This is a genomic window from Pseudoxanthomonas sp. PXM01 (assembly GCF_014851815.1).
GTDB lineage: Bacteria > Pseudomonadota > Gammaproteobacteria > Xanthomonadales > Xanthomonadaceae > Pseudoxanthomonas_A.
In genome coordinates this window covers 501,531-613,152 of sequence record NZ_JACVAJ010000002.1, presented here as the reverse complement: position 1 = coordinate 613,152, position 111,622 = coordinate 501,531, and the positions used below count along the sequence as shown (strand labels likewise).

Below are 111,622 nucleotides of genomic sequence, written 5' to 3'. Positions count from 1 at the left end.
GCAAGGCCTGCAGCTCGGACGAAGCGGCACTGTCGTCCAGCTGCGCAGTGATGTGGATCGGGCGCACGGCCTTTTCGAGGTAGGCCTTGAGCTGCGTCTTCAGATTGGCGTCCAGCATGGCGAACGTCTCCGTGAGAGGAATCGGGGGAGGGAGGTCAGGCGTTTGCAGGAGCGGCATGCGCCGGGGGGAGAGAGGGAGCCGGTCAGGGAGGGGGAACCGGCAAGCGGCGCATGCCGCTGCTGCAAACGTCCGTGGCGACCGACCTCCGGGCCGGTGGCCCGGAGGTGGTGTGATGCGGTGGTGCAATTCGGTGGAGCACGGCGCGTCCGCAGAAGGAACGCGCCGTTGAAGCGGGACTTAGATCTTGCCGACCAGGTCCAGCGACGGAGCGATCGTCTGCGCGCCTTCCTTCCACTTGGCCGGGCAGACCTGGCCGGGGTTGGCGGCGGTGAACTGCGCGGCCTTCAGCTTGCGCAGGGTCTCCGACACGTCACGGGCGATCTCGTTGCTGTGGATCTCGGCGGTCTTGATGACGCCTTCCGGGTTGATGACGAAGGTGCCGCGCAGGGCCAGGCCTTCTTCTTCGATGTGCACGCCGAAGGCGCGGGTCAGCTGGTGGGTCGGGTCGCCGACCAGCGGGAACTGGGCCTTGCCCACGGCCGGGGAGGTTTCGTGCCACACCTTGTGCGAGAAGTGCGTGTCGGTGGTGACGATGTAGACCTCGGCGCCAGCCTTCTGGAACTCGGCGTAGTTGGCGGCGGCGTCTTCCACTTCGGTCGGGCAATTGAAGGTGAAGGCGGCCGGCATGAAGATCAGGACCGACCACTTGCCCTTCAGGGTGCCGTCGGTGACTTCGACGAATTCGCCGTTGTGGAAGGCGGTGGTCTTGAACGGCTGGACCGCGGTGTTGATCAGGGACATGGAAGATCCTCGTGAGTGGAGTGGGTGTGGTGAAGCGATGGGGCCATGGTAGGCAGCGACTATTGATATCTCAAATCGATTGATGGAATTGAATAGATAGTTTTTAACTATCGAAAAAGCCGTCCATCCGCATCGAGCGCGAGCAAGCCAGGCTTATATGCGGATGAATGTGTTGTTTTTCAATGACTTGATGGATTTCGGATGTGGCGGTCGGCGATCCGATTGCCCTATGAATGTACGCCGGGTGCGAGGATCCTGATCCTTTTGTCGCCAATTGCGTGGACAGCTGCGCCATCAGGTGTCCATACGCCATAGAGCACCATGATGGTGCGTCGCGGCGAGACGGCTGCGTCCGGAAGGGCGCCGCCCGGTACCATGCGCGGCGATGCCTGCCGACCTGCCCACCGCCCGACTCGACCTGGCCCTGCGCGCCGCCTCGGCCCGTCTATCCGGTCCCGATGCCCGCCACGAAGCCGAGCACCTGCTGTTGCACGTGCTGGGGCGCGACCGGGCGTGGCTGTTCGCGCATGGCGACGATCCGTTGCCCGGACCGGAGGCATTGGCCTTCGAAGCATTGCTGGCGCGGCGGGAGGCGGGCGAGCCGCTGGCCTACCTGCTCGGCCGACGCGGGTTCTGGACCCTCGACCTGCAGGTGTCGCCCGCAACGCTGATCCCCCGTCCCGAGACCGAACGGCTGGTCGAACTGGCACTGGAGCGGTTGCCGGCCGACCATCGCTTGCGCGTCGCCGATCTCGGCACCGGCACCGGCGCGATTGCCCTGGCTATCGCCAGCGAGCGCCCGCAGGCCGAAGTGGTGGCGACCGATTTCAGCGAGGCGGCCTTGCAGGTCGCGCAACAGAACGCGCGCAGCAACGAGGTTGCGAACGTCGTGTTCCGTCACGGTAGCTGGCTGGCGCCTTTGGCGCGCGAGCGCTTCGACCTGATCGCCAGCAATCCGCCCTATATCGCCGACGGCGATCCCCACCTTGGGCAAGGCGATCTGCGCTTCGAACCGCCCGCCGCGCTGTCATCGGGTGCCGACGGGCTGGACGCTATCCGCGAAATCGTGGCGACGGCGCCGTCGCATCTGCTTCCCGGCGGCTGGCTGCTGCTCGAGCATGGCTGGGAGCAGGGTGAGGCGATCCGGGGTCTGTTGCAGGCCGCGGGTTTCATCGATGTCGCGACGGAAGTCGATCTCGAGCAGCGCGACCGCGTCAGCCTGGGCCGCGTAACGGAAGGGCAAGACACCAACCGCTAGACTGTCGGCTTTCGTCCAGGATCCACCGCCCATGCGCACGCTGTATCCCGATATCGAGCCGTTCGACACCGGCACGCTGAAGGTCGACGACCGCCACACGCTGTACTACGAACAGTGCGGCAAGCCGGACGGCAAGCCGGTGGTGCTGCTGCACGGCGGCCCCGGCGCGGGCTGCAGCCCGAAGATGCGCCGTTTCCACGACCCGGCCAAGTACCGCATCGTGCTGTTCGACCAGCGCGGCTCCGGTCGGTCCACGCCGCATGCGGACCTGGTCGACAACACCACCTGGGATCTGGTGGCCGACATCGAGACGCTGCGCGAGAAACTCGGCATCGAACGCTGGCAGGTGTTCGGCGGCAGCTGGGGCTCGACGCTGGCCCTGGCCTACGCGGAAACGCATCCGCGACGCGTGACCGAACTGGTGCTGCGCGGCATCTTCATGCTGCGCCGCTGGGAACTGGAATGGTTCTACCAGGAGGGCGCCAGCCGCCTGTTCCCGGATGCGTGGGAACACTACATCACCGCGATTCCGTCGGTCGAACGCCATGACCTGATCTCGGCCTTCCACCGCCGCCTGACCTCCGATGACAAGGCGACCCGCCTGGCCGCCGCGAAGGCCTGGAGTGTGTGGGAAGGCGCGACGAGCTTCCTGCACGTGGACGCCGATTTCGTCAGCGGCCACGAAGAACCCGAGTTCGCGCTGGCGTTCGCGCGCATCGAGAACCACTACTTCGTCAACGGTGGTTTCTTCGAGGTCGAAGACCAGCTGCTGCGCGATGCCTCGCGCATCGCCGACATCCCGGGTGTGATCGTGCATGGTCGCTACGACGTGGTCTGTCCGATCGCCAATGCGTGGGAACTGCACAAGGCGTGGCCGAAGGCGAAGCTCGAGATCACGCCGGCCTCTGGCCATTCCGCGTTCGAGGCCGAGAACGTCGACGCGCTGGTGCGCGCGACCGACGCCTTCGCCTGAAAGCACGTCGCCAGGATCATCACGCAGGGGAGTACTTGATGGGCGCAGACCGCAAGCCGGCTTCCGGGTTCGACCAGCGCGTGCTGGATCTTTATGACGACTACGTGCACGGCCGCGTCGACCGGCGCGGCTTCCTTGCCGGCGCGGCGCAGTTCGCGGTGGGCGGCACCACGGCAGCGGCCCTGCTCGCGGCACTGACCCCGCAGTACGCATTCGCCGCGCAGGTAGCCGCGGACGATCCGCGCATTACCACGGTCTACCGCACGTTTCCCGCGCCCGAGGGTCATGGCGAAGGTCGCGGGCTGCTGGCGATGCCGCGTGCGGAAGGGCGGTATCCAGTGGTGTTGGTCGTGCACGAGAACCGCGGGCTCAATCCGTACATCGAAGACGTTGCTCGTCGGCTGGCGGTGGCGGGATTCATCGCGTTCGCGCCAGATGCGCTGTACCCGCTCGGTGGCTATCCGGGTAACGACGACGCCGGTCGCGAGATGCAGGCGAAACTGGATCGCGACAAGGTGTTGGCCGATCTGGAAGCCGCCGCGCGCTTTGCGCACGCATTGCCGCGCAACAACGGCAAGCTCGGCGTGGTGGGCTTCTGTTTCGGCGGCCTGGTGACCAACCTGCTCGCCTCACGGTTGCCCGAGTTCGTCGACGCCGGCGTGCCGTATTACGGTGGCCAGCCGGCCGCGGAAGAGGCAGCGCGCATCAGGGCGCCGCTGCTGCTGCAGTTCGCCGAGCTGGACACGCGCGTCAACGCCGGCTGGCCGGCCTATGAGCAGCACTTGAAAGCGGCGGGCGTCGCCTACACGGCGTATGTCTATCCGGGCGTGAACCATGGCTTCCACAACGACACCACCCCGCGCTACGACCAGGCAGCGGCGGAACTGTCGTGGCAGCGCACGCTCGCCTTCTTCCGCCAGCACCTGACCGGAAACTAGCGGCACGTCACAGCGCGACATCGGTGCCCGGGCCGACCTGTCCGGTCGATGCGCATGCATGCGAACAAGTCGGGTGGATGCCACGCCCTGGATGCGTGGCGGCGATCAGACGATGAGGCGAGTGCGGCGATGACGGATGCAATGCAGGCGGGTGCGGGCAGGGTGGGGCTGGAAGACGTCGACATCACGCGGTTGGGCATGGCGGCGATGCGCTTCATCAAGGCCATCGAGCAGGGGCAGCACGATGTGCTATGGGACGCGGCCTCAAAGGCGGTACGGCAATCCATGCCGCGCGCCGCCTTCATCGACTCGCTCACCCATCGCCACGGCGTGCTGGGCCGCGGCACGGGCCGGCGCTGGACGGCCATCAGGGTCGATCAGCCCGGGATGCAGGCGCGCTGGCTGCCGGGCACGTACGCGCGGCTCGAGTTCATGGTGTCGTTCGGCGCGACCGATGCGCCGCATCGCGAAGTGGTGACGCTGCGGCACGAAGAGCAGGGCGTATGGCGTCTGGCGGGTTATGGCGTCAAGGCGGCTTGAAGAGTCAGGCGCGAGGTGTCCCGTCGAGGGTATGGTCGATCATCCACAGCCCGGCCCATAGCTTGGCATCCAGTTCGTAGCCTTCGCCCATCTTCTGCGCCAGCCACGCGGCGGCACGCGTGCGGGGAATGGTGTGCACGGTGATGTCTTCATCGCCATCGCCGCCGCCGTCACCGACCTTGCGCAGACCGGTAGCACGGACGAAGGCGATCTTCTCGCTGCTGCTGCCGGACGACGTGGGGCCGATCATCAGCACTTCCGCATGGTCGGCGGTCCAGCCGGTTTCCTCCTCCAGTTCGCGGATCGCGGACACCTCGATCGACTCGCCGGCGTGGATGTCGCCCACCAGGCCGGCCGGCATCTCGATGGTGCGCGCCTGCAGCGGCACGCGGAACTGTTCGACGAACAGCACGTTGTCGTCCGGTGTCACCGCGATGATGATCGCCGCCAGACCGCCCGCGTGTGCGCGCTCGACGTACTCCCATGTGCCGCGGACCATCATCCGCTGGTACTTGCCTTGCCAGACGATACGGGCGGGTTGCTGGTCCAGCTCAGTCATACGAGGCTCCTTCACATTTGTTAATTATATGGAAAGGTCACTGTTTAACGTACTGGATCTGTCCTTTATGACCGTCCCATGACGAACCCTCAGTAAACATTGTTACACTTGCCTGTCGGGGAGGACGCCCCGCACTTCGGGGAGCAGGGGGCGCCAGTGACGGTCAGCCCGCAAGAATCATGTCTTGGCGTTTTTGGCGATCTTCCTGGATGGCACCGGTCAGCGCACGGCTGACTCCCCTCCTGCAGCTTGTGGCCCATGCGGTGTCGTCTGCTGCGGTGGAATACGAGGCGGTGGGCGACGATCCACAGTTCCGCGTCGACCCCGAGCAGGGCATCCATGCTTTGGCGCCCGGCTGGTACGTGATGGATGTCACGCTTTTGGTTTCCGAGGGTGTCGTCCAGCGCCCCTGCCTTTACCCCGATTACGGTGGCGGCTGCAGCGAAGCCACGCGCATCCCTCTGTCTCAACCCGATCTCGATGGGGGCATGCGGGCGCTGGTGCTGATCAGTCGGCCACTACGCGCACTGCGTTTCGACCCGACCATCCGGCCTGCGCGCTTCCAGATCGGAGCCATGAGGTTCCGTCGCATTACCCGATTGCATGCCTTGTGGGTGCTGCTGCAGGGCGATGGCAGGTCCAGCGGGTCGGGCCAGCGATCTTCGTGGGCGCTCGCCGGTCGCTTGATCGGATTCATCAAAGAGGTCCGTCGGCAGGGGTTGAGTCCTGCTGTCGACGAACTGGTGCACCGGCATTACGGTTCGTCGCGCCATACCGCTGGCGGTTATGTCTCGTGGCTGGACCATTTCGATCCGCTCAAAGGCGGTGGATTGGAGCACGCGCGCATGCAGGCCGGCCAGTATTCGAATGGCCCGCTGATCTCCGTGGTGCTTCCCGTCTACAACACGCCGCTGGCGCTGCTCAAGCGCTGCATCGACAGTGTCCGCGAGCAGACGTACCTGAACTGGGAACTCTGCATCGCGGATGACGCGTCTCCCGATCCGCGGATCGTGGAATGCCTGCAGGCGTACGCACGGGAGGACGTGCGGATCAAGGTCGCCGTTCGGGAACGGAATGGCCACATCAGCGAAGCCACCAATACGGCGCTTGCCATGGTCACCGGCAGCCACGTGGCCTTTCTCGATCACGATGACGAGCTGAGTGCGGATGCGCTGCACCAGGTGGTGCTGGCGCTCGCGGAGCATCCACAGGCACGGCTGCTGTACAGCGACGAAGACAAGATCGACGAGGCGGGCCGTCGTTTCGAGCCTCATTTCAAGCCCGGATGGAATCCGGAACTGCTCCGTTCCCAGAACTACATCTGCCACCTGATGGTGGTGGAGACCCTCTTGCTGGCACAGGTCGGCGTGTTGCGCCCCGGGTTCGAGGGGTCGCAGGATCACGACCTGGTTTTGCGATGCACCGAAGTACTGGCGCCGGAACAGATCTGCCACATCCCCAAGGTGCTCTACCACTGGCGCGCGATCGAAGGGTCCACGGCGCTGGGGGGAGACCAGAAGAGCTATGCGTCCGAAGCAGGACGTCGCGCGGTGCAGGAGCACCTTCAGCGCATCGGACGCACCGGCACGGTGGAAGTCGTGTCGCCGGGTTGTTACCGCACGCGTCCGGCGCTCGCCAAAACGCCCAAGGTCAGCATCATCATCCCCACGCGCGACAGGGCGGACCTGCTGTCCGTCTGCGTCCGCAGCGTGATGGAGAAGACGGATTACCCGGACTTCGAGGTGGTGGTGGTGGACAACGGAAGCGTAGATGCGGCCACGAGGACTCTGTTGAGGGAGCTGCGGCAGACGCCTGGCATCCGTGTGCTGGACTATCCGATCCCCTTCAATTTCTCGGCCATCGTTAACCACGGTGTACGCGAAGCGACGGGCGAGGTCATTTGCCTGCTCAACAACGACACGGAAGTGATCGACGCCTCCTGGTTGACCGAGCTGGTTGCGCGCGCGAAGCAGCGCGACACCGGTGCGGTGGGTGCGATGCTCTACTACCCGGACGACACCATTCAGCATGCGGGCGTGGTGCTGGGCCTGGGTGGCGTGGCAGGACATATCTACACGCGCATGGGGCGGGGCACGCCGGGCTACATGGCGCGCGCGTGGGTGGCGCAGAACATGAGCGCGGTGACGGCGGCGTGCATGGCGGTACGACGCAGCGTCTTCGAGGAGGTCGGTGGGTTCGACGAAGCACTGCCCGTCGCCTTCAACGACATCGATTTCTGCCTCAGACTCCTTGAGTGCGGTTACCGCAATGTCTGGACGCCCTACGCCGAGCTCTACCACTACGAATCCGCCAGCCGGGGCAGCGAGGATTCCCCTGCTAAGCAGGAACGCTTCGCCGCGGAAGTCCACGCCATGAAGTGGCGGTGGGGCGCTGTCCTCCATGACGACCCCGCCTACAACCCCAACCTGACGCTCGACCAAGGCGATTACGGCCTTGCGTTCCCCCCTCGCTCTCCGCGCCTGCGGGTATCCGGCGTCCCCATTCGACACTGAAGTTCCAGGTAGACCGTACGATGAGTCTTTTCTTCCGGCACCTCGCCGAGAGTTTCCGCAAGCCGGACCACTGGCTCTATGCCAGCTGGCTCGATGTGATCACAAAGTACCGCAAGAACGTGCTCGGGCTGTTCTGGATCTTCTTCCCGCCTATCATCTACATCTGGGGCCTGGGCGGGTTCCTTGCAGCGGTGCAGGGCCGTCCCGCCGCCAACTTCCTTGCCCACATCGGGTTCGGCTTTATGGTTTTCCGGCTCACGTCGACGATGCTCATGGAGGCTGGCGCGAGCTTCGCCGCGTATCGGCCTTACATTCTGGAAGGCAATCTGCAGCTCACGGATTTCGTGATGCGGCCGCTGGCGAGGGCTGTCATCCATTTTATCTTCGCCGTTCCTTTGCTGGTGATTGCGCTCGTGGGCGAGACGACGGTACCGGCGGTGGGTGTACTGTTGTCTCTCGCCGGCTTCCTGCTAGTGCTGGTGAACCTGTTCGTCTACGGCATCCTGCTGGCGTTGCTGGGAGCGCGGTTCCCGGACGTCAACGATTTCCTGGGCAGTGTCATGCTGGGTGTCTTCCTGATCACGCCCATCTTCTGGTTCTCGGACTCGGCGCCGCCGGGCACGATGCAGGGCGCGTTGATGCGCGGCAATCCGTTCCATCACATGCTCGAAGTGATCCGTGCCCCCCTGCTAGATACGCAGATCGAGCCGCTTACTTTCGTCTACCTGGGTGTGATGACGGTCGTGGGGATCCTGCTGGCCGCCATCTTCTACTCCCGTTTCGCGCGCCGCGTGCCCGCTTGGCTTTGAGAGGAATCCACAAGTGAGTGCATTGCTACGGGCGTACAACATTTCCCTGGAACTGCCCACCGAAGTCCACAAGACCGGCAAGAAGGGGTACAGCGATTTGCTGGCGACCATTTCCGGCTCCGTTCGATACCAGAGCGCGATCCTGTCGGGCGTGAATTTCGAAGCGAAGGACGGCGACCGCATCGGTGTCATGGGCCTCAACGGCGCGGGCAAGACGACGCTGCTGCGCGTGCTGAATGGCGCCTACACGCCCACCGCGGGCGTGCTGCGCGTCGAGGGCTCGCGCCACTCGCTGCTCAATCCGCTGCTGGGCTTCTCCGAGCAGGCTTCCGTGGCGGAGAACATCTTCCTGCGCGGGACGGCGATGGGCCTGAGATACCGGCAACTGAAGTCCGTTGCCAAGGAGATCCTGGAGTTCGCAGGGCTCGAGGACAAGGCGGAGTATCCGTTGTACAGCCTGTCCAGCGGCCAGCGCATGCGGCTTGGATTTTCCATCACCACTGCGGTCCAGCCGGACATCCTGCTGATGGACGAATGGCTGTCCACCGGCGACGCTGCTTTCGTCGATCGCGCGCGCAAGCGCATGAAGGGACGATTCGAGGGCAGCCGTATCGTCGTGCTGGCGAGCCACAGTACCAACCTCCTCCGCAACACCTGCAACAAGGCACTGGTTCTCGAGAAGGGGCGCATGCGCTTCTTCGGCAGCATTACGGACGGCTTGGATATCTACCGGGATATCGTCTCGCAGGCGTCCGCCGAGGAGCGCGATGCGGCGGTGAGTTCCGACCCGATCCTGTTCGGTAGCACCCAGGGCGCCATCGAACGGATCCGGAGCAGCCGCACGCAGGTGGAAGTAGTCGGTTGGGCCACTGACGAACGCGGCAAGGAGCCGAATGTTTTCAGCCTGGAGTTCCAGGGAACGAAGCACCTGCTGGAGACATTCGAGCGCATCCAGCGCGACGACGTCAATGAGTATCTCGGCAAGCGCGGAGGCAAGTATGGTTTCAAGTTCGTCCTGCCCGTGTCGCAGCCGGTGAGCGTCGAAGCGCTGCCGGGCGAACTTCGCGTCAGCGTGGGATCGAGCGTGTCGCGCTTGGGGCCGTCGTTGCCGCTGGTCAGGTCGTGCGTCGTGGAATCGGTATCCGATGAGGGCGCGGGCGCTACCGGTTCAGGCTGACCAGAGGCCGTGTCCGGCGCCGGTCCTGCCGGTGCTGAGTAACGATCCCTTCGGACGAGCATCGACCTGGAACATGCAATGAAGATCATCTGGGCCTGGATTCGCGGAAAATCTTCAGTGCGGGAAATGGAAGAGTACCGGACGTTGAAGAACGCCGGTGCGTTCGATGCCGCGTTCTACAAGGCGAGCTTTCCCGCCGCCGCGACCAGTCGCTTGGATCCCATCACCCACTATCTGCGGGTCGGAGAGAAAGGCGGTGGTAAGCCTTGCGACGGGTTCGATCCCGCCGAGTACCTCGCCGCTTATCCGGATGTCGCCGGTGCGGGGCAGTCGCCGTTCGTCCACTACTGCGCAAATGGCTGGCGCGAGCAGCGCGATCCATCATCCGGGTTCAAGGCCGCCTGGTACGCATCGCAGCACATGAGTGCCGAGGAGCGGGCGTCCCTGTCTCCGCTTCGCCATTATCAACTCGTCGGCAAGGCCGCGGGCCTGGAGGTCGCTCCCCCCGAGTCGGTCGTCGCCAACGCCCTGCGCGCATCGGGACTGTTCGACGAAGCGCGCTACTTGGCGCTTTACCCCGACGTAGCCGAGGCGGGCATGGACGCCATCGGCCACTACGAGGCGCTCGGTGCCAGTGAAGGGAGAAGTCCCTGCGAGGGCTTCGACTCTCGCTACTATTTGGAGTCGTACCCGGACGTGGTCGCCAGCGGCCAGAATCCATTTCTGCACTTCCTGCAGCATGGCGCTCGCGAGGGACGAAGCGCTTCTGCGGATTTCGACACCAGCTGGTACGCCAGGGTCTATCTCAATGGTGAGCACGATACCGGGCTGAATCCGCTGGAGCACTACCGTCGGCACGGGCGCGCACTGAGGTACAGCACCATACCTGTCGAGGAGCCGGCCTACGGCATTATCGAGCGGTCGGGGCTGTTCGACAGGCGGGCCTACCTCGACCGGTATGCCGATGTCGATGAGAGCGGCGCGGACCCTTTGTTGCACTATCTGCGCCATGGCAGCGCCGAAGGGCGCGTGGCATGCGAGATGTTCGACGACCGTTATTACTTGTCGAACAATGGCGATGTACTGGCCTCGGCCATGAATCCGCTCGCGCATTTCTGCGAGTCGGGGTGGAAGGAGCTTCGCAATCCAGGTCCCCGCTTCGACGTGTGGTGGTATTGGTCGATGCATATGGATCCCCGCGACGAGGGCGTCAATCCGCTCGTCGAGTACATGCGCGTGGGTATTGCGCGGGGCGACTCGACGCGGCCGGGCACGCCGCCGCGCCCGAGATCGGTGGAGACACTGGTCCAGGGATTGCCGGGACGTAGCATCCGCCGCGCCTGCCTGTTCGCCGGCTTCGACAAGGACGGCCTCGTGGACGACTGCGTGGTCGCATATGTGCGCGAACTCAGCCGTCACGCCGACGTCTACTATTTCGCTGACTGCGAGATGCGCGAAGGCGAGCTGGACAAGCTGGCCGGCATTACCAAGGGAGCGTGGGCCGCGCGGCATGGCGCCTACGACTTCGGCTCGTACTCGGAGCTCGCCGTGCATCGGGTGGGTTGGGGGGCGCTGCAGTCGTACGACGAGGTCCTCTTCGCAAACGACAGCTGCTACCTGCTGCGCGACCTCGATCAGGTCTTCGAGAAGATGGATGCCATGCCTTGCGACTGGTGGGGGCTTCAGGCGACCAAGGGGATCGCTGCGACCGCCCATGCGTCGCGCAACCGCTTCCGTGACCCCATCCCGCTGGGTGTGGTCAAGGGCTCCCTGCTGGGCGAGTTCGAGAAGGACTACACCTACGACTTCCACGTGGGGTCATATTTCGTGGCCTATCGGCGGAACGTCCTCGATGACGTGGACTTCAGGCGGTTGATGTCCAGCGTCGTACCCCAGGTTTCGAAGAAGGACGTCATCCTCAAGTACGAAGTCGGATTGACGCGCTACCTGATTTCCAAGGGCTTCTCGTTCAACACGTTCATCGATCAACTCTATCCTTTCCATCCGGCATTCAGTGGCTGGTACTTCTGCCTGATCGAGAAGGGCTTTCCGCTGTTGAAGCGATTGCTGCTGACGGACAACCATTACGGCGTGCCCGGGTTGAGCGCGTGGGTGGACCGCGTAAAGGAGAAGGTGCCGGGGTGCGATGTCGGCGCCATCCAGCGGCACATCGACAGGGTCGTCGACCCGAAGCGCCTGGCGTTGAGTCTAGGCAGCGCTGAGACCTGGAGCGAGGGAGGCCGAAAGCTTGGACGCCTGCTGACGGACGCGGAATTCGCCGCGCAGGACCTGGAAGTCCGGAAGCAGCGCACATGGTGGGCATTCCCGGTCTGTGGCTTCACACACCGCTTCAGTGGCAACGAAAGGGCCGTCTTCGAGGATGTCAGGAATGATCCGGCCATTACCAAAGTGGTGCTGACCCGTGAGCGCGTCGTGGACGTCGAGGGTGAGAACGTGCACGTGGTTTCGCTGTACAGCGAGGAAGGCCAGCAGTTGCTGATGCGTTGCGGGACGGTCTTCATCCGCCACAGCGTGCCCAGGAACGTCGTCCATCCGATCGCCTGCGATCTGCGCAACGTCATCAATCTCTGGCATGGCATCCCGTTGAAGCGCATCGGATACGCTTCCGTGGATCAGGCGGGCCGGCTCGGCGCCCTGCGGGACGAACACCGGAAGTACCGGTCCGTGATCAGTTCTTCCGAAGTCGACCGCATGGCGATGGCATCCGCGTTCTATCCCCTGTCCTACGAGGACGTGTGGATGACCGGCCTGCCGCGGATCGATTTCATCCTCCGGGACCTCGACAGGCTGCCGGAGGATCTGCGGCAGGAGTTCGCGTCACTGCTCGATCTGATGGCAGGCAGGAAGCTGGTGCTGTTCGTTCCCACCTTCAGGAATGGTCAGGACAGCGCCTACTACGAGTTCTCCGATAGCGAGAAAGCGAGGCTGGTGGACTGGCTCGACAGGCACCATGCGGTGCTCGGTGTGCGCGAGCACATGGCCGATACGGCCAGGTCTTATTCCAGGTCGCTGCGAATGGATGGCCGGTGCATTGACCTGTCGGACGACGCATTCCCGAACATAGAGGTGCTCTACCGTGCGGCGTCGGTGCTGCTGACGGACTACTCCAGTTGCTTCATGGATTTCATGGTGACCGGGAAGCCGGCGGTCAGTTTTGCGTTCGACGAGGTCCAGTACGAATTCATGGAGCGGGGATTCTTCTACCAGCTGCGTGACGTATTCCCGGGCGAAGTAACGGGCTCGTTCGATGAGCTGATGTCGGCGTTGGAGCGCGTATTCAGACCGCCCGAGCCTGGGGGCGAAGATGCGATGGAATGGAAGAGACGCCTGTTCTTCCACTATCTCGACGACGGCAACGCACGGCGCGTGGTGGAGCAGGTAAAACGTATTTCAGACAGGGATGTGCTGGGTGGCGCAGCCCATATTCGTTGGGGATTGGAATGAAGACGGTAATCACGTACGGGACGTTCGATATCCTGCACATCGGGCACATCAACCTCTTGCGTCGCGCTCGTGCGCTGGGCGACAGGCTTGTGGTGGGGCTGTCGAGTGACGAGTTCAATCGCGGAAAGCATAAATCGTCCCTGCTGAACTTCGAAAACCGCAAGGTGGTTCTGGAATCAATCCGCTATGTCGACGAAGTTTTTCCCGAGCACAACTGGGAGCAGAAGGTCGACGATATCAAGCGCTATGGTGCCGCCGTTTTCGTGATGGGGCATGACTGGGAGGGCAAGTTCGATTTCCTGTCCGAGTTCTGTCAAGTGCGCTACTTGCCCAGGACGGAAAGTATTTCCACGACTGAAATCAAACAGTCGCTTGCCATCAGTGTCGTCGGGGTGACGCAATGAGCACCCAGGAAAGTAGGAATGTGGCAGTGGAAGGTGCTGGGTTGCTGCGCGCAATAAGGCAGCGACTTCGGGGCGATAAGTCCCAGGAAAGCCAGGTCGAGCAGGACATCGCCTTTCTCCAGAGCTGTGCCCAGTTCGACCGCGAAGGCTATCTACAGCAAAACCCGGATGTGGCTCAAGCCGGCATCGATCCGGTTGAACATTATGTTCGCCATGGGGCTGCTGAAGGGAGGCTCCCGTGTGCTGGCTTCGATCACTTGCGCTATGCACGTGAGCATCCTGAGGTAGCTCTTCGCGGAATCAATCCGTTCCGACACTATCTTGAGCATGGTGCGGAAGCGGCCAGTATCAAGCCGAACGAGGGAGCTGCAAGCCAGCAGATGATCGACGATGCGGAGATTATTGCCCAGTCAGGCGTGTTCGACCGCGAGGGCTATCTTGCTGCTTATCCGAGCGCGGCGTCCGCGGATGTCGATCCGATCATGCATTACCTGAAGCAAGGCGCCAAGAGTGGGTACGACCCATGCCCATTCTTTAGTACTCGCTATTATCTGAAGACATATCCCGATGTAAAGAAAGCCAAGATGAATCCGTTGGTGCACTTCTGCCGATGGGGTTTTAGGGAGTTGCGCAATCCTCACCCTGATTTCGATGCTTTCTGGTATGCCATCGTCCATCTGGTAGGTAATCCAGGTCAAGTCAATCCACTTGCGCATTATCTGGATGAGGGGCGACGCCAAGGTCTTTCCACACGTTCCGCGACGCCCATGCTGCCGGCAGAGCATCAGCAATTGCGTGACGCGTGTGACGCCATTGTGGAAGATGCCATCGTGGACGCCACGGCCTGCATCAGGCTCGCGAGCGTCTTGGAAAACCGAAAGATGCTGGCGCTTGCTGAAATGCTGTGCCGCTGCGCGCTTTCCAAGCAGTGGGATGATGCAGCAACGCATGCGCGTCTCGCTGCGCTGCTGTCGCGACAAAGCAAGTGGTGGCAAGCGGCGGATTCTTGGCAGCAGGCGCTCATAGGAGACGAAAGCCAGTCGGAATGGTGGTTCAAGCTGGCAGAGGCGCACAAGGAAATGCGTCGTTTTGACGCGGCTGTCGTGGCGTATTCACGGGCAATGGCCATCAATCCCAAGAATGGGAAGTGGTGGTATGGCCTTGGCTATGCTGCCGAGAAGGCTGGTCAGACTAAGCTGGCAAACACTGCCTATACGGAGGCGATCAGGCTCGATCCGGACTCAGGTGCGAAGCAGTTTGGTGTCGGGGCACTCCATCAGGCACGAGGCTACTGGTCGGATGCCGCGATTGCTTATGAAACGCGCTTGCGCGAATTCCCACTCGACGCCGAACTGCACTATCGTCTGGGTATGGCGCATGACCGTTGCTACCGATGGGATGCGGCCCGGGCTTCTTACCGTCGGGCTTTGTCGCTCAATCCTCTTGGTGCGGCATACTGGCATTATCGCTTGGGGTTCGTGCTGGAGCGGATGGCTCTCTGGGATGAGGCCGGCCAAGCCTACGCTATTGGCATCCGGCTGAGTGAAAAGCCCATGCCCTACTGGCATTACCGCAGGGCATATGTGCTTGCCGAGGCAGGCCGGTATGAGGCGGCTTGCTTGGAGCATATCGCGCAACGCAAGAACGCACTCGTCGATGGTGGGGCGTACGTGCATGCAGAGCCTGACGCCGTCGGACTGCGGGAGGCGGTCGCCCAAGGTGCGACAGAGTCCCAAGCTGTTGCGGAACACAAGGGCGGGGAGACGGCCGGCGAGTCGGTTTTCCAGGCCTACATGGCCGAGTTGGATGTGGAGCTGGAGGTCGCGATACGTGATGCTGTCGCGATAGATACTACTGATGCAGCCATTCACTGCCGCTTGGGCGAGGCGCTTGAGCGTAAAGAAGATTGGGCAGGTGCCGCATCTGCTTATGCCGATGCCCTAGATCGTAGCGTCACCTATCAATCGAAATGGTTCTATCGGTTGGGTTTTTCGTTGTTTAGAGCCGGTAGGTTCGAGGAAGCCTGCCGGGCCTTCCGCCAGACCTACATTACCCAAGTGGCGTCTGGTATCGACTCGGCGGCATTGGCGAAGGCGCATCCATCCGAGGTTCTTCCCGCCACCTATGTCGAGTACATGAAGAGCCTGCCACTCAGGGACAATGTGATTGTCTACGAGAGCCATATTGGCAAGCAGTACTCATGCAATCCACTGGCGATATTTGAGTATCTGGTTAATCATCCGGATTACAAGTCTCTGTTGCACGTCTGGGTCATCAATGATCCGGAGCGTGTGCCGGACTCTCTGCGGCATTACCCCAATGTGGTATTCGCGCCACGCCCTTCGGATCTGTATCTACGCTATCTGGCGACTGCGAAGTATCTCGTCAACAATACGGTATTCCCACAGTATTTCGTGCGCCGCGAAGGGCAGAAATTCCTTGCCACATGGCATGGCACGCCGTTGAAGACATTGGGGAAGCAGCAGCAGTACAAGTTCCAGGATCACAAGCGCGCGCAGCGGAACTTCCTGCAGGCGACGCATATCATCAGCCCAAATCCGCATACTACGGGAGTGCTGTTCGACAGCTACGATATTCGCCACACGATGGGTGGAAAGCTTGCTGAGACCGGCTATCCGCGTGTCGATCTCACGCTCAATGCGAGCGATGCAAGACGTGCTGCAATCCGTGCCCAGCTCGGTGTGGGTGGACGTCGGCCGGTCGTCTTGTATGCGCCCACCTGGCGCGGCACGTTGGAGACGGTGTCGTACGAGGTGGACAAGGCCAAGGCGGACATCGAGTTGCTTGCGACTCGGCACGATTGCGACATCGTCTTTCGTGGGCATCACCTGATGGAAAAGGTATTCGATGCCGACAAGGTCATGGGCTGCATCGTCGCACCGGCAGCGCTCGACACCAACGAGCTACTGTCGGTTGTCGACGTGCTGATTACCGACTATTCCAGCATCTTCTTCGACTTCCTGCCCACCGGCAGGCCGGTGCTTTACTACACCTATGATCTGGAGGAGTACAGCCGTGAGCGCGGCATGTACTTCGCCATGGATGAAATGCCGGGCTACAAGTGTTGTGACGTGGAGGCATTGAGCGAAGCCCTGGGCAGGGCGCTCGATGGTCAGTTGGCGGATGCGGACCACCACGCAGCGGCTCAGTCCCGTTTCAATACACACGACGACGGGCGTGCGACGGAGCGTGTAGTGGATTTCCTTTTCAAGGATGCCACCACCTGCGTGGTGGATCCGGGTTCGGGAGCAGGGAAGCGCATCCTGATTCATGGTGGTGGCTTCCAACCCAACGGCATCACCACGTCCTTCCTCAATCTCGCCAGGCATATCGACCGGTCGCGGCTGCACCTCACTGTGCCGATCGCCTCTGGCGCGCTCGAGTTCGATCGCAGCGCGCGCAGCCAGTTCGCGCGACTGCCGGAGGATATCGCGGTTGTTTCACGTCACGGTACGGTCCCGATGACCTGGGAGGAGCGCTGGCTGCGCACGAAGTACGAAAGTGGGCAGCAAGCGTTTAATGACGACCAGATGGTCATCATCAAGGGCATCTTCTCGCGCGAGTACGAACGCACATTTGGCACGGCGAAGTTCGACGCGGTCGTTGCATTCTCGGGATACGACGCGTTCTGGGCAGCAGTCCTTAATTTTGGTACGGATGCGGCGCGCAAGGTCATCTATCTTCATAGCGACATCTACGACGAGTACGTTGCCAGGTTTCCGGAACTGATGCGCATGCTGAGGATCTATCCGCACGCGGATGCCTTGGCATGCGTCTGTGAGCAATCGCGCATTGTGAATACGGAGAAGCTTGCTGGCTGGTTGGGTATCCCTCCGGAGAAGTTCATCAGTAGCGAGAATGTGCAGGATCCGGAACGGATTCTTGCGTTGGCCGATGAGGAGATCGATGGGGCCGATGCAAGCTTGTTTGGCGTCGGACCTGTGTTCATCAACATGGGCCGGATGTCCGTCGAAAAGGATCAGGCGAAGCTGATCCGCGCGTTTGCACGCCTTGCAGCGGAAGATGCTCGGCCGAAGCTGTTGTTCCTTGGCGATGGGCCGTTGCGTGGTGAACTCTGGGCTTTGGTGGAGCAGTTGGGCCTGACGGATCGAATCCATTTTCTGGGTTTTCGCGCGAATCCCTATCCCTATCTCCGCCATGCCGATTGCTTTGTTCTGTCGTCAAACCATGAGGCCAAGACCATGTCGCTTATCGAGTCCCTTATTCTCGGCTTGCCATTTGTTGCCACGGACATTTCCGGCAACGCGGACGTGAAGCACATGTTCCCGGCGAACTTCGTCGACAACGATGAGCAAGGGTTGCTCGAAGGCATGCGCCGCTTCCTAGATGGCGCGTTGCCCAAGCCAGAATTTGATTGGCACGCGCACCAGGCGGATGCTCTGGGTCAGTTCTATAGCCGTGTAGTCGGCGTGAATCCTGAAGCGCAAGCATGGGTTCATTGATGCGCCTGAAGACAGGCGGATAAGCTTTAGGAAGGGCCGGATAACTGCCACCCCTGCGTACGGATCATGGGCAACGGCAGACTTGTTTGTACCTTCCCTTAGCTAAAGGCTCTCTGTGTTCTTGCTTGGAGATCCTTCATGAAATCCGCCTACTGGGTCTGATGGATGATCTGGCGTCGACACAGTCGTTATCGCACTCGAGTAGGCTGCAGCGCGAGTGGCAATTGGAGGTTCGTACTATGTCCATTTCGCAGAATGTTGTTGTTCCCGCGCTTGCGGGAAGGACCGACGTGAAAGTTTCGCTGTCCGAGCTTCAGTCTTGTGGGGTTTCAAGGCTTGTCGCTGATAATCCGATGTTGCGCATTCTGCGCGTCGATCATGCTTCGGTTGCCTGCGATGCACGCAACCTGCTTGATCTTGCGATGAAGGATAAGTCGGTCCGCAGTGTGGTAGTCGAGCTTGCCAATCACGCATTCGTGGCTTACATGCTGAAAGAGGGCGTGACCTCGTTTGTGCATCACTCATTTATTGGAAAGCTGTGGCAACGAGTCAAGGATGGGCCTTGCGAGGTCGATCGCCACGATCTGGTATATAGCGTAGATGAGCCATTAGCAGGCTTGGCCACTACGCGACTCGTCGTGGTGTTTTCGTCCATGGCCGGGAAGATCCGTACTTCCAGTCTGATGCGACATTTCGAACAGAACTTTGCAACCATCCAGAAGTACCTCCCGGCCGGTACGGCGGTGCTGCGTATTGCCGATTTTGGTGGTGTCGTCGGTGGCTATTACATGAACACCTTGGGCTTGCCAGAGACGGAAAATCACGTGCAAGGTCTGATTGCCGACGTTGCCGGGCGATTCCGGGTCGACTCTCGGGATGTCGTGCTCTATGGGGCAAGCAAGGGCGGCTCAGCGGCGCTGTACCATGGTCTACTCGGGAACTATCCGGTAGTGGCTGCTGATCCGATTCTTGCGGATGAGTACTACATCAGAACTTTCAACGACTCCCATTTCACGGTGGGAGTGTTTCCGGAAGACAAGAAGACCAAGTTCGGTCGTCTGGCTGCATCGACTGACCTCGATCGACTGCCCCCCATTGCGATATTGTGCTCGAAGAGATCTCCACAGTATCCCTACGTAATGGAGACGCTGGGTGAGCCGATGCGGAGCCATGTGGCGTTTTTCGATTCGCGCCATGCCGGTATCAAGACGCACCCGGACGTCAGTCCCAAGACACTGAATCTTGCGGTGATGCTGTTGAACATGCAGTTCTACCGGCTGCCGATTGCTGGCGGCATGCATGTGGTGGATGAAGTGTCTTACCAGGAGGATTCTGGTAGTCGCGCTATCTGAAATCGGGGGTATCGCGATAGCGGGTGGGTTCCACGCAGGCCAACGCGACTGCGGGCAATGCCGCTGTGCGGAGGCGTCCAGAATCCGGATATCAGGTCGCGACCTTTTGTCCCATGAAGGCTGTGCTACGCACGTGGCACGGTTAAGCGTTTGAGGCCTTAGTCCGGTTGGATCAGTCGGTGATGCGGATGGCTAGCTGCGCGTGGGCGGTTCGCCAGAGATAATCGAACTTTCGGTTGTATCGCGCAGCCCATTCCATCAATGCACGATGCTCGCCATCGTCATACTCGCCCTGACTTTCCATGGCGTACTCGTCGAACAGGATGATTGTGCCGGGCGCGATGAGGTCATTCATGCCATCGAGAAGATCAAGGGTGGAGCTGTAAAGATCGGCATCCGCGTGGATAAATGCCAGTGGGGATGTGAACTGGTCACGCACCTCGGGAATGGTGTCGGAGAACCAGCCCGGATGGACGTGAATGGCATCGTTGTCGAACGTAGGGATGGATTCGGGCGGCAGTGAAAAAGCCCCTTTCTTGAATTGCCCGATCCAGTCCTCGGGAAGACCCTCGAAACTGTCGAACAGATGCAACTGGCGCCCACCGCGAAGAAAGTTCGCAATGAAGCGCGCGCATCGCCCTTCAAACACGCCGAACTGGGCGTAGTCGCCGGGCAGGGAGATTTCGGCGATAGCGGCGTGCAGCGATATCAGCTTGTAGCTGTACCACTTGTCCTCTTCCACATAGAGTGCGGGATAGCTGATTTCCCGCAGCCTAGACATCACTTCTTCTGCGGATCGGTTGGCCGTTGGGGGCATGAGGTGAATGCGCGTTGCCCGAAGGGGGTTCCATCATGGAGGAAGGCGCGCCGGCATGCCAAGCAACGGGGCGGGTGGATGGTGAGTTCTGAGACGCTGAGCACCGCGCATTGCTCGATTGAAGTGCCGCGCACGGGCGCTCCTTCGAGCATCTATGGCGTACCCAGTGGGTGCAGGTGGCAGTCCGGATCACCACCTAGGCAACGACTGCCGATCAGGCTGGGGGCAGACCCAGCACACAGCAGGATTGACCCAGGCTGCCGGCTTCCTTCATTTCGCGCCCATCATCCCAGCGGACCGGCTGGTCGAGCGGGATGTAGTTGTTGTTGCCGTCCAGCACTCGCTCCACCACCAGCCCCAGGTTCGAAGCCCAGGCATGGATTCCATCGCGGTCCATGAATTGGTTCAGCACCTTGTCGTGTCGCTCGTCCTTGAGCGAGGCTTCGAAGATGTTCCAGTGTGAGGGGATGCGGAATTCGAGGAACGAGAAGACGATCTTCCCGCCCGGCTTGAGCACGCGTTTCGCGTCACGCAGGTACCGATACGTCTCTTCGAACTGGAGGTGCGTGAAGACCGAGAAGAACACGATGAAATCCGCGGACTGGTCGGGTTCAGGAATCGTGGTCCCGGGCGCGGCATAGAAGCGCCAGTCGTCTCGCCCACAACGGCTCTGCGCGTACTGGAAAAGATCAGGCACCACGTCGATGCCGACATATTCGCCGGAAAGGTAGTTCGCAAGTTGCGAGGCCAGGCGCCCGCTGCCGCATCCGACGTCGATGATGCGGTGTTCCGGCAACAGGCCAAGATGCTTGAGCAACTGGAACTCGAGCGAGCCGACCGCCTCGTAGTCGCCACCCACGGCCAGCGCCATCGCTTCGCCCTCTTCGTGGGCGGCCATGAACTCCTTGCTGTGCTTCAAGTAGCTGGACAGGAAGTGCGGCAGTTTCATCTCGGAAGTCTCGTGTGTAAGGGGCGAAGAGCGCCTTCAGGATGCTGAGGCGTACGTGGGCGACCGAATCGCCTCCAGGCTGTCGACATCGAGGATGTCTGCCCGGACCAGGGGTCCCCAGCGGACAGCCTCGGCGTGACCGGTGCTGAGATTGTCGAGGACCGTGACGCGATGGCCTCTGGCGTCGAGAACCCTGGCCACGTGGGAACCGACGTAGCCGGCACCACCACACACAAGCAGATGCATTACAGCCTTCCCTGAAATCACTGGCCGCATTCTACCGGCTGCATCATGTGATGGCAGTCTTCGTCAGTCCTGCAACCCCGCCGCCACGCGCAACCGCCGTCGCGTCATCGGGCCGAAACGCAGGGCGTCCGACAGTCCCGACAGCATGTCGCTGTCGGCCTGGCCACGCACGTGGCCGGTGGCGATGTCGCCCAGCGGCGCATCCAGCGCGATGGTCGTGAGTTGACGCCACAGCAACGCCTGCTCGCGTTGTTCGCGCAGGCGAACCGCCATCGTGGCCGCGCCACGCAGTCGCAGGAAGGCGACTTCGTCCATGCGCGCCAGCAGCGTGTCCAGGTCGCCGAAATGCGCGAGCAGCACCGCGGCGGATTTCGCGCCGATGCCGCTCACGCCGGGAATGTTGTCCACGGCATCGCCGGTCAGCGCCAGGTAGTCGGCGATCTGCCGCGCCTCCACGCCGTGGCGTGCCTTCACGCCGGCCATGCCCCAGCGCTGGCCGCGCGCAAAATCCCACTGCTCGTCGTGTTCCTGCAGCAACTGCGACAGGTCCTTGTCGGCCGACACGATGACGCCGCGGAATCCCTGCGGACGCGCCGCGTGCAGGGCGCTGCCGATGAGGTCGTCCGCCTCGTACTCGCCGTGAGCCAGCACGCTCAGTCCGAGTGCGGCGCAGAGGGCCTTGCAGTGGGTGAACTGGCGGCGGAGTTCCTCCGGCGCGGGATCGCGGTTGGCCTTGTACGCCGGATAGAGGTGGTTGCGGAAACAGCTGTCCAGCGCCTCGTCGAACGCGATGGCGATGTGCGCAGGTCGCTCCTTCTCCAGCAACTCGAGGAGGAAACGCGCGAAGCCGTGAACCGCATTGGTCGGCCAGCCGTCGGCATCCTGGAATTCGTCCGGCATCGAATGCCAGGCGCGAAACACGTACAGGCTGGCATCGACCAGGTAGAGCGGGCGCGGGTGCAGCCCCTCAGGCATCGGGTGTCCACTCGCTCAGCAGTGCGGCGGGATCCGGGCGTTCCCGCTCGGGCGCCTGCAGCCGCGGCGTGCCGATGTGGATGAAGCCGGCGACCTTCTCGTTCGCGGCAAGGCCCAGCAGCTGCGAGACGTGATCGTCGTAGGCCATCCAGCCGGTCAGCCATTGCGCACCGAAGCCGCACGCCTGTGCCGCCTGCAACAGGGCAAAGCAGACGCTGCCGGCGGTGAGCAGCTGTTCCTGTTCGGGCACCTTGTGGCCGGGCGTCAGGCGCGCGACCACCGTGATGATGTCGGGCGCACTGGAGAAGCGGCCACGGTCCTTTTCCACGGCGGCATCGGGTGCATCCGGGTCGAGCGCGCGCGTGCGCGCGGCCAACCGGTCGCCCAGCGCGTGGCGTGCATCGCCGCGGATATGGATGAAACGGAACGGCACCAGCTTGCCGTGGTCCGGCACGCGCACGGCCGAGGCCAGCATGCGGGCCAGCGTGGCCGCATCGGGGCCGGGTTCACCCAGTTGCTTCGATGGCACGGAACGTCGCGCGTCCAGTACCTGCAGCAGGCTTTCAGTGGGCATCGAGTCGCCTTATAGTGGGATGCAGTACACAGTATCGATGCACGAGTTTAATCGCAGCGGACGCGTTACGGTCCGCTGGTACGCACGGAACCGTGAGTCGATACGGGCCGCCGTGGACAACCTGGCCGACCGAACGACGCAATGCCTGCTACGCCGCCGCCTCTTCCCACGTCAGGCCATCCGCTCGTCGAGTTGCTGCGCGAGGCGATGCAGGCGCCCTTGGAGGCGGCATTCACCGATGTGGTGGACGGACTGCGGCAGCCGATGCTGGACCGGCTGGAACGCATGGAGCTGGATCGTGGCCCTTACCTGGATGGCCTGCTGGCGCTCAAGGAGCGCAGGGAGGCGATCCTGCGCGGCTTCCGCGACGACATGGCCTCGGCTTGGCGCACGGCGTCGGCAGGCGAGGCGCCCACGGTGCGGTTCGGGCGGGAGCGCGACGAGGCGGGGCTTGGCCTGGTCGAAGAGGACGAACTGGACGTTCGGCTGGCGACCGAACAGTTGGCGGATGTCATCTCACGCGAATGGCAGTCCGAACTGCTGCGCCTCAATGGTTACCTGACATGGCTGGACATGGGGATCCGCCTGTCGCCCGACAGCGCGCCGTATTCGCCAGCGCGCATCGCGATGGCGGTGTATCGCGGCCTGACGGATGGGGCGCTGCCCGGCAACGTCCGCGCACTGGCGATGCAATGCTGCGCGCGCGAGTTCGTCGAACTCATCGGGCCGATCTACGAATCCATGCATGCGCGACTGGTGCGTCGCCTGGGGCCGCAGGACAGCACCGGTCCGCGCCTGCGCCGCGCGCAGGCGATCCCCAGTGCGGGTGACGAAGCGACGAGCGAGCCGGACTGGATGACGCGGTTCTTCGTGTCGTGGGACAACGGGGATGCCGATGCGCCGGTTGCGCCATCGGAGACCGGCACGCTGCCGCCGGCACTCCACCAGTTGCTGGAGGCGTCCCGGCATCGGCACGCGCGCGGCCCGAGTGCCACGGCGTCCCCGGCGGTGCGGACCTCGTTGTCGCAGCGCGAACTGGTGGTGGCGCTGACCCTGTTGCAGATCGCCGCGCCGGAGGTGCATGCCGAAGTGCTGGCCACGCCCGAGAAACTGAAGGCGGCCTTCAAGCGGCAGATCTTCCTGCATGCGGCGGGATTGGGTGTCGCGCCGGAAGCGGTGGCCATCTCCGATGCCGACGAGAACGTGGTCGACCTGGTCGGCATGCTGTTCGAGGTGATCTTCCGCGAGAGCCATCTCGGCCAGGACCAGATCCATGTACTGGGGCGACTGATGGCGCCGATGACCAAGGTCGCCCTGCAGGACCGCAAGCTGTTCCTGCAGGCCACGCATTCGGCGCGCCGCCTGCTGAACGTGCTGGTCGAAGCCTGCGACGGGAACCCCGGCGAGAACGAAGCGCAGCGCCTGCTGCTGGAAAAGGTAAGGGACACCGTACTGCGGCTGGTCGCGGATTTCGACGAAAGCCAGTCGGTGTTCCGCGTGGCGCGCACGGAGTTCAATGACTTCTACGCGCGCTATCGCAGCGAGGCGGACAAGGTCGAGCGCGCGCTGGCCGCCGAACAACAGGCGAAGGATGCCGAAGCCGCGGTCGTGGCGCAGTTTGCCGCAGACCTCGAGGCCAGGTTGCAGGCGCACGACATGCCCATGGCGGTGCGGCGGGTTCTGGTGGACGGTTGGCCGGCGTACGCGGCGCGCATGCAGGCTCTCAACAAGCCACGGGCGGCGCCGATGATGCTGGACGGTCTGCTCGAGGCGGTCGCGGTGGCGAACGATCGCGGTGACGTACGCGCCTGGCACGCGGCGCTGGATTGGCTGCAGCCGATGTGGATGGCCTCGGGGCAGGCGAAGGATGTCGTCGCGCGGCAGCGCGAGCAGCTCTTCGCCGCGCTCGTCGCGCCACGGGAGGATGCGCCGGTCGCCGCGGATGCGTCGCTGTCGCCCGCCGTGCCCGCGCCGTTGCTGCCCGGCTTGCTGGAGTCGCATGAACTGCAGGAAGGGCTGGGGCGGCAGGATCCGGTGATGACGGATTATTTCCAGCACTTGCGGGAGGGCAGCTGGCTGGATTTCGTCGACAAGGACAATCGCGTGCAGGCTGGCAGGCTGAGCTGGATCAGCCCGGTGTCGGGCCGCATGATGTTCGTCAATCGCGCAGGTGCGCGCATCTGCGTGGCATCGGTCCAGGAACTGGTGGTGATGGGGCAGCTCGGGCGCGTGCGGATGCACCGCGACGAGGATGCGTTCTACAGCGCCATGCAGGGGGTGGTGGACCGTCTGGTGGTCCCTGCATCGCCCTGACGCGGGCACGTTCGGGCGCCATGCAAGCCCTGTGCCGCAACGCTCTCCGATGAGGTAACGTGTTGCGCGGCATCAAACTGCCGAGGACGTCACGGTTGCCTGTCGGCCGGATTTCCTACGATGTCATCACGGATCCCCGTCCGTATCCCCCACCTTTCTTTCGCCCCCCCGGGCGGGGAACCCTGCGCATGTCGAATGTCCCGAACATCGCCGACCGCCCCGGGCGCGACACGCGCCTGCTGGAGCAGGCGCGCGACGCCGCCGTCCCGCCGCTGGTCGATGCCTTCGCGGTGGCGCTGGGGCGATTCGACGATGCCTTGTTCGACCGCGCCGAACGCGCCGGTCCTTCGCAGATGGCCTTCCTCGATGCGATGCGCGAACTGCGCCGTCGTCGCGAGGACATCATCGGGCGGTTCCGCGCCCAGTTGCAGCGGTCATGGAAGGCGCTCGAGGCCGGCCAGCCGTCGCCCGCCGAACGCGTGTTCGTGGAATCGGCGGACGACACCCTCAGCCTGGTGTCCGAGCAGGAGCTGGAGTCGCGCCTGGCCGTGCGCAATTTCGCCAGCGTCATCCAGCGCGAATGCAAGCCCGTGCTGGGGCGACTGGATCGCCGGCTCGGCTGGATCGCCGGCGATGTCACACTCGACAGCGACCTCAACCCGATCGGTCCGGAGCACATCGGCGTCGCCGTCCACCAGGCCTTCGTGGCCTGCGATCTGGCGCCCGACGTCCGGCTGGTGGTGATCAAGCTGTGCGAGCGCGACCTTGTACCTGCCATCGCCCGCATCTACGCGTCGCTGGACCAGCGCCTGATGCAGGTCGGCGTGATGCCGGAACTGCCTGCGCGCCGTCCGCCGGCCGCCGCCGCCGCATCGGTCGGTGAGGCCGCCCCGGACCTGGATGCCACGGGCGATGGTGAAGACCCCGGCGCGCCCGCATGGGCGGCCCGGTTCCTCAACCGCATGGCAGGCGTCAGCCGTGGTCTGCAGGCCACCCAGGCCGCGCCGGCTGCCCCCGGCTTCGGCGACGTGCCGCCGGGCTACGGGTCCGCACCCGGCGCACAGGGCGTGCTGCTGGAAGCCCTGCACCACCTGTTGCAGGAGTCGCGTCGCGGCCGGGATACCGGTGAGGCCCCAGAGGCGCGTGCCGTCGATCCCCGCCAGCGCGATCTGTCGCAGCGCGAGATGCTGTCGGTCCTGTCGCTACTGCAGGCCTCGCCCAGCGCCACGCTGCGCGCGGCGATCGGCGACACCGGCGAGTCGCTGTCGCAGCGGCTGAAGAACGAAGTGCTCAGCAGCGCCACCCAGTTGGGCGTGGATCCGTCGCAGGCGCGCCTGGCGCCGGTCGACGAGGATGCGATCGACCTGGTCGGCATGCTGTTCGACGTCATGCTCGACGAGCGCGACCTGGAAGGCCGTCCGCGCGAGCTGATCGGTCGCCTGGTGGTGCCGTTCGTGAAGGTGGCGCTGCTCGACCGCCGCATGTTCGTGCAGAAGACCCACCCGGCGCGCCGCCTGCTCAACGTGCTGGCCGAGGCCTGCGAGGGCAACAACGGCGAGAGCGCCGCCGAGCGCACGCTGCTGACCAAGGTCGAGGAAGTCGTCGACCGCCTGGTCGCCGAGTTCAACGAGAACCTGGCCATCTTCCTGACCTTGGAAGAAGAGTTCCGCGCGTACCTGGAACAGCACCGCCGCCGCATCGAGATCGCCGAGCGCCGTGCTGCCGAGATCCAGCGCGGCCAGGAGCGCCTGGAGGCCGCGCGTGCGCGCATGACCGCAGAACTGGACGAGCGCCTGGCCGACCGGCGTGTGCCGCAGGCGATCGAGGATTTCCTGCGCCAGCCCTGGGCCCATCACGTCACCATGGCGGTGTTGCGCGAAGGCGACGAAGGCGAAGGTCTGCGCGAATCGCTGGCCCTGGCCGATGGCGTGCTCGAGGAACTGACCGAGGCGCAGCGGCACGTGGTCGGCAAGCCGTGGTTGCAGGCGTGGCGATCGCAGATGCTCAAGGTGTTCGCCAGCGTCGGCATGAACCAGGACGCCGCCGCCGGTGCGGTCGATGCGTTGCACGACACGCTGCAGGCCGTGGCCGCCGCGCGTCCCGACCTGGAAAAAGCGTTGCCGGAACTGCCGCAGGTGGTGCTGCCCAAGCCTGTCGTCGACGAGGAGGCCACGCCCATCCACCTGGTGGCGGGGGCCGACACGCTCGATTTCGACCACAGCGACGCGGACCATTTCCGCGGTCTGCCGATCGGCACCTGGCTGGACTTCATCGACAAGGACAACCGGGTGCAGGCGGGCAAGCTGTCGTGGGTCAGCCCGATCTCCTCGCGTCTGCTGTTCGTCAACCGCCGCGGCGTGCGGTTCTGCGTCGCCTCGCCGGAAGAACTGGCGGCGATGGTGCGGCTGGGCCGCCTGCGTACGCACCAGAGCGAAGACGCGTTCGACAGCGCCATGCAGGGCGTGATCGAACGGCTCGAGCCGGTTCCCTCGGCCGCCGCGCCCGCCTGACCGGATGGCCTCCGCGCGGCGCTGCCGCGCTCTGTTAGCATCGCCCCACGGACGACCTAACGACGAGGGGCGCAATGGCGGTCGAAGTTCGGGTACTGAAGGAAACCGCTGCCGGCGAACGCCGCGTGGCCGCGACGCCGGAAACCGTCAAGAAGCTGATCGCCGCCGGCGCGCGCGTCGTCGTGGAGCATGGTGCCGGTGCCGACGCCGGCTTCGTCGACACGGCCTACACCGACGCGGGTGCCGAACTGGGCGACGACCAGGCACGAGGCAGTGCGGACCTGGTGTTGTGCGTGCAGCCGCCGTCAGCGGAGGCGATCGGTGGTTTGAAGTCCGGTGCGACGTTGGTCGGCGTGCTGCAACCGTCGGCCGATCCCGCGCGCACCGCTGCCCTGCAGGCGAAGGGCATCCAGGCATTCCCGCTGGAACGGTTGCCGCGCACGACGCGCGCGCAGGCGATGGACGTGCTCAGTTCGCAGGCCGGCATGGCCGGTTACAAGGCGGTGCTGATCGCCGCGCAGCTCGCGCCGCGCTTCTTCCCGATGCTAACGACCGCCGCGGGCACGATCCGCCCGTCGAAGGTGCTGATCGTGGGTGCCGGTGTCGCAGGCCTGCAGGGCGTGGCCACGGCCAAGCGCCTCGGTGCGCAGGTCGAAGGCTTCGACGTGCGTCCGGAGACGCGCGAACAGATCGAATCGCTGGGCGGCAAGTTCCTCGACCTCGGCGTCAGCGCGGCGGGCGAGGGCGGCTACGCGCGCCAGCTGACGGAAGAGGAGCGCGCGCTGCAGCAGCAGCGCCTGGCCGATCACCTGAAAGGCATCGATGTGGTGGTCTGCACCGCGGCCGTGCCGGGCCGGCCCGCGCCGAAGATCATCACCACCGCGATGGTCCAGGGGATGAAGCCGGGCAGCGTCATCGTCGATCTCGCCGCCGAGACCGGCGGCAACTGCGAACTGACGCGACCGGGCGAGACCTACGCGCACGACGGCGTGACGATCGCCGGTCCGCTCAACCTCGCCAGCCTCGGCGCCGTGCACGCCAGCGAGATGTACGCGCGCAACGTGTTGAACTTCGTCGCGCTGTTCGTCAAGGAGGGCGCGCTGCAGTTCGACTGGGACGACGAACTGCTGGCGAAGACCGTCTGGCCCGACCGCGAGGCGCGCGCGGCGGTCGCCTGACATGTCGCCGATGATGGTGTTCGCCTATCTCGCGATCGCGCTGCTGTTCGCGCTGATCTTCACCGTCGAAGTCATCGCGCCCGCGTCGAAGTCCCATTGCGATCGTCGCTGGATGATCCTGGCGGGCTCCCTGAACATCGTCCAGGCCGCCGCCGCGCTGGCCACGGGCCACCTGTTCGGCGACTGGTTTTCGCGGCACGCCCTGCTGTCGCTGGCGGACCGCATCGACCCGGTGACAGGGGGCGTGCTCACGTTCCTGCTCGCCAGCCTCATCGCCTACGGGTGGCATCGCGCCGCGCACCGGGTCCCGTTCCTGTGGCGAACGTTCCACCAGATCCACCACAGTCCGCGCCGCATCGAATCGCTGACGGCCTTCTTCGCGCATCCACTGGACGCAGTGGCGGCGACCTTCATCACCTGCCTGAGCGCTTACTGGCTGCTAGGGCTGACGCCGTTGTCCGCCATCGTCGCGTTGCTGCTGGTCAGCGCCTTCAACCTCTACATCCATTCGGACACGCGCTCGCCGCGCTGGATCGGCTGGTTCGTCCAGCGCCCCGAGATGCATCGCGTGCACCATCAAGCCGGGCATCACGCCGACAACTACGGCCTGCCGCTGTGGGATCTGCTGTTCGGCACGTGGAAAAACCCGCGCGAGCGGGTCCGGGATTGCGGATTCGATGCCGAGCGCGAACGTCGGATCTACGACATGCTGCTGATGCGGGACGTGCACGCCGACTGAGCGGCGTGCCGGATGCCGTCAGGGCGTCGGGCGCCGGTCGCGATCGCGTCGCGGCGGCGCGTTGTCGCGCATCCAGGCCTCGCGCTGTGCGGGTGTCATCTTCTTCCATTGCTCGCGCAATGCGTCCCGCTGCTCGGGCGTGAGCGCCTTCATGTGGCCGTAAAGCGCGCGCGCCTCGCGGCGCTGGTCGGGGTTCATGTCCTCGAAGCGCTTCATGCCATGGCGGGCCTGCGCGCGCTGCTCGGGGGTCATGGCCTGCCAGCGCTGCGCGCGTTCCAGCATGCGGGCACGATCTTCCGGTTCGCGGTTCCAGCGGTCGCGCACGGGTGCGATCAGCGCCTCCCGCTGTTGCGGCGTCAGCTTGTCCCACGCCGGCAGGGGGGCAGGGGATGCCTGTGCGAACGCTTGACCGGCGGCGAACACCAGGCCGAGGGCGAGGATACGAAGGACAGGGACCTTCATCGGGTCGACTCCATGGCAAGGGGCTGTGCATCGGCGGATGCCAGCCACAGGTAAAGATCGGGATCTTCGTCGAACGTGCCGGCGACCCCCAGTTCGTCCACGATGGCGTCGCCATCGGACGGGACGGCGGCGACGGGCGCCGACGCGGGAACCGTGGGGGTGCGGGGCAGCCATTGCAGGCCGATGCCCACCGCCAACACCGCCGAGAACGCGGTGGCCGTCAACCAGCGCCACGTACGGCCATGGCCGACGGGCGACGCCTGCAGGCCGGCCTCATGGCGCGCGGCGCGCAACCGCATCAGCGTCTGCGGCGATACCTGGGCCAGGGCGGCCTGATGCAGGCGCCGGGCCTGCGGGTCCATGCCATGGCCGTTGTCGTGGTTCATCGGAATTCCTCCAGTTGCCGTTGCAGGGCGTCGCGCGCGCGGGACAGATGGGTCTTCACCGATCCTTCCGAGCAGCCCATGGCGCGCGCCGTGTCGGCGACGTCCAGTTCTTCGAGTACGCGCAAGGTGAATGCCTCGCGTTGCCGGTTGGGCAGGGCGCGCAGGGCCTGCACCAGTCGTGCGTAGGCTTCGCGCTGGTCATGCGTCTGTGCGGGGCCGGCACCGTGGTCCGGTGCCCAGTCCACCGGGCTTTCTTCGCCGCGGTCGCCGGTCGGCAGCAGCCAGCGCAGCCGGAAACCGGCGCGACGCTGCATGTCGATGATGCGCCGGCGCAGGATGCTCCAGAACAGCGGTGACCACTCGGCCGCCGGATGCTCGCGGTAGGCCAGCATCTTCATCATCGCGTCCTGCACGGCATCCAGCGCATCCTCGCGATGGCGCAGGCCGGCCTCGGCGAAGCGGAACGCCCGCGGTCCGATGTCGGCCAGGAACAGGTCCAGCGTCGCCGCCAGCGGACTGGGCGACGACGCGTCGGGCAACGGGCTTGATGCGGTGCTCACCAACATAGCTTAGCGGCCGGCGCCGTGAATCAGCCGCGACGGTCGAGGCGACGATCGATGCGGTCGCCGCGATGGTCCCAGCGTGCCTCGGCGCGCTCGCCCTTGCGGTCCAGCCGCGCATCGACACGGTCGCCCCGGCGCTCCAGGCGGTTGGCGAGGTGCGGACGGCCATGCTGGTCGGCCCACTGCGCACGGCGGTCGAACTGGCGCTCGATGCGGACCCCACGCGCGTCCAGCCGGTATTCGATGCGCTCGCCCTTGCGGTCCAGGCGCTGGTCGATGCGATCGCCACGATCGCCGGCAATGGCGGTCCCGGTGGCGGCAAGCAGCAGGATGGTCAGGCCCAGCAACGACATGCGCTTCATGGTCGGCTCCTTCGTGGGGTGGGTGTTGCAGGCACGGAAACGCCCGAGGTGGCCGGAGGTTGACGCGGTGGCGCCACCCACCGCCGGGTTCAGGTGCGGTTATGATGCGGAAGCACCGGGCAGCGCCCGTGCATCGACAACGTGGACAGGATGGGGGAGCGGATGAGCGACGGGTTCGTGGCGCTGTACATCTTCATGCTGGCGGCCATCGCCGGCCACGTGATCATTTCGCGGGTGCCGGTGATCCTGCACACGCCGCTGATGTCCGGCTCCAACTTCATCCACGGCATCGTGCTGATCGGCGCGATGGTCGTGCTGGGCCATGCCGACACGACGCTGGAGAAGGCCATCGGCTTCATTGCTGTGCTGCTGGGTGCGGGCAACGCCGCCGGCGGTTACGTGGTCACCGAGCGCATGCTGGAGATGTTCAAGAGCAGCAAGCCGCCGGCGGGTGGCAAGTGAGCAGCGCTGCCCTGATGCCTGCACGCCAGCGTTGGTCGGTCCGGGATGTCTTCCAGTGGGGGAGCTATCTGCAGTACCCCGCGTTGCTGGTCGCGCTGGGCTACATGGCCAAGTCGGCCTGGTCGATCGCGGCCGTATCCACGGCCAGCTGGTCGCCGGTCTACGACGACTGGAACTACGCGTTGCTGTATGCCGGCGTGGGCATCGGCCTGTCCTCGCTGCAGGACCCCACGCGCACGCAGAACGAGATGTCGCGCCGCGTCTGGCAGGACCCGCGGAAGGGGCGCTGGATGCTGGCACTGCTCGCGTTCTATGCGTTCGGTGCGATGGCTGGCGGGCTGGCAGGGGCGTACCTGGCCGATACCACCGCGGTGAACCAGCTCTCGCTCGGCCTGGTGGCCTTCGGACTCGGCATGGTCGGCCTGCTCAAGACAGCCATCGAAATGCGTGAACACCATCGGTTGGACAAGCAATCCGCGTCGTCGTCGGAAGGGAGCCGGGCATGAGTGCGTTGACACTGGTGAAGCTGAGCTATTTCGTCGCGGCCACGCTGTTCCTGCTCGGCCTGCAGCGCATGGCCAGCCCCAAGACCGCGCGCAGCGGCATCCAGTGGGCGGGTGCCGGCATGTTGATCGCCACCATCGCGACGTTCTTCCTGCCTGGGCTGCACAACATCGGCCTGATGATCGCGGCCATCGTGATCGGCGTGGGCCTCAACTGGATCTGGGGCAAGAAGGTCGCCATCACCGACATGCCGCAGATGGTCGCGCTGTTCAACGGCATGGGCGGCGGTTCGGCCGCGGCCATCGGCGCGGTGGAACTGGTGCGCTATTCGTCGGGGGAACTCGCGCCGTCGACCTTCACTCTGTCGCTGGCGGTGATCGGCGCGCTGATCGGCGCGGTCTCGCTGACCGGCTCGGTGATCGCCTGGGCCAAGCTCGACGGGCGCATGGACAAGCGCTACACCTTCCCCGGCCAGCAGTGGTTCAACGCGCTGGTCGCGCTGGCCGCGGTGGTCTGCGGCGTGATGGCGCTGACCACGCTGGCGATGCCGTGGATCATCGCCTTCTTCGTGCTGTCGCTGGCGCTGGGCGTGCTGATGACGCTGCCCATCGGCGGCGCCGACATGCCGGTGGTGATCTCGCTGTACAACGCGTTCACCGGCCTGGCCGTCGCGTTCGAGGGCTATGTGCTGGGCAACGAGGCGCTGATCATTGCCGGCACCATGGTCGGCGCGGCCGGCATGCTGCTGACGCGTCTGATGGCCAAGGCGATGAACCGCAAGATCACCAACGTGCTGTTCTCCAACTTCGGTGGCGGCAGTGCGGCGATGCAGGAGATCGGCGGTTCGATGAAACCCATCGAAGCGGCCGATGTCGCCGCGATGATGGCCTACGCCGAACGCGTGGTGATCGTGCCGGGTTACGGCCTGGCGGTGGCGCAGGCGCAGCACAAGATCTGGGAGCTGACGCAGAAGCTGATGGATCGCGGGGTCAAGGTGAAGTTCGCCATCCACCCGGTCGCCGGCCGCATGCCGGGCCACATGAACGTGCTGCTCGCCGAAGCGGGCGTGCCGTACGACCTGATCGCCGACATGGACGACATCAACCCCGAGTTCGCCAACACCGACGTGTCGCTGGTGATCGGCGCCAACGACGTGGTGAATCCGGTGGCGAAGACCGATCCCGCGTCGCCGATCTACGGCATGCCGATCCTCGATGTGGTCAATTCGAAGAACACTATCGTCATCAAGCGCGGCAAGGGCACCGGGTTCGCCGGCATCGAAAATGCGCTGTTCTACGCCGACAACACCCGCATGCTCTACGGCGACGGCAGCGAGATGGCGAATGCGCTGGTCAGCGAACTGAAGGCGCTGGACGGCGGGCACTGAAGGCGCGGCGGATACTGCCCGCCGGCCACGCTCAGTATCGCCGCGCCTTGCGCGCGAACCAGGCGCAGAGCACGCCGATGAGCGCATGGGCAACGACACTGCTGGCCACCCATGCAGTGTCCGCGAAGCTCGGCTCGCCGGCGGCAGACAGCGGCAACACGATGAAGTTCATCGCCAGGTACAGCGCCACGCCGTAGGCGCTGCCGCAGATCCATGGATGGCGGAGTAGCGCTGGCCACCCGCCCGCCGCCGCCCAGTAGGCGAGTACGAAGGTACTGGCGATCAGGTAGTGCGACAGCGCGCCCACAACGGCACTGTGCAGCCCCATTTCGCGGCTCTGCGCGCCGTACCAGCCGGCGGCGATCGAGTGCAGGATGCCGGTGAAGGTGGCGCCGCGCGGTGCCCAGAAGCCGAAGGCGAAGAGCAGGTCCAGCGTTCCGATCAGCAAGCCGCCACCGACCAGCAGGGGAAGCGCGGGGGCGAGCCGATGTTTCATGCGTATGTCCCTGCGACGGAGGATGGCGAAGGGCGTGGTGCGAATTCCGGCACTGCCCTCAGCGCGTCCACCAGGCCGCCAGCAGCGGGGCCGCCACCAGTGCCACTACGTCCAGCGGCGTGGTGGTGAGGGAGATCAGTGTCCAGCCATGGTGCGCACCCAGCCGCAGGGCGGATTCCCATGGACTGAGTCCGAGCGCGAACCCGAGCTGGGTCGCGGGCACCGTCCACAGCGCCATCGCCGAGATCGCGACGGTGACCCCTGCGGCCAGCACCGCGCGGCGCGTGCCGGCAGCCATCCCGCCCAGGCGCAGCACCAGCACCACGTCGAGCGCGACCAGCAGGGCCATCCAGCCGGTCTGGCGCTGCAGGTAGAGCGCCAGCGACACCCAGATCACCAGCACGCAGGCGCTGGCCACGACGAGCATCACGGGGAGCAGCCAGCGGGGGATGCGACGCGGGGCGGGGGACATGGAGACTCCGGCAGGGCCGCCAAGGATAGGGCCTGAACGCGACCGCCGGGGTGCGGGGGCTACAATAGGCCGTCTTGCAGCGCCCCACGCGCGCCCCCATCTGGTCTGGCATGTACTCCCGCAGCAGCGAACCCGTCCAATTCTCCCGCGACTGCGCCGCCGTGCTGGTGCCGCAGGGCGAACTCGTCACCCTGCCGGCCGGCAGCTATGGCTACATCACCCAGGCACTGGGCGGCAGCTATACGGTCTTCGTCGAAGGCAACCTGTTCCGCATCGCGGGCAAGGATGCCGACGCGATCGGCAAGGAGCCCACCGAGCCGCTGTCGCTGCCCGACAACGCCAGCGATGAAGAGGTCGAGGCGCTGGTCTGGAACCAGCTGCGCACCTGCTTCGATCCGGAAATCCCGTTCAACATCGTCGACCTCGGCCTGGTGTACGAGGCCAACCTCACCACCCGCGACGACGGCCAGCGCGGCGTCGAGGTGAAGATGACGCTGACCGCGCCCGGCTGCGGCATGGGCGAGATCCTGGTCGATGACGTACGCAGCAAGCTGGAAATGATCCCCACCATCGCCGAGGCCGACGTCGACCTGGTGTTCGATCCGCCGTGGGGCCGCCACATGATGTCCGATGCCGCCAAGCTGGAAACCGGCATGCTCTGAGCCCCCGGCTCGTCCCTTGCAGAACCCGTCAGGAAGGAAGAGATGAACGTGATGAACGCCGCCCCGTTGACCTACCGCGTGACCCGCTCCGACAAGGCCCGCACCGCGGCCGAGCGCGACGCCATCCTCGCCAATCCCGGGTTCGGCCTGCACTTCACCGACCACATGGTCGCCATCACCTGGGACAAGGCGCAGGGCTGGCACGACGCCGAAGTGCGCGCCTACGGTCCGCTGTCGCTCGACCCGGCCGCCTCGGTGCTGCATTACGGCCAGGAGATCTTCGAAGGCATCAAGGCCTACCGCCATGCCGACGGCTCCATCTGGACCTATCGCCCCGATGCCAACGGTGCGCGCCTGCAGCGCTCGGCCGCGCGCCTGGCGCTGCCGCAGCTGCCGGTCAACGAATTCGTCGAGTCGCTGCGCCAGCTGGTCGCCATCGACGGCGACTGGGTGCCGTCGGCGCCCGAGACCAGCCTGTACTTCCGTCCCTTCATGATCGCCACCGAGGCCTTCCTCGGTGTGCGCGCCGCGCAGCAGGCCGGTTACTACGTCATCGCCAGTCCCGCCGGCGCGTACTTCGCCAAGGGCGTGGCGCCGGTGTCGATCTGGCTGTCCGAGGACTATGCGCGTGCGGGCAAGGGCGGCACCGGTGCCGCCAAGTGCGGCGGCAACTACGCCGCCTCGCTGCTGCCGCAGCAGGAAGCACAGGCGCAGGGCTGCTCGCAGGTGCTGTTCCTCGATCCGGTCGAAGGCAAGTACCTGGAAGAGCTGGGCGGCATGAATGTGTTCCTGGTCTACAAGGACGGCCGCATCGCCACGCCGGAACTGTCGGGCAGCATCCTGGAAGGCATCACCCGCGACAGCATCATCCAGATCGCACGCGACCGCGGCCACACCGTCGAAGAGCGCAGGATTTCCATCGACGAGTGGAAGCAGGGCGTCGCCTCGGGCGACATCGTCGAAGTGTTCGCCTGCGGCACCGCTGCGGTAATCACGCCGATCGGCCAGCTGAAGGGCCGCGGTTTCGAAGTCGGCGACATCAACGCGCCGGCCGGCGAGGTGACGATGGGCATCCGCAAGGAACTCACCGACATCCAGTACGGCCGCCTGCCGGATCGCCACGGCTGGCTGGTGAAGCTGCGCGACTGATCCGCAACGCGTCGCAGAAAAAAGCCCGCTGACAAGCGGGCTTTTTTTATGCAGAGAAGAAGCAGTGATGCGAATAAAAAATTCGCACTCATCACGCGCACGACACGTAAATGAATCTACGCGGCGATGTCTACCGGTGACCATCGCTTCATGCATGTATTCCGATGATTACGTTTGCAACATGTCGTTGCGAACTGTGTCTTTCATCGCTGATTCACGTGGTCGCAAACCGATAGCGTCGCTGTACGCCCTGCATCGCAGCGCGTTCATCCGGTCGAACGCAACAGCCTGTCCACCCCCTCGTACCTGCCCAGCGCCCTCGACCGGGTTATTGCCGCATTGGCGGCTTTTCATTTCATCTTTGAGGGAGAGTCTGATGTCCGGATTTGCAAAGCGTGGTTCGCGTGTGCGCCTGCTGTGCCTGTCGTCCGCCGTGCTCGCGTCGTTGTACGCGCTGCCGGCGATGGCCGGTCGCGTCGACATGAGCGGCTTGCAGGTGGAAGAACCCGGCGGCTACGACCGTTTCATCGTGAAGTACCGCGACGGCAGTACGGAAAGCACCAATGCGACGCAGCTGCAGCGCTCGCTGAGTACGGCGGCCAGTACGGGCGTCGCCAAGCGCGGCGGCCGTGCGCTGGGGCTGGAGAAGTTGCGTCGCCTGGCCGCCGGTGGTGCGGACGTCGTGCGCGCCGACCGCAAGCTGGACCGCGTGGAAGCCGAATCGCTGATGCGCCAGCTGGCTGCGGATCCGAATGTCGAATACGTCGAAGTCGACCAGCGCATGTACGCCGTGCTGACCCCGAACGATGCGCGCCTGTCCGAGCAATGGGGCTTCGGCACCACCGCCTCCGGCATCAACGTGCGTCCGGCCTGGGACAAGTCCACCGGTGCGGGCGTGGTGGTCGCGGTGATCGACACCGGCATCACCAACCATGCCGACCTCAACGCGAACATCCTGCCGGGCTACGACTTCATCAGCGACACGTTCGTCTCGCGCGACGGCAACGGCCGCGATTCCAACCCGAACGACGAAGGCGACTGGAACCCGGTGGCGAACGAGTGCTACAGCGGCTCGCCGGTCAGCAATTCCAGCTGGCACGGCACGCATGTGGCGGGCACGGTGGCGGCGGTGACCAACAACAGCACCGGCGTGGCCGGTACCGCGTTCGGTGCGAAGGTCGTGCCGGTGCGCGTGCTGGGCCGCTGCGGTGGCCTGACCTCGGACATCGCCGATGCGATCACCTGGGCCTCGGGCGGTACGGTGAGCGGTGTGCCGGCGAACGCCAATCCGGCCGAAGTCATCAACATGTCGCTCGGCGGCGGCGGTACCTGTTCGGCCACCTACCAGAACGCGATCAACGGTGCGGTCGGTCGCGGCACCACGGTGGTGGTGGCGGCGGGCAACAGCAACGCCAACGTGTCCACCGCGGTGCCGGCGAACTGCCCGAACGTCATCGCCGTGGCGGCGACGACCTCGGCCGGTTCGCGCGCCAGCTTCTCCAACTACGGTACGGGCATCGATATCTCGGCGCCGGGTGCGAGCATCCTGTCCACGCTCAACACCGGCACCACCACGCCGGGCAGCGCCAGCTACGCGTCGTACAACGGTACGTCGATGGCGGCGCCGCATGTGGCCGGCGTGGTCGCGCTGATGCAGGCCGCGGCTCCGTCGCCCCTGACGCCGGCGCAGGTGGAGACCATCATCAAGAACACGGCGCGTCCGTTGCCGGGCACGTGTTCGGGTGGCTGCGGGGCGGGCATCGTGAATGCGGACGCGGCGGTGGTCGCGGCGCAGGGTGGTACGCCGCCGGTGGGTGGCGTGCAGACGTACACCAACGGCACCGACGTCAACATCCCGGACAACAACACGACGGGCGTGACCAGCACCATCGCGGTGTCGGGTCGGACGGGCAATGCGCCGAGCAATGCGCAGGTGGCGGTCAACATCGTGCACACGTACAAGGGCGACCTGATCGTCGACCTGCTGGCGCCGGACGGGTCGGTGTATGTGCTGCACAACCGCACGGGCGGCAGTGCAGACAACATCAACCAGACGTATACGGTGAACCTGTCCAGCGAAGCGCTCAACGGTTCGTGGCGCCTGCGTGCGCGTGACCGTGCGGCGGCTGATACCGGCTACATCAACAGCTGGAGTATCACTTTCTGAGGATTGCGCTCTGAGGGAGTGCGCAGGGATGTGCAGGAAGAACCCCGGCTTTGGCCGGGGCTTTTCTTTTCTATGTCGCCGTCTATCGTCAGATTGGATGTTTGTGAATTTCACATTCACTGTGACGGAGGATAGCCGGAAGAACCTGTCTTCCATCCTTCATAAATGCGTTTCTCTTGAATGCGGTGTAGATAGCAACAGAGGATGTGCGCCTCGACGAAGTGGACGGCGCTATCGATTGATACGAAAGGAATTGCGGCAATCGACAGGAGGTTGTAGGGAATGACGAAACTACTCTTGGCCTCATTCTGGTGGCGCTCGGGCAGGATCCCCGCCGCGTCGCCCTGCTTGGATGGTGGACACACGACGCGGCGAAGTGATCTCCATCGGTCAAGACCAAAGTATGGGTTCGTATTGCTTCTTGGCATGGTCCCTTTTGCACTGTTGTCTGGTTGCCAGCACGTAGGAAAGTCGCCAGCTGGAACCAGCATTCAGCCCTATGTGAATTGGCCAGCTACGGTCGTAGCAGAGCGTGAATTCCCGGCGGAGGAAGTCATCATTGATGAGCGCCGAAACCCGTCGAAACTCTGGCTGATGTCGTCGCCTGAGAATGGCGTAGCACAGGCCTTGGAGTTCTTCTCGGGTGAGCGCGTAGCGGCCGTCCAGGTGGATCCGATCGAATCGAACTTTCCTGCCGAAAGGCTGGATTACACCTTCGCCTACAGTTTCACCACCCCTGACGGGATTCGATACGCATCCGTTCCGGGAGTGCCGTACACCGTAGGTAACGACCGACCCGCGGTTTACGGTGGCTGGAAGGATCGAAAGGGCGGGGGGCATGAGGTCGTGCTGGGTGACTCACTGTTCGAGCGCAAGACGGTGATCGGGCCTCACGGAATTCCCAAGGAGGTCGATACACCGATCGACGTGCGACTTCTGTTCGGTGGGAAATCCATCTGCGAGACAACCGCCTATGTTGCTCGCACGCAGGCTCCCTTACAGGGGGAAGCCGAGCCAGGGTTCGTGCCGATCACGAAAATCATTGCCGACTACAACAGCCAGAAAGAATGCTGGGACACCCTCCCGACACTCGCGGTGGACCTTCGTGACAACACGATCCTCATCGCCATCGGTGACAAGGTGATCCGGTTGAGCAGCAAAGACTTGTCGCCTATCGGGCCCATGGGAAGCGTCCGCATCATCGACGTCAGGGAGTAGAGACAGAACACGCCAGGAGGCACAAGCGTGAACGCACAACTCCAACCAACAACACTTACAGAGAGTGAGCTCAGGGCCACGATCTATTTTGCGGTTGGCGTAGCTTCTGAAGGTAGCTTGCGCGGTCGCAATGTCGCCTATGATCTGGCATTCGCCGGCTACATCCACCGGGAAGGGGATACGGCACGAGGAGAGCCTCGCGAGGCCGGTGTGTTTCGAGAGGGGCAGCTTGAGCCGATCTACAACAGTGGCTATTCCATCGGCACACTGCAAACCGATTTCGGTCAGCAGCGCAACGATACGAATCGCAACGCCGATCAGTTGCTCGACGCTTACCAGGCTTGGGCACAAGGGAATGCGCACCAGCGGCCCAACCTGACACTGACCCAGGCCGAGTACAACATGGCCAGCGCTGCATTACGGCGCCAGGGCAACGAGATTCGAGGTGACCGGCAGACCGTCGCCGACAATGGGTATGACGTACCGGCAGGTATCAAGACCCGCCTGAATGAGTTTCTTCGCTCGGACGACGGCACTACCTTTGTCCACAACCAAGATGTCCGGCAGGTCAATCATCTGCTCCGGGACGGCGGTTCGATTCGTGAGCTGGAAGGCACTTCGCTATATCGGAACGCCACGTCCGACGATCAGATCCGCATGGCCACACTTATCTCCAAGCTTGAGAACCAGGACGGGCGGCGGAACTGGCCGGGAATTGTCCAGCGAATCGAGACTGGAACCATCGACTCGGTGGATGACCTGAAAGCTGCAGTTCCACGGCATCTTCAAGGTGATCGCGACAACGCGTTGCGCGGTGCAGAACTAGTGATCTCATTGCGTGGTTCCGAAGCGAACAACCCACTCCATGCTGCGTGGCAGAGCGTACTGGCAGACCCGCTCGTCAATCCGACGCAGCTTGGTCAGAATCCAGCGCACCCCAATCTGCCGGCAGAGTACTCAACAATCAAGAATCTGTTCCTGGTGCCAGCGCAGGGGCGTGCCTTTGTCGAAGTATTGGATGCTGGCGGTACCCGGGCGCAAGACGTCCGCTTTCAGGGGGCGCCTGCCGGTCACACCGCCGGCCTGTATGCTTCAGGCAACGACTTCCTGCAATGGAACCGAGATGGTCGTGGTCACGGGATCATCGACGGCGAGTGGCGTGAGATCGAGCGCAGTCAAGTCACTCGGACGGATCGTGACAATGGGGTGGTCGAGTTGAGCATTACGCGCGATGGCGTGGCCGTGCCCTTGTTGCATATCGACCCACGCGCTCCAGACACACGACCTCGACCCGATTTTGCTCGAGATATGCTGATGCAGCCGGATATTGAGGGTGCGTCCATCCAGAACAGGGAGCAGGAGCCAGCCCAACGAGCGGACGGACATCAGGGAATGCTTCACGAATCGCCCGCGCGTTTGGACGAGTCCTTGACAGACCGCTACCTCGCCGCCGTCATGTCTGGCGACAGTATTTCCGCCGATCGTGCCGCCGTTGAGTTTGCGAGATCTGCGGAAGGTCGGAACATGAAAGAACAAGGCGAGCAATGGCTCTCGCAGAACCAAGCTGTCGAGCAGCCGCAGTCTCACGAACGGCAGATGGCGCGCTAGCGGCGCATGTGAGAGTCCGGGGTACACGGGACTCGAAAAAGGGAGGTGTCATGGAAGACGTCAATACGAGTGCGGCAGCCACGCCAGTGGATGCCGTAAAGGCCCTGATGCTGCTGCGCGCCGAGCTGGTTCAGCGCGAGGCGCGCATGAGCGCGGCCATCGGCGATCAGGTGCAGTCGTTGCGACAGGAGGTCGCGCAGTTCCGTCGAGACATTGCGGCCATCGTGGACGGAGCCGGCAACCGCATTGCGCTGGATGCGAAAGAGGCCGTTTCGCCGGTGGCCACGGAGTACGGTCGCGCGGTATCCGTGGCATCCGCACAACTGCGTAATGCCGGCAGGACGGTATGGGTGTGGCTCGGCACTGCTGGGGCCATCCTGCTGATGGTGCTTCTCGTCGGTTGGGCATTGCTTGGCTACTACCGACGCGAGCTGACCACCACGAAGGAAGAACTCCAGCGGTACGAAGACGCGGTGCCTGTCGTGCAGGCCTTCTACGCCTCGGATGCCGTCATCTGCGGGGGCGTCATCTGCATTAATGGCGATCCGAGTGGGGCGCGTGCGGGCGACAAGGGGCAGTATCGCGCGGCCAAACCCCGGCAGCGGCCTTAGCGCGGTTGAAGCCTGCGGTGCGCTGCGCCGTGTATGCGGCCATGGCTACACGGAATGCCTCGCCGACGACTCCCGCCTACGGTCCTGGCAGGACGCGCACGACGAACCTGTCGCGGCCACCCAGCTTCGCTTCGTAGAGTGCCTCGTCGCTCGCCTGTATCAGGTGCTTGGGTGATTCGGTGACGGACAGCGACACCACAACGCCGCCGCTGATCGAAAGACGTCCCGTCGGCGAGTCCTCGTGCGGGATTGCCAGACCCGCCACGGCATCAAGGAACCTGTCCATGGTCACCGTGGGATCCGCGGTGCCGGCGAGCACGAACGCGAATTCCTCGCCCCCGTAGCGTGCCACCAGGTCGGTTCGCCGCGCCACGCCCTGGAGGGCCTTCGCGATCCGCTTGAGCGCAGCGTCGCCAGCCAGATGGCCGTACCGGTCGTTGAACTGCTTGAACCGATCGACATCGATCATTCCCACGCAGAGCGGCTGGGCCGTCTCGTTGGCGTGCACCCAGACCCGCGCGAGTTCGCTGTCCAGATGGCGGCGGTTGGAGATGCCGGTCAGCGGATCCTCCAGCACCTTCCTGGCCAGCGAGGTCTTCTCTTCCTCGAGCGCACGATTCGCATCCCGGAGCGCCAACTCGCCGCGCCATGCATCGGTGATATCGGCGACGAACCCCACGGCGCGAACGGCACGACCCTCCTTTTGTTCCAGGTACGCCAGCGACCTCACCCACCGGATATCCCCGTTGGGGCGGACGACACGGAACGTGATGGAGTAGTCGAGGTCCTCGGCGAGCAGATCCGAGGCGGTCCTGCCTACGTCTGTCGCGCGGTCGACGTCTTCCGGATGGATCAGCGGACGAAACTCGGCGATGGTCTGGATCGTATCGCTCGGGTCCCGTCCCATGATGCGATACCAGGACGCGTCGCAATGAAGCCGGTCACCAGCGATGTCGTAGTCCCAGATCCCCAGACCACCGACCTTGGCGGCCATCGCGAGACGCCCCTCATTCTCCCGCAGTGTCTGTACCGCGCGGTGCTCCGCGGTGACTTCCCGGGAAACGCACAGGACCGATCGCGTTCCGCCGTCCTCGTCCAGCACGGGTGTCAGCAGGTTGTCCCAGAACTGCTCGCCCATCGCGTCGGAAACGCTGCGGCCGGGGAACCGGCTGGTCCTGCCCGCCGTGGCATCGGCCAGCGACGCTTCCGCGCTCGCCCGGATTTCTTCGGGAAGGAGGGACGACCAGCGCTTGCCGACACTTTCTTCGGCCGATACGCCCAGCGCCAGGCAACCGGCCCTGTTGATGTGGAGGAGGCATCCGTCCGGGGCGATGAGCTTGATGCAATCCACGCTGACGTCGAGCATCTTCGCCTGGAGGGAGGCTTCATCGTTGAGCCGCGTTTCCCGCCGTTTGAGTGCGCCGATGTCCGTTGCGTAGCAGAGCCAGCGAACGGCCTCGCCCGATGCCACGAGCCGCTTGCCGAGCTGGTGCCAGCGCATCGCGCCGGAGGCGTGGGCAAGCGGGCATTCGAGAGCGGGCGCCTCTCCTTCGCATGGCATGCGTGTCAGCCATGCGCGCAGTGCGTCCAGGTGGGACGCCGGCACGAGACGGTCCCACGCCATCCCGCCCGCGGTTTCGTCCAGTGCGGCGAAGTCCCGCCACGTCCGGCCAAGTCCGATGATCCCGCCGTCCTCGGTCGTGATGGCGGCGGGGATGCCGAGCGTATCCAGGGCCGCCAGCAGCGCGTCCGGCCCCATGTCCTGCCTGTCTGTGGAATCTGACATCGCCCTGCTTCAAGCGGCCTTGCTGGTGGCGACTCTAGCGGCGCGTTCGGCCCGCGGAAAAGACTTATCGCGCCTGTCCCCGATGTGCTATCAATGGGTGTCAGCGGATAGGCGCGCGAGGATCACCGGGGAGCTGGCTGTGGGCTACGTACGAGGGCTTTTACCTGTTGTGCTCGCCGCCATGCTCGGTGCCACGGGATGCTCCGGGCAATCGAGCACGCCGCCCACGCCGCCCACGCCTCCGCCGTCGGGCGCATCGCAGGCGGCACAGCCTCCGCAGGAGAAAAACCTCTTCAGGATCTACGACGAGTTCGTCGCCTCGAAGGCGGTCGCAGCAGCCTGTGGCGTGTCCACGCCCGAGCTGAGCGAGGCACACGACGCGAACTTCCGGAAGGTCGCTCATGCCGTCAGGATCGAACTGGTGCAGAAGCATGGAGCACCTGCGTCCGATCTCGAAGCGTTCTTCATTGGGCATGATGAAATCATCCGCACCAGGACCCTGGACGTGCTGAAATCCCATCCATGCAGCACGCCGGCGGCCAACGCGGTGATCGAGCGCTACAGGCGCCAATCGGAATGGCAGTTGCCGACGGGCGGTTGACGGGTCGGACGAGGGGCTGCAAGCGACCGTACTCTGGGCCCGTTCTGCGATGCGGGGGAATGCCAAGTGGGAATGCACGTGCCGTTGCCCGAGTTCACCGCTGACCTCGATCTCTCCGCGCTGCCAGGAACGACGATAGATGCCCATGCTCAGGACGACGGCTACTGGCATCTGTTTGTCGCCTTGCGTACTGCCGCAGGTGCGCCGTTCGTGTTCACGACCGAGGGGCGCCCGGCCGGTTTCCGGTTTGAGGTCTTTCCGATCGGCGTGAGTCGTGCGGAAAAAGTGGCGTGCTCCTGGCGAGAGCTGAATCGCCCTTTCCTCATACAGCAAGCGACCCCTCTCTGGAGAGTCGAATGGACCGAGCAGGGAGCACAGGGGCCGACGATAGGCTCTGAGCCCTACACCCATTTCGCAGGGCGGGGACCCGCCTCTCCACAGGCGGCGGCGCGCGCACGCGTCCTGGCAGGCGTGTTGCTTGGAGGCGAGTGTGGCAAGCGCATCGTCGTGGCGGCATCGGATTCCGCCCCGCTCAATGTCGACATCTTTCTGTACGCCGATGCTGAAAGGGCGCTGGAGCGCTTCGAGCCCGTGTAGCGCGCAGGTTGGCTCCAACCCGAGGAGGCGGCGTGTTTTCCGCCAGAATCAAGGTCAGGGTACGTTTCCGACTCGCGCGGCGGTCTGGTAGACCCGGGCTATCCCGCATGGATTGATGTCCAGGCCAATCCCTTGCTTGACAAGGCATGTCCGCGTTCGCGGGCCCGCCTGACGATCAGGTGAATAGTGAACAGCCGTTGAGAGCGGTGCTCTGACCCCTGTTTCCAAGGTGCGCTAGAATCCGCGCCCGCACGCCGGCCCTGCGCAACGCAGGCGTCAGGCCTTTGCCGCCCAGCAGGACATCTTTGAAACCGAACCATCTTCAACTGAAAGCAGACTGGCGCTTCGATGAGAGCGGTCAGCGGCGGCACTATGTCGTCGAGCCGTGGCTCGATGGCCGCCGGGTAGGCCGTGCCCATGGCTGGTTCGAACCCGGCGCCAGCTTTGTGCTGGAGAAGATCGAAATCGATTCGAGACAGCGCTCACGTGGCTACGGAAGCATCGTGGTCGAGCGGTTGCGGCAGAAGGCACGCGACAAGGGGTGCCGGGAACTTGTGGTCAACAATGTGCGCTCCAGCAATCACAGGGCTATCTCGCTCTACGAGGGCATGGGTGCAAAGGCCGTCCCGACGTCGGCAAGCCTCTGCGCCTACGTCATCTCGCCGCCGTAGGCATCCGAGGTGCCCGGATTCCGATCCGGGTGCCGGCCGCCACGGGCAAGGGGGCGGCGAGGAGTCGCTCCGACCCTTCAACGACAAGGCCCGCATCCGCGGGCCCTGTCTTTCTTACGCTGCCAAAAACCGAGTTGCCGCTACGTTTCTCCCTGCCTTCGCCAGATCCCGGATCGAAGGCAGGGGTCTGAGTACATATCCTTCCGAGTGCCTCTGCCCTCAATCGACGGAATCCTCCGGTGCCGCGCGATAGGTCTCCAGCTTCTTCTCGATGCTCGCACGCATGTCCGGCGTGATCTGACGCACGCCATCCGTCAGGCGCAAGGCTTGCGTCTGCGCCTCGATCGCTTGCTGCCGGTTGCCACGGGCATGCTCCAGGGCGGCGATGTTCAGCCAGTTGAGCACGCCGCCGTAGCCGGCGGGATCGGCGCGCAGTCCGCGCTGCAGGTAGGACATCGCAACCGCCTGCGCGTGCGGCGAGGCCTTCGGATGGCGCGCGATGACGCTGCCGAGACTGCCGGCGATGACCTCGGCCCGGTCCTCGAATTCACCGCCTTTCAACGCGTCGAGTTCCTGTTCCGCGAAGGCGAGGGCGCCGGCCTCGTCGAGGTGCAGCATGGCGCCGAGCCGGGTGTACGCGGTGCGCAGCCGGTAGTCCGGGTGCGCGGCGATGACGGCATCCGCGGCGGCCAGGGTCGCCGCATGATCGCCGCGCGCCTGCGCCGCATCCATGTCGGCGAGGATCTCGCGGTCGCGCAGGTACTCCGCGATCTGGGCCGATGTTTCCGCATGCAGCTTGCGTGACCGATCGAGATCCACGCCATCGCGCAGGGCATCGGCCAACGCCTGTTCGAAGGGATAGGAATTGCCGTCATCGATGGCGATGCCGATCCATGCCACGCGCCCATCGCGCCCGATGATGAACGCGGTCGGGATGGCGTACATCCCGGCGCCACGCATCCAGCGGGTGAACAGCGGCGTGGTCTCCGGCGCATCCATGGCGACCGAGTACGCGAAGCTCTCGGGGCGTTCGGCGACGAAGCGCGACACCGCGTCGACCGTGGCGGTGCCGCGCTCGGATTCGCGCACGTTCACCCCGATGATGGTCAGCGCCGGGCCGTGTTGGCGCGCCATCCGCGACATCAGCGTCATCGACTCGCGGGAAGCCCCGCACCAGGTGGCGAAGAAGTTGACCACGTGGACCTGGCCGGGAGCCAGTGGCTGCACCGGCTTGTCCTTGATCCACGCCAGGGTTTCGAGCGCAGGAGGGGCGTCGCCGATGCCGAACCGTTGCGGTCCGGTGGCGGTGGCCGCGAGGGCAGGCAGGGTCACGAACAGGAAGAGGCTGACGACCAGCCGACGGCAGGCATGAGAAAGGCGCATGTGGGCTTCTCCCTTACCAGCGCTTGGCGACTTGCAGCGACACCATCCGGCCGAGCGGGCTGGCATTGGCCGGGTCGTAATGCGCACCACGCCCGCTGGACGTGATGTAGGGCGGCTGCTCGTCGAACAGGTTGACCACGTTGAGCGAGAGCGAGAGCCCATCGAGCAGGCCGCGCGCCTCGGGCGCAAAGGCATAACGGGTCACCAGGTCGACGGTGGTGTACGCACGGACGGGCCGTTCCACAAGCCCCGTGGTGTCGGTGTAGGCGTCGCTGAAGTTGACGTTGAGGCTGGTCGACAGGTCGAGGTACGTCCAGGAAAACGAACCGCGTGCCCGCCATTTCGGGGGATTGCCGAACGTGCCGACCACGTCGTAGGGCGGTGCGGTCTGGTTCAACCGGGTTTCGGTCGTGTGGATGTAGCTGGCATCGAGGCCGATGTCGAAGAAGTGATCGTTGCGGCGAAACGGGTAGCGCACGCCGAGGTCGAAGCCGCTCATGTCCACCCTCGCGGCATTCGTCCACAGATAGCTGAAGGCGGTGGTGGTCTGCGAGAGCGGATCGGGGCCGAACTCACCGAAGGTGTAGTCCATCAGCCGGACACCATCGGCGATGGCGGCGTCGACCAGTGCACGCAGCTGTTCCGGATTGTCGTAGCGCTGTACGAAGCCCTGCAATGCCGGATCCAGCAGCGCCGTCATCGTCAGTGGAGGCAGCACGATGCGGTCGGTGTAGCGGATGTCGTAGTACGTCAGCGCGATGCTCATGCCGTCGGCGAAGGCGGGCTTCCAGTCGATGCCGATACTGCGGTTGCGCGCGAGTTCCGGTGTGAGCGGCTCCGAGCCCAGCCACATCAGCACCGGCACCCACTGGTTGCCTTCCGGATCGACCGGGAAGCTGCTGATCTCGGCGCCGATCAGGCCGTTGCTGCTGAAGCGGGCTTCTTCGCCGATCGCCGGTGCGCGAAAGGAGGTGCTGTAGCTGGAGCGAACGGTCAGGCGCTCGGTCGGCGACCAGGACAGGCCGATGCGCGGGTTGTTGGTGCTGCCGAAGTCGGAGTAATCGTCATGGCGGGCCGCCAGCGACAGGTCGAGCCGGCGCACGCCGCTGCGTGCATTGCCCTCGCCGACCAGCGGGATGTGCACCTCCGCGAAGGCCGAGGTGTTGCGGCGGTCGGCTTGCTGGTTGGTGCCGTAGAGATCGATGCTGCGGTGGTAGTCCTCTTCCTTGTAGCCCATGCCGAGCGCCAGTCGCATGCTGCCGCCGGGCAGTTCCGCCACCTTGCCGGAACCCTTGAGCTCGGTGCCGCGTTGTTCCTGCGTGCGGATGTGCAGGTAGTCGTAGTCGGGGTCGCCATTGGGCCGGAATGCATTCAGGCGGCTGCGGGCTTCTTCTTCGCTGGCGAACACGTCGAGCGACATGTTCCAGTCGTTGGACAGGGCGTAGTCGAGGGTGAGCGCCGCGTTCTTCCGGATCGGGGTGATGTCGCTGTCGCTGCGCCCGACCCCACTGGTGGTGGTGGAGAAGCGGCGCGCGCGCGAGTACTGCAGATCGCCCTTCAGGGTGAGTGCGTCGCCCAGGGCCTGTTCGCCGCTGAACACCAGCGAGGCCAGCTTGTTCGAAGGCATCAGGGTCGTCGGTGCAGGGACGTTGCTCGTGAAGGCACGCTCGCTGGCCATCAGCTGGCTCTGGTGCAGGTAGTCGGCGGTCAGCAGCATGCCGCCGTTGCGCCAGCGCTGGCCCATCGTGTGCGAGACGCGGTACTCGTCGCGCCCGTCGCGCGTGGTGGCGCCATAGGAAAGGCGGGTTTCCGCGCTGTCGTAGTCGGACTTGAGGATGAAGTTGACCACGCCACCCACGGCATCGGCGCCATAGACGGCGGATGCGCCGTCGGTCAGCACTTCGATCCGCTCGATGGCATCGAGCGGGATCATCGAGATGTCGGTGAACGTACCGCCGGACGATGCCGAGATGCGGCGTCCGTTGATCAGCACCAGGGTGGCATTTGCGCCGAGGCCGCGCAGGTTCACGCCCGAGCCCGAGGTCATGTTGAAGCCGCGTTGGGAGCCCGTGCTGAAGTTGACGTCCGCCGAGGCGCCGGCGTCGCCGCCGCGGAAGTTCTGCGGCAAGGCCTGCAGCAGTTGTTCGGTGCCGGAGTAACCGCTGCGCCGGATCTCCTCGGCATCGATCACGACCACCGGCGAACCGGTGGGTGCGACGTCGCGGATGTGCGTGCCGGTGACGACCACGGCTTCCAGCGAGGCAGGATCCTGTGCGGCGGACGGGGATGGCGTGTGGGCCGGCTTCACCAGCCAGACGCCGCGGCGCCCGCGGGTGGCTTCCACACCGCTGCCTTCCAGCAGGCGATGCAGCGCGTCGTCGCTGGTGTAGTCGCCGTGGAGCGCTTGCGACCGGCGTCCGGCCAGCTGGCCGGCATCGAACGACACCTGCTGGCGCGATGCCCGTGCGAACGCCTGCAGCGCGTCCGGCAACGGTTGTGCCGGTATGTCGAAGCGGATCGGCGCGGGTTGCGCCGTGTTCGGGGTGTCGATGGCCTGCTGTGCGAATGCCGACGTACTGGGCAGCGCGAGAATGGCGGCGATGGCGAGGCAGAAACGCGTGCGGTGGAAGGAGCGCAGTGGCGTGGCAGTCATGGGGTCCCCGTGGCGATGGCGTGCAAGGTGGTGGTGGCGTCCATGGGTAAGACGCACCAGCTGCGCGATCGCGTCACTGTGTTGTCATCTTCTCCTCTGGCGTTGACGTGCCGGGGCGTTGGACGAAGACATAGCGCGGGCCTTCTTCGCGGACCGTGACCGGGAAAACGCCGGTGATGCCTTCCACGAAGGCCTCGTTGTCTCCTGCCGTGAATGTCCCGCTGATGCGCAGCGAGGCGCTGGGAACGTCGCCGGTGGCGAGCACGTGCGATCCGGCATAGCGGTTCATGCGCTCGATGGCCTGGCCGAGCGGCTCATCGTTGAACGACAGCTGCCCGCTCTCCCAGCCGCGCGTGCGCGGCGCATCGACCTCGCGGATGCGGGCGTCGGCCGCGTCGATGCCTGCGACCAGTTCCTGGCCGGGCACGAGGCGCATCTCCCGGGTGCGGTGGACGGTGGACGGAGACGGGGGCGATGCTGACGGCGGCGGGGAGGCGGCGGCATCCCGGGGCAGCACGTCGACGCTGCCTTCGTAGAGCACCACGTGCACCTGTGCCGCCAGCAGTTCGACGCTGAACTCGGTGCCGGTGGCGACCACGGTGCGATCGCCTGCGGAGACACTGAAGGGGCGTAGCGGATCACGCATGACCTGGAAGCGCGCGCGACCCTGGCGCAGCACCAGCTGGCGGCGGTCATGGTTGTAGCGCACCTCGACCTGCGTATCGGCATCCAGCGAGAGTTGCGAGCCGTCGTCCAGGCGCACGAGCTGGCGCTCGCCGAGACCGGTGCGGTAGACGTCGGGCTGCGCCTGGATCCATCCCCATCCAGCGACGGCAAGCAGCAGGCACGCCGCCACCGCCGCAAGCATCGGGCGGCGCATGCCCGCCGGGCGTCGCCAGCGACGCGACTGGCGACGTGCGTAGTGGGACAGCGCTTCCTCGCGCATGGCCATCAACGAAGGCGCCGCGGGCGAGGCATCGAAGGCCTGCCAGGTCCTGGCCACCGTATCGAAGGCGGCACGGTGGCGCGGATCCTCGTCCAGCCAGGCCTGGAAGCGGGCGAGCGCATCGCCCTGCAGGCGGCCATCGGCCAGTTGCAGGCACCAATGGCTGGCGACATCGATGGGGTCGGCGTCCATGTCGTCGATCGGGTTCATGCGTCCCCCATCCTGCGGGCAAGGTGGGCCATGGCGCGGGCCAGGTGGCGGTCGACCGTGCTGGCCGACGTCTCGAAGGCGGCGGCGATATCACGCCTGTCCAGGTGTTCCAGCCGATACAGCACGAACATGATGCGGGTGTCCTCGGGCAGTTCGCGCAGGGCCGTGGCCACGCCTTCCAGCGACTGCCGGCTGGCCGCGACGCGCGAGGGGTCGAGCAGGTCGAGATTGGCGTCTTCCTCGGCCTGCGCGGTCGCGCGGTAGTCGAAGCGCACCTTCTCGCGGCGGCTGCGATCGCGGAGCAGGTTGGCGGCCATGCGGAAGATGTAGGCCTCGCTCGAATCCATGCGGTCGGTATCCACGCTGGCCAGCCGCACGAACACCTCCTGGGTCAGGTCCTCGGCTTCGGCGTGGTGGCCGAGACGACGCAGGAAGAACGCCATCAACGCCGGGCGGAAGCGACGGTTGAGCTGCTCGAACGTGGGGTGCGAGGGCGTGGCGGACCGGCTTGGCATGGGCGCTCCTGTGGGTCGACGCAGGATAAGACGCACGAGGGCGCCAATCGCGTCATCGGATGCTCCGGCCTTGGCCCGGTGGGCATCCTTGTGCCCCGATTCCGATCCGGGTGCCGGCCGCACGGGCAAGGGGGCGGCGAGGCGTCGCTCCGGCCCTTCAACGACAAGGCCCGCATGCGCGGGCCCTGTCGTTCATGATGCTCAGCCGCTTCGCAGCGTCAAACGGCCTCGAACCGGTTCGCCGCCACGTTCTTCCGCACCTTCGCCGGATCCCAGATCCGTCCGTTCATGGCGATGTATACGCCCGACGGCAGCGACTGCACCGCGCCGATGGCGCAGCCGATGTTGAACTCGGCGTCCGAGCCGCGGAAGCGGGCCGGGCTGAGCGCGCCGGTCATCACGATGGTCTTGTCAGGGATCGACGCCAGCACATGGCCCGTCTGCACCATGCTGTCGGTGCCGTGCGTGACCAGCACATGCTTCGTCGACTGCGCCGCGATGGTCGCGCGGACCAGCTCGCGGTCCTCGTCGGTGATGTGCAGCGAATCCTTGCGCAGGATCGGGATGACCGTGAAACGGAACGTCACCCCCAGCTCGCGCAGGATCATGCCGATCTGCGGGTCGCCGATCTGGTAGTCGGATTTGTCGTCGAAGTAGATCTTGTCGATCGTGCCACCGGTGGTGACGATCAGCAGCTCGTCCATCTCAAGGCTCCTGCCGGCGCTCACGGCGCGCCAGGCGTTGTATCGGGGGAAGTCAGCTCGTAGGCCTCGCCGTAGTGCTCGCAGATCCGTTCCAGCGCGCGCGAGGGCGGGGCCACCACCTGCGAATTATCGCCGCTTTGGCGCAGGAACGTGCACACCACGCCCTCGACGGTGTCCGCGTCGCCGCTGGCGCCCACCTGCACCATCAGGTCCATGTTGTCGTACTCCAGCGGCAGCGCGTGCGGTGCATCCAGCTGCCACAGGTGGAACTCCCAGCTGCAGCAGCTGCTGCGTCCGGCCTCCACCAGCCAGCCGTCGATGACCTGCAGCTCGTAATAGCCACCGCTGAAGAAGTGCTGCAGCGTCCGCGTGGCCGGGTCGATCCGGTAGACGTTGCCCTCGCAGTTCGGTCCGGCGCCGCACATGCCGCGGACCTCGACCTCGTGCATCCCGTCCTCGTCCAGGTCGATCAGGCCTATGTTCCCCATGCTGTTGTAGACCACCTCCTGGGTGACCTCCAGCCGGTCGCACACGCGGCCACCGTCGCAAGTAAGCGTGGCGACATAGCGACGCAGCTCGGGCGACGCACATTCGGTCTGCACGGTCAGCACGCTGCCGTCGCGATTCTCCGCGCGCTCAGGTTCGCCGGGCTCGCAGACCGCGTCTTCCTGCGCCCACGCGCAGGGCGCCAGCAGGCACAACAGCAGCGCGGCGACGAAGCGCATCAGCCCTTCCTGCCGAACCGTTTGGCGAACGCCGGCCAACTGGTCGCCAGCACGATCCCAATCGACAGCACGATACCCACCCAGGCGAACTTTGCCTTCACCGGATCGGCCCACGCCACCATCACCGCATGCGAAAACCAGAACAGCGCGAACACGCCGGCCCAGAACGCCGCCGTCCGCCGCCGCGCCATCACGCCAATCATCAACAGCAACGGAGGCAGCGAGAACACCAGCAGCGCCAGCGTGTACTGGCGGTCGCCCCAGAACCATACCGCGTACAGGATGGCCAGCAGTTGCAGCAGGCCGGCGAGCAGCAGGCGCGAGCGGTCCATCAGCGCGGCTCCAGCCGGCGCGCGATGTCCGCGACGCGACGGCCGAGCGCACGCGCGAGCGCGGCTTCTTCATCGCTGGGATGCGGATCGTCCTCGCCACCGGCCACATGGCTGGCGCCGTACGGCGTGCCGCCGGTGCGCGTGGTGCTGAGCTGCGGTTCGGTGAACGGAATGCCGACGATCACGCAGCCGTGGTGGAGCAGTGGCACCTGCATCGACAGCAGGGTGGATTCCTGGCCGCCGTGCTGGGTGGCGGTGGAGGTGAACACCGCCGCCGGTTTGCCGACCAGCGTGCCGCTGGCCCATTCCGCGCCCAGGCCGTCGATGAAGTGCTTGACCGGCGCGGCCATGTTGCCGAAGCGGGTGGGGCTGCCGAGGATCAGGCCACTGCACTCGGCCAGGTCCTGTTTGTCCACGTAGGGGGCGCCATCCTCGGGTACCGGCGGTGCGGCCTGCTGCGTCACCGCCGCCACCGGTGGCACGGTGCGCAGGCGCGCGGACATGCCGTCCACTTCGCCGATGCCGCGCGCGATCTGCCGCGCCAGCCGCGCCACGGACCCGCCGCGGCTGTAGTAGAGCACCAGGATCTCGGGCATCGGGCCATCTTCATTGCGTGGAAGGCGCCTAGTATCGGCGATGTCGGACCCGTGACGCATCGGTTACCCTTCCGCCCATGGAGCCCCTGGATACGTTGAACCGCTGGACCGACCGCGTGCGCGACCGTGCGCGGATGGGCACGTTCTTCCGCTTCCTGGCCAAGCGCTTCCTCGACGACCGCCTGTTCCAGGCCGCCGGTTCGCTGGCCTATACCACCCTGTTCGCGCTCGTCCCGCTGGCGATGGTGGTATTCGGCGTGCTGTCCGCATTCCCGGTGTTCCAGGAATGGAGCGCGCAGTTGCGCGACTACATCTTCGCCAATTTCCTGCCCGGCGCGGCGGTGAGCCTGAAGGAGCGCCTGGACGGTTTCCTGGCCAACACCGGCAAGCTGACCGCAGTGGGCGTGATCGCGCTGGTGGCGTCGCTGCTGATCACGCTCAACAGCATCGAGACCACCTTCAACCGCATCTGGCGCGTGCACAGCGCACGGCCGAAGCTGTCGCGCTTCCTGGTGTACTGGACCGTGCTGACGCTGGGGGCGCTTATGGCGGCGGCCTCGCTGGCGCTGTCCGCGCGCTTCTATGCGCTGCCGGTGTTCGCGACCAGCGGCGGCAAATGGCTGCAGGCGCTGTCGCTGAGCGTGGCGCCGGTGCTGATCGAACTGGCGGCCATCGTGGTGATCTACCGCGTGGTGCCGCACCGGACCATCAAGTGGCGCTATGCGGTGGCGGGTGCGCTACTAGCGACGGTGCTGCTGGAGCTGGCGAAGTGGGGCCTCGGTCTCTATCTGGGCAGCTTCAATTCCTACCAGAAGATCTATGGCGCGGTGGCGGCCGCGCCCATCCTGCTGCTGTGGATCTTCCTGTGCTGGGTCGCGGTGCTGCTGGGCGCATCGCTGGCGTCGGGCATGGCCGCCTTCCGCTACCAGCCGGTCGCCATGCGCCTGCCGCTGGGCTACGAACTGTATGGGCTGCTGCGCATGCTCGGCCGTTTCTCGCAGGCACGCGAGCAGGGTCGCGGCCTGCACAGCGACCAGATCCTGGCGATGGAACCGATGCTGACCGATTCGCTGATCCAGCAGATGCTGGGCCAGCTGTCCGGCATCAACCTGCTGCGTCGCGACGAGGAAGGCGAATGGCTGCTGTCGCGCGATCTGGACGACCTGACCTTGTGCGATCTCTATGAAGCCTGCCAGCTGCGCATCCCGGTCGCCGAAGCGCATCTTCCGTTCCATGACGATGTGCTGGGTCGCGCCGCGCGCGCCGCGCTGGACGACCTGCGCATGCCCTTGCGCGAACTGTTGAAGAAGCGCGTCAGCGACCTGTTCGTCGAATCCAACCAGGAGCCTGCATGAAGTCCGTTTCCTCCCTGTCGCTGGCTTTCGTGCTGACGCTGGCGGCCTGCAATGCCGGCTCGGCGCCTGCCGAGGTCGCCGGTCCGGCGATCGAAGCGCACGTGCAGGCCATCGATCCCGCCGCGCAGAAGCCGGCCGATCGCACGGCGGAGATCCCCACGCTGCAGCTGAAGACGCTGGACGGTGCCGAGTACGCGCTGGCCGACCGGCGCGGCAAGTGGGTGGTGGTGAACTTCTGGGCGACCTGGTGCGCACCCTGCCTGAAGGAAATGCCCGACCTGTCCGCGCTCGACAAGGACAACGAGCATATCGAGGTGATCGGTCTCGCCTACGAGGAAATCGAAGCGGACGAACTGAAGGCGTTCCTCGCCGAACGGCCGGTCGTGTATCCGATCGCCATCCTCGACGTGTACAACCCGCCGGCCGATTTCGCCACGCCGCGCGGCCTGCCGCTCACCTATCTGATCGCGCCGGACGGCAAGGTCGCCAAGCAGTTCCTCGGCCCGGTGACCGGCAAGGAGATCGAAGCGGCCATTGCGGCTGCCGGTGGTCCGAAAGCGAAGGCCTGATGGCGGGCGCCCGCTTCCTGGTCAGCGGCAAGGTGCAGGGCGTGTTCTATCGCGCCTCGACACGCGAGCGTGCGTTGGATCTCGGCCTGTCCGGTCGTGCGACCAATCTTCCGGATGGTCGCGTGGAGGTGATCGTCGACAGTGATGCCGTGGCGCTCGATGCGCTGGAAGCGTGGTTGCGCCTAGGGCCTCCTGCCGCGCGCGTCGATGCGGTCGTGCGCGAGGCGTGGACGATGCCGGTGAACGAAGGTTTCGTCACCGGCTGACGCGCATCACCGCGGCTCGCCGGCGTCGTGCAGGCGCAGGGCGCGTGCCTGCTGTTCCTCGTCCAGCGGTGGCGGCCGTGCGACAACGGCCTGCATCGGCTCCTTCCAGCCGGGGATCTTGCGCGCGCCGGCCTGGATGCCTTTCGCGGCGAGTCCGACCAGTACCGGCACGATGCCGCCGTTCTTGCCCAACTGCTCCAGGCTGGTCGGTTCCTTCCAACTGCGCCCGAACGCCGTCGGCTCGACATCCACCGGATTCTCGAAGCGGTAGAGATCCAGCACTTCCTCCGGCTCCGGGCGCACGACCAGGGTATCCAGTGTGGTTGCGGACGCATCCTCCTGCGGCGGCGCATCCTGCGCCAGTACGGGTGCAGCGAGCAGCCACAGCGTGGCCATCAGGGGCAACCGCATCGATCAGCCGCCGGGCTGCGGCTTGATCGGCTTCAGCACGCCGTAGCGCTCCTTGTGCAGCTTGCCCTTCAGCGGCGGCAGGCCCAGCGGTTCCAGCGGCACCTGCGTGTCGGGCAGGCGGTCGAGCAGGTCACGGATCAACGTCAGCCGCCCGCTGCGCTGGTCGTTGAAGTCGACCAGCGTCCACGGCGCGTGCCTGGTGTGCGTGGCCTTGAGCATGGTCTCGCGCGCGGCGGTGTAGTCGGCGTACTTCTCGCGCGCCTTCAGGTCGATCGGCGACAGCTTCCAGCTCTTCAGCGGTTCGTCGGCGCGCTCGGCGAAGCGCTCTTCCTGCTGCGCCTGGTCCACGCACAGCCAGTACTTGAACAGCAGGATGCCGTCGTCGGTGATGCCGCGCTCGAACACCGGCGCCTGTTGCAGGAAGCGCGCGTGCTGTTCGTCGGTGCAGTAGCCCATCACCTTCTCGACGCCGGCGCGGTTGTACCAGCTGCGGTCGAACAGGACGATCTCGCCGGCCGCCGGAAGGTGCGAGATGTAACGCTGGAAATACCACTGCGTGGCTTCGCGCTCGCTCGGCTTGGGCAGTGCCACCACGCGACACTGGCGCGGATTGAGGTGCTCGGTGATCGCGCCGATCGCGCCGCCCTTGCCGGCGGTGTCGCGGCCTTCCATCACCACCACGATGCGGGCGCCGCAGTGCGAGGCCCAGCGCGCCATCGCCGCCAGTTCCAGTTGCAGCGGCTTGAGCCGGGCTTCGTAGTCCTTGCGCTTGAGCGGTTTCATCGCGGCATCCTGTGCGGTGGTGGGGAATCAGCGCTTGCGGCGGGCCTTGTGCCCGGCCATGCCGCGGGCGACTTCCAGCAATGCGCCTTGCTGGCGCGTGTTGAGCGCGCGGTAGGCGGCGAGCAGGTCGTGTTCGCCCTGCGTGCGGGCGGGGTCCAGCGTCGTGGCCAGTTCCGACAGCAGTGCGCCGGCCGGGATGCCGAAGGCACGCGCCAGTGCGGCGAGCTGGTCGCCGCCGGGCATCTTCTCGCCGGCGAGCCAGGACTTCACCGTGGCCACGCCGGCGCGCGGGATGGCGGCGGCGAGATCGGCGGCGGTCAGGCCGCTGGCCTTGGTGAGCAGACGCAGGGTGGCATCGAGGGACATCGCAGGCTCTCCTTGCTCATTCCTTCAGGCGGGGACGCAGCGTGGCCAGGTTGCACGGTCGCGTGCGCGCATCGAGTTGCGCACGGATGATCTTTTCCCACGCCGTGCGGCAGGCTGAGGTGGAACCGGGCAGGCAGAAGATGAACGTCTGGTTCGCCAGTCCGGCGAACGCGCGCGACTGCAGCGACGACGTGCCGATCTCTTCGACGCTGACATGGCGGAACAGTTCGCCGAAGCCCGGCATTTCCTTGTCGAGCAGCGGCAGCAGCGCTTCGGGCGTGGAGTCGCGCCCGGTGAAGCCGGTGCCGCCGGTCACCAGGATGCCGTCGACGGCGGGATCGGCGATCCACTGCGAGACCTGCGCGCGCAGGCGGTAACGGTCGTCGGGCAGCAGGGCGCGCTCGTGCAGCTGATGACCTTCCTGCGTGAGGGCGTCGATGAGGTAGTCGCCGGAGCGGTCTTCGGCGAGGGTGCGGCTGTCCGAAACGGTCAGCACGCAGAGGTGCAGCGGGATCAAGGCATCGGCATGGCTCATGCCGGCAGGGTAGCGCAATCGCGGGTCAGTCGAGTGGCGCGGGCGGCAGGCCCTTGCGGTGCCGGTCAGCCATGCGCCGGGCGATGCCGGCGAATCCTTCCGCGAACCGGGGCATGTCGAACAGCGGTGCGTGGGTGATCGCGGTCTGCAGGCGGGTGCGCAGGGCGGCGCGCGCATCGGCATCGCGACCCAGCCGGATGGCGGTGGCGACGAACGTCGCATCATCGGGCACGTTCATGTCACCCAGGCCGAGATGATGGTTGAGGCTGCCGGCGACGCGCGCGGCGAACGTCATGCCCGGGCAGGTCAGCACTGCACAGCCCGCCCACAGCGCATCGGACGCGGTGGTGTGTGCGTTGTACGGATGCGTGTCGAGGAACAGGTCGACGTGCCGGTAGCGCGCCACGTACTCCGCATGCGGCAGCTTGCGCATGAACACCAGTCGCGCGGGATCGATGCCGCGCGCCTGCGCGGCTGCGCGCAGGCGCTCGTCGGCCCGGCCCGGTCCGGACAACAGCCACAGCACGCTGCCGTCGACGTTCGCCAGCACATCGAGCATGCGCGACACGCTGCGTGGATTGAGCTTGTAGCTGTTGTTGAAGCAGGCGAAGACAACGCCGGTGGCGGGCAGGCCGCAGGCCTCGCGCGAAGGCGGCGTGTCGATCGAGCGGCGCGTGTCCGACGGCTGGAAGGCGCCAGGCAGATACGCGACGGTTTCGCTGTACGACGGCACCAGCGTATCGGGCAGGGCGAAGCGGTCCGCCAGCACGTAATCGATCCACGGCGCCCCGGACGTGCCGGGATAGGCCAGCCAGTTGACCTGCACGGGTGCGGGCCGCATCGCCAGCACTTCCGGCGTGCCGCCGCCGCCCCAGCCGCGCAGGTCGTACAGCACGTCGATGCGCTGGTCGCGGATGGCCTGCGCGATGCGCGCATGCGATTGTCCGGCGACGTCGTGCAGCTGCGTCGCGGCGGTCAGCCGTTGCCGGATGGGGCCGCCGTCATCGGGTGTAAGCGCGAACAGGTGCGTGGACACCGCTTCCTGCACCTGCAACGCCTCGAAGAACGCCACCGTCAGCAGGCCGGTGGGATGCGCACCGAAACCGTTGGACAGGAAGCCCAGGCGCAGCGGTGCGTCTTCTGCTGCGCGAGGTGCGAGCGGCAACGGACGGATGACGGCGGCTATCGCTTGCGCGCGCTGGCGGGCGCAGGCGAGTTGCTCGTTCGCGCTCGCGTCTTCACTGAGGAACGCGAACGGTTCGACGACGCCATGCCCCTCACGCACGGCGCGACGCACCTGCGCCGACAGCGTGTCGAGGTCGCGCCAATCGCATAGCTTGCGGCGCCAGTTGAGCAGATGGGCGGCGAACATCGGTTCGCCGGGCATCAACCGGTAGGCGTGTTCGTAAGCCTGCGCGGCGGCTTCGGCCTCGCCGGCGTCTTCCAACGCGTGTCCGAGCCACAGCGCGATGCCGGGATGCTGCGGCGCCTGCGCGGCGGCCTCGCTCAATGCCTGCGCGGCCTGTACGTGCTGGCCTGACAGCCAATGGCTGCGGCCGAGTCGCGCGAGCGCTTCGGGATGCCGTGGCCGCAGGTTCAATGCGCGCTGCGCGGCGCGAAGTCCGGCCTCGGCATCGCCGTGGTCGAGTTCGGCATCGGCCAGCATGACCCAGGCGATGAAATCCTGCGGTTGCGCACTCACGGCCTGCCGCAGGCGATCACGCTCGCTGACGGCCGGACCGACGCGGCTCATCGCAGCGGCAGGCGGAAGCGCAGCGTGCCGTCGTACGCGGTCCAGCCCATCGCGTGGTACAGCGCCTGCGCGGTCGCGTTGTCGTGGTCGGTTTCCAGTTCCAGCCGCAGCGCGCCGTCGTCGCGCGCGAAATCCGCGGCGGCGACCAGCAATGCACGGGCCACGCCGCTGCGCCGCGCTTCCGGCACTACCAGCAGGTCGTTGAGGATCCAGGTGCGGGTGGCGCTGACCGACGAGAAGGCGGGATAGAGCTGGGTGAAGCCGACGGTATCCCGCCCGATCTCCGCCAGCAGGATCACTGATTCGTTGCGCGCCATGCGCGCCTGGATGAAGTCGCGGGCCAGCGCCGGATCCGACGGCTTGCCGTAGAACACACGGTACAGGTCGAACAGCGGGGCGACAGTGTCGAGGTCGTCCGGCGTCGCTTTCCTGATCGTGGCGGTCATGCGGCCTCCGTCAGCCGTGCGAGTTCGTCGGCCAGGTGCTCGCGGCCGAGGCGGTCGATCAGTTCGTCCAGGTCGCCCTGGATGATGTTGGGCAGGTCGTACAGCGTAAGGCCCTCGACACGGTGGTCGGTGATGCGGCCCTGCGGAAAGTTGTAGGTGCGGATGCGCTGGCTGCGGTCGCCGCTGCCGACCTGCAGCTTGCGGGTCTCCGCCTGCGCGGCCTGCTGTTTGCTGCGTTCTGCGTCGAGCAGCTGCGCCTTCAGGCGCTTCATCGCCTTGTCGCGGTTGGCATGCTGGCTGCGCTCGGTCTGGCATTCCACCACCATGCCACTGGGCACGTGGGTGATGCGGATCGCCGACTCGGTCTTGTTGACGTGTTGGCCGCCGGCGCCGGAGGAGCGGAAGGTGTCGACCTTCAGGTCGGCCGGATTGATGACGATGTCGTCGACCTCGTCCACGTCCGGAATGATCGCCACCGTCGCCGCCGACGTGTGGATACGACCCTGCGATTCGGTTTCAGGCACGCGCTGCACGCGATGGGTGCCGGACTCGAACTTCAGCTTGGAATACGCGCCGCGGCCGACGACGCGCGCCACCACTTCCTTGTAGCCGCCATGTTCGCCGGGACTGTCGGATTCGATCTCGACCTTCCAGCCTCGGCGCTCGGCATAGCGGGCGTACATGCGGAACAGGTCGCCGGCGAAGATCGCGGCTTCGTCGCCGCCGGTGCCGGCGCGCACTTCGAGGAACAGGTTGCCCTCGTCGCGGTTGTCCTTCGGCAGCAGCAACAGCATCAGTTCGTCGTCCAGCTGCGCCAGGCGTTGCTGGGCAGCGGCGATCTCCTCGTCGGCCAGTTCGGCCAGCTCCGGGTCGTCGCGCATTGCCTGCGCGGCGGCGAGGTCGGCCTGCGCACGCTTCTCTTCCGCCATCGCGGTGGCCACCGGTTCCAGCTGCGAGAACTCGCGCGAGAAGGCGCGGAAGCGGTCGCTGTCGCCGATCACGCCGGGATCGGCGAGCAGGCGTTCGAGTTCTTCCCGGCGCTCGGCCAACGCTTCGAGCTTACGGCGCAGCGTCGGCGTCATCGTCTTTCTTCAGATGGGAGTAGGGCGGCTGCGCGGGGAACAGGCGGTCGGCGGCGCGCGCCAAGTCGCCGTCGCCGCTCATGGCGGCTTCGCGCAGCGCCGCGGTCGGCGGATGCAGCAGGCGGTTGGTCAGCGTGTGCGCGAGGAACTCCAGCACCTGCTCCGGTTCGCGGCCGTTGGCGAGTTGCTGGCGCGCCTTGGCCAGCACGTCCTCGCGGGTGGACTCGCCCAACGCACGCAGGCGCTTCAGCGGCTCCTGGCGGGAGCCGGCAAGCAGGCTTTCCATGAAGCGCCCGACCTGCACATCGATGATCGCTTCGGCGGCATCGGCGGCTTCACGACGCCCGCGACGGTTGTCCTCGACCGCGCGCTCCAGGTCGTCGACCGTGTAGAGGTAGGCATCGGGCAACTCGGCCACGGATGCCTCGATGTCGCGCGGCACCGCCAGGTCGAACAGCAGCATCGGCTTGTGCTTGCGCTTGGCCAGCGCGGCCGCGACCTGGGCCTGCAGCACGACGGGCTCGCGCGCCGCGGTGGCGGAGAACACCACGTCGGCTTCGGCCAGATGCCGTTCCAGGTCGGTCAGCGGCAGCGCGTAGCCGCCGTGGCGCGTGGCCAGTTCCTGCGCGTGCGCCAGCGTGCGGTTGGCGACCAGCAGCCGGCGCACCTTGCCTTCGCTCAGGTGCTTGGCGGCCAGCTCGATGGTTTCGCCGGCGCCGACCAGCAGGACGGTGGAGTCACTGAGGCGGGCGAAGGAGTTCTGCGCCAGGCGCACCGCGGTGGAGGCGACCGATACCGGGTTCGCACCGACGCGGGTATCGGTGCGCGCGCGCTTGGCGACGGCGAAGGTCTGCTGGAACAGGCGGTCCAGGCGGTTGCCGAGCGCACCGTGTTCGCGCGCCGTGGCCCAGGCGTCCTTCACCTGGCCGAGGATCTGCGGTTCGCCCAGCACCATCGAATCCAGCCCGATCGCGACCCGGAACAGATGGCGCACGGCGTCCGCATCGCGATGGCGGTAGAGGTAGCCCTCGAGGCCCTCGGCATGGGTGGCCAGCCAGCTCGCCAGCACATCGCCGTCCTCGGCCACCGCGTACAGCTCGGTGCGGTTGCAGGTCGACAGCAGGGCGGCCTCGACCACGTCGGGCAGCGCCCGCAGCGACGACAATGCGTGCGGCACCGTGCCGGCGTCGAACGCCACGCGTTCGCGCAGGTCGACCGGCGCGGTCTGGTGGTTCAATCCGAGGACCCACAACGTCATCGTTCAGGCGCTTGCAGTAAGCTGCTGGCTCATATCAGGGCCGCCATTTTACGGCCGACGTGACGTTCATGCCCGAAATGATTCGCAGCTGGGTTGCCGCGCTGGTCCTCGCGGCCGCTGTCCCGTCCGCCATGGCGGCGAAAGCGGCTCCGCCCGCCGACCAGCCCGACGATGCGCTGGGCACGGTCATGGCAGGCGAATTCGCCCTGCAGGCAGGACAGCTGCCGGAGGCCGCGCGCTGGTATCTCGACGCGGCGAAGCGGGGCGACGACGCCGGGTTGGCCGAGCGCGCCACCCGCATCGCGCTGCTGGCCAAGGACGATGCCCGGGCGGCCGAGGCGATCAAGCTGTGGCGGGCGCGGGGACCGCGCACGCTGGCCCTGCGTGGCGCGGAGGCCACGTTGGCGCTGCGCCAGGGTCAGGCGCGGGTCGCACGCCGGGAACTGTCCGCCTTGATGAAGGATGCCGATGACCTGGGCTGGCGCTACGCGCTGACCGCGCTGGGAAGCGGGGGCAAGGATCCGGCGCTGGCGCCGCGATTGCTGCGCGAACTGGTGGACGACGGCGCCATTCCGAACAAGCTGCAGCCGTGGCTGGCATTCACCGGCCTTGCCCAGCAACTGGAGCAGCCTGCGCTGGCCGAGCGCATGGTCGGCGATGTCGTGAAACGATTCTCCGGCGAGCCGTTGGTTGCGCTGCTGCAGGCCAGCCAGTTGCTGCAGGCCGACCGCAAGCAGGAGGCGCGCGTCGTACTGGATGGCCTGCTGCCCAAGGCGGCGACCGATCCGGCACTGCGGCTGAAGCTGGCCGAGGAGTACGACCGGCTGGGCGATCCCGCCGCGGCCTCGCACGCCATGGGGCAGGGCCCCCAGGACACGCTGACCTACGGATTGCGTGCGCAACTGCTGGCCAAGGCCGACGACAAGGCCGCCTTGAATGCGCTGTACGAGGAACTGAAAAAGGTCGGCACGGACCAGCCGACGGAATACAGCCCGGACCGGCGCCTGCTGCTAGGCCAGATGGCGGAGTTCCTGGAGAAGCGCGAGGAAGCGCTCGCGTGGTACCGCAGCGTTCCGGCGGGAGACCAGCGCGCCGATGCCCGCCTCCGTACGCTGAAGGCGTTGTTCGACCTCGGTCGCAAGGACGAAGCCTTCGCCGAAGCCCGCGCACTGCAGGGCGACGCCAGCGTCGAGGATGGCACGCGACGCGACGCCTATCTCATGGAGGCCGAACTGCGTCAGCAGGACGAGCAGGACGAGGGCGAGCTGGAAGTTTTCGCGCGCGGGCTGGCCGCCTATCCGGACGACCTGGCGCTGCTGTATTCGCGTGGATTGGCGTGGGAACGACGCGACCGCATCGACCATGCGGAGGCCGATTTCCGGCGCATCCTGGTGATCGAGCCTGACAATGTGGCGGCGCTCAATGCACTGGGTTACACGTTGGCCGACCGCACCACGCGCTACCAGGAGGCGCTGGAGTTGATCGATCGCGCGCGCACCGCGGTGCCGGACGACGCGGCCATCATCGACAGCTACGGCTGGGTGCTGTACCGGCTCGGCCGCAATGCGGAAGCACTGGTCGAACTGCGGCGTGCCTTCACGCTGCAGAAGGACCCCGAGATCGCCGCGCACGTGGCCGAAGTGCTGTGGGTGATGGGACAGAAGGACGAGGCGCGCCGGTATTTCGACGAGGCTCGCAAGCTCGACCCCGACAATCGCTCGCTGCTGCGGGCGCTGGAGAAGACAGGCGCATGAAGGTTTTAGGTTTCCTGCTGGCGGGGCTTGCAGCCCTGTCGATGGCGGGCTGCGCCACGCGTGGCCCGGCCGTGGATTCGCCGATGCTGAGCGATCCCGAGGCGCTGGCGGCGGCACAGGCAGCGCAGGCCACCCGTGCGGCATGGCTGGCGTCGCAGCCGGACTGGTCGTTTGCCGGGCGGGTGGCCGTCAATGCGAACGGGAAGGGCGGCAGTGGCCGTATCGACTGGCAACAGACGGGCACGGCTTACCAGGTGGCCCTGAGCGCGCCAGTCACCCGGCAGAGCTGGCGCCTCGGCGGCGACCTGCAGACCCGGGCGGCCCGCCTGGATGGCCTGGAGGGAGGATCGCGCGAAGGCCTCGATGCCGATCGTCTGCTGCGCGAGGCCACCGGCTGGGATATCCCGGTCGCCTCGATGGTGCACTGGGCCCGCGGTGTCGCCGATCCCTCCGCCGCCGTGGAGGGCACGGAGTACGCCGCCGATGGCCGGGTGCGGAGCCTGACCCAGCAGGGATGGCGGGTGGACTATCTGGACTGGTTCCCGGCCGAGGGTACCCAGCCGGTCATGCCGCGTCGTATGGAGGCGCGTCGGCAGGGTGCTACCGTCAAGGTCGCCGTCGATCAGTGGCAACTGGCGCCGCAGTGAGCGCGTTCCCGGCGGAGGAGGGCTGGTCGGCCTGGCCAGCCCCGGCCAAGCTCAACCTGGTCCTGCAGATCGTCGGGCGTCGTGCCGACGGCTACCACCTGTTGCAGACCGTGTTCCGGCTGTTGGCGTGGGGGGACACGATCCACCTGCGGGTTCGGGCGGATGGCGAGATCCGACGGGTGGGGGAGTCCGCCCCGGGCGTCCTGGAGGCGGAGGACCTGGTCGTTCGTGCAGCCAGGCTGCTTAAAAAAGAAGCTAATGTCGCTGAAGGTGTGGACATCGGCGTCGAAAAGCGCATCCCGGCCGGCGGCGGTTTCGGCGGCGGATCGTCGGATGCCGCGACCGTACTGCTCGCCCTGGACCAGATCTGGGGCTGCGGCCAGGCGACAGATCGGCTGGCGTCGCTGGGGCTGCAGCTAGGTGCGGACGTGCCTGTCTTCGTCCGTGGTGAGAATGCGTGGGCCGAAGGTGTGGGTGATATTCTGGCGCCCCTTACCCTCGCGCCAGCCTGGTATCTGCTGGTGGATCCGGGTGTCCACGTGCCGACGGCAGCCCTTTTCGCGTCGCCGGATTTGACGCGTGATGCTGCACCCGCGAAAATATCGGACTTCGTTTCGGGATCACTGCTCGGCAACGCGTTCGAGCCGGTCGTGCGTCGCCAGGAGCCTGCCATCGAGGCAGCCTTCCAGGCCCTGTCGCAGATCGGTGCGCCACGTTTGACGGGTTCCGGCGGCGGCTGCTTTGTCGAGTTCGCTGATCGGACCTCTGCCGAGGCCGCACTGGCGTCACTGCCTGCCGGGCTTCATGCCTGGGTGGTGGAGGGCGCAGCGCGCTCGCCGCTGCTGGATGCGCTGGCGCAGGTTCGCGGGACGGAGAAGTACGCCTAGGGGCGTCGCCAAGTGGTTAAGGCACCGGGTTTTGATCCCGGCATTCGTAGGTTCGAATCCTTCCGCCCCTGCCAATCCAGTCCAGCTGCATCCGCCGAGACGACCCATGCAAGACGAACGTAACCTGCTCGTGTTCTCCGGCAACGCCAACAAGCCGTTGGCGAACAGCATCTGCCGCGAGCTGGGCGTGCGTCCCGGCAAGGCGCTGGTGTCCCGGTTCTCCGACGGCGAAGTCCAGGTTGAGATCCAGGAAAACGTGCGCCGACAGGAAGTGTTCGTCGTGCAGCCGACCTGCGCGCCGAGCGCCGAAAACCTGGTGGAGCTGCTGGTCCTGATCGACGCGCTGAAGCGCGCCTCGGCCAGCAGCGTCACCGCGGTGGTGCCGTACTTCGGCTACGCCCGCCAGGATCGCCGTATGCGCTCTTCGCGCGTGCCGATCACGGCGAAGGTGGCGGCGAAGATGTTCGGCGCCGTCAGCGCGGATCGCGTGCTGACGGTCGATCTGCATGCCGACCAGATCCAGGGTTTCTTCGATATCCCGGTCGACAACGTGTATGCGTCTCCGCTGCTGCTGGCCGACATCTGGCGCGCCTACGGCACGGAGAACCTGCTGGTGGTGTCGCCGGACGTGGGTGGTGTGGTGCGCGCCCGTGCGGTGGCCAAGCGCCTGGATGACGCCGATCTGGCGATCATCGACAAGCGCCGCCCGCGCGCCAACGTCGCCACGGTGATGAACATCATCGGCGACGTGGAAGGCAAGGACTGCGTGCTGGTGGACGACATCGTCGACACCGCCGGTACGCTTTGCGCTGCCGCCGCCGCGCTGAAACAGCACGGCGCCAACAAGGTGGCGGCGTACTGCACCCATCCCGTGCTCTCGGGCCCGGCGGTGGACAATCTGAACAACTCGGTGCTCGACGAACTCGTCGTCACCGACACGATCCCGCTCTCGCCGCAGGCGCAGGGCTGCAGCAAGATCCGCCAGCTGTCGGTGGCGGAACTGCTGGCGGAAACGATCCGCCGCATCGCCTTCGGCGAGTCGGTCAGTTCGTTGTACGTGGATTGAGTCTCCGCTGCGCGCCGGACCATCGGCGGGCGGCTCTCCGGGTTCATCTGGTCGCGGGTGAACCTTTCATCAGATCGCCGAAGGGCGGTCCAACAACTAGGTAGTGAAGAAAATGGCTAAGACGCATGAAATCAAGGTCGAGCGCCGCGAAGACGAGGGTAAGGGTGCGAGCCGCCGCCTCCGTCACGCGGGCACCGTGCCTGCCATCGTTTACGGTGGCGAACTGAAGCCGGTCAGCATCCAGCTGAACCACAACGAAGTCTGGCTGGCCTCCCAGCACGACTGGTTCTACTCGTCGATCCTGGACCTGAGCCTCAACGGCGACATCCAGAAGGTGCTGCTGCGTGACATGCAGCGCCATCCGTTCAAGCAGCAGATCATGCACCTGGACTTCCAGCGCGTGAACGAGAACGAGACGCTGCGCACCGCGGTGCCGCTGCACTTCCTCAACGAAGACAAGTCGCCGGCCGGCAAGTCCGCCGAAGTCGTGGTCACCCATGAGCTGAACGAAGTCGTCGTCGAGTGCCTGCCGAAGGACCTGCCGGAATTCATCGAGATCGACCTGGCCGACCTGGCCATCGGTGCGGTGATCCACCTGTCCGACGTCAAGCTGCCGGCCGGCGTGACCATCCCCGAGCTGAAGCTGGGCAAGGAACACGACGTCGCCGTCGTGATCGCCAAGCACGGCAAGGAAGAAGCCGAAGAAGCGCCGGCCGAGTCGGCCGACGTGCCGGCTTCGAAGGTCGCCAAGAAGGACGACAAGTAATCGCGTGAACCTGCGCCCGCTCCGGCGGGCGCAGGCGCGTGATGCGTCCCCATGGCAGGCTTGCGCCTCATCGTCGGACTGGGCAATCCCGGTGCCGAACATGCCCGAACCCGGCACAACGCCGGGTTCCATTTTGTCGACGCCCTGGCGGAACGGCAGGGTGAGCGTTTTGGGCTGGACAGCAAGCTGTTCGGCGAGACCGCGAAGGTCGTGATTGCCGGTCAGCCGGTGTGGCTGCTGAAGCCGGCCACCTTCATGAATCTTAGTGGCAAGTCGGTGGCGGCCGCGCTGCGCTTCTGGAAGATCGCGCCGGAAGAGGCGCTGCTCGCGCATGACGAACTGGACCTTGCGCCGGGCGCCGCACGCCTGAAGTTCGATGGCGGCCATGGCGGCCAGAACGGCCTGCGCGACACCATCCAGCATCTCGGACACGGCAAGTTCCACCGGCTGCGGATCGGCATCGGCCATCCCGGGCACAAGGACCGGGTGACGGGTTGGGTGCTTGGCAGGCCGGGCAAGGACGATGAAGTGCTGATCGCGCGCGCGATCGATGATGCGATGGATGTGCTGCCCTTGGCGGTGGCGGGCAACTTCATGGACGCGATGACGCGACTGCACACGCAGAAGGCATGATTGGTCATTGGTGATTGATGATTTGCGGGCGGGCCTCCGCTGCGAATCGCCAATCACGAATAACGAATCCGGGATGTAGACATGGGCATCAAATGTGGCATCGTGGGTCTGCCGAACGTCGGCAAGTCCACCCTGTTCAACGCGCTGACCAAGGCGGGCATCGCCGCGGCCAACTTCCCGTTCTGCACCATCGAGCCCAACGTGGGCGTGGTGCCGGTACCGGACCTGCGCCTCAACCAGCTGGCCGAGATCGTCAAGCCGCAGAAGGTCATCCCGACGGCGGTCGAGTTCGTCGACATCGCCGGTCTGGTGGCGGGTGCGGCCAGTGGTGAAGGCCTGGGCAACAAGTTCCTGGCGCACATCCGCGAGGTGGATGCGATCACCCATGTGGTGCGCTGCTTCGAGAACGACGACGTCATCCACGTCAACAACCGCATCGATCCGATCTCGGATATCGACACCATCGATACCGAGCTGGCGCTGGCGGACCTCGATAGCGTCGAGAAGGCGCTGAATCGTGCCGAACGCTCGGCCAAGCAGGGCGAGAAGGACGCCATCGCCCGCAAGCCCGTGCTGCAGAAGCTGCAGGCCGGTCTCAATGACGGCAAGCCGGGCCGCGCGCTGGGGCTGGACGAGGAGGAGAAGGCGCTGGTCCGCGACCTGTTCCTGCTGACGCTGAAGCCGGTGATGTACGTGGCCAACGTGCTGGAGGACGGGTTCGAAAATAATCCGCACCTGGACGCCGTGCGTGCCCGCGCCGCGACCGAAGGCGCGCAGGTGGTGCCGGTGTCGGCTGCCATCGAGGAAGAGCTGTCCCAGCTCGACGACGCCGACCGGGACGCCTTCCTGGCCGATCTCGGGCTGGACGAGCCTGGCCTAAACCGGGTCATCCGGGCGGCCTATACGCTGCTGGGCCTGCAGACCTACTTCACCGCCGGCGTGAAGGAAGTGCGGGCCTGGACGGTCCGGGGCGGATCCACCGCACCCCAAGCAGCGGCGGTCATCCACACGGATTTCGAGAAGGGCTTCATCCGCGCCGAGACCATCGCGTTCGACGACTTTCTCAAGTACAAGGGCGAGGCGGGTGCCCGCGATGCCGGCCGCCTGCGGCTGGAAGGCAAGGAATATCGTGTGCAGGAAGGCGATGTCCTGCATTTCCGGTTCAATGTCTGAGAAAAAAGTCTCCCGGACGCGTTGACAGACGTGTCGGCACACGCCAAAATCTCGGGCTGTTTCACCCTGGTTTGATTTGGCCTCCAGGCCGGGTCAGTCCGGTGATCCCGGAGGGATACCCAAGCGGCCAACGGGGGCAGACTGTAAATCTGCTGGCTTACGCCTTCGGTGGTTCGAATCCACCTCCCTCCACCAGTTTTCGTTGTTGTTTCGAGTTGTAGTGGTCTCCCGGTGCGGGAGTAGTTCAATGGTAGAACTGTAGCCTTCCAAGCTACTAGTGCGGGTTCGATTCCCGTCTCCCGCTCCACTGAACACCCGTGCAGGACCAGCGGCAATCCAGGCAACACAACCGGTTTCACGCTCACGTAGCTCAGTCGGTAGAGCACCTCCTTGGTAAGGAGGAGGTCGAAGGTTCGATTCCTTTCGTGAGCACCACTTCCATCCATTTGATCCACTCGAGAACCAGCAGCCATGGCAAAGGGTAAGTTCGAACGCACCAAGCCCCACGTGAACGTGGGCACGATTGGTCACGTTGACCACGGCAAGACGACGCTGACGGCGGCGCTGACGAAGATCGGCGCGGAGCGTTTCGGTGGCGAGTTCAAGGCCTATGACGCGATCGACGCGGCGCCGGAAGAGAAGGCGCGCGGCATCACGATCTCCACGGCCCACGTGGAATACGAATCCGCCTCGCGCCACTACGCGCACGTGGATTGCCCCGGCCACGCCGACTACGTGAAGAACATGATCACCGGTGCCGCCCAGATGGACGGCGCGATCCTGGTGTGCTCGGCCGCTGACGGCCCGATGCCGCAGACCCGCGAGCACATCCTGCTCTCGCGCCAGGTCGGCGTGCCGTACATCGTCGTGTTCCTGAACAAGGCCGACATGGTGGACGACGCCGAGCTGCTCGAGCTGGTGGAAATGGAAGTCCGTGAGCTGCTGAGCAAGTACGAGTTCCCGGGCGACGACACCCCGATCATCTCGGGCTCGGCCCGTCTGGCGCTGGAAGGCGACCAGAGCGAAATCGGCGTGCCGGCGATCCTGAAGCTGGTCGATGCGCTGGACACCTGGATCCCGACCCCGGAACGCGACGTCGACAAGCCGTTCCTGATGCCGGTGGAAGACTTGTTCTCGATCTCGGGCCGCGGCACCGTGGTGACCGGTCGTATCGAGCGCGGCGTGATCAAGGTGGGCGAGGAAATCGAAATCGTCGGTATCCGTCCGACCCAGAAGACCACGGTCACGGGCGTGGAAATGTTCCGCAAGCTGCTGGACCAGGGCCAGGCGGGCGACAACGCCGGTCTGCTGCTGCGCGGCACCAAGCGTGACGACGTGGAGCGTGGCCAGGTGCTGGCCAAGCCGGGTTCGATCACCCCGCACACCGAGTTCGAAGCCGAAGTCTACGTGCTGAGCAAGGACGAAGGCGGCCGTCACACCCCGTTCTTCAAGGGCTACCGTCCGCAGTTCTACTTCCGCACGACCGACATCACGGGCGCCGTGACCCTGCCGGAAGGCGTGGAAATGGTGATGCCGGGCGACAACATCAAGATGGTGGTCACCCTGATCAACCCGGTGGCGATGGACGAAGGCCTGCGCTTCGCGATCCGCGAAGGCGGCCGTACGGTCGGCGCCGGCGTGGTGGCCAAGATCATCAAGTAAGCCCCTGCGGTCCCGGCGAGGACTCGCCGGACAGCGACAAGGGCGGACCGGAACCTCGGTCCGCCTTCGCCGTCTAAGGGAAGGTTGTAGCAAATCGATACGCCAGTAGCTCAATTGGCAGAGCAGCGGTCTCCAAAACCGCAGGTTGGGGGTTCGAGTCCCTCCTGGCGTGCCACTTCCTTCCTCGCGGAGCCCGGGTCCCCGGTGCTCCCCAAAAGCAAAGAGCGACAATTGACTTGAACAGCAAGGTCGAACAATCCAAAGCCGGCACGCCTGCAGCCGACATCGCCAAGTACGTCCTGGCGCTTGCGCTGGTCGTGGCCGGGCTGGTCGCATGGTGGTGGTTCAATGGCCAGTGGACCACGCCCGTGCGTGCACTGGCGGTGGTGGCTGGCCTGGTGCTGGGTGCGCTGGTGTTCCTGCAGACCGGCAAGGGTCGCGATACGCGCGAGTTTCTGTCCGAATCCCGCTTCGAGCTGCGCAAGGTGGTGTGGCCGACCCGTGAGGAAGCGACCCGCACGACCTGGGTGGTCGTCATTGTGGTCATTATCCTCAGCCTGATCTTGGCTGCCTTCGATTTCGGCATCCAGAAGGCGATCGAGCTGTTCCTGAATTTTGGCCGTTGAGGAGAGTGCCGCAGTGAAGCGTTGGTATGTCGTCCATGCCTACTCGGGCTTCGAGAAGTCGGTGGCCCAGGCCCTCCGCGACCGCATCGTCCGCGACGACATGCAGGAAAAGTTCGGCGATGTCCTGGTCCCGACCGAAGAGGTCGTGGAAATGCGCTCCGGCCAGAAGCGCCGTTCCGAGCGCAAGTTTTTCCCGGGCTACGTGCTTGTCCAGATCGAAACCCATGATGAGGCGGGTATCCCGCGCATGGACAACGAGAGCTGGCACCTGGTGAAGGACACCTCCAAGGTACTCGGCTTCATTGGTGGCACCGCGGACCGTCCGCTGCCGATCCGCGACGAAGAGGCTGCTGCCATCCTCGATCGCGTCCAGGAAGGCGTCGAGAAGCCCCGGCCCAAGGTGTTGTTCGAGCCGGGCGAGATGGTGCGCGTCACCGACGGCCCGTTCAACGACTTCAATGGCGTGGTCGAGGAAGTCAATTACGAGAAGAGCCGCCTGCGCGTTGCAGTGCTGATCTTCGGCCGTTCCACCCCGGTGGAGCTGGAGTTTGGCCAGGTCGAGAAGGCCTGATCCGGCGGCCCGGCAGGTTCGGCCGGAGCCGTAAAACCCTGATATACTGCGCGGCTCCCTGACGGCGATGCCGGGCAGGAGCCATGGCCGCCTTCGGGCGGCCATTGGTGCGTTCAAGAAAACGCGATGCCGGGACGCGTGATTTTCCCGGTCCGATGGGGAGCCTGTTACCCAGGCGCTAGCACCCGGAGAGTACTCACATGGCAAAGAAAGTTGTCGGTTACATCAAGCTACAGGTGAAGGCCGGTCAGGCCAACCCCTCGCCGCCGGTCGGTCCTGCGCTGGGTCAGCGCGGCCTGAACATCATGGAATTCTGCAAGGCGTTCAACGCCGCCACGCAGAAGCTGGAGCCGGGCCTGCCGATTCCGGTGGTCATCACGGCCTATTCCGACCGTACCTTCACCTTCATCACGAAGACGCCGCCGGCGTCGATCCTGCTGAAGAAGGCCGTCGGCATCACGTCCGGCTCCAAGCGCCCGAACACCGAGAAGGTGGGCAAGGTCACCCGCAAGCAGCTCGAGGACATCGCCAAGGCGAAGGAACCCGACCTGACCGCGGCCGACCTGGACGCAGCGGTGCGCACGATCGCGGGTTCGGCCCGCTCCATGGGCCTGACGGTAGAGGGTTAAGAGATGGCACAGAACAAGCGACAGAAGGCCATCCTGGCCGCCGTGACCCCCGGCAAGGCGTACGCCATTGACGAGGCCCTGAAGATCATCAAGACCGCGGTCAAGTCCAAGTTCGTCGAGTCCGTGGACGTCGCCGTTCGCCTGGGCGTGGACGCCAAGAAGTCCGACCAGCAGGTGCGCGGTTCGACCGTGCTGCCCGCCGGTACCGGCAAGTCGGTCCGCGTGGCGGTGTTCGCCCCGGCCGGCGCGAAGGCTGACGAAGCCGCCGCCGCTGGCGCCGAAGCCGTCGGCATGGACGACCTGGCCGAGAAGATGCTGGCCGGCGACATCAACTACGACGTGGTCATCGCCACGCCGGACGCGATGCGCGTGGTCGGTAAGCTCGGTACGGTGCTGGGCCCGCGCGGCCTGATGCCGAACCCGAAGGTCGGCACCGTGTCGCCGAACCCGGCCGAGGCGGTCAAGAACGCCAAGTCGGGCCAGGTGCGTTACCGCACCGACAAGGCCGGCATCATCCACTGCACCATCGGCAAGGCCAGCTTCGAGGACGAAGCGCTGAAGTCGAACCTGCAGGCGCTGCTGATCGACCTGGTGAAGGCCAAGCCGGCCACCTCGAAGGGTCAGTACCTGCAGAAGATCTCGGTCAGCTCGACCATGGGCCCCGGCGTGACCGTGGACCAGTCCTCGCTGTCCCTGAAGTAATCGCATCACCCCTGTCCCGCGACGCGGGGCAGGGCGCAACGAATTTTGAGGGCAGTCGCCCAGGCCGGGGTCCCGGTGCAAGCGACAGCCGTCAAAGACCGCAGGTGCGGTCAGCGCGCAACGACGACGGGCACGGAGGCTCGTGTTGGCAGGGAATCGCCGTCGTGGCTAGCGGGATCGCTTAATCCATTCCCGTCAGGGAGTGCGCCTGCGCAGATGGTGCCGCCTTCTGGAAGTTTTCTGGTGCTGGCCGCAAGGCCGGCCAGTCAGACAGGCCACCGACGGGACCGCAAGTCCCCGGCATCCAGGATGGACGCCGTCCAGGACCGCGAGCGGCAGGAGCCGCAAGCGGAGTCAATTAGTGAGGAGTGTATGGCTCTCAATCTGTCCCAGAAGCAAGAAGTAGTCGCCGAACTGGCAGACGTCGCCTCCAAGGCGCACTCCCTGGTCGCTGCCGAATACGCAGGCACCACGGTCACCCAGATGACCGCGATGCGCAAGAAGGCTCGCGAGACCGGCGTGTTCTTGAAAGTTGTCAAGAACACCCTGGCCGTGCGTGCCATCGCCGGTACCGAATTCGAGGTTGTCCAGGACAAGCTCGTCGGCCCGCTGCTGTATGCGTTTTCGACCGAGGAGCCCGGCGCTGCCGGTCGCCTGATCAAGGAATTCGCCAAGGGTAACGACAAGCTGCAGCCGAAGGTCGTCTCCGTGGGTGGCCAGCTGTATCCGGCCAGCCATGTGGAAGTCCTGGCATCGCTGCCGACCCGTGATCAGGCGCTGGCCATGCTGGCCCGCGTGCTGGCCGAGCCCGCCACGATGTTCGCCCGCGCCGTCAAGGCCGTGGCCGATCAGCAGGGTGGTGGCGATGCACCGGCGGAAGCCGCTGCGGAAGCCCCGGCTGAAGCCTGAGTTCGACGTCTTTACGGTTCTACGAACCCTAATCCCAGATAATTTCCAAAGGTAAACACAATGTCCCTTTCCAACGAACAGATCGTCGACGCCATTGCCGGCAAGACCCTGATGGAAGTGATGGAGCTGGTCAAGGCCATCGAAGAGAAGTTCGGCGTTTCCGCCGCCGCCCCGGTCGCCGCTGCTGCCGGTCCGGCCGCTGCCGCCGCCCCGGTCGAAGAGCAGACCGAGTTCACCATCGTCCTGAAGGACGCCGGTGCCAAGAAGGTCGACGTCATCAAGGCTGTCCGCGCCATCACCGGCCTGGGCCTGAAGGAAGCCAAGGACCTCACCGAGGCCGGCGGCGTGCTGAAGGAAGGCGTGTCGAAGGAAGACGCCGACAAGTTCAAGAAGGAACTCGAAGCCGCTGGTGCGAGCGTCGAAGTCAAGTAAGTCGTATCCGTCGCCGGTTCACCTAGGCGACAAGCCGAGGCCGGGGGCGAAAGCCCCTGGCCTTCGGTCGTTTCAAGACGTAGCGATGTAAACGCGAGTTTGTAGTTGGAAGTAGCGGCAGAAGGCGTGCTGGTGCCGGCAATACCAGCGACTTCCAACTGAAAATTCCCCCGTTCGAAAGAATGTCCCCCGTGTGGTCGCGGACGCGCGCCCCACGCTGCCAAAGGCACAGTCAACATGACGACATATTCGTTCACCGAGAAGAAGCGCATCCGCAAGGATTTCGGCAAGCAGCGGTCGATCCTCGAGGTCCCGTTCCTGCTGGCCATCCAGGTCGACTCCTACCGTGAGTTCCTGCAGGAGCACACCGATCCCGCCAAGCGCGAAGACCGTGGCCTGCACGCTGCGCTGAAGTCGGTCTTCCCGATCGCCAGCTACAGCGGCAACGCAGCGCTGGAATACGTCGGCTACAAGCTCGGCGAGCCCGTGTTCGACGAGCGCGAGTGCCGCAACCGTGGCCTGAGCTACGGCGCCCCGCTGCGCGTCACCGTGCGCCTGGTGATCTACGATCGCGAGTCGTCCACCAAGGCGATCAAGTACGTGAAGGAGCAGGAGGTCTATCTGGGCGAGATTCCGCTCATGACCGACAACGGCACCTTCATCGTCAACGGCACCGAGCGCGTCATCGTCTCGCAGCTGCACCGTTCGCCGGGCGTGTTCTTCGATCACGACCGCGGCAAGACGCACAGCTCGGGCAAGCTGCTGTACAGCGCCCGCATCATTCCTTACCGCGGCTCCTGGCTGGACTTCGAGTTCGACCCGAAGGACGCGCTGTTCACGCGTATCGACCGTCGCCGCAAGCTGCCGGTCTCGATCCTGCTGCGCGCGCTGGGCTACTCCAACGAGGAGATGCTCAACGAGTTCTTCGACGTCAACACCTTCCACATCCTGCCGGAAGGCGTGCAGCTGGAACTGGTCTCCGAGCGCCTGCGCGGCGAGACGCTGAACTTCGATCTGGCCGATGGCGACAAGGTCATCGTGGAAGCCGGCAAGCGCATCACCGCGCGTCACGTGAAGCAGCTGGAACAGTCCGGCATCGCCGCGCTGGCCGTGCCGGATGAGTACCTCGTCGGCCGCATCCTGTCGCACGACGTGATCGACGCGAATACCGGCGAGCTGCTGGCCGCCGCCAACGACGAGATCACCGACGACCAGCTGGCCAAGTTCCGCAAGGCCGGCGTGGACGCCGTGGGCACGTTGTGGGTCAACGATCTGGACCGTGGTCCGTACCTGTCCAACACCCTGCGCATCGACCCGACCAAGACCCAGCTGGAAGCGCTGGTCGAGATCTACCGCATGATGCGTCCCGGCGAGCCGCCGACCAAGGATGCCGCGCAGAACCTGTTCCACAACCTGTTCTTCACGTTCGAGCGCTACGACCTGTCGAACGTCGGCCGCATGAAGTTCAACCGCCGCGTGGGCCGCAAGGAAACCACCGGCGAAGCCGTCCTGTACGACAAGAAGTACTTCGGCGCGCGCAATGACGAAGAGGCCAAGCGCCTGGTCGCCAGCCTGGGCGAGACCTCGGACATCCTGGACGTCATCAAGGTCCTGACCGAGATCCGCAACGGCCGCGGCACGGTCGATGACATCGACCACCTGGGCAACCGTCGCGTGCGTTCGGTCGGCGAAATGGCCGAGAACGTGTTCCGCGTCGGCCTGGTCCGCGTCGAGCGCGCCGTGAAGGAGCGCCTGTCGATGGCCGAGTCCGAGGGCCTGACCCCGCAGGAACTGATCAACGCCAAGCCCGTGGCCGCCGCGATCAAGGAGTTCTTCGGCTCCTCGCAGCTGTCGCAGTTCATGGATCAGAACAACCCGCTGTCGGAAGTCACGCACAAGCGTCGCGTCTCGGCCCTCGGCCCGGGCGGCCTGACCCGCGAGCGCGCCGGGTTCGAAGTCCGCGACGTGCATCCGACCCACTACGGCCGCGTCTGCACCATCGAGACGCCGGAAGGCCCGAACATCGGCCTGATCAACTCGCTGGCGGTGTACGCGCGCACCAACAGCTACGGCTTCCTCGAGACGCCGTACCGCAAGGTCGTGGACGGCACGATCACCGACGAGATCGAGTACCTGTCGGCGATCGAAGAGAACGAGTACGTCATCGCGCAGGCCAACGCGCTGCATGACGCCAAGAGCCGCCTGACCGAGCAGTTCGTGCCGTGCCGCTACCAGGGCGAGTCGCTCCTGAAACCGCCGAGCGAAGTGGACTACATGGACGTCTCGCCGATGCAGACCGTGTCGGTCGCGGCGGCGCTGGTGCCGTTCCTGGAGCACGATGACGCCAACCGCGCACTGATGGGTGCCAACATGCAGCGCCAGGCCGTGCCGACGCTGCGTGCGCAGAAGCCGCTGGTCGGTACCGGCATCGAGCGCGCCGTGGCGCGCGACTCGGGCGTGACCGTGAACGCCCGTCGTGGCGGCGTGGTCGAGCAGATCGACGCCGGCCGCATCGTGGTGAAGGTCAACGAGGTCGAGATCTCCGGCGAAACCGATGCCGGCGTCGACATCTACTCGCTGATCAAGTACACGCGCTCCAACCAGAACACCTGCATCAACCAGCGTCCGCTGGTGAACGTGGGCGACGTGGTCGCGCGCGGCGACGTGCTGGCCGACGGTCCCTCGACCGACATCGGCGAGCTGGCGCTGGGCCAGAACATGCTGATCGCGTTCATGCCGTGGAACGGCTACAACTTCGAAGACTCCATCCTGCTCTCCGAGCGCGTGGTGGAAGAGGATCGCTACACCACGATCCACATCGAAGAGCTGACCTGCGTCGCGCGCGACACCAAACTGGGGCCGGAGGAAATCTCCGCCGACATCCCGAACGTCTCCGAGCAGGCGCTGAACCGCCTCGACGAGAGCGGCGTGGTGTACATCGGCGCCGAAGTGCGCGCCGGCGACATCATGGTCGGCAAGGTCACGCCGAAGGGCGAGAGCCAGCTGACCCCGGAAGAGAAGCTGCTGCGCGCGATCTTCGGCGAGAAGGCTTCGGACGTGAAGGACAGCTCGCTGCGCGTGCCGCCGGGCATGGACGGCACCGTCATCGACGTGCAGGTCTTCACCCGCGACGGCATCGAGAAGGACAAGCGCGCGCGCCAGATCGAGGAAAACGAGATCAAGCGCGTCAAGAAGGACTTCGACGACCAGTTCCGCATCCTGGAAGGCGCCATCTACGCCCGCCTGCGTTCGCAGCTGGTCGGCAAGGTCGCCAACGGTGGTCCGGGCACGCTGAAGAAGGGCGACGCGATCTCCGACGCCTACCTCGACGGCCTGAAGAAGTCCGAGTGGTTCACCCTGCGCATGAAGGACGATGACGCGTCCGACGCCATCGAGCGCGCCCAGATGCAGATCCAGGCGCACGAGAAGGAGTTCGAGCGTCGCTTCGCCGACAAGCGCGGCAAGATCACCGCCGGCGACGACCTCGCCCCGGGCGTGCTGAAGATGGTCAAGGTCTACCTGGCCGTGAAGCGCCGCATCCAGCCGGGCGACAAGATGGCCGGCCGCCACGGCAACAAGGGTGTCGTGTCGACCATCGTGCCCGTCGAGGACATGCCGTACATGGCCACCGGCGAGACCGTGGACATCGTGCTGAACCCGCTGGGCGTGCCGTCGCGTATGAACATCGGTCAGGTGCTGGAAGTGCACCTGGGCTGGGCCGCCAAGGGCCTGGGTCGCAAGATCCAGGAGATGCTGGAAGCCCAGGCCAAGGTGGCCGACCTGCGCAAGTTCCTGACCCAGATCTACAACCACGACCAGAAGCTGGGCGAGGACCGCGTGGACCTGGACCAGTTCAGCGATGCGGAACTGATCGCGCTGGCCAAGAACCTGACCGACGGCGTGCCGATGGCCACCCCGGTGTTCGACGGCGCGGCGGAAACCGAGATCAAGCACATGCTCGAGCTCGCGGACCTGCCGATCAGCGGCCAGACGCAGCTGTTCGACGGCCGCACCGGCGAGGCGTTCGATCGCCACACCACGGTCGGCTACATGCACATGCTGAAGCTGAACCACCTGGTCGACGACAAGATGCACGCGCGCTCCACCGGTCCGTACTCGCTCGTCACCCAGCAGCCGCTGGGCGGCAAGGCGCAGTTCGGCGGCCAGCGCTTCGGTGAAATGGAAGTCTGGGCGCTGGAAGCCTACGGCGCGGCGCACACCCTGCAGGAAATGCTGACGGTCAAGTCGGACGACGTGCAGGGCCGCAACCAGATGTACAAGAACATCGTCGACGGCGCCCACGAGATGGTCGCGGGCATGCCGGAATCCTTCAACGTGCTGGTGAAGGAAATCCGCTCGCTTGCCATCAACATGGAACTGGAAGACTGATCGATGTGGCGCGGCGGCACTGACCTGCCGCTGCGCCGATCGACCCCGGTCAACCCGCCATCGACAAAGATTCCTCCTGACGGAGAAACACCATGAAAGACCTGCTCAACCTCTTCAACCAGCAGCGCCAGACGCTGGACTTCGACGCGATCAAGATCGCGCTGGCCTCGCCGGACCTGATCCGTTCGTGGTCCTTCGGCGAAGTGAAGAAGCCGGAAACCATCAACTACCGTACGTTCAAGCCGGAACGCGACGGCCTGTTCTGCTCGGCCATCTTCGGCCCGATCAAGGACTACGAGTGCCTGTGCGGCAAGTACAAGCGCATGAAGCACCGCGGCGTCGTCTGCGAGAAGTGCGGCACGGAAGTGACGCTGGCCAAGGTGCGCCGCGAGCGCATGGGCCACATCGACCTGGCCAGCCCGGTCGCGCACATCTGGTTCCTCAAGTCGCTGCCGTCGCGCATCGGCCTGATGCTGGACATGACCCTGCGCGACATCGAGCGCGTGCTGTATTTCGAAGCCTATGTCGTCACCGAGCCGGGCCTGACCTCGCTCGAACGCCGCCAGCTGCTGACCGAAGAGCAGTTCATGCAGGCGCGCCAGGAACACGGCGACGACTTCGACGCCGCCATGGGCGCCGAGGCCGTCTACGACCTGCTGCGCACGATCGACCTGCAGGCCGAGATGGTGAACCTGCGCGAGGACATCGCCAGCACCGGTTCGGAAACCAAGCTCAAGCGCCTCACCAAGCGCATCAAGCTGATGGAAGCGTTCCTGGAGTCGGGCAACCGTCCGGAATGGATGGTCATGACCGTGCTGCCGGTGCTGCCGCCGGACCTGCGTCCGCTGGTCCCGCTGGACGGCGGCCGCTTCGCGACCTCCGACCTGAATGACCTGTACCGCCGCGTCATCAACCGCAACAACCGCCTGCGCCGCCTGCTGGAGCTCAATGCTCCGGACATCATCGTGCGCAACGAAAAGCGCATGTTGCAGGAGTCGGTTGACGCCCTGATGGACAACGGCCGCCGCGGCCGCGCCATCACCGGCACCAACAAGCGCCCGCTGAAGTCGCTGGCCGACATGATCAAGGGCAAGCAGGGCCGCTTCCGCCAGAACCTGCTGGGCAAGCGCGTCGACTACTCCGGCCGTTCGGTCATCGTGGTCGGTCCGACGCTGCGCCTGCACGAGTGCGGCCTGCCCAAGAAGATGGCGCTGGAGCTGTTCAAGCCGTTCGTGTTCGCCAAGCTGCAGCGTCGCGGCTTGGCCACCACCATCAAGGCCGCCAAGAAGCTGGTCGAGCGCGAAGAAGCCGACGTCTGGGACATCCTGGAAGAGGTCATCCGCGAGCACCCGGTGCTGCTGAACCGCGCGCCGACGCTGCACCGCCTGGGCATCCAGGCGTTCGAGCCCGTGCTGATCGAAGGCAAGGCCATCCAGCTGCACCCGCTGGTCTGCACCGCGTTCAACGCCGACTTCGACGGTGACCAGATGGCCGTCCACGTGCCGCTCTCGCTGGAAGCCCAGCTTGAAGCGCGCGCGCTGATGATGTCCTCCAACAACATCCTGTCGCCGGCCAACGGCGAGCCGATCATCGTGCCGTCGCAGGACGTCGTGCTGGGTCTGTATTACATGACCCGCGCTCTGGAGAACAAGAAGGGCGAGGGCATGGCCTTCGCCAACATCGCCGAGGTCAAGCGCGCCTATGACAACCGCGCCGTCGAGCTGCACGCGAAGGTCAAGGTCCGCATCAGTGGCACTGTGATCGACGAGGAAGGTGGCCGCAGCCAGCAGACCAGCATCGTGGAGACCACGATCGGTCGTGCGCTGCTCGCCGAGATCCTGCCGGAAGGCCTGCCGTTCGCGCTGGTCAATACCGAGTTGAACAAGAAGGCCATCAGCCGCCTGATCAACTCCAGCTACCGCATGCTGGGCCTGAAGGACACGGTCGTGTTCGCCGACAAGCTGATGTACACCGGCTTCGCGTACGCCACGCGCGCCGGCGTCTCCATCGGCATCGACGACATGCTGATCCCGTCCGAGAAGAAGGGCATCCTGGGCGAAGCCGAACAGGAAGTGCTGGAAATCCAGGAGCAGTACCAAAGCGGTCTGGTCACCGCCGGCGAGCGCTACAACAAGGTGGTCGACATCTGGTCGCGCACCAACGAGCGCATCGCCAAGGCGATGATGGACACCATCGGTACCGACAAGGTGCAGAACGCCAAGGGCGAGACCATCAACGAGAAGTCGATGAACTCGCTGTACATCATGGCCGACTCCGGCGCCCGTGGTAGCCAGGCGCAGATCCGCCAGCTGGCCGGCATGCGCGGCCTGATGGCCCGTCCCGACGGCTCGATCATCGAGACGCCCATCAAGGCGAACTTCCGCGAAGGCCTGAACGTGCAGGAGTACTTCAACTCCACGCACGGTGCCCGTAAGGGTCTGGCCGATACCGCGTTGAAGACGGCGAACTCCGGTTACCTGACCCGTCGCCTGGTCGACGTGGCGCAGGACGTGGTGATCACCGAGGTCGACTGTGGCGGCACCGAAGGCCTCACCATGACCCCGATCGTGGAAGGTGGCGACGTGGTCGAGCCGCTGCGCGACCGCGTGCTGGGACGTATCGTGGCCGAGGACGTGTTCCTGCCGGGCAACGACGAGGATCCGATCGTCACCCGCAACACGCTGCTCGACGAAGCGTGGGTGCAGAAGCTGGAAGATGCGGGCGTGCAGGCCCTGAAGGTGCGTTCCACCATCACCTGCGAATCCAACTTCGGCGTCTGCGCGCACTGCTACGGCCGTGACCTGGCCCGTGGCCACATCGTCAACATCGGTGAAGCGGTCGGCGTCATCGCCGCGCAGTCGATCGGCGAGCCCGGCACCCAGCTGACCATGCGTACGTTCCACATCGGTGGTGCCGCATCGCGTGCCGCTGCCGTGGACAACATCACCGTCAAGACGACCGGCTCGATCAAGTTCAACAACCTGAAGTTCGTCGAGCACGCGAACGGCAGCTTGGTCGCGGTCTCGCGTTCGGGCGAACTGTCGGTACTCGACGGCCATGGTCGCGAGCGCGAGCGCTACAAGCTGCCCTACGGCGCCACCATCAACGTCAAGGACGGCGACCAGATCACCGCCGGCCAGGCCGTGGCCAACTGGGATCCGCATAACCACCCGATCGTGTCGGAAGTGGCCGGTTTCGTGCGCTTCGTGGACTTCGTGGACGGCGTTACCGTCATCGAGAAGACCGACGACCTGACCGGCCTGGCCTCGCGCGAGATCACCGATCCGAAGCGTCGCGGTTCGCAGGGCAAGGACCTGCGTCCGATCGTCCGCATCGTGGACAAGGACGGCAAGGACCTCAGCATCCCCGGTACCGACCTGCCGGCGCAGTACCTGCTGCCGCCGCGCTCGATCGTCAATCTGCAGGACGGCGCGCCCGTCGGCGTGGGTGACGTGGTCACCAAGGTGCCGCAGGAAGCGTCGAAGACCCGCGACATCACCGGTGGTCTGCCGCGCGTCGCCGACCTGTTCGAAGCCCGCAAGCCGAAGGACCCGGCGATCCTGGCCGAGCGCTCCGGCGTCATCAGCTTCGGCAAGGACACCAAGGGCAAGCAGCGCCTGATCATCAAGGACACCGATGGTTCGGAGCACGAGGAACTGATCCCGAAGTTCCGCCAGATCATCGTGTTCGAAGGCGAGCACGTGGCCAAGGGCGAAACCATCGTGGACGGCGAGCCGAGCCCGCAGGACATCCTGCGTCTGCTGGGTGTCGAGCCGCTGGCGGCGTATCTGGTCAAGGAAATCCAGGACGTCTACCGCCTGCAGGGCGTGAAGATCAACGACAAGCACATCGAGGTCATCACCCGCCAGATGCTGCGCAAGGTGGAAATCACCGACGCCGGCAACAGCAAGTTCCTGGCCGGCGAGCAGGTCGAGAAGCAGCGTTTCATCGAAGAAAACGCCAAGCTGCTGGCCCGCAACGAGCTGCCCGCGAAGTACGATCCGGTCCTGCTGGGCATCACCAAGGCCTCGTTGGCGACCGAGTCGTTCATCTCGGCGGCGTCGTTCCAGGAGACCACCCGCGTGCTGACCGAAGCGGCCGTCCGCGGCACCCGCGACACGCTGCGCGGCCTGAAGGAAAACGTCATCGTCGGCCGGCTCATCCCGGCCGGCACCGGCCTGGCGTACCACAACCAGCGCCGCCGCAATGCTTCCGGCCTGACCGAGGCGGAAGTGAATGCCCTGTCGGGCGGCAGCACCGAGTCCGCCCCGGCGGCTGCGGCCGTGGCCACCGACGAAGCCGGCGAGGAGTCCAGCGCCAGCTAAACCGTACTACCTGACGGCCCTCGGGCCGTCCCAGACCACGAAAAGAGGCGCAGGACGCGCCTCGTTTTCGGCCCAGGAAGGGCGGGATCGCAGTCAGTTGGCAGGCACCCACCTCCGTCGCGTTGACGGTCGGGCGGGTTGCCGGCTATACTTTTCCGTCTAGGTGGGCCGTCATACGGCCTGCCTTCGTTTTCATGTCAAACAAGGCTCCGGCCTTCACACGAAGAATCCACTATGGCAACCGTCAATCAGCTGGTCCGCAAGCCGCGGCAGGCCCCCACGTACAAGAGCCAGTCGCCCGCGCTGGACAACTGCCCGCAGCGTCGCGGCGTGTGCACCCGTGTCTATACGACCACCCCGAAGAAGCCGAACTCGGCGCTTCGCAAGGTCGCCAAGGTGCGCCTGACCAACCAGGAAGAAATCATCAGCTACATCGGCGGTGAAGGCCACAACCTGCAGGAGCACTCCGTGGTGCTCGTGCGCGGCGGCCGTGTGAAGGACCTGCCGGGCGTGCGCTACCACACCGTGCGCGGCTCGCTCGACGCCTCGGGCGTCGCCAAGCGTCGCCAGGGCCGTTCCAAGTACGGCGCCAAGCGTCCCAAGGCTTAAGGAAAAAGAATCATGTCGCGCAAAGGCTCTGCCCCCCAACGTGAAATCCTGCCGGACCCCAAGCACGGCAGCCAGACGATTGCCCGCTTCATCAACATGGTGATGCTGAGCGGCAAGAAGTCGGTCGCCGAGAAGATCGTCTACGGCGCCATGGACGTCATCGGCGAAAAGAACCCCAACGCCCTCGAGCTGGTCGAGAAGGCGCTGGACAACGTGTCCCCGGCCGTCGAAGTGAAGTCGCGCCGCGTCGGCGGTGCCACCTACCAGGTGCCGGTCGAAGTGCGTTCGTCGCGCCGCATGGCGCTGGCGATGCGCTGGCTGATCGAGTCCGCGCGCAAGCGTGGCGAGAACACCATGCCGCGCAAGCTGGCTGCCGAACTGCTGGACGCCTCCGAGAACCGTGGCGGCGCCATCAAGAAGCGTGAAGAGACCCACCGCATGGCGGAAGCGAACAAGGCGTTCGCGCACTACCGCTGGTAACGGCCTCCGGACCCTTGCAAGCAAGGGTCATCGGCACCATCTAGGTGCCACCTGGGGCGCGTATTCCGCGCTCCGCACCGAAGGCCGCCGAAAGGCGGCGTTCGGCCATCTGAAGATCCGCCCTCCACGGAAGGCCCCCGCATCCTGCTGGCCCTCCATCAGAAAAGAGAGACTGTCGTGGCTCGCACCACTCCCATCGAGCGTTACCGCAATTTCGGCATCATGGCGCACATCGACGCCGGCAAGACCACCACGTCCGAGCGCATCCTGTTCTACACCGGCGTCAGCCACAAGATCGGTGAAGTGCACGACGGTGCCGCGACCATGGACTGGATGGAGCAGGAGCAGGAGCGCGGCATCACCATCACGTCCGCCGCCACCACGGCGTTCTGGACGGGCATGGACAAGTCCCTGCCGCAGCACCGCTTCAACATCATCGACACCCCCGGCCACGTCGACTTCACCATCGAAGTCGAGCGTTCGCTGCGCGTGCTCGACGGCGCGGTGTTCGTGCTGTGCGCCGTCGGCGGCGTGCAGCCGCAGTCCGAGACCGTGTGGCGCCAGGCGAACAAGTACGCCGTGCCGCGCCTCGCGTTCGTCAACAAGATGGACCGTACCGGTGCCGACTTCTTCAAGGTCGTCGACCAGCTGAAGACGCGTCTGGGTGCGTACCCGGTGCCGATGCAGGTGCCGGTCGGTGCCGAAGACGGCTTCGAGGGCGTCATCGACCTGCTCAAGATGAAGTACATCCACTGGGACGTTGCTTCGCAGGGCACCAAGTTCGAGTACCGCGACATTCCTGCCGAGCTGGCCGACAAGGCCGCGGCGGACCGTGCCTTCATGGTCGAAGCGGCCGCGGAAGCCAGCGAAGAGCTGATGGACAAGTACCTCAATGAGGGCGACTTGTCCGAGGCCGAGATCATCGCCGGCCTGCGCGAGCGCACGCTGAAGGTGGAAGTGATTCCGGTCTACTGCGGCTCCGCGTTCAAGAACAAGGGCGTGCAGGCCATGCTCGACGGCGTGATCCAGCTGCTGCCGTCGCCGACCGATCGTCCGCCGGTGCAGGGCATCGACGAGAACGAGAAGGAAGACAGCCGCAAGGCGGGCGACAACGAGCCGTTCTCGGCGCTGGCGTTCAAGATCATGACGGACCCGTTCGTGGGTTCGCTGACGTTCTTCCGCGTCTACTCGGGCGTGCTGAACTCCGGCGACGCCGTGTACAACCCGGTCAAGTCGAAGAAGGAGCGCGTGGGCCGCATCCTGCAGATGCACTCCAACCAGCGCGACGAGATCAAGGAAGTGCGTGCCGGCGACATCGCGGCGGCGGTCGGCCTGAAGGACGTCACCACGGGTGACACGCTGTGCTCGCTCGACCACATCATCACGCTCGAGCGCATGGTGTTCCCGGAACCCGTCATCTCGATGGCGGTGGAGCCGAAGACCAAGTCCGATCAGGAAAAGATGGGTCTGGCCCTGGGCCGCCTGGCGCAGGAAGATCCCTCGTTCCGCGTCAAGACGGACGAAGAATCCGGCCAGACGATCATCTCGGGCATGGGCGAGCTGCACCTGGAAATCCTGGTGGACCGCATGAAGCGCGAGTTCAACGTGGAAGCCAACGTCGGCAAGCCGCAGGTGGCCTACCGCGAGACCATCCGCAAGTCGGTCAAGCAGGACGGCAAGTTCGTGCGCCAGTCGGGCGGTCGCGGCCAGTACGGCCACATCGTCATCGAAATGTCGCCGGTCGAGCGTGGCGTGGGCTTCTCGTACGAGAGCGCCATCGTCGGCGGCGTCGTGCCGAAGGAATACGTGGCTGCCGCGGGCAAGGGCATCGAAGACGCCATGAAGAGCGGCCCGCTGGCCGGCTTCCCGGTGGTCGACATCGCCATCAAGGCCGTGGACGGTTCGTTCCATGACGTCGACTCCAACGAAATGGCGTTCAAGGTCGCCGGCTCGATGGCCTTCAAGGAAGCTTTCAGCAAGGCCCAGCCGGTCCTGCTGGAGCCGATGATGAAGGTCGAGATCGTCACCCCGGAAGACTATCTGGGCGACGTGATGGGCGACGTGAGCCGTCGTCGCGGCATCCTGCAGGGTCAGGACGACAGTCCGTCCGGCAAGGTGATCGCCGCGATGGTGCCGCTGGGCGAAATGTTCGGCTACGCCACCACGCTGCGTTCGATGTCGCAGGGTCGCGCCACGTTCTCGATGGAGTTCGACCACTACGCGGAAGCGCCGGCCAACATCGCCGACGCGGTCGTCAAGAAGAACTAAGAGTTGGGGCAGGGCATTGCGATCGCGATGCCCTGCATTCCCGTCACGAATCACGCATAACAAGGTAGAAGACAATGGCAAAGGGTAAGTTCGAACGCACCAAGCCCCACGTGAACGTGGGCACGATTGGTCACGTTGACCACGGCAAGACGACGCTGACGGCGGCGCTGACGAAGATCGGCGCGGAGCGTTTCGGTGGCGAGTTCAAGGCCTATGACGCGATCGACGCGGCGCCGGAAGAGAAGGCGCGCGGCATCACGATCTCCACGGCCCACGTGGAATACGAATCCGCCTCGCGCCACTACGCGCACGTGGATTGCCCCGGCCACGCCGACTACGTGAAGAACATGATCACCGGTGCCGCCCAGATGGACGGCGCGATCCTGGTGTGCTCGGCCGCTGACGGCCCGATGCCGCAGACCCGCGAGCACATCCTGCTCTCGCGCCAGGTCGGCGTGCCGTACATCGTCGTGTTCCTGAACAAGGCCGACATGGTGGACGACGCCGAGCTGCTCGAGCTGGTGGAAATGGAAGTCCGTGAGCTGCTGAGCAAGTACGAGTTCCCGGGCGACGACACCCCGATCATCTCGGGCTCGGCCCGTCTGGCGCTGGAAGGCGACCAGAGCGAAATCGGCGTGCCGGCGATCCTGAAGCTGGTCGATGCGCTGGACACCTGGATCCCGACCCCGGAACGCGACGTCGACAAGCCGTTCCTGATGCCGGTGGAAGACGTGTTCTCGATCTCGGGCCGCGGCACCGTGGTGACCGGTCGTATCGAGCGCGGCGTGATCAAGGTGGGCGAGGAAATCGAAATCGTCGGTATCCGTCCGACCCAGAAGACCACGGTCACGGGCGTGGAAATGTTCCGCAAGCTGCTGGACCAGGGCCAGGCGGGCGACAACGCCGGTCTGCTGCTGCGCGGCACCAAGCGTGACGACGTGGAGCGTGGCCAGGTGCTGGCCAAGCCGGGTTCGATCACCCCGCACACCGAGTTCGAAGCCGAAGTCTACGTGCTGAGCAAGGACGAAGGCGGCCGTCACACCCCGTTCTTCAAGGGCTACCGTCCGCAGTTCTACTTCCGCACGACCGACATCACGGGCGCCGTGACCCTGCCGGAAGGCGTGGAAATGGTGATGCCGGGCGACAACATCAAGATGGTGGTCACCCTGATCAACCCGGTGGCGATGGACGAAGGCCTGCGCTTCGCGATCCGCGAAGGCGGCCGTACGGTCGGCGCCGGCGTGGTGGCCAAGATCATCAAGTAAGCCCCTGCGGTCCCGGCGAGGACTCGCCGGACAGCGACAAGGGCGGACCGGAACCTCGGTCCGCCTTTTGTTTGCAGAAATCCATCCGTGATGGGGTGGAAATGCTGCAAAACGGCAAAACATGCGCTATGATGCGCGCCCCTTGAAAGCCGCTTGGCCCGATAGGAATCGCTTGATCCGCCAGCGCCCCCTGGGAGGCCGTTGGTTCTACCGCGAAAAGAGGTGCAGGAAGTGCCTCGTGTTCGCCAGACACGGAGTGTCGCGTGCCTTCCTGCAGGCCTTCGGGTCGGGCGGGGTGCCCCGGTGGTTGACGGGGTGCGTCACGCGTCCTATACTTTCATGTCTGGGCGGGCCGGTTTACCGGCCTGCCTAGTTTTTCAGGAAGATCCCCAGCCGATTCCGGCACTTTCCGTCCGTGGAGTTCACGCGGTCGGTGGGGGGCTGGAACAGCTTGGACTAACCGGGGCAAGGCATCCCAGAGGCCGCGCCCGTCGCTCTTTAACGAAGGAAATTTCCGTCATGGCGGACCAAAAGATCCGAATCCGGCTCAAGGCGTACGATCATCGTCTGATCGACCGCTCGGCCAGCGAGATCGTCGAGACAGCCAAGCGGACCGGCGCGCAAGTGCGCGGCCCGATCCCGCTGCCGACCAAGATCGAGCGCTACACCATCCTGGTTTCCCCGCACGTCGACAAGGACGCGCGTGACCAGTACGAAACCCGCACGCACAAGCGCGTGCTCGACATCGTCGATCCCAACGACAAGACCGTGGACGCGCTGATGAAGCTCGAGCTCGCGGCTGGCGTCGACGTGCAGATCAAGCTGACCTGAGGCCCACGACCATGACCGCGAAGAAATATTCGTTGGGTCTCGTCGGCCGCAAGGCTGGCATGACCCGCGTGTTCACCGAAGATGGCAAGTCCATTCCGGTGACGCTGATCGAAGCTACCCCGAACCGCATCACCCAGATCAAGACCCCGGAAGCCGACGGCTACAGCGCCGTGCAGGTCGCCGTGGGCAGCCGTCGCGCCTCGCTGATCACCAAGCCGGTCGCCGGTCACCTGGCCAAGGCCAAGGTCGAAGCCGGTCGTGGCCTGTGGGAGCTGCGCGTGGAAGCCGACAAGCTGGGCGACTTCACCGTCGGCGGCGAGATCAAGGCTGACATCTTCGAAGTCGGCCAGATCGTCGACGTCCAGGGCGTCACCAAAGGCAAGGGCTTCCAGGGCACCATCAAGCGCTGGAACTTCCGCATGGGCGACGCCACCCACGGTAACTCGCTGTCGCATCGCGCGCCGGGTTCGCTGGGTCAGCGTCAGACGCCGGGTCGCGTGTTCCCGGGCAAGAAGATGTCGGGCCACATGGGTGCCGTGCAGCAGAGCACGCAGAACCTGGAAGTCGTCCGCGTGGACGCCGAGCGCGGCCTGATCGCCGTTCGCGGCGCCGTGCCGGGTGCGCCGGGTGGCGACGTGATCGTGCGTCCGGCGAGCAAGGGTTGAGGAGAACGACCATGGAACTAGCCATTACAGGTAGCGCCAACAAGCTGTCGGTCTCCGACGACGTGTTCGGCCGCGAGTTCAGCGAAGATCTGGTCCACCAGGTCGTCGTTGCCTACCGCAACGCCGGTCGTGCCGGCACCAAGGCGCAGAAGACGCGCGCCGAAGTGAACGGCACCACCAAGAAGTCCAAGAAGCAGAAGGGTGGCGGTGCTCGTCACGGTGCCCTGACCGCGCCGATCTTCGTCGGCGGCGGCGTGACCTTCGCGGCCAAGCCGCGCAGCTTCGCGCAGAAGGTCAACCGCAAGATGTACCGCGCGGCCATCAGCTCGATCCTGTCCGAGCTGAACCGCCAGAACCGCCTGAAGGTCGTGGAAGCGTTCGATGTGGACGCCACCAAGACCAGCGCCCTGGTTGAAAAGCTGAAGGGCCTGGACCTGGGTCGGCGTCCGCTGATCGTCACCGAAGATGCCTCCGAGCACCTGTACCTGTCCGCCCGCAACCTTCCCTACGTGGAAGTGCGCGACGTGCAGGGCCTGGACCCGGCAGCGCTGGTCGGTGCCGACTCCGTGCTGATCACGGCCGACGCCGTCAAGAAGATCGAGGAGTGGCTGGCATGATCAGCAACGAAAAGATTTTTGCCGTGCTGCGTGCTCCGCGCGTCTCCGAAAAGACCGTGCGCCTGCAGGAACTCTCCAACCAATACGTCTTCGAAGTCTCGAACGATGCCACCAAGGCCGATGTGAAGGCCGCGGTCGAGCAGCTGTTCGACGTCAAGGTCGAGACGGTCAACGTGGTCAACGTCAAGGGCAAGAACAAGTCCTTCCGTAACCGCGCCGGCCGCCGCGGCGACTGGCGCAAGGCGTACGTGCGTCTGGCCGATGGTCAGGCCATCGACGTGTCGGCCAAGGCCTGAGGTAGACCCACATGCCATTGATGAAATTCAAGCCCACCTCCCCCGGTCGCCGTTCGGCGGTCCGCGTGGTGACGCCCGACCTGCACAAGGGTGCTCCGCATGCTGCGCTGCTCGAGAAGCAGAGCAAGTCCGGCGGTCGCAACCACCACGGTCGCATCACCACCCGTCATATCGGCGGTGGCCACAAGCAGCATTACCGCATCATCGACTTCAAGCGCGACAAGGAAGGCATCCCGGCGCGTGTGGAGCGGATCGAATACGATCCCAACCGCACCGCGCACATCGCGCTGCTGTGCTACGTCGATGGCGAGCGTCGCTACATCATCGCCCCGAAGGGCCTGAAGGCCGGTGACCAGGTCATCGCCGGTAGCGATGCCCCGATCAAGGCCGGCAACACGCTGCCGCTGCGCAATATCCCGGTCGGTACGACGATCCACGGCATCGAGCTGAAGCCCGGCAAGGGCGCACAGATCGCCCGCGCCGCCGGCGCCGCCGTGCAGCTGGTCGCCCGCGAGCAGGGCTTCGCCACGCTGCGCCTCCGCTCCGGCGAAATGCGCAAGGTGCAGGTCGAGTGCCGCGCCACGGTTGGCGAAGTCGGCAACGACGAGCACAGCCTGGAGAAGCTCGGCAAGGCCGGTGCGAAGCGCTGGCGTGGTATCAAGCCGACCGTCCGCGGTGCGGCCATGAACCCGGTCGACCACCCGCACGGTGGTGGTGAAGCCAAGGCCGGCCAGGGTAATCCGCATCCGGTCACCCCGTGGGGTGTGCCGACCAAGGGTTACAAGACGCGCAAGAACAAGCGCACGCAGCAATTCATCGTCCGCGATCGTAGGGGCTAATCGACCATGGCACGTTCACTCAAGAAGGGCCCGTTCGTCGATCACCACCTCGTCAAGAAGGTGGAGGCCGCGGGCGGCAGCAAGAAGCCGATCAAGACCTGGTCGCGCCGTTCGATGATCCTGCCGGAAATGGTGGGCTTCACGATCGCCATCCACAACGGCAAGAACCACGTTCCGGTGCTGGTCAACGAGAACATGGTCGGCCACAAGCTCGGCGAATTTGCCGTCACCCGTACCTTCAAGGGTCACGGTGGCGACAAGAAAGCCGGCGGCAAGAAGTAAGGAGAGATGACCATGGAAGCGAAAGCCATCCTGCGCACTGCGCGCATCTCCCCCCAGAAGGCCCGCCTGGTCGCTGACCAGGTGCGTGGCCTGCCGGCCGAACGCGCCGTCAACCTGCTGAAGTTCTCGGACAAGAAGGCTGCCCACCTGATCAAGAAGGTCGTGGAGTCCGCCATCGCCAACGCCGAGAACAACCAGGGCGCCGACGTCGACGAGCTGAAGGTCAAGACCATCATGGTCGACGAAGGTCCGATGCTGAAGCGTTTCATGGCCCGCGCCAAGGGCCGTGGCACCCGCATTCTGAAGCGCACCAGCCACATCACCGTGGTCGTGGGCGAGGGCAAATAAGTATGGGTCACAAAGTTCATCCGACCGGTATCCGCCTGGGCATCGCCAAGGACTGGAATTCCAAGTGGTTCGCCAACAAGCGCGACTACGCCGACTACCTCGCCGCGGACCTGAAGGTGCGCGAGATGCTTCGCAAGAAGCTGGCGCAGGCGGGCATTTCCAAGATCCTGATCGAGCGTCCGGCCAAGACCGCCCGCGTGACCATCCACACCGCCCGTCCGGGCGTGGTGATCGGCAAGCGCGGTGAGGACATCGAGAAGCTGCGCAAGGAAGTGAGCGACCTGATGGGCGTCCCGGCGCACATCAACGTCACCGAAGTGCGCAAGCCCGAGCTGGACGCCCAGCTGGTGGCCGAATCGATCGCGCAGCAGCTGGAACGCCGCATCATGTTCCGTCGCGCCATGAAGCGCGCCGTGGGCAATGCGATGCGCCTGGGTGCCCTGGGCATCAAGGTCAACGTCGCTGGCCGCTTGAACGGTGCGGAAATCGCCCGTTCGGAGTGGTACCGCGAAGGCCGCGTGCCGCTGCACACGCTGCGTGCCGACATCGATTACGGTTTTGCCGAGGCGAAGACCACCTACGGCATCATCGGCATCAAGGTGTGGGTCTACAAGGGCGAAATCTTCGATTTCAGCCAGGTGGGTCAGGAGAAGCAGGACGACGCGCGCCCCGAGCGCAGCGAACGTCCGTCGCGCCCGGCTCGTGACCGCGACGCGAGGTAATCAGTCATGTTGCAACCCAAGCGAACCAAGTACCGCAAGATGCACAAGGGCCGTAACGAAGGCCTGAGCTGGAGCGGAAACCTCGTCAGTTTCGGCGAGTACGGCCTGAAGGCCACGGCGCACGGTCAGCTGACCGCGCGCCAGATCGAAGCGGCCCGCCGCTCGATCAGTCGCTACGTCAAGCGCGGCGGCAAGATGTGGATCCGTGTGTTCCCCGACAAGCCGATCACCAAGAAGCCCATCGAAGTTCGAATGGGTTCGGGTAAGGGCAACGTCGAGTACTGGGTCGCCCAGATCCAGCCGGGCCGCATGATCTATGAAATCGAAGGCGTCAGCGAGGACATCGCGCGCGAGGCGTTCCGCCTGGCCGCGGCCAAGCTGTCGGTCACCACCACTTTCGTGACCCGGACGGTGCGCTAATGGAACTCAAGCAACTCCGCGAGAAATCGGCTGACGAGCTGAAGGCCCACCTGACCGAACTGCGCAAGGAGCAATTCTCCCTGCGCATGCAGAAGGTGACCGGCCAGCTGCCGAAGACGCATGAAACCCGCCGGGTCCGTCGCGAGATCGCTCGCGTCAAGACCCTGCTGGGCAGCCAGAAGTAAGGAGCGACCAAGATGAGCGATAACAAAGACAAAGCGCAACGCACCATCGAAGGCCGCGTCGTCAGCAATAAGATGGACAAGACGGTCACCATCCTGGTGGAGCGTCAGGTCAAGCACGCCCTGTACGGCAAGTACATCAAGCGTTCCACGAAGCTGCACGCGCACGACGCGGACAACAGCTGCAAGGAAGGCGACGTGGTGCGCGTGACCGAGATCGCCCCGATGTCCAAGACCAAGAACTGGCGCGTGGTGGAAATCATCACCCGCGCGGCTGAATAAAGGAGATCTGACTCATGATCCAGATGCAGAGCTACCTTGATGCAGCCGACAACTCCGGTGCCAAAGAACTGATGTGCATCAAGGTGCTGGGCGGCTCGAAGCGCCGTTACGCCGGCATCGGCGACATCATCAAGGTGACCGTCAAGGACGCCATCCCGCGTGGCAAGGTCAAGAAGGGCGAAGTCTACGACGCCGTGGTCGTGCGTACCCGCAAGGGTGTCCGTCGTCCCGACGGCTCGCTGATCCGCTTCGATGGCAACGCCGCCGTCCTGCTGAACAACAAGCAGGAGCCGATCGGTACCCGTATCTTCGGGCCCGTGACCCGCGAGCTGCGTTCCGAGAAGTTCATGAAGATCGTTTCGCTCGCGCCTGAAGTGCTCTGAGCGGAGGACATAGAAATGGCAAACCGTATCAAGAAGGGCGACCAGGTCGTCGTCACCGCCGGCAAGGACAAGGGCAAGAAGGGTGATGTGGTGCGTGTGGATGGCGACCGCGTGGTCGTGTCCAACGTCAACGTCGTCAAGCGCCATACCAAGCCGAACCCGCAGGCCGGTGTCGCGGGTGGCGTGGTTGAGAGCGAGCGCTCGATCCACATCTCCAATGTCGCGCTGTTCAACCCGGCAACGGGCAAGGGCGAGCGTATCGGTTTCAAGGTGCTGGAGGATGGACGCAAACTGCGTGTGTTCCGCTCCAGCGGTGAGGCGCTCGACGCCTGAGGAATGAGGACATGACCACCCGTCTCGAAAAAATCTACAAGGAAGAAGTGGCGCCGGCTCTGATGAAGAAGTTCGGCTACACCAATCCGATGGAAGTGCCGAAGATCACCAAGATCACCATCAACATGGGTGTGGGTGAAGCGGCGACCAACAAGAAGATCCTGGAAAACGCCGTGGCCGACCTGGCCAAGATCACCGGCCAGAAGCCGATCACGACCAAGTCCCGCGTGTCGGTGGCTTCGTTCAAGATCCGCGACGGCTGGCCGATCGGCTGCAAGGTCACCCTGCGTCGCGCCAAGATGTACGAATTCCTGGATCGCCTGATCAGCATCTCGCTGCCGCGCGTCCGCGACTTCCGTGGCGTGTCCGGCCGTTCGTTCGACGGTCGCGGCAACTACAACATGGGCGTGAAGGAACAGATCATCTTCCCGGAAATCGACTTCGACGCCGTCGACGCGATCCGCGGCATGGATATCGCCATCACGACGACCGCCAAGAACGACGCCGAAGCCAAGGCGCTGCTCGAAGCGTTCAAGTTCCCGTTCCGCAACTGATTCGCTAGGAAAACGACATCATGGCAAAGACCTCGATGGTCAACCGCGACATCAAGCGGGAAAAGCTGGCCAAGCAGTACGCTGCGAAGCGTGACGCGCTGAAGAAGATCATCTCCAGCCAGAACGCCTCGTACGAAGAGAAGGCCGACGCGGTCGTCAAGCTGCAGAAGCTGCCCCGCGACTCCTCGCCGAGCCGCCAGCGCAACCGCTGCGAGCTGTCCGGTCGTTCGCGTGGCGTGTACCGCAAGTTCGGCCTGGGCCGCAACATGCTGCGCAAGGCCACCATGAACGGCGACGTCCCCGGCCTGCGCAAGGCCAGCTGGTAAGGACGCCAGGGGCGTCCCTCCAGGACTCCCCCGTGGTTTCAAGGACAAGTCCGGCACATGCCGGACTTGTTGTTGTACAATGTTCGGCTCCCGCGGCTTGGCCGGGGGAGGGTCGGGGAACCGGCCGCCCGCCTGGGGGATTCCAGGGACAACGCAAGATTTTCGCGAAAGCGGATATCGGTGCTACTCATAAGGCAGACTCTAATGAGCATGACTGATCCCATCGCCGATATGCTGGTGCGCATTCGCAATGCCGCCGCTGTTGGCAAGCCGACGGTGAAGATGCCGTCCTCCAAGATCAAGACCTCGATCGCCAACGTCCTCAAGGCGGAAGGCTATGTCGGCGACGTCCGCGTGACGAAGACCGAGAACAACAAGGCCGAGCTTGAGATCGTCCTGAAGTATTTCGAAGGCAAGCCGGTCATCGAGAAGCTGAGCCGCGTGTCCCGTTCGGGCCTGCGCCAGTACCGTGGCAAGGCTGAGCTGCCCAAGGTCCTCGGTGGCCTGGGCGTCGCCATCATCTCCACCTCGAAGGGCATCATGACCGATGCGCAGGCCCGTGCGGCCGGCGTGGGTGGTGAAGTCCTGTGCTTCGTGGCCTAAGCGAAGGAGCCCAGACATGTCCCGCGTAGCCAAGAAGCCGATCAATCTCCCCAAGGGCGTCGAACTGAATGCCCAGGGTGAAACCCTCAACGTCAAGGGCCCGAAGGGCACCCTGTCCATCGCCAAGCCGGCCGGCGTCGAACTGAACGTCGACAACGGTACGGTCAACCTGTCGCCGGTCACCCCGGCCGACGACGCCATCACCGGCACCATCCGCGCGATCCTGGCCAACATGGTCAAAGGCGTGTCGGACGGTTTCGAGCGCAAGCTCGAGCTGGTCGGCGTGGGTTACCGCGCTGCGATGCAGGGCAAGGACCTGAACCTGTCGCTGGGTTTCTCCCATCCGATCCTGTTCAAGACGCCGGAAGGCATCACCATCGTCACCCCGACCCAGACCGAAATCCTGGTGCAGGGCGCCGACAAGCAGCGCGTTGGTGAAGTTGCCGCCAAGATCCGCGGTTTCCGTCCGCCGGAACCCTACAAGGGCAAGGGCGTGAAGTACTCCGACGAAACCATCATCCGCAAGGAAGCGAAGAAGGCCTAACCGGGCTTTCGGCTTCGAGGAACCAGATCATGAGCATCAAGAACACCGCCCGCCTGCGCCGTGCCAAGTCGACCCGCGCGCACATCCGCGAACTCGGCGTGCCGCGCCTGTCGGTGCTGCGCACCGGCCAGCACATCTACGCCCAGCTGTTCACCGCCGATGGCTCCAAGGTCATCGCGTCGGCCAACACGCTGCAGGCCGATGTGAAGGATGGCCTGAAGAACGGCAAGAACAGCGATGCCGCTGCCCGCGTGGGCAAGGTCATCGCCGAGCGCGCCAAGGCCGAAGGCATCGAGAAGATCGCATTCGACCGTTCGGGTTACCGCTACCACGGCCGCATCAAGGCCCTGGCCGATGCGGCCCGCGAAGGCGGTCTGCAGTTCTAATCTTGAAAGGCATGGGGGCGACCCCATGCCTTGTCCTGCCGGCGCGGGTTGCGCCGGGCGCGGTTGCTCTTCTGCAGCGACCGTTGCGTCACCGCTCCACACAACAACCATAAGCGGCCAAGCCGTACATACCTCAACCACATAGGAATTCAAGCAATGGCAGAAGAACGTCAGTCGCGGGGTCGCGATCGCGACCGCAACCGCGAAGAGAAAGTCGACGACGGCATGATCGAGAAGCTGGTCGCGGTCAATCGCGTCAGCAAGACCGTCAAGGGCGGTCGCCAGTTCACCTTCACCGCACTGACGGTGGTGGGCGACGGCAACGGCAAGATCGGTTTCGGCTATGGCAAGGCGCGCGAAGTGCCGGTCGCCATCCAGAAGTCGATGGAATACGCCCGTAAGGGCATGCTGAATGTCGATCTGAACAACGGCACCCTGTGGCACCCGGTGAAGGCCGGCCACGGCGCGGCGCGCGTGTTCATGCAGCCGGCGTCGGAAGGTACGGGCGTCATCGCCGGCGGCGCCATGCGCGCCGTGCTGGAAGCGGTCGGCGTGAAGAACGTGCTGGCGAAGGCCGTCGGTTCGCGCAACCCGATCAACCTGGTGCGCGCCACGCTGAAGGGCCTGAGCGACATGCAGTCGCCGACCCGCATTGCGGCCAAGCGCGGCAAGAAGGTGGAGGAACTCCTCAATGGCTAACGAGTCGAACAAGACCGTCAAGGTGCGCCTGGTGCGCGGCCTGCGTGGTTCCCAGTCGCGTCACCGCCTGTCGGTGAAGGCGCTGGGCCTGAACAAGCTCAACGATGTGCGTGAACTGAAGGACAGCCCGCAGGTGCGCGGCCTGATCGCCAAGGTTCACTACCTCGTCAAGGTCGAGGAGTAATCAACATGCGTCTCAACACACTGAAGCCCGCCGACGGCGCCCGCACCGAACGCACCCGCGTCGGCCGCGGTATCGGTTCCGGCCTGGGCAAGACCGCCGGTCGCGGCCACAAGGGCTCGTTCGCACGCGCTGGTAAGGGCAAGATCAAGGCGAAGTTCGAAGGCGGCCAGATGCCGCTGATCAAGCGTCTGCCGAAGGTCGGTTTCCGCTCCAAGCTGAAGCTGGATTGCGCCGAAGTGCTGTCGTACCAGCTCGAGAAGCTGGAAGCCGGCGAGATCGACTTCGCCGCGCTGCGTGCCGCCAAGCTGGTGCCCAGCACCGCCAAGCGCGCCAAGATCGTCAAGAAGGGCGAGCTGACCAAGAAGTTCGTGCTGAAGGGCGTGGCCGCCACGGCCGGTGCCAAGGCCGCCATCGAGGCTGCCGGCGGCAGCGTGCAGGAGTAACGGACGCATGGCGCAGGGTAATGCCGCCGGTGCACTGGCAGGCGCAGGCAAGTTCACTGAACTTCGCCAGCGCCTGCTGTTCGTCCTGGGTGCGCTGATCGTCTACCGGATCGGCTGTTTCATCCCGGTCCCGGGCGTCAATCCCGATGCCATGCTTGCGATGATGCAGGCGCAGGGCGGCGGCATCGTGGACATGTTCAACATGTTCTCGGGCGGCGCCCTGCACCGTTTCAGCATCTTCGCGCTGAACGTCATGCCCTACATCTCGGCATCGATCGTGATGCAGCTGGGCGTGCACATCTTCCCCAGCCTGAAAGCGCTGCAGAAGGAAGGCGAGTCCGGTCGCCGCAAGATCACCCAGTACTCGCGCATCGGTGCCGTGCTGCTGGCGATCGTGCAGGGCGGCAGTATCGCCACCGCGCTGCAGAACCAGGTTGCGCCGGGCGGCATGCCGGTGGTCTACGCGCCGGGCATGGGCTTCGTGCTGACCGCCGTTGTGGCACTGACCGCGGGCACCATCTTCCTGATGTGGATCGGTGAGCAGGTCACCGAGCGCGGCATCGGCAACGGTGTTTCGCTGATCATCTTTGCGGGCATCGTGGCCGGCCTGCCGGGTGCGGTCATCCAGACGGTCGGCGCTTTCCGCGACGGCACGCTCAGCTTCATTTCGCTGCTGATCATCGCGGTGGTGGTGCTGGGCTTCACGTTCCTGGTTGTGTTCGTGGAGCGCGGACAGCGACGGATCACGGTGAATTACGCGCGCCGCCAGGGCGGTCGCAACGCGTACATGAACCAGACCTCGTTCCTGCCGCTGAAGCTCAACATGGCTGGCGTGATCCCGCCGATCTTCGCCTCCAGCATCCTGGCCTTCCCGGCTACGCTGGCGATGTGGTCCGGCCAGAACAGTGGTGCCACCACGTGGCTGCAGCGCATCTCCAATGCGCTCGCCCCGGGTGAGCCGCTGCACATGATCGTGTTCGCCGCGATGATCATCGGCTTCGCGTTCTTCTACACGGCGCTGGTGTTCAACTCGCAGGAAACCGCCGAGAACCTGAAGAAGTCGGGCGCACTGATCCCGGGTATCCGTCCGGGCAAGGCGACCGCCGACTACGTCGACGGCGTGCTGACCCGCCTGACGGCGATCGGTTCGATGTACCTGGTGGCGGTCTGCCTGCTGCCGGAAGTGATGCGCACGCAGCTGAACACCTCGTTCTACTTCGGCGGTACGTCGCTGCTGATCGTGGTGGTGGTGGTGATGGACTTCATCGCGCAGATCCAGGCGCACCTGATGTCGCACCAGTACGAGAGCCTGTTGAAGAAGGCCAACCTGAAGGGTGGTTCGCGGGGCGGTCTTGCCCCCCGCAACTGAGATATAATTGCGGGCTTACCGCACCAGTCCGGCCCTCATGGCCGGCTGACTTAGATGGGCGGCCCCCGCAGCGATCCGGTGCGGGGGTGCGAACCGGCCAGTCCCTGCGCCAGAGTAGCGCGGGCGGGGCGGGACCAGGGGAGACCCCGGTCCTGCGCCAGGCAGGTTCCGGCGCCGGAGCATGGGCACACTCCCCATGCCGGTCCAACGTCGGCTCTGCCGGCATGGGCTTCCCGTAAACACCGGATCTTGTTAGAATTTCCAGTTCACTCCGCCTGTCTGCGCGAATCCCGCCCGGGATGACCGTACACGGGCCAATACTCACAGTTGGAGAACCGCGTCATGGCGCGTATTGCAGGTGTCAACCTGCCTGCCCAGAAGCATGTCTGGGTCGGTTTGCAAAGCATTTTCGGCATTGGCCGTACCCGTTCCAAGAAGGTCTGCGAAGCCGCTGGCGTCGTGTCGACCACCAAGATCCGCGACCTGTCGGAGCCGGAAGTCGAGCGCCTGCGCGCCGAAGTCGGCAAGTACGTGGTCGAGGGCGACCTGCGCCGTGAAGTCGGCATCGCGATCAAGCGCCTGATGGACCTGGGTTGCTATCGCGGTCTGCGCCACCGTCGCGGCCTGCCGCTGCGTGGCCAGCGCACCCGCACCAATGCCCGCACCCGCAAGGGTCCGCGCAAAGCCATCAAGAAGTAAGGGGCGACCATCATGGCCAAGCCAGCTGCTGCCAAAGTCAAGAAGAAGATCAAGCGCGTCATCACCGACGGCGTCGCCCACGTCCACGCTTCTTTCAACAACACCATCGTCACCATCACCGACCGCCAGGGCAATGCGCTCTCGTGGGCGACCTCGGGTGGTGCCGGTTTCCGCGGTTCCCGCAAGTCCACGCCGTTTGCGGCGCAGGTCGCTGCCGAAAAGGCCGGCCGTGCAGCTCTGGACTACGGCGTGAAGTCGCTGGAAGTCCGCATCAAGGGCCCGGGTCCGGGTCGTGAGTCGGCCGTGCGTTCGTTGAACAACGTGGGCTACAAGATCACCAACATCATCGACGTGACGCCGATCCCGCACAACGGGTGCCGTCCGCCGAAAAAGCGTCGCGTCTAAGGGGGCGATAAGAAATGGCTCGTTATATCGGTCCTACCTGTAAGCTCGCGCGCCGCGAAGGCGCCGACCTGTCGCTCAAGAGCCCGGCCCGTGCGCTGGACTCGAAGTGCAAGCTGGAGCAGAAGCCCGGCCAGCACGGCGCGACCGCCCGCAAGGGCAAGCTGTCCGACTACGCCACCCAGCTGCGCGAGAAGCAGAAGGTCAAGCGTATCTACGGCCTGCTGGAGCGTCAGTTCCGCAACTACTACAAGAAGGCCTCGACCAAGAAGGGCAATACCGGCGAGAACCTGCTGCAGCTGCTGGAAACCCGTCTCGACAACGTCATCTACCGCATGGGCTTCGCCGTGACCCGTCCGGCCGCCCGCCAGCTGGTCTCGCACCGTGGCGTGCTGGTCAATGGCAAGCCGGTCAACCTGCCGTCCTACCAGGTGAAGGCCGGTGACGCGATCGCGCTGTCCGAGAAGGCCCAGAAGCAGCTCCGCGTGCAGGAGTCGCTGACGGTTGCCGAGCAGCTCGACCTGAACCCGTCGTGGGTTGAAGTCGACGCCAAGAAGTTCAGCGGCGTGTTCAAGGCGGTTCCGGCGCGTTCGGACCTGCCCGCCGACATCAACGAAGCGCTGATCGTCGAGTTGTACTCGAAGTAATTCATTCACGCACCCCCGGGCGACCGGGGGACCGCAGGAGACAAAGCAACATGACGGGTATTACTCAGCAAGTGCTGCGCCCCCGCGGCCCGCAGATCGAGCGCCTGACCGGTAATCGCGCGAAGGTGGTCATCGAACCGCTGGAGCGTGGTTACGGCCATACGCTCGGCAATGCGTTGCGCCGCGTGCTGCTGTCGTCGATCCCCGGCTTCGCAATCACCGAAGTCGAGATCGATGGCGTGCTGCACGAATACAGCACCATCGAAGGCATGCAGGAAGACGTGCTGGAAGTGCTGTTGAACCTGAAGGATGTGGCCATCCGCATCCACAGCGGCGACTCCTCCACGCTGAGCCTGGCCAAGCAGGGCCCGGGCGTGGTCACCGCCGGCGACATCAAGACCGACCACAACGTCGAGATCCTGAATCCGGAACTGGTCATCTGCAACCTGACCAAGGACACGGCGCTGAACATGCGCCTGAAGATCGAGCGTGGTTTCGGCTACCAGCCTGCCGCTGCCCGTCGTCGTCCGGACGAAGAGACCCGTGCGATCGGCCGTCTGGTGCTGGACGCCTCGTTCTCGCCGGTCCGTCGCGTCGCGTACGCGGTGGAAGCCGCGCGCGTCGAGCAGCGCACCGACCTGGACAAGCTGGTCCTGGACATCGAAACCAACGGCACGATCGATGCCGAGGAAGCCGTGCGCACCGCCGCCGACATCCTCAGCGACCAGCTGTCGGTGTTCGGTGACTTCACGCACCGCGACCGCGGCGCGCCGAAGCAGGCGGCCAGCGGCGTGGATCCGGTGCTGCTGCGCCCGATCGACGACCTGGAGCTGACCGTGCGTTCGGCCAACTGCCTGAAGGCCGAGAGCATCTACTACATCGGCGACCTGATCCAGAAGACGGAAGTCGAACTGCTCAAGACCCCGAACCTCGGCAAGAAGTCGCTGACCGAGATCAAGGAAGTCCTGGCGCAGCGCGGCCTGTCGCTGGGCATGAAGCTGGAGAACTGGCCGCCGGCCGGTGTCGCCCAGCACGGCATGCTTGGTTGATGAAGTGATACGGAACTCCCGCGTTCGCGCGGGAGTTCTGTTGTTTCAAAGGTTCTACCTCGTCGACGGACCTGAAGGCCCGCGACGCTCCGGTCAAGGATGGCCGGTCCGGACCACCCGCAGTCCACTGCTTCAACGCCAGGATGGCGACAGCGAAATCCAACGTCCCATCATTCAACAGGAATCCAATCCATGCGCCACCAGAAAGCCGGTCGCAAGTTCAACCGCACCAGCGCCCATCGCGAAGCGATGTTCCGCAACATGGCCGCCTCGCTGATCAAGCACGGCCTGATCAAGACCACCCTGCCGAAGGCCAAGGAACTGCGCCGCGTCGCCGAGCCGCTGATCACCCTCGGCAAGATCGATGGCGTGGCCAACCGCCGCCTGGCGTTTTCGCGTCTGCGCGACAAGGAAGCCGTCGGCACGCTGTTCACCACCCTCGGCCCGCGCTACCAGTCGCGCCCGGGTGGTTACCTGCGCATCCTGAAGTGCGGCTTCCGCGCCGGCGACAACGCCCCGATGGCGTACGTCGAGCTGGTCGACCGCCCGGAAGCGGCGGCCGAGTAAGCCTCGCGCCCTGCAGGACACCAGAAACCCCGGCGAATGCCGGGGTTTTTGTTTCCAGATGGGTGTCGACGTGTCCCGGCGGATGCGGCAGATCGCCGCAAGGTGACGTACGGCCCATTACGCGTGGATAATGCGGGCAAGACCTCATGCCACCGGTGCCGATGAATCCTCTTCGCTGGAGTTTCCGCGCGCAGTGCTTCCTGGGTTTCGCGATCTGCGCGGGCCTGCTGGGTTATGCGCTGTACGTGCAGTTCGTTCACCAGTTGGAGCCGTGCCCGTTCTGCATCTTCCAGCGTCTGGCCTTCGCCGCGACGGGCGTGATGTTCCTGCTCGGGGCGCTGCATGGCCCGCGGCGGCCGGGCGGGCGCAAAGCGTACGGTGTGCTGGCCTTCCTCGGCGCGGCGACCGGCATCGGCATTGCCGGCAAGCACGTGTGGGTCCAGCTGTACCCACCACTGATGCCGAGCTGCGGTCCCGGCTGGGACTACATGATCGAGAACAACACGTGGCTCGGTGTCGTGCAGAAGGTGCTGGCGGCCAAGGGCGACTGCAGCACGATCGATTGGAGTTTCCTCGGCCTGACCATGCCCATGTGGAGCCTGGTGTGGTTCGTGCTGCTGGCGGTCTGGGCGCTCTGGATCGGCTTTCGCGCCCGCAGGACCTCGACCTTCCGCTGATTTGACGCGGCGCACCAATCTGGCACGATGGTGGGCCCCCAGGAGTCCGCCATGAACCCGTCCGACCGCAACCTGCGCGCCGTCTCCCTGCCGCCGAACTGGGCGCCGGACAGCTGGCGCGCGCGGCCTGCGATGCAGATGCCCACCTATCCGGATGCAGCCGCGCTGGAGTCCGTGCTGGGTGAGCTGCGCAAGCTGCCGCCGCTGGTGACGTCGTGGGAGATCTTTTCGCTGAAGAAGCAGCTGGCCGAGGCGCAGGAAGGCAAGCGCTTCCTGCTGCAGGGCGGCGACTGTGCCGAGAATTTCAGCGACTGCGAGTCCGGGCTGATCTCGAACCGTTTGAAGGTGCTTCTGCAGATGAGCCTCGTGCTGGTGCACGGGCTGCGCCTGCCGGTCGTGCGCGTCGGCCGCTTCGCCGGGCAGTACGCCAAGCCGCGTTCGGCGGACACCGAGACGCGCGATGGCGTGTCGCTGCCCAGCTACCGTGGCGACGTGGTCAACGCGCCGGAGTTCACCGCCGAGGCGCGTGTGCCCGATCCGCGGCGCATGATCAAGGCGCATGCGCGCTCGGCCATGACGATGAACTTCGTGCGTGCGCTGATCGACGGCGGCTTCGCCGACCTGCACCATCCCGAGTACTGGAATCTCAACTGGGTCGGTTACTCGCCGCTGGCGGCGGAGTACCAGCAGATGGTCGCCTCCATCGGCGATGCGGTGAGGTTCATGGAGACCCTGTCGGGCTCCGAAGTGCACAACCTCAACCGGATCGATTTCTACACCTCGCACGAGGCGCTACTGCTGCCTTACGAGGAAGGGCTGACCCGTGAGGTGCCGCGCCAGTGGGGCTGGTTCAACCTCAGCACGCACTATCCGTGGATCGGCATGCGTACCGCCGCCGTCGATGGCGCGCACGTGGAGTACCTGCGCGGCGTGCGCAACCCGATCGCGATCAAGGTCGGCCCCTCGGTCACCCCGGACCAGCTGCTGCGGCTGATCGACGTGCTGAACCCGGAGGACGAAGGCGGGCGCCTGACCTTTATCCACCGCATGGGCGCAGGGCAGATCGCCGACAAGCTGCCGCCGCTGCTGGACGCGGTGCGCCGCGATGGCCGTCGCGTGCTGTGGGTCTGCGACCCGATGCATGGCAACACCGAAAGCACCAGCAACGGGTTCAAGACGCGTCGCTTCGACAATGTGCGCAGCGAGGTGGAGCAGTCGTTCGACCTGCATGCCGCCGCGGGAACGCGGCTGGGTGGCGTACACCTGGAGCTGACCGGCGAGGACGTCACCGAATGCACCGGTGGCGCGCGCGAGCTGACCGATGCGGACCTGGAGCGGGCGTACCGCTCGACCGTCGATCCGCGGCTGAACTACGAGCAGTCGCTGGAGATCGCGATGAGCATCGTGCACAAGCAGAACCAGCTGGCCGCTCCCGCCGCGCGCTGAGCGGTCGTCGCGTCGCGCTTTAGCGCGCCGGGTTGTCGGCGCCGGTGGTGTTCTGCGGGATCTCCCAGATCGTGTCGCGGGCGTAGAGTTTCGCGAACTCCGTGGCTGGCAAGGGTTTGCTGAAGTAATTGCCCTGCAGCTCGTCGCAGCCGTTGGCCGCAAGCCAGGCCGCCTGTTCCAGGGTTTCGACGCCCTCGGCGATCGTGCGGCATTGCAGCTGCGCGGCGAGGCTGATGATGGCGCGCGTGATGGCGGCCTGGTTGGGCTCGGACACATCACGGACGAACGACTGGTCGATCTTCAGCACGTTGAAGCCGTAGTTGCCCAGATAGCTGAGGCTCGAGAAGCCGGTGCCGAAGTCGTCGATGGCGATGCGCACGCCCAGGGCCTTCAACGCCCGCAGCGTGCGGTCGGTGCGTTGCACGTCGCGCATCAGCGTGGTCTCGGTGACTTCGAGCTCGAGGAACTCGGCAGGCAGCCCGCTGTCCTGCAGTGCCTCCACCACGGTGTCCACGAGGTCGTCCGTATCGAAGTTCGCGGCGGCGACGTTGACGGAGACGCGGATCGGCGGCAACCCCGCCTGTTGCCAGATCCTGTTCTGCCGGCAGGCGGCGCGGATCGCCCACTGGTCGATATCGACGATGAGGTTGGTTTCCTCGGCGATCGGCAGGAACTCGCCCGGCATGATCAGGCGGTCGCCGCGCTGCCAGCGGGCCAGGCCCTCGACACCGACGATGCGACCGCTGACACGATCGACCTGCGGCTGGTAGTGCAACGAGAGATCGCCGTTGCGCAGGCTGCGGCGCAGGCTGTTCTCCAGTTCGATGCGCGCGTCCACGCTGGTGGCCAACTCGCGCGTATAGAAGCGCGTGGCATTGCGGCCGTTGCGCTTGGCCAGGTACATGGCGGCGTCGGCGCGCATCATCAGCGTGGCGGCGTCGTAGCCGTCCTCGGGGAACAGGCTGATGCCGATGCTGAATGCCTGGTGCAGCTCGTGCGAGGCTACCGTGTACGGCGTACCGGCGAGGGCCAGCAGCCGGTCGGCGATCTGCAGCACGCTGTCGCGCGACAGGATGTCGGGCAGCAGCACGACGAACTCGTCGCCGCCGGTGCGGTACACGGTGCCGAGATTGCCGATGTTGCGCTGGATACGACGCGCCACCTGCTGCAGCAGTTCGTCGCCGGTGTGGTGGCCGAGCGCATCGTTGACGTGCTTGAACAGGTCCAGGTCGAGGAACAGCACCGCGATGCCGTTGCCATGATTGGTGGCGTGCGTGATGGCTTGCCCGAGGCGCGCGTTGAGCTGCAGCCGGTTGGGCAGGCCGGTCAGTGCGTCGTGGTGCGCGAGATAGGTCATGCGCGAGCTGAGGGCGCGCGACTCGGTGATGTCGCGCAGGACCATCACCGTGCCGACCATGCGCTCATCGCGATCGTGGATGGCGGACAGCGAACGTTCCACCAGCAAGCGGCTTCCGTCGCGGCGCACCAGCTGCAGGTCGCCCGGAAGCCCGGTCGGATGCAACCCGTCCTCGTCCTCCGATGACGCGATGCGTGCCAGCGATGCCACCTGGTCCAGTGGCTCGCCGAGTGCCTGTTCGAGACTCCAGCCGCAGAGCGCTTCGGCAGTCGGATTCATGTACGTCACGCGGCTCGCCACGTCCACGGTGATGACGGCCTCGCTGATGGAGGTCAGCGTGACTTCGGCCAGTTCGTTGGCGTCGTGCAGCGCGTGTTCGAGGCGGCTCTTTTCGGTGACGTCGACCGACATCACGAAGAAGCCCGCCACGGTGCCTGTGTCGTCGACATCCGGCGTATAGAAGCTGTGCATCCTGCGCGTGCCGTCGGCGGTGGAGAAGCTGCTTTCGAACTCGCCTTCGCGTCCGGCGAGGGCCGCCTCGACATGCGGCGTGCGCCGCTGGTACGCGTCTTCACCGAACAGGTCGCGCATGGTCGCGCCCGCCCGCGGAGGCGTCCGCCAGCGGACCTGCTCGGCGAACGCGCGGTTGTGGAAGACCAGGCGTTGCTGCGTATCGAACTGCGCAATCAGGGCGGGCAGGCGATCGGTGACGCGCTTGAGGTGGTCGCGGGCCATGGCAAGCTCGCGGTGCGCCTGCACCTGCTCGCTGACATCGTTCCCCATCAGGTACCAGCCAGCGATCTTCCGGCCCGACGCGACATCCGGCACCAGGTAAAGGTGGACCGCGCGCGCGGGCTGTCCCAGCTCGGTTTCCCATGCGATCCAATGGTCCGGCGTGCAGTCCCGCATCGCGCGCCTGAGCGAGGCGAGGAAGCCCGGGGCATCGGCGTGAACCTCGTCCACGGGGCGATCGTTCCAGCCCTCGGGCGACCCCGACCACGCACGGCAGGCGCGATTGGCGAAGCCGTAGCGGCCGTTGCCGTCGATGTAGGCGATCAGGGCAGGGAGGTGGTCGGCCACGGCGTCCAGCAGTGCGCGGCTGCGGCGCTCGGTGCGCGCGAGATTGTGCAGCAGCAGGAACAACAGCACGCCCAGGCCGATGCCGCACAAGGTCAGCAGTGCGATGGAGGCCAGCCCGGGCAACGCCTCGCGCAAGGGCGGCGACTGCAGGACGAGGCGCCAGTCGCTTCCCAGCAGGCGGAGTTCGCGCTGCGCGGTGAAGGCGGGCTGCCAGCCTTCGCCGTGGCGGGCCTTCAGCGTCCCGGACTGGAAGATCGGCGCGTCGCCGGAATCGCGCGCGAGCAGCTGGAGATCGAACTCGCCGCTGCCCGCGTGGCCCACCGCGTCCTCCATCACGCGCTGCCAGCCGAAGCCGGCGGTGGCGAAGCCGCGCAGCAGGCGGCGCCGGGCCTCCATGCTTCCGCGTGCGTCGACCGGATCGGCGTAGACCGGCGCGTACAGCAGGAAGCCGGCGAGGCCGGTGCTGCCTTTGGCAGCGTCGCCCAGCGCCACCAGCGGCGCCGAAGCCAGCTCGCCGCTGTCGCGCGCGGACTCGATGGCGCTGCGACGCGAGGCCTCCGCCATCACGTCCTTGCCGAGCAGCGGCCGCATGCCGGGTGCCGCCGGATAGAGCAGGTCGATCACCACGTATTCGGAACGATCGCCGGCGGGGTGGATGGCGAACCCATCGCCATAGCGCGCACGTTGGGCGGCGACGTAGGCGTCGCGCTCCCCCAGCTGCACGCGACGGGCGAAACCCAGTCCATGCACGCCGGCATGGCGGGTGGGCACTTGCAGCTTCTCGACGAAGGCCAGGAACTCGTCCTGCCCGATGTCCTCACGCCCCTCGAGCACCGCGGCGGCGGCGCGCACGGTGTCTTCGTAGGCGTTCATGTGCGTGGCGACAGCGGTGGCCACGGCGTCTGCACGGGCGTCGAACTGCGCACGGGCGTGTTCCCGTGCCTGCTGCCAGGCCGTGGCGCCGGCCCACAGGGAGAGCAGGCTGGCGATGACCAGTACGCCCCACGCCAGCGAATTCAGATTGCGCTGCCGTCGGCGGGCGGTGGACTCCGATCCACTGAACGCCCGCAGTTCCGATGCCCGGTCCGCGCCTGACTCCACGCGTGAGATCCCCGCCTGCTGGTTGGCGGTTATGACGCCACGAACGGAGATCGCCTGCAAGCGCTTCCGTGCACAAAATGGCTCACACTTATCGACCCAACCTCAACGTCGTGGCGTGCGAGGTGGCAGCGTGGGCCAATACTCCGGTGGCTTGCGTGCCCGCGTGCGTTGTTCATAGTCGTAACCCAGCGCGATCAGCTGTGCTTCGCTCCATGCCGGACCGATGAACACGACGCCGAGCGGCAGGCCATCGCTGTGGCCCATCGGGATGGTGAGGCTGGGATAGCCGGCCACGGCCGCTGCACCGTAGCCGGCGCCGGGAAAGTGATCGCCTGCCTTGTGGTCGGTCAGCCAAGCCGGTCCGGTGGTCGGCGCGATCAGCGCGACCAGTTGCTGGGCCTTGAGCGCGGCATCGATGCCTTCCGGCCCCGCCAGCCGGCGCGCGCGGCTGCGGGCGGCGATGTACTCCGCGTCCCCCAGTCCGCCCTTGGCGTTGGCCTGTTCGAACAGTTCCTGGCCGAAGAAGGGCATCTCGGAGACCCGGTACTGCTCGTTGTAACCGATCAGCTGCGTCAGCGTCGTGAGCGGCGCACGGCGCTCCGTCAGGTACCGCTCCACGCCGTGCTTGAACTCGTACAGCATCAGCTGGAGTTCGTCCTCGTTCCATTGGCCATCGGTGGGGATCTCCGCATCCACGATGATCGCGCCGGCTTCGCGCATCACCTGGATCGCGCCTTCCAGTGCGGCCGCCGCGTCGGGGTGGATCGCCGCCTTGCTGCGCAGCACGCCAATACGGGCGCCCTTGAGCGCACCTGGTTTCAGGCGCGCGCTGTAGTCGAGTGTGGTGTTCCAGGCGGCCTGGGTGGTCGCCGCATCCGCGGTATCCCGGCCGGCCAGCGCGGCGAGCAGCAGGGCCGCGTCCGACACGCTGCGGGCCATCGGGCCCGCGGTGTCCTGGCTGTGCGAAATCGGCAGGATGCCTTGCCGACTGATCAGGCCAACCGTCGGCTTCAGTCCCACGATGCCATTGATGGCTGCCGGGCACAGGATGCTGCCGTCGGTTTCGGTGCCTACGCTGATCGTGACGAGGTTGGCCGACACCGCCACCGCACTGCCCGAGCTCGACCCGCAGGGGTTGCGGTCCAGGGCGTAAGGGTTGCGGGTCTGGCCACCGCGTCCGCTCCAGCCTGAGGTGGAATGCGTGGAGCGGAAATTGGCCCACTCGCTCAGGTTGGTCTTGCCGAGGATGACTGCGCCGGCGTCGCGCAGCCGGCGGACCAGGAAGGCGTCCTGGCCCGGACGGAAATCCTTCAGGGCCAACGAGCCGGCGGACGTGGCCATCGGCACCGCGTCGATGTTGTCCTTCAGCAACACCGGGATGCCATGCAGCGGCCCGCGCACGGTGTTGGCGCGCCGTTCGACGTCGCGCAGCGCGGCTTCCTTCAGGGCATCGGGATTCAGCTCGATGACGGCATTCAGTTGCGGCCCGGTCTTGTCGACTGCGGCGATGCGGTCCAGGTAGGCCTGGGTGAGCTTGCGGCTGTCCAGTTCGCCCGACTGCATGCGCGACTGCAGGTCGGCGATGTCGAGCTCGGCATAGATGAAGTCGGTCGGCGCGGGTGCCGTCGCGGCCGGTGGCGTCGCCGGCTGGCAGGCGGCCAGGGCGAGCGTCAGGCAGAACGGCAGCAGGAGTCGACGCATGCAGTCACCTTCGCGGGGTTGCCGCAGGCTACGCAGCGGCCGGGCTGTGCGTCAAATGTTCTTGCGGCGGCGGATGTCGCGCCAGAGCACCCAGACGATCACGAGGTTGACGACCAGCAACGCCGCCGTGGGCCAGCCGGGGTGGCGGTACAGCGCGTTGACCTCCAGCGGCAGATAGGCGGCCGAGCCGATGCAGCCCAGCCACGACGCCCAGGCGCGCGCGCGCCACAGACCCCACGCCTCCAACAGCCGCATGGCGGCGTAGACCGCGATGATCAGCACCGCGATATGGACGGACTCGGGGTTGATCTTGTCCAGCCACTGGCCCATCACGCCGGGACCGGCGCTGGGAACGAAGCGGCTGATGATCGCCTGCACGCTCTCGCGCAGGCGATCCGGGCCCAGCGCCAGCAGTCCGCCGGCGAAGGCCAGGGCCAGCACGCCCTTGGCGCCCTCGAACAGGGCGATGGCGTGCAGACCGGGGTGCGCCCTGGGATCCGGGTTGTACGCGGAGGTCTCCAAGGCGCGGTGCGACGATCAGGCGGCGCGCGAGGCGCGCTTGCGGTCGCTTTCCGTCAGGAACTTCTTGCGCAGGCGGATTTCCTTCGGCGTGATCTCGACCAGCTCGTCGTCGTCGATGAAGTCCAGTGCCTGTTCCAGCGAGAACTTGATCGCCGGGGTCAGCTGGATGGCATCGTCCTTGCCCGACGCACGCATGTTGGTCAGCGGCTTGGTCTTGATCGCGTTGACGGTCAGGTCGTTGTCCTTGGAGTGGATACCGATCAGCTGGCCTTCGTACACGTTGTCGCCTTCGGCGGCGAACAGCTTGCCGCGCTCCTGCAGCGGGCCCAGCGAGTAGGCCGGCGTGGCGCCCGGCGCATTGGCGATCATCACGCCGTTGAGGCGCTTGGCGATGGCGCCCTGTTCCTTCGGGCCGTAGTGGTCGAACACGTGGAACAGCAGGCCCGAGCCCTGGGTCAGCGTCTTGAACTCGTTCTGGAAGCCGATCAGGCCACGCGCCGGGATCTGGTAGTCCAGGCGCACACGG

At 65.4% G+C, this 111,622-nt stretch carries 114 protein-coding genes and 5 tRNA genes (2 of these 119 only partly in view); 84 read left to right on the top strand and 35 right to left on the bottom strand.

Annotated features, from left to right (window positions below; translation table 11 throughout):
* Positions 1 to 118: the beginning of an alkyl hydroperoxide reductase subunit F gene (gene ahpF / locus IB230_RS12315; RefSeq protein ID WP_192272574.1), read on the bottom strand. Its footprint begins 1,469 nt before the window's first position; 118 of the gene's 1,587 nt are visible here — the first part of the coding sequence; its start codon is at positions 116 to 118; its stop codon lies off the left edge, out of view.
* Between the two features lie 240 nt (positions 119 to 358).
* A complete protein-coding gene (ahpC, locus tag IB230_RS12310) occupies positions 359 to 922 on the bottom strand; it encodes an alkyl hydroperoxide reductase subunit C (RefSeq protein WP_142125842.1) in 564 nt (187 codons plus the stop codon).
* Positions 923 to 1,307: 385 nt separating this feature from the next.
* On the opposite strand from ahpC, the gene prmC reads away from it, so the two are divergent.
* From prmC to IB230_RS12290, 4 genes are all read left to right on the top strand, one after another.
* On the top strand, positions 1,308 to 2,180 hold the full coding sequence (prmC, locus tag IB230_RS12305; RefSeq protein ID WP_192272572.1) for a peptide chain release factor N(5)-glutamine methyltransferase: 873 nt from the start codon (positions 1,308 to 1,310) through the stop codon (positions 2,178 to 2,180).
* A 31-nt stretch (positions 2,181 to 2,211) separates the two neighbouring features.
* A complete protein-coding gene (gene pip / locus IB230_RS12300; RefSeq protein ID WP_192272570.1) occupies positions 2,212 to 3,153 on the top strand; it encodes a prolyl aminopeptidase in 942 nt (313 codons plus the stop codon).
* A 38-nt stretch (positions 3,154 to 3,191) separates the two neighbouring features.
* Complete coding sequence (locus IB230_RS12295; protein WP_192272568.1) at positions 3,192 to 4,091, top strand: dienelactone hydrolase family protein; 900 nt, start codon at positions 3,192 to 3,194, stop codon at positions 4,089 to 4,091.
* A gap of 129 nt (positions 4,092 to 4,220) precedes the next feature.
* Positions 4,221 to 4,631 (top strand): DUF4019 domain-containing protein, encoded by a 411-nt coding sequence (locus IB230_RS12290; RefSeq protein ID WP_192272565.1) that lies wholly within the window; start codon positions 4,221 to 4,223, stop codon positions 4,629 to 4,631.
* 4 nt (positions 4,632 to 4,635) lie between these two features.
* Here IB230_RS12290 and IB230_RS12285 read toward each other — a convergent pair whose 3' ends face one another.
* Positions 4,636 to 5,190, bottom strand: coding sequence for an NUDIX hydrolase (locus IB230_RS12285; protein ID WP_192272563.1), 555 nt, complete (start codon positions 5,188 to 5,190; stop codon positions 4,636 to 4,638).
* Between the two features lie 209 nt (positions 5,191 to 5,399).
* Here IB230_RS12285 and IB230_RS12280 point away from each other — a divergent pair, with 209 nt between their 5' ends.
* From IB230_RS12280 to IB230_RS12250, 7 genes are all read left to right on the top strand, one after another.
* Complete coding sequence (locus IB230_RS12280; protein ID WP_192272561.1) at positions 5,400 to 7,703, top strand: glycosyltransferase family 2 protein; 2,304 nt, start codon at positions 5,400 to 5,402, stop codon at positions 7,701 to 7,703.
* A 20-nt stretch (positions 7,704 to 7,723) separates the two neighbouring features.
* Complete coding sequence (locus tag IB230_RS12275) at positions 7,724 to 8,512, top strand: ABC transporter permease (protein ID WP_192272558.1); 789 nt, start codon at positions 7,724 to 7,726, stop codon at positions 8,510 to 8,512.
* A gap of 13 nt (positions 8,513 to 8,525) precedes the next feature.
* Positions 8,526 to 9,689: an ABC transporter ATP-binding protein gene (locus tag IB230_RS12270; protein WP_192272557.1), complete on the top strand. Its 1,164-nt coding sequence runs from the start codon at positions 8,526 to 8,528 to the stop codon at positions 9,687 to 9,689.
* Between the two features lie 78 nt (positions 9,690 to 9,767).
* On the top strand, positions 9,768 to 13,154 hold the full coding sequence (locus IB230_RS12265) for a CDP-glycerol glycerophosphotransferase family protein (RefSeq protein ID WP_192272555.1): 3,387 nt from the start codon (positions 9,768 to 9,770) through the stop codon (positions 13,152 to 13,154).
* Complete coding sequence (tagD, locus tag IB230_RS12260; RefSeq protein WP_192272553.1) at positions 13,151 to 13,558, top strand: glycerol-3-phosphate cytidylyltransferase; 408 nt, start codon at positions 13,151 to 13,153, stop codon at positions 13,556 to 13,558. Before IB230_RS12265 ends, tagD begins: the two co-directional genes overlap by 4 nt.
* Positions 13,555 to 18,042, top strand: a complete 4,488-nt coding sequence (locus IB230_RS12255) for a CDP-glycerol glycerophosphotransferase family protein (RefSeq protein ID WP_192272551.1) — start codon at positions 13,555 to 13,557, stop codon at positions 18,040 to 18,042. The genes tagD and IB230_RS12255 overlap by 4 nt, the downstream gene beginning before the upstream one ends.
* Before the next feature lie 239 nt (positions 18,043 to 18,281).
* A complete protein-coding gene (locus IB230_RS12250) occupies positions 18,282 to 19,394 on the top strand; it encodes an XcbB/CpsF family capsular polysaccharide biosynthesis protein (RefSeq protein WP_192272549.1) in 1,113 nt (370 codons plus the stop codon).
* A 172-nt stretch (positions 19,395 to 19,566) separates the two neighbouring features.
* On the opposite strand, the gene IB230_RS12245 is transcribed toward IB230_RS12250, so the two are convergent.
* The 5 genes from IB230_RS12245 to IB230_RS12225 form a co-directional block, all read right to left on the bottom strand.
* On the bottom strand, positions 19,567 to 20,211 hold the full coding sequence (locus IB230_RS12245; RefSeq protein WP_192272547.1) for a TylF/MycF/NovP-related O-methyltransferase: 645 nt from the start codon (positions 20,209 to 20,211) through the stop codon (positions 19,567 to 19,569).
* 214 nt (positions 20,212 to 20,425) lie between these two features.
* The gene (locus tag IB230_RS12240; protein ID WP_192272545.1) at positions 20,426 to 21,160 is read right to left on the bottom strand and encodes a class I SAM-dependent methyltransferase; all 735 of its coding nucleotides are present in this window, start codon (positions 21,158 to 21,160) and stop codon (positions 20,426 to 20,428) included.
* A gap of 36 nt (positions 21,161 to 21,196) precedes the next feature.
* Complete coding sequence (locus IB230_RS12235) at positions 21,197 to 21,406, bottom strand: NAD-dependent epimerase/dehydratase family protein (RefSeq protein WP_192272543.1); 210 nt, start codon at positions 21,404 to 21,406, stop codon at positions 21,197 to 21,199.
* Positions 21,407 to 21,469: 63 nt separating this feature from the next.
* Positions 21,470 to 22,381: a 5'-3' exonuclease H3TH domain-containing protein gene (locus tag IB230_RS12230; RefSeq protein WP_192272541.1), complete on the bottom strand. Its 912-nt coding sequence runs from the start codon at positions 22,379 to 22,381 to the stop codon at positions 21,470 to 21,472.
* The gene (locus tag IB230_RS12225; protein ID WP_192272539.1) at positions 22,374 to 22,955 is read right to left on the bottom strand and encodes a nitroreductase; all 582 of its coding nucleotides are present in this window, start codon (positions 22,953 to 22,955) and stop codon (positions 22,374 to 22,376) included. Before IB230_RS12225 ends, IB230_RS12230 begins: the two co-directional genes overlap by 8 nt.
* A gap of 141 nt (positions 22,956 to 23,096) precedes the next feature.
* On the opposite strand from IB230_RS12225, the gene IB230_RS12220 reads away from it, so the two are divergent.
* The 4 genes from IB230_RS12220 (at position 23,097) to IB230_RS12205 (ending at position 29,695) form a co-directional block, all read left to right on the top strand.
* Positions 23,097 to 25,268, top strand: a complete 2,172-nt coding sequence (locus IB230_RS12220) for a DUF1631 family protein (protein ID WP_192272537.1) — start codon at positions 23,097 to 23,099, stop codon at positions 25,266 to 25,268.
* A 188-nt stretch (positions 25,269 to 25,456) separates the two neighbouring features.
* Positions 25,457 to 27,778, top strand: coding sequence for a DUF1631 domain-containing protein (locus tag IB230_RS12215; protein ID WP_192272535.1), 2,322 nt, complete (start codon positions 25,457 to 25,459; stop codon positions 27,776 to 27,778).
* A 74-nt stretch (positions 27,779 to 27,852) separates the two neighbouring features.
* Positions 27,853 to 28,956 carry an NAD(P) transhydrogenase subunit alpha gene (locus IB230_RS12210; RefSeq protein ID WP_192272533.1) on the top strand — a complete coding sequence of 368 codons (1,104 nt, stop codon included), beginning with the start codon at positions 27,853 to 27,855 and terminating at the stop codon, positions 28,954 to 28,956.
* A 1-nt stretch (position 28,957) separates the two neighbouring features.
* Entirely contained in the window at positions 28,958 to 29,695 is a 738-nt protein-coding gene (locus IB230_RS12205) for a sterol desaturase family protein (protein WP_192272531.1), read from the top strand.
* 18 nt (positions 29,696 to 29,713) lie between these two features.
* On the opposite strand, the gene IB230_RS12200 is transcribed toward IB230_RS12205, so the two are convergent.
* Genes IB230_RS12200 through IB230_RS12185 form a run of 4 tightly spaced genes read right to left on the bottom strand, consistent with a single transcriptional unit; the run spans position 29,714 to position 31,468 of the window.
* Entirely contained in the window at positions 29,714 to 30,157 is a 444-nt protein-coding gene (locus IB230_RS12200; RefSeq protein WP_192272529.1) for a DUF3106 domain-containing protein, read from the bottom strand.
* Positions 30,154 to 30,543, bottom strand: coding sequence for a hypothetical protein (locus IB230_RS12195; protein ID WP_225589503.1), 390 nt, complete (start codon positions 30,541 to 30,543; stop codon positions 30,154 to 30,156). The genes IB230_RS12200 and IB230_RS12195 overlap by 4 nt, the downstream gene beginning before the upstream one ends.
* Positions 30,540 to 31,109 (bottom strand): RNA polymerase sigma factor, encoded by a 570-nt coding sequence (locus IB230_RS12190; protein ID WP_192272527.1) that lies wholly within the window; start codon positions 31,107 to 31,109, stop codon positions 30,540 to 30,542. The genes IB230_RS12195 and IB230_RS12190 overlap by 4 nt, the downstream gene beginning before the upstream one ends.
* Before the next feature lie 23 nt (positions 31,110 to 31,132).
* Positions 31,133 to 31,468 (bottom strand): hypothetical protein, encoded by a 336-nt coding sequence (locus IB230_RS12185; RefSeq protein WP_192272525.1) that lies wholly within the window; start codon positions 31,466 to 31,468, stop codon positions 31,133 to 31,135.
* A gap of 162 nt (positions 31,469 to 31,630) precedes the next feature.
* Here IB230_RS12185 and IB230_RS12180 point away from each other — a divergent pair, with 162 nt between their 5' ends.
* The 3 genes from IB230_RS12180 to IB230_RS12170 are packed head-to-tail and all read left to right on the top strand — an operon-like array spanning position 31,631 to position 33,821.
* Positions 31,631 to 31,930, top strand: a complete 300-nt coding sequence (locus IB230_RS12180; RefSeq protein WP_192272524.1) for an NAD(P) transhydrogenase subunit alpha — start codon at positions 31,631 to 31,633, stop codon at positions 31,928 to 31,930.
* The gene (locus tag IB230_RS12175; RefSeq protein WP_192272523.1) at positions 31,927 to 32,436 is read left to right on the top strand and encodes a hypothetical protein; all 510 of its coding nucleotides are present in this window, start codon (positions 31,927 to 31,929) and stop codon (positions 32,434 to 32,436) included. The genes IB230_RS12180 and IB230_RS12175 overlap by 4 nt, the downstream gene beginning before the upstream one ends.
* Positions 32,433 to 33,821 carry an NAD(P)(+) transhydrogenase (Re/Si-specific) subunit beta gene (locus IB230_RS12170; protein ID WP_192272522.1) on the top strand — a complete coding sequence of 463 codons (1,389 nt, stop codon included), beginning with the start codon at positions 32,433 to 32,435 and terminating at the stop codon, positions 33,819 to 33,821. Before IB230_RS12175 ends, IB230_RS12170 begins: the two co-directional genes overlap by 4 nt.
* Before the next feature lie 31 nt (positions 33,822 to 33,852).
* Here IB230_RS12170 and IB230_RS12165 read toward each other — a convergent pair whose 3' ends face one another.
* Complete coding sequence (locus IB230_RS12165) at positions 33,853 to 34,317, bottom strand: hypothetical protein (RefSeq protein WP_192272521.1); 465 nt, start codon at positions 34,315 to 34,317, stop codon at positions 33,853 to 33,855.
* Positions 34,318 to 34,375: 58 nt separating this feature from the next.
* Complete coding sequence (locus IB230_RS12160) at positions 34,376 to 34,789, bottom strand: hypothetical protein (RefSeq protein WP_192272520.1); 414 nt, start codon at positions 34,787 to 34,789, stop codon at positions 34,376 to 34,378.
* Between the two features lie 110 nt (positions 34,790 to 34,899).
* Here IB230_RS12160 and sufT point away from each other — a divergent pair, with 110 nt between their 5' ends.
* The 6 genes from sufT (at position 34,900) to IB230_RS19725 (ending at position 42,204) form a co-directional block, all read left to right on the top strand.
* A complete protein-coding gene (gene sufT, locus IB230_RS12155; RefSeq protein ID WP_192272519.1) occupies positions 34,900 to 35,451 on the top strand; it encodes a putative Fe-S cluster assembly protein SufT in 552 nt (183 codons plus the stop codon).
* Positions 35,452 to 35,502: 51 nt separating this feature from the next.
* The gene (locus IB230_RS12150) at positions 35,503 to 36,600 is read left to right on the top strand and encodes a branched-chain amino acid aminotransferase (RefSeq protein WP_192273913.1); all 1,098 of its coding nucleotides are present in this window, start codon (positions 35,503 to 35,505) and stop codon (positions 36,598 to 36,600) included.
* Between the two features lie 376 nt (positions 36,601 to 36,976).
* Positions 36,977 to 38,767 (top strand): S8 family serine peptidase, encoded by a 1,791-nt coding sequence (locus tag IB230_RS12145; RefSeq protein ID WP_192272518.1) that lies wholly within the window; start codon positions 36,977 to 36,979, stop codon positions 38,765 to 38,767.
* 426 nt (positions 38,768 to 39,193) lie between these two features.
* On the top strand, positions 39,194 to 39,985 hold the full coding sequence (locus tag IB230_RS12140; RefSeq protein ID WP_192272517.1) for a hypothetical protein: 792 nt from the start codon (positions 39,194 to 39,196) through the stop codon (positions 39,983 to 39,985).
* A gap of 27 nt (positions 39,986 to 40,012) precedes the next feature.
* Positions 40,013 to 41,593 (top strand): hypothetical protein, encoded by a 1,581-nt coding sequence (locus tag IB230_RS12135; protein ID WP_192272516.1) that lies wholly within the window; start codon positions 40,013 to 40,015, stop codon positions 41,591 to 41,593.
* 50 nt (positions 41,594 to 41,643) lie between these two features.
* Entirely contained in the window at positions 41,644 to 42,204 is a 561-nt protein-coding gene (locus IB230_RS19725; protein ID WP_225589502.1) for a hypothetical protein, read from the top strand.
* Positions 42,205 to 42,280: 76 nt separating this feature from the next.
* Here the strand turns inward: IB230_RS19725 and IB230_RS12125 are convergent, their stop codons facing one another.
* Positions 42,281 to 43,990 carry a sensor domain-containing diguanylate cyclase gene (locus tag IB230_RS12125; RefSeq protein ID WP_192272515.1) on the bottom strand — a complete coding sequence of 570 codons (1,710 nt, stop codon included), beginning with the start codon at positions 43,988 to 43,990 and terminating at the stop codon, positions 42,281 to 42,283.
* A 181-nt stretch (positions 43,991 to 44,171) separates the two neighbouring features.
* On the opposite strand from IB230_RS12125, the gene IB230_RS12120 reads away from it, so the two are divergent.
* From IB230_RS12120 to IB230_RS12110, 3 genes are all read left to right on the top strand, one after another.
* Positions 44,172 to 44,591 (top strand): hypothetical protein, encoded by a 420-nt coding sequence (locus tag IB230_RS12120; RefSeq protein WP_225589501.1) that lies wholly within the window; start codon positions 44,172 to 44,174, stop codon positions 44,589 to 44,591.
* 78 nt (positions 44,592 to 44,669) lie between these two features.
* Positions 44,670 to 45,188 carry a hypothetical protein gene (locus tag IB230_RS12115; protein WP_192272512.1) on the top strand — a complete coding sequence of 173 codons (519 nt, stop codon included), beginning with the start codon at positions 44,670 to 44,672 and terminating at the stop codon, positions 45,186 to 45,188.
* A 305-nt stretch (positions 45,189 to 45,493) separates the two neighbouring features.
* Entirely contained in the window at positions 45,494 to 45,859 is a 366-nt protein-coding gene (locus IB230_RS12110) for a GNAT family N-acetyltransferase (RefSeq protein WP_192272510.1), read from the top strand.
* Positions 45,860 to 46,078: 219 nt separating this feature from the next.
* Here the strand turns inward: IB230_RS12110 and IB230_RS12105 are convergent, their stop codons facing one another.
* From IB230_RS12105 to wrbA, 8 genes are all read right to left on the bottom strand, one after another.
* On the bottom strand, positions 46,079 to 47,242 hold the full coding sequence (locus tag IB230_RS12105; protein WP_192272507.1) for a redoxin family protein: 1,164 nt from the start codon (positions 47,240 to 47,242) through the stop codon (positions 46,079 to 46,081).
* A gap of 13 nt (positions 47,243 to 47,255) precedes the next feature.
* Positions 47,256 to 49,895, bottom strand: coding sequence for a TonB-dependent receptor (locus IB230_RS12100; protein WP_192272505.1), 2,640 nt, complete (start codon positions 49,893 to 49,895; stop codon positions 47,256 to 47,258).
* A gap of 73 nt (positions 49,896 to 49,968) precedes the next feature.
* Positions 49,969 to 51,051, bottom strand: a complete 1,083-nt coding sequence (locus tag IB230_RS12095) for a FecR domain-containing protein (RefSeq protein WP_192272503.1) — start codon at positions 51,049 to 51,051, stop codon at positions 49,969 to 49,971.
* Positions 51,048 to 51,566: a sigma-70 family RNA polymerase sigma factor gene (locus IB230_RS12090; RefSeq protein ID WP_192272501.1), complete on the bottom strand. Its 519-nt coding sequence runs from the start codon at positions 51,564 to 51,566 to the stop codon at positions 51,048 to 51,050. The genes IB230_RS12095 and IB230_RS12090 overlap by 4 nt, the downstream gene beginning before the upstream one ends.
* Before the next feature lie 218 nt (positions 51,567 to 51,784).
* A complete protein-coding gene (locus IB230_RS12085; RefSeq protein ID WP_192272499.1) occupies positions 51,785 to 52,270 on the bottom strand; it encodes an asparaginase domain-containing protein in 486 nt (161 codons plus the stop codon).
* A 20-nt stretch (positions 52,271 to 52,290) separates the two neighbouring features.
* A complete protein-coding gene (locus tag IB230_RS12080) occupies positions 52,291 to 52,995 on the bottom strand; it encodes a hypothetical protein (protein ID WP_192272497.1) in 705 nt (234 codons plus the stop codon).
* Entirely contained in the window at positions 52,995 to 53,327 is a 333-nt protein-coding gene (locus IB230_RS12075; RefSeq protein WP_192272495.1) for a DUF2069 domain-containing protein, read from the bottom strand. Before IB230_RS12075 ends, IB230_RS12080 begins: the two co-directional genes overlap by 1 nt.
* Positions 53,327 to 53,923, bottom strand: coding sequence for an NAD(P)H:quinone oxidoreductase (gene wrbA, locus IB230_RS12070; protein WP_192272493.1), 597 nt, complete (start codon positions 53,921 to 53,923; stop codon positions 53,327 to 53,329). The genes IB230_RS12075 and wrbA overlap by 1 nt, the downstream gene beginning before the upstream one ends.
* A 77-nt stretch (positions 53,924 to 54,000) precedes the next feature.
* On the opposite strand from wrbA, the gene IB230_RS12065 reads away from it, so the two are divergent.
* From IB230_RS12065 to IB230_RS12055, 3 genes are read left to right on the top strand one after another with little or no spacing between them, the layout of a single operon-like run.
* The gene (locus IB230_RS12065; RefSeq protein WP_192272491.1) at positions 54,001 to 55,278 is read left to right on the top strand and encodes a YihY family inner membrane protein; all 1,278 of its coding nucleotides are present in this window, start codon (positions 54,001 to 54,003) and stop codon (positions 55,276 to 55,278) included.
* Positions 55,275 to 55,847, top strand: coding sequence for a TlpA disulfide reductase family protein (locus tag IB230_RS12060; RefSeq protein WP_192272489.1), 573 nt, complete (start codon positions 55,275 to 55,277; stop codon positions 55,845 to 55,847). The genes IB230_RS12065 and IB230_RS12060 overlap by 4 nt, the downstream gene beginning before the upstream one ends.
* Positions 55,847 to 56,113, top strand: coding sequence for an acylphosphatase (locus IB230_RS12055; protein ID WP_192272487.1), 267 nt, complete (start codon positions 55,847 to 55,849; stop codon positions 56,111 to 56,113). Before IB230_RS12060 ends, IB230_RS12055 begins: the two co-directional genes overlap by 1 nt.
* A 6-nt stretch (positions 56,114 to 56,119) precedes the next feature.
* Here IB230_RS12055 and IB230_RS12050 read toward each other — a convergent pair whose 3' ends face one another.
* Genes IB230_RS12050 through hemA form a run of 8 tightly spaced genes read right to left on the bottom strand, consistent with a single transcriptional unit; the run spans position 56,120 to position 62,747 of the window.
* Positions 56,120 to 56,524: a hypothetical protein gene (locus IB230_RS12050; RefSeq protein WP_192272485.1), complete on the bottom strand. Its 405-nt coding sequence runs from the start codon at positions 56,522 to 56,524 to the stop codon at positions 56,120 to 56,122.
* 3 nt (positions 56,525 to 56,527) lie between these two features.
* The gene (ppk2, locus tag IB230_RS12045) at positions 56,528 to 57,307 is read right to left on the bottom strand and encodes a polyphosphate kinase 2 (RefSeq protein ID WP_192272483.1); all 780 of its coding nucleotides are present in this window, start codon (positions 57,305 to 57,307) and stop codon (positions 56,528 to 56,530) included.
* Between the two features lie 27 nt (positions 57,308 to 57,334).
* Entirely contained in the window at positions 57,335 to 57,673 is a 339-nt protein-coding gene (locus tag IB230_RS12040) for a helix-turn-helix domain-containing protein (protein ID WP_192272481.1), read from the bottom strand.
* 16 nt (positions 57,674 to 57,689) lie between these two features.
* Positions 57,690 to 58,208: a molybdenum cofactor biosynthesis protein B gene (gene moaB / locus IB230_RS12035; RefSeq protein WP_192272479.1), complete on the bottom strand. Its 519-nt coding sequence runs from the start codon at positions 58,206 to 58,208 to the stop codon at positions 57,690 to 57,692.
* 25 nt (positions 58,209 to 58,233) lie between these two features.
* Positions 58,234 to 59,961: a tetratricopeptide repeat protein gene (locus IB230_RS12030; protein ID WP_192272477.1), complete on the bottom strand. Its 1,728-nt coding sequence runs from the start codon at positions 59,959 to 59,961 to the stop codon at positions 58,234 to 58,236.
* Positions 59,958 to 60,407 (bottom strand): GNAT family N-acetyltransferase, encoded by a 450-nt coding sequence (locus IB230_RS12025; RefSeq protein ID WP_192272475.1) that lies wholly within the window; start codon positions 60,405 to 60,407, stop codon positions 59,958 to 59,960. The genes IB230_RS12030 and IB230_RS12025 overlap by 4 nt, the downstream gene beginning before the upstream one ends.
* On the bottom strand, positions 60,404 to 61,489 hold the full coding sequence (gene prfA, locus IB230_RS12020) for a peptide chain release factor 1 (protein WP_192272473.1): 1,086 nt from the start codon (positions 61,487 to 61,489) through the stop codon (positions 60,404 to 60,406). Before prfA ends, IB230_RS12025 begins: the two co-directional genes overlap by 4 nt.
* Complete coding sequence (hemA, locus tag IB230_RS12015) at positions 61,467 to 62,747, bottom strand: glutamyl-tRNA reductase (RefSeq protein WP_192272471.1); 1,281 nt, start codon at positions 62,745 to 62,747, stop codon at positions 61,467 to 61,469. Before hemA ends, prfA begins: the two co-directional genes overlap by 23 nt.
* A gap of 68 nt (positions 62,748 to 62,815) precedes the next feature.
* Here hemA and IB230_RS12010 point away from each other — a divergent pair, with 68 nt between their 5' ends.
* The 54 genes from IB230_RS12010 (at position 62,816) to IB230_RS11745 (ending at position 105,335) form a co-directional block, all read left to right on the top strand.
* On the top strand, positions 62,816 to 64,501 hold the full coding sequence (locus IB230_RS12010) for a tetratricopeptide repeat protein (RefSeq protein WP_192272469.1): 1,686 nt from the start codon (positions 62,816 to 62,818) through the stop codon (positions 64,499 to 64,501).
* Positions 64,498 to 65,148 carry a lipoprotein insertase outer membrane protein LolB gene (lolB, locus tag IB230_RS12005; RefSeq protein WP_192272467.1) on the top strand — a complete coding sequence of 217 codons (651 nt, stop codon included), beginning with the start codon at positions 64,498 to 64,500 and terminating at the stop codon, positions 65,146 to 65,148. Before IB230_RS12010 ends, lolB begins: the two co-directional genes overlap by 4 nt.
* The gene (ispE, locus tag IB230_RS12000) at positions 65,145 to 66,035 is read left to right on the top strand and encodes a 4-(cytidine 5'-diphospho)-2-C-methyl-D-erythritol kinase (protein WP_192272465.1); all 891 of its coding nucleotides are present in this window, start codon (positions 65,145 to 65,147) and stop codon (positions 66,033 to 66,035) included. The genes lolB and ispE overlap by 4 nt, the downstream gene beginning before the upstream one ends.
* Positions 66,034 to 66,109 (top strand) — tRNA-Gln (locus IB230_RS11995). Before ispE ends, IB230_RS11995 begins: the two co-directional genes overlap by 2 nt.
* A 32-nt stretch (positions 66,110 to 66,141) precedes the next feature.
* Positions 66,142 to 67,101 (top strand): ribose-phosphate diphosphokinase, encoded by a 960-nt coding sequence (locus IB230_RS11990; RefSeq protein WP_055940747.1) that lies wholly within the window; start codon positions 66,142 to 66,144, stop codon positions 67,099 to 67,101.
* A gap of 112 nt (positions 67,102 to 67,213) precedes the next feature.
* The gene (locus IB230_RS11985) at positions 67,214 to 67,867 is read left to right on the top strand and encodes a 50S ribosomal protein L25/general stress protein Ctc (protein ID WP_192272463.1); all 654 of its coding nucleotides are present in this window, start codon (positions 67,214 to 67,216) and stop codon (positions 67,865 to 67,867) included.
* A 51-nt stretch (positions 67,868 to 67,918) separates the two neighbouring features.
* Positions 67,919 to 68,500, top strand: a complete 582-nt coding sequence (gene pth / locus IB230_RS11980) for an aminoacyl-tRNA hydrolase (RefSeq protein WP_192272461.1) — start codon at positions 67,919 to 67,921, stop codon at positions 68,498 to 68,500.
* A gap of 81 nt (positions 68,501 to 68,581) precedes the next feature.
* Positions 68,582 to 69,673, top strand: coding sequence for a redox-regulated ATPase YchF (gene ychF / locus IB230_RS11975; protein ID WP_192272458.1), 1,092 nt, complete (start codon positions 68,582 to 68,584; stop codon positions 69,671 to 69,673).
* 109 nt (positions 69,674 to 69,782) lie between these two features.
* A tRNA-Tyr gene (locus IB230_RS11970) sits at positions 69,783 to 69,868 on the top strand.
* Between the two features lie 38 nt (positions 69,869 to 69,906).
* Positions 69,907 to 69,980, top strand: a tRNA-Gly gene (locus IB230_RS11965).
* Between the two features lie 52 nt (positions 69,981 to 70,032).
* Positions 70,033 to 70,108: transfer RNA gene (locus tag IB230_RS11960), tRNA-Thr, on the top strand.
* Positions 70,109 to 70,144: 36 nt separating this feature from the next.
* Positions 70,145 to 71,335 carry an elongation factor Tu gene (gene tuf, locus IB230_RS11955; RefSeq protein ID WP_192272457.1) on the top strand — a complete coding sequence of 397 codons (1,191 nt, stop codon included), beginning with the start codon at positions 70,145 to 70,147 and terminating at the stop codon, positions 71,333 to 71,335.
* Between the two features lie 99 nt (positions 71,336 to 71,434).
* Positions 71,435 to 71,510: transfer RNA gene (locus IB230_RS11950), tRNA-Trp, on the top strand.
* A 61-nt stretch (positions 71,511 to 71,571) separates the two neighbouring features.
* The gene (gene secE / locus IB230_RS11945) at positions 71,572 to 71,961 is read left to right on the top strand and encodes a preprotein translocase subunit SecE (RefSeq protein ID WP_192272455.1); all 390 of its coding nucleotides are present in this window, start codon (positions 71,572 to 71,574) and stop codon (positions 71,959 to 71,961) included.
* A 13-nt stretch (positions 71,962 to 71,974) separates the two neighbouring features.
* The gene (gene nusG, locus IB230_RS11940; RefSeq protein WP_192272453.1) at positions 71,975 to 72,532 is read left to right on the top strand and encodes a transcription termination/antitermination protein NusG; all 558 of its coding nucleotides are present in this window, start codon (positions 71,975 to 71,977) and stop codon (positions 72,530 to 72,532) included.
* A gap of 200 nt (positions 72,533 to 72,732) precedes the next feature.
* Positions 72,733 to 73,161 carry a 50S ribosomal protein L11 gene (rplK, locus tag IB230_RS11935; RefSeq protein WP_055945202.1) on the top strand — a complete coding sequence of 143 codons (429 nt, stop codon included), beginning with the start codon at positions 72,733 to 72,735 and terminating at the stop codon, positions 73,159 to 73,161.
* 3 nt (positions 73,162 to 73,164) lie between these two features.
* On the top strand, positions 73,165 to 73,863 hold the full coding sequence (gene rplA, locus IB230_RS11930) for a 50S ribosomal protein L1 (protein ID WP_055945206.1): 699 nt from the start codon (positions 73,165 to 73,167) through the stop codon (positions 73,861 to 73,863).
* A 372-nt stretch (positions 73,864 to 74,235) separates the two neighbouring features.
* Entirely contained in the window at positions 74,236 to 74,772 is a 537-nt protein-coding gene (gene rplJ / locus IB230_RS11925; protein ID WP_192273911.1) for a 50S ribosomal protein L10, read from the top strand.
* 60 nt (positions 74,773 to 74,832) lie between these two features.
* Positions 74,833 to 75,204: a 50S ribosomal protein L7/L12 gene (rplL, locus tag IB230_RS11920; protein WP_162338033.1), complete on the top strand. Its 372-nt coding sequence runs from the start codon at positions 74,833 to 74,835 to the stop codon at positions 75,202 to 75,204.
* A 237-nt stretch (positions 75,205 to 75,441) separates the two neighbouring features.
* A complete protein-coding gene (gene rpoB / locus IB230_RS11915; protein ID WP_192272451.1) occupies positions 75,442 to 79,593 on the top strand; it encodes a DNA-directed RNA polymerase subunit beta in 4,152 nt (1,383 codons plus the stop codon).
* A gap of 92 nt (positions 79,594 to 79,685) precedes the next feature.
* On the top strand, positions 79,686 to 83,918 hold the full coding sequence (rpoC, locus tag IB230_RS11910; RefSeq protein ID WP_192272449.1) for a DNA-directed RNA polymerase subunit beta': 4,233 nt from the start codon (positions 79,686 to 79,688) through the stop codon (positions 83,916 to 83,918).
* Between the two features lie 234 nt (positions 83,919 to 84,152).
* Complete coding sequence (gene rpsL / locus IB230_RS11905) at positions 84,153 to 84,527, top strand: 30S ribosomal protein S12 (RefSeq protein WP_055945224.1); 375 nt, start codon at positions 84,153 to 84,155, stop codon at positions 84,525 to 84,527.
* 12 nt (positions 84,528 to 84,539) lie between these two features.
* Positions 84,540 to 85,007: a 30S ribosomal protein S7 gene (gene rpsG / locus IB230_RS11900; protein WP_055945227.1), complete on the top strand. Its 468-nt coding sequence runs from the start codon at positions 84,540 to 84,542 to the stop codon at positions 85,005 to 85,007.
* 177 nt (positions 85,008 to 85,184) lie between these two features.
* Positions 85,185 to 87,275, top strand: a complete 2,091-nt coding sequence (fusA, locus tag IB230_RS11895; RefSeq protein ID WP_192272447.1) for an elongation factor G — start codon at positions 85,185 to 85,187, stop codon at positions 87,273 to 87,275.
* Between the two features lie 74 nt (positions 87,276 to 87,349).
* Entirely contained in the window at positions 87,350 to 88,540 is a 1,191-nt protein-coding gene (tuf, locus tag IB230_RS11890; protein ID WP_192272445.1) for an elongation factor Tu, read from the top strand.
* 519 nt (positions 88,541 to 89,059) lie between these two features.
* The gene (gene rpsJ / locus IB230_RS11885) at positions 89,060 to 89,371 is read left to right on the top strand and encodes a 30S ribosomal protein S10 (protein ID WP_027070119.1); all 312 of its coding nucleotides are present in this window, start codon (positions 89,060 to 89,062) and stop codon (positions 89,369 to 89,371) included.
* A gap of 11 nt (positions 89,372 to 89,382) precedes the next feature.
* Complete coding sequence (rplC, locus tag IB230_RS11880) at positions 89,383 to 90,036, top strand: 50S ribosomal protein L3 (protein ID WP_192272443.1); 654 nt, start codon at positions 89,383 to 89,385, stop codon at positions 90,034 to 90,036.
* An 11-nt stretch (positions 90,037 to 90,047) separates the two neighbouring features.
* Complete coding sequence (rplD, locus tag IB230_RS11875) at positions 90,048 to 90,653, top strand: 50S ribosomal protein L4 (RefSeq protein WP_192272441.1); 606 nt, start codon at positions 90,048 to 90,050, stop codon at positions 90,651 to 90,653.
* The gene (rplW, locus tag IB230_RS11870; protein ID WP_055941273.1) at positions 90,650 to 90,949 is read left to right on the top strand and encodes a 50S ribosomal protein L23; all 300 of its coding nucleotides are present in this window, start codon (positions 90,650 to 90,652) and stop codon (positions 90,947 to 90,949) included. Before rplD ends, rplW begins: the two co-directional genes overlap by 4 nt.
* An 11-nt stretch (positions 90,950 to 90,960) precedes the next feature.
* Positions 90,961 to 91,788 carry a 50S ribosomal protein L2 gene (gene rplB, locus IB230_RS11865; protein WP_162338027.1) on the top strand — a complete coding sequence of 276 codons (828 nt, stop codon included), beginning with the start codon at positions 90,961 to 90,963 and terminating at the stop codon, positions 91,786 to 91,788.
* A gap of 6 nt (positions 91,789 to 91,794) precedes the next feature.
* Positions 91,795 to 92,070: a 30S ribosomal protein S19 gene (rpsS, locus tag IB230_RS11860; protein WP_055941277.1), complete on the top strand. Its 276-nt coding sequence runs from the start codon at positions 91,795 to 91,797 to the stop codon at positions 92,068 to 92,070.
* Positions 92,071 to 92,082: 12 nt separating this feature from the next.
* Positions 92,083 to 92,418 (top strand): 50S ribosomal protein L22, encoded by a 336-nt coding sequence (gene rplV / locus IB230_RS11855; RefSeq protein ID WP_055943295.1) that lies wholly within the window; start codon positions 92,083 to 92,085, stop codon positions 92,416 to 92,418.
* Positions 92,419 to 92,420: 2 nt separating this feature from the next.
* On the top strand, positions 92,421 to 93,140 hold the full coding sequence (gene rpsC / locus IB230_RS11850; protein ID WP_056878821.1) for a 30S ribosomal protein S3: 720 nt from the start codon (positions 92,421 to 92,423) through the stop codon (positions 93,138 to 93,140).
* A 6-nt stretch (positions 93,141 to 93,146) separates the two neighbouring features.
* Positions 93,147 to 93,560 (top strand): 50S ribosomal protein L16, encoded by a 414-nt coding sequence (gene rplP / locus IB230_RS11845; RefSeq protein ID WP_055941282.1) that lies wholly within the window; start codon positions 93,147 to 93,149, stop codon positions 93,558 to 93,560.
* A complete protein-coding gene (gene rpmC, locus IB230_RS11840) occupies positions 93,560 to 93,745 on the top strand; it encodes a 50S ribosomal protein L29 (RefSeq protein ID WP_055941284.1) in 186 nt (61 codons plus the stop codon). Before rplP ends, rpmC begins: the two co-directional genes overlap by 1 nt.
* A gap of 12 nt (positions 93,746 to 93,757) precedes the next feature.
* Positions 93,758 to 94,024: a 30S ribosomal protein S17 gene (rpsQ, locus tag IB230_RS11835; RefSeq protein ID WP_055941286.1), complete on the top strand. Its 267-nt coding sequence runs from the start codon at positions 93,758 to 93,760 to the stop codon at positions 94,022 to 94,024.
* Positions 94,025 to 94,038: 14 nt separating this feature from the next.
* Positions 94,039 to 94,407, top strand: coding sequence for a 50S ribosomal protein L14 (gene rplN, locus IB230_RS11830; RefSeq protein WP_013535986.1), 369 nt, complete (start codon positions 94,039 to 94,041; stop codon positions 94,405 to 94,407).
* 15 nt (positions 94,408 to 94,422) lie between these two features.
* Positions 94,423 to 94,740 carry a 50S ribosomal protein L24 gene (gene rplX, locus IB230_RS11825; RefSeq protein WP_055941288.1) on the top strand — a complete coding sequence of 106 codons (318 nt, stop codon included), beginning with the start codon at positions 94,423 to 94,425 and terminating at the stop codon, positions 94,738 to 94,740.
* An 11-nt stretch (positions 94,741 to 94,751) separates the two neighbouring features.
* Positions 94,752 to 95,294 carry a 50S ribosomal protein L5 gene (rplE, locus tag IB230_RS11820; RefSeq protein ID WP_055941290.1) on the top strand — a complete coding sequence of 181 codons (543 nt, stop codon included), beginning with the start codon at positions 94,752 to 94,754 and terminating at the stop codon, positions 95,292 to 95,294.
* A 20-nt stretch (positions 95,295 to 95,314) separates the two neighbouring features.
* The gene (gene rpsN / locus IB230_RS11815; protein ID WP_062352415.1) at positions 95,315 to 95,620 is read left to right on the top strand and encodes a 30S ribosomal protein S14; all 306 of its coding nucleotides are present in this window, start codon (positions 95,315 to 95,317) and stop codon (positions 95,618 to 95,620) included.
* A 204-nt stretch (positions 95,621 to 95,824) separates the two neighbouring features.
* Positions 95,825 to 96,223: a 30S ribosomal protein S8 gene (gene rpsH, locus IB230_RS11810; protein ID WP_093296356.1), complete on the top strand. Its 399-nt coding sequence runs from the start codon at positions 95,825 to 95,827 to the stop codon at positions 96,221 to 96,223.
* 16 nt (positions 96,224 to 96,239) lie between these two features.
* Complete coding sequence (gene rplF / locus IB230_RS11805; protein WP_062352408.1) at positions 96,240 to 96,767, top strand: 50S ribosomal protein L6; 528 nt, start codon at positions 96,240 to 96,242, stop codon at positions 96,765 to 96,767.
* A 29-nt stretch (positions 96,768 to 96,796) separates the two neighbouring features.
* Complete coding sequence (rplR, locus tag IB230_RS11800) at positions 96,797 to 97,153, top strand: 50S ribosomal protein L18 (RefSeq protein ID WP_055941298.1); 357 nt, start codon at positions 96,797 to 96,799, stop codon at positions 97,151 to 97,153.
* A 156-nt stretch (positions 97,154 to 97,309) separates the two neighbouring features.
* On the top strand, positions 97,310 to 97,852 hold the full coding sequence (gene rpsE, locus IB230_RS11795; RefSeq protein ID WP_192272439.1) for a 30S ribosomal protein S5: 543 nt from the start codon (positions 97,310 to 97,312) through the stop codon (positions 97,850 to 97,852).
* Entirely contained in the window at positions 97,845 to 98,036 is a 192-nt protein-coding gene (rpmD, locus tag IB230_RS11790) for a 50S ribosomal protein L30 (RefSeq protein WP_055941302.1), read from the top strand. The genes rpsE and rpmD overlap by 8 nt, the downstream gene beginning before the upstream one ends.
* Positions 98,036 to 98,479, top strand: coding sequence for a 50S ribosomal protein L15 (rplO, locus tag IB230_RS11785; protein ID WP_082563251.1), 444 nt, complete (start codon positions 98,036 to 98,038; stop codon positions 98,477 to 98,479). The genes rpmD and rplO overlap by 1 nt, the downstream gene beginning before the upstream one ends.
* 7 nt (positions 98,480 to 98,486) lie before the next feature.
* Positions 98,487 to 99,848: a preprotein translocase subunit SecY gene (gene secY, locus IB230_RS11780; protein WP_192272437.1), complete on the top strand. Its 1,362-nt coding sequence runs from the start codon at positions 98,487 to 98,489 to the stop codon at positions 99,846 to 99,848.
* Positions 99,849 to 100,190: 342 nt separating this feature from the next.
* Positions 100,191 to 100,547: a 30S ribosomal protein S13 gene (gene rpsM / locus IB230_RS11775; RefSeq protein WP_192272435.1), complete on the top strand. Its 357-nt coding sequence runs from the start codon at positions 100,191 to 100,193 to the stop codon at positions 100,545 to 100,547.
* 12 nt (positions 100,548 to 100,559) lie between these two features.
* Positions 100,560 to 100,952: a 30S ribosomal protein S11 gene (gene rpsK, locus IB230_RS11770; RefSeq protein WP_055941307.1), complete on the top strand. Its 393-nt coding sequence runs from the start codon at positions 100,560 to 100,562 to the stop codon at positions 100,950 to 100,952.
* A gap of 14 nt (positions 100,953 to 100,966) precedes the next feature.
* Positions 100,967 to 101,596 carry a 30S ribosomal protein S4 gene (gene rpsD, locus IB230_RS11765; RefSeq protein ID WP_055941309.1) on the top strand — a complete coding sequence of 210 codons (630 nt, stop codon included), beginning with the start codon at positions 100,967 to 100,969 and terminating at the stop codon, positions 101,594 to 101,596.
* Between the two features lie 50 nt (positions 101,597 to 101,646).
* The gene (rpoA, locus tag IB230_RS11760; protein ID WP_056878832.1) at positions 101,647 to 102,645 is read left to right on the top strand and encodes a DNA-directed RNA polymerase subunit alpha; all 999 of its coding nucleotides are present in this window, start codon (positions 101,647 to 101,649) and stop codon (positions 102,643 to 102,645) included.
* Between the two features lie 192 nt (positions 102,646 to 102,837).
* Positions 102,838 to 103,212 (top strand): 50S ribosomal protein L17, encoded by a 375-nt coding sequence (gene rplQ / locus IB230_RS11755; RefSeq protein ID WP_142124587.1) that lies wholly within the window; start codon positions 102,838 to 102,840, stop codon positions 103,210 to 103,212.
* A 161-nt stretch (positions 103,213 to 103,373) separates the two neighbouring features.
* The gene (locus IB230_RS11750) at positions 103,374 to 103,889 is read left to right on the top strand and encodes a disulfide bond formation protein B (RefSeq protein ID WP_192272432.1); all 516 of its coding nucleotides are present in this window, start codon (positions 103,374 to 103,376) and stop codon (positions 103,887 to 103,889) included.
* Positions 103,890 to 103,940: 51 nt separating this feature from the next.
* A complete protein-coding gene (locus IB230_RS11745) occupies positions 103,941 to 105,335 on the top strand; it encodes a 3-deoxy-7-phosphoheptulonate synthase class II (protein WP_192272430.1) in 1,395 nt (464 codons plus the stop codon).
* Between the two features lie 19 nt (positions 105,336 to 105,354).
* Here the strand turns inward: IB230_RS11745 and IB230_RS11740 are convergent, their stop codons facing one another.
* The 4 genes from IB230_RS11740 to typA all read right to left on the bottom strand — a co-directional run.
* Positions 105,355 to 108,873 (bottom strand): EAL domain-containing protein, encoded by a 3,519-nt coding sequence (locus IB230_RS11740; protein ID WP_192272428.1) that lies wholly within the window; start codon positions 108,871 to 108,873, stop codon positions 105,355 to 105,357.
* A 102-nt stretch (positions 108,874 to 108,975) separates the two neighbouring features.
* Positions 108,976 to 110,574, bottom strand: a complete 1,599-nt coding sequence (locus IB230_RS11735; RefSeq protein WP_192272426.1) for an amidase — start codon at positions 110,572 to 110,574, stop codon at positions 108,976 to 108,978.
* Between the two features lie 51 nt (positions 110,575 to 110,625).
* Positions 110,626 to 111,096: a DUF2127 domain-containing protein gene (locus tag IB230_RS11730; RefSeq protein WP_192272423.1), complete on the bottom strand. Its 471-nt coding sequence runs from the start codon at positions 111,094 to 111,096 to the stop codon at positions 110,626 to 110,628.
* Between the two features lie 15 nt (positions 111,097 to 111,111).
* Positions 111,112 to 111,622: the 3' end of a translational GTPase TypA gene (typA, locus tag IB230_RS11725; protein WP_192272421.1), read on the bottom strand. Its footprint extends 1,319 nt past the window's final position; the window shows 511 of its 1,830 coding nt (coding positions 1,320–1,830); its start codon lies off the right edge, out of view; it ends in the stop codon at positions 111,112 to 111,114.

Bases quoted from the DNA above. Each gene is read 5' to 3' on its own strand.
- rplF (WP_062352408.1), top strand. From the start codon at position 96,240: ATGTCCCGCGTAGCCAAGAAGCCGATCAATCTCCCCAAGGGCGTCGAA.
- IB230_RS12250 (WP_192272549.1), top strand. From the start codon at position 18,282: ATGTCCATTTCGCAGAATGTTGTTGTTCCCGCGCTTGCGGGAAGGACC.
- rplC (WP_192272443.1), top strand. From the start codon at position 89,383: ATGACCGCGAAGAAATATTCGTTGGGTCTCGTCGGCCGCAAGGCTGGC.
- IB230_RS12200 (WP_192272529.1), bottom strand. From the start codon at position 30,157: ATGAAGGTCCCTGTCCTTCGTATCCTCGCCCTCGGCCTGGTGTTCGCC.
- rpsD (WP_055941309.1), top strand. From the start codon at position 100,967: ATGGCTCGTTATATCGGTCCTACCTGTAAGCTCGCGCGCCGCGAAGGC.
- IB230_RS12180 (WP_192272524.1), top strand. From the start codon at position 31,631: ATGAGCGACGGGTTCGTGGCGCTGTACATCTTCATGCTGGCGGCCATC.
- IB230_RS12140 (WP_192272517.1), top strand. From the start codon at position 39,194: ATGGTCCCTTTTGCACTGTTGTCTGGTTGCCAGCACGTAGGAAAGTCG.
- IB230_RS12195 (WP_225589503.1), bottom strand. From the start codon at position 30,543: ATGAACCACGACAACGGCCATGGCATGGACCCGCAGGCCCGGCGCCTG.
- ppk2 (WP_192272483.1), bottom strand. From the start codon at position 57,307: ATGAAACCGCTCAAGCGCAAGGACTACGAAGCCCGGCTCAAGCCGCTG.
- IB230_RS12065 (WP_192272491.1), top strand. From the start codon at position 54,001: ATGGAGCCCCTGGATACGTTGAACCGCTGGACCGACCGCGTGCGCGAC.
- hemA (WP_192272471.1), bottom strand. From the start codon at position 62,747: ATGACGTTGTGGGTCCTCGGATTGAACCACCAGACCGCGCCGGTCGAC.
- IB230_RS12275 (WP_192272558.1), top strand. From the start codon at position 7,724: ATGAGTCTTTTCTTCCGGCACCTCGCCGAGAGTTTCCGCAAGCCGGAC.
- IB230_RS12030 (WP_192272477.1), bottom strand. From the start codon at position 59,961: ATGAGCCGCGTCGGTCCGGCCGTCAGCGAGCGTGATCGCCTGCGGCAG.
- rplQ (WP_142124587.1), top strand. From the start codon at position 102,838: ATGCGCCACCAGAAAGCCGGTCGCAAGTTCAACCGCACCAGCGCCCAT.
- IB230_RS12245 (WP_192272547.1), bottom strand. From the start codon at position 20,211: ATGCCCCCAACGGCCAACCGATCCGCAGAAGAAGTGATGTCTAGGCTG.
- IB230_RS12280 (WP_192272561.1), top strand. From the start codon at position 5,400: ATGGCACCGGTCAGCGCACGGCTGACTCCCCTCCTGCAGCTTGTGGCC.
- IB230_RS12190 (WP_192272527.1), bottom strand. From the start codon at position 31,109: ATGTTGGTGAGCACCGCATCAAGCCCGTTGCCCGACGCGTCGTCGCCC.
- IB230_RS12205 (WP_192272531.1), top strand. From the start codon at position 28,958: ATGTCGCCGATGATGGTGTTCGCCTATCTCGCGATCGCGCTGCTGTTC.
- IB230_RS12025 (WP_192272475.1), bottom strand. From the start codon at position 60,407: ATGACCGCCACGATCAGGAAAGCGACGCCGGACGACCTCGACACTGTC.
- IB230_RS11735 (WP_192272426.1), bottom strand. From the start codon at position 110,574: ATGCGTCGACTCCTGCTGCCGTTCTGCCTGACGCTCGCCCTGGCCGCC.
- IB230_RS12085 (WP_192272499.1), bottom strand. From the start codon at position 52,270: ATGGACGAGCTGCTGATCGTCACCACCGGTGGCACGATCGACAAGATC.
- pip (WP_192272570.1), top strand. From the start codon at position 2,212: ATGCGCACGCTGTATCCCGATATCGAGCCGTTCGACACCGGCACGCTG.
- rpmD (WP_055941302.1), top strand. From the start codon at position 97,845: ATGGCTAACGAGTCGAACAAGACCGTCAAGGTGCGCCTGGTGCGCGGC.
- rplE (WP_055941290.1), top strand. From the start codon at position 94,752: ATGACCACCCGTCTCGAAAAAATCTACAAGGAAGAAGTGGCGCCGGCT.
- lolB (WP_192272467.1), top strand. From the start codon at position 64,498: ATGAAGGTTTTAGGTTTCCTGCTGGCGGGGCTTGCAGCCCTGTCGATG.
- rplK (WP_055945202.1), top strand. From the start codon at position 72,733: ATGGCAAAGAAAGTTGTCGGTTACATCAAGCTACAGGTGAAGGCCGGT.
- rplW (WP_055941273.1), top strand. From the start codon at position 90,650: ATGATCAGCAACGAAAAGATTTTTGCCGTGCTGCGTGCTCCGCGCGTC.
- sufT (WP_192272519.1), top strand. From the start codon at position 34,900: ATGTACTCCCGCAGCAGCGAACCCGTCCAATTCTCCCGCGACTGCGCC.
- ahpC (WP_142125842.1), bottom strand. From the start codon at position 922: ATGTCCCTGATCAACACCGCGGTCCAGCCGTTCAAGACCACCGCCTTC.
- IB230_RS12055 (WP_192272487.1), top strand. From the start codon at position 55,847: ATGGCGGGCGCCCGCTTCCTGGTCAGCGGCAAGGTGCAGGGCGTGTTC.
- IB230_RS12095 (WP_192272503.1), bottom strand. From the start codon at position 51,051: ATGAACCCGATCGACGACATGGACGCCGACCCCATCGATGTCGCCAGC.
- rplX (WP_055941288.1), top strand. From the start codon at position 94,423: ATGGCAAACCGTATCAAGAAGGGCGACCAGGTCGTCGTCACCGCCGGC.
- IB230_RS12150 (WP_192273913.1), top strand. From the start codon at position 35,503: ATGAACGCCGCCCCGTTGACCTACCGCGTGACCCGCTCCGACAAGGCC.
- IB230_RS12100 (WP_192272505.1), bottom strand. From the start codon at position 49,895: ATGACTGCCACGCCACTGCGCTCCTTCCACCGCACGCGTTTCTGCCTC.
- wrbA (WP_192272493.1), bottom strand. From the start codon at position 53,923: ATGCCCGAGATCCTGGTGCTCTACTACAGCCGCGGCGGGTCCGTGGCG.
- IB230_RS12075 (WP_192272495.1), bottom strand. From the start codon at position 53,327: ATGGACCGCTCGCGCCTGCTGCTCGCCGGCCTGCTGCAACTGCTGGCC.
- IB230_RS12125 (WP_192272515.1), bottom strand. From the start codon at position 43,990: ATGTCAGATTCCACAGACAGGCAGGACATGGGGCCGGACGCGCTGCTG.
- IB230_RS11990 (WP_055940747.1), top strand. From the start codon at position 66,142: ATGCAAGACGAACGTAACCTGCTCGTGTTCTCCGGCAACGCCAACAAG.
- rpsG (WP_055945227.1), top strand. From the start codon at position 84,540: ATGTCGCGCAAAGGCTCTGCCCCCCAACGTGAAATCCTGCCGGACCCC.
- pth (WP_192272461.1), top strand. From the start codon at position 67,919: ATGGCAGGCTTGCGCCTCATCGTCGGACTGGGCAATCCCGGTGCCGAA.
- rpsE (WP_192272439.1), top strand. From the start codon at position 97,310: ATGGCAGAAGAACGTCAGTCGCGGGGTCGCGATCGCGACCGCAACCGC.
- IB230_RS12090 (WP_192272501.1), bottom strand. From the start codon at position 51,566: ATGCCAAGCCGGTCCGCCACGCCCTCGCACCCCACGTTCGAGCAGCTC.
- tuf (WP_192272445.1), top strand. From the start codon at position 87,350: ATGGCAAAGGGTAAGTTCGAACGCACCAAGCCCCACGTGAACGTGGGC.
- IB230_RS12040 (WP_192272481.1), bottom strand. From the start codon at position 57,673: ATGTCCCTCGATGCCACCCTGCGTCTGCTCACCAAGGCCAGCGGCCTG.
- rpsQ (WP_055941286.1), top strand. From the start codon at position 93,758: ATGAGCGATAACAAAGACAAAGCGCAACGCACCATCGAAGGCCGCGTC.
- rpoB (WP_192272451.1), top strand. From the start codon at position 75,442: ATGACGACATATTCGTTCACCGAGAAGAAGCGCATCCGCAAGGATTTC.
- IB230_RS12225 (WP_192272539.1), bottom strand. From the start codon at position 22,955: ATGCCCACTGAAAGCCTGCTGCAGGTACTGGACGCGCGACGTTCCGTG.
- IB230_RS12220 (WP_192272537.1), top strand. From the start codon at position 23,097: ATGCCTGCTACGCCGCCGCCTCTTCCCACGTCAGGCCATCCGCTCGTC.
- IB230_RS12210 (WP_192272533.1), top strand. From the start codon at position 27,853: ATGGCGGTCGAAGTTCGGGTACTGAAGGAAACCGCTGCCGGCGAACGC.
- IB230_RS12120 (WP_225589501.1), top strand. From the start codon at position 44,172: ATGCTCGGTGCCACGGGATGCTCCGGGCAATCGAGCACGCCGCCCACG.
- secY (WP_192272437.1), top strand. From the start codon at position 98,487: ATGGCGCAGGGTAATGCCGCCGGTGCACTGGCAGGCGCAGGCAAGTTC.
- tuf (WP_192272457.1), top strand. From the start codon at position 70,145: ATGGCAAAGGGTAAGTTCGAACGCACCAAGCCCCACGTGAACGTGGGC.
- rpsM (WP_192272435.1), top strand. From the start codon at position 100,191: ATGGCGCGTATTGCAGGTGTCAACCTGCCTGCCCAGAAGCATGTCTGG.
- rplN (WP_013535986.1), top strand. From the start codon at position 94,039: ATGATCCAGATGCAGAGCTACCTTGATGCAGCCGACAACTCCGGTGCC.
- rpsH (WP_093296356.1), top strand. From the start codon at position 95,825: ATGAGCATGACTGATCCCATCGCCGATATGCTGGTGCGCATTCGCAAT.
- rplB (WP_162338027.1), top strand. From the start codon at position 90,961: ATGCCATTGATGAAATTCAAGCCCACCTCCCCCGGTCGCCGTTCGGCG.
- moaB (WP_192272479.1), bottom strand. From the start codon at position 58,208: ATGAGCCATGCCGATGCCTTGATCCCGCTGCACCTCTGCGTGCTGACC.
- rpsC (WP_056878821.1), top strand. From the start codon at position 92,421: ATGGGTCACAAAGTTCATCCGACCGGTATCCGCCTGGGCATCGCCAAG.
- IB230_RS11750 (WP_192272432.1), top strand. From the start codon at position 103,374: ATGAATCCTCTTCGCTGGAGTTTCCGCGCGCAGTGCTTCCTGGGTTTC.
- IB230_RS12010 (WP_192272469.1), top strand. From the start codon at position 62,816: ATGCCCGAAATGATTCGCAGCTGGGTTGCCGCGCTGGTCCTCGCGGCC.
- rplA (WP_055945206.1), top strand. From the start codon at position 73,165: ATGGCACAGAACAAGCGACAGAAGGCCATCCTGGCCGCCGTGACCCCC.
- rplP (WP_055941282.1), top strand. From the start codon at position 93,147: ATGTTGCAACCCAAGCGAACCAAGTACCGCAAGATGCACAAGGGCCGT.
- IB230_RS12170 (WP_192272522.1), top strand. From the start codon at position 32,433: ATGAGTGCGTTGACACTGGTGAAGCTGAGCTATTTCGTCGCGGCCACG.
- IB230_RS11745 (WP_192272430.1), top strand. From the start codon at position 103,941: ATGAACCCGTCCGACCGCAACCTGCGCGCCGTCTCCCTGCCGCCGAAC.
- IB230_RS12215 (WP_192272535.1), top strand. From the start codon at position 25,457: ATGTCGAATGTCCCGAACATCGCCGACCGCCCCGGGCGCGACACGCGC.
- rpsL (WP_055945224.1), top strand. From the start codon at position 84,153: ATGGCAACCGTCAATCAGCTGGTCCGCAAGCCGCGGCAGGCCCCCACG.
- rpsJ (WP_027070119.1), top strand. From the start codon at position 89,060: ATGGCGGACCAAAAGATCCGAATCCGGCTCAAGGCGTACGATCATCGT.
- IB230_RS12145 (WP_192272518.1), top strand. From the start codon at position 36,977: ATGTCCGGATTTGCAAAGCGTGGTTCGCGTGTGCGCCTGCTGTGCCTG.
- rpsK (WP_055941307.1), top strand. From the start codon at position 100,560: ATGGCCAAGCCAGCTGCTGCCAAAGTCAAGAAGAAGATCAAGCGCGTC.
- IB230_RS12290 (WP_192272565.1), top strand. From the start codon at position 4,221: ATGACGGATGCAATGCAGGCGGGTGCGGGCAGGGTGGGGCTGGAAGAC.
- rplJ (WP_192273911.1), top strand. From the start codon at position 74,236: ATGGCTCTCAATCTGTCCCAGAAGCAAGAAGTAGTCGCCGAACTGGCA.
- IB230_RS12105 (WP_192272507.1), bottom strand. From the start codon at position 47,242: ATGCGCCTTTCTCATGCCTGCCGTCGGCTGGTCGTCAGCCTCTTCCTG.
- IB230_RS12285 (WP_192272563.1), bottom strand. From the start codon at position 5,190: ATGACTGAGCTGGACCAGCAACCCGCCCGTATCGTCTGGCAAGGCAAG.
- rpmC (WP_055941284.1), top strand. From the start codon at position 93,560: ATGGAACTCAAGCAACTCCGCGAGAAATCGGCTGACGAGCTGAAGGCC.
- IB230_RS12230 (WP_192272541.1), bottom strand. From the start codon at position 22,381: ATGCCTGAGGGGCTGCACCCGCGCCCGCTCTACCTGGTCGATGCCAGC.
- prfA (WP_192272473.1), bottom strand. From the start codon at position 61,489: ATGACGCCGACGCTGCGCCGTAAGCTCGAAGCGTTGGCCGAGCGCCGG.
- IB230_RS12160 (WP_192272520.1), bottom strand. From the start codon at position 34,789: ATGTCCCCCGCCCCGCGTCGCATCCCCCGCTGGCTGCTCCCCGTGATG.
- IB230_RS12165 (WP_192272521.1), bottom strand. From the start codon at position 34,317: ATGAAACATCGGCTCGCCCCCGCGCTTCCCCTGCTGGTCGGTGGCGGC.
- IB230_RS12235 (WP_192272543.1), bottom strand. From the start codon at position 21,406: ATGCATCTGCTTGTGTGTGGTGGTGCCGGCTACGTCGGTTCCCACGTG.
- IB230_RS12265 (WP_192272555.1), top strand. From the start codon at position 9,768: ATGAAGATCATCTGGGCCTGGATTCGCGGAAAATCTTCAGTGCGGGAA.
- IB230_RS12060 (WP_192272489.1), top strand. From the start codon at position 55,275: ATGAAGTCCGTTTCCTCCCTGTCGCTGGCTTTCGTGCTGACGCTGGCG.
- IB230_RS12240 (WP_192272545.1), bottom strand. From the start codon at position 21,160: ATGAAACTGCCGCACTTCCTGTCCAGCTACTTGAAGCACAGCAAGGAG.
- rpoC (WP_192272449.1), top strand. From the start codon at position 79,686: ATGAAAGACCTGCTCAACCTCTTCAACCAGCAGCGCCAGACGCTGGAC.
- IB230_RS12050 (WP_192272485.1), bottom strand. From the start codon at position 56,524: ATGCGGTTGCCCCTGATGGCCACGCTGTGGCTGCTCGCTGCACCCGTA.
- ychF (WP_192272458.1), top strand. From the start codon at position 68,582: ATGGGCATCAAATGTGGCATCGTGGGTCTGCCGAACGTCGGCAAGTCC.
- IB230_RS12255 (WP_192272551.1), top strand. From the start codon at position 13,555: ATGAGCACCCAGGAAAGTAGGAATGTGGCAGTGGAAGGTGCTGGGTTG.
- rpsS (WP_055941277.1), top strand. From the start codon at position 91,795: ATGGCACGTTCACTCAAGAAGGGCCCGTTCGTCGATCACCACCTCGTC.
- rplV (WP_055943295.1), top strand. From the start codon at position 92,083: ATGGAAGCGAAAGCCATCCTGCGCACTGCGCGCATCTCCCCCCAGAAG.
- IB230_RS19725 (WP_225589502.1), top strand. From the start codon at position 41,644: ATGGAAGACGTCAATACGAGTGCGGCAGCCACGCCAGTGGATGCCGTA.
- rplL (WP_162338033.1), top strand. From the start codon at position 74,833: ATGTCCCTTTCCAACGAACAGATCGTCGACGCCATTGCCGGCAAGACC.
- tagD (WP_192272553.1), top strand. From the start codon at position 13,151: ATGAAGACGGTAATCACGTACGGGACGTTCGATATCCTGCACATCGGG.
- prmC (WP_192272572.1), top strand. From the start codon at position 1,308: ATGCCTGCCGACCTGCCCACCGCCCGACTCGACCTGGCCCTGCGCGCC.
- IB230_RS12080 (WP_192272497.1), bottom strand. From the start codon at position 52,995: ATGCGCTTCGTCGCCGCGCTGCTGTTGTGCCTGCTGGCGCCCTGCGCG.
- rplD (WP_192272441.1), top strand. From the start codon at position 90,048: ATGGAACTAGCCATTACAGGTAGCGCCAACAAGCTGTCGGTCTCCGAC.
- rpoA (WP_056878832.1), top strand. From the start codon at position 101,647: ATGACGGGTATTACTCAGCAAGTGCTGCGCCCCCGCGGCCCGCAGATC.
- rpsN (WP_062352415.1), top strand. From the start codon at position 95,315: ATGGCAAAGACCTCGATGGTCAACCGCGACATCAAGCGGGAAAAGCTG.
- rplR (WP_055941298.1), top strand. From the start codon at position 96,797: ATGAGCATCAAGAACACCGCCCGCCTGCGCCGTGCCAAGTCGACCCGC.
- IB230_RS12185 (WP_192272525.1), bottom strand. From the start codon at position 31,468: ATGAAGCGCATGTCGTTGCTGGGCCTGACCATCCTGCTGCTTGCCGCC.
- IB230_RS11985 (WP_192272463.1), top strand. From the start codon at position 67,214: ATGGCTAAGACGCATGAAATCAAGGTCGAGCGCCGCGAAGACGAGGGT.
- IB230_RS12295 (WP_192272568.1), top strand. From the start codon at position 3,192: ATGGGCGCAGACCGCAAGCCGGCTTCCGGGTTCGACCAGCGCGTGCTG.